Source organism: Sphingobium sp. KKT206 (assembly GCF_055640555.1).
Genome location: NZ_CM145764.1, coordinates 2,899,468 through 3,008,868 on the forward strand (window position 1 = coordinate 2,899,468; position 109,401 = coordinate 3,008,868).

The 109,401-nt window shown below is 64.0% G+C and carries 114 protein-coding genes, 1 tRNA gene and 3 pseudogenes (2 of these 118 cut by a window edge); 60 read left to right on the forward strand and 58 right to left on the reverse strand.

All coding sequences use genetic code 11. The features are described from left to right. Positions 1-156, forward strand: the end of a protein-coding gene (locus ACZ2HM_RS14020) for a hypothetical protein (protein ID WP_470425489.1). Its footprint begins 570 nt before the window's first position; the window shows 156 of its 726 coding nt (coding positions 571-726); its start codon lies off the left edge, out of view; it ends in the stop codon at positions 154-156. Between the two features lie 113 nt (positions 157-269). On the opposite strand, the gene ACZ2HM_RS14025 is transcribed toward ACZ2HM_RS14020, so the two are convergent. Both ACZ2HM_RS14025 and ACZ2HM_RS14030 read right to left on the reverse strand, forming a co-directional pair. Further along, positions 270-572, reverse strand: a complete 303-nt coding sequence (locus ACZ2HM_RS14025) for a hypothetical protein (RefSeq protein ID WP_470425490.1) — start codon at positions 570-572, stop codon at positions 270-272. A gap of 19 nt (positions 573-591) precedes the next feature. Then, complete coding sequence (locus ACZ2HM_RS14030; RefSeq protein WP_470425491.1) at positions 592-1,161, reverse strand: thiamine phosphate synthase; 570 nt, start codon at positions 1,159-1,161, stop codon at positions 592-594. A gap of 23 nt (positions 1,162-1,184) precedes the next feature. On the opposite strand from ACZ2HM_RS14030, the gene ACZ2HM_RS14035 reads away from it, so the two are divergent. Further along, positions 1,185-1,919 carry a YggS family pyridoxal phosphate-dependent enzyme gene (locus ACZ2HM_RS14035; RefSeq protein ID WP_470425492.1) on the forward strand — a complete coding sequence of 245 codons (735 nt, stop codon included), beginning with the start codon at positions 1,185-1,187 and terminating at the stop codon, positions 1,917-1,919. On the opposite strand, the gene ACZ2HM_RS14040 is transcribed toward ACZ2HM_RS14035, so the two are convergent. Together ACZ2HM_RS14040 and pdeM are read right to left on the reverse strand one after the other, a co-directional pair. Continuing rightward, positions 1,897-4,680 (reverse strand): TonB-dependent receptor, encoded by a 2,784-nt coding sequence (locus ACZ2HM_RS14040; RefSeq protein WP_470425493.1) that lies wholly within the window; start codon positions 4,678-4,680, stop codon positions 1,897-1,899. The two genes, ACZ2HM_RS14035 and ACZ2HM_RS14040, sit on opposite strands and share 23 nt — an antisense overlap. A 188-nt stretch (positions 4,681-4,868) precedes the next feature. Next, positions 4,869-5,528, reverse strand: a complete 660-nt coding sequence (pdeM, locus tag ACZ2HM_RS14045; protein ID WP_037472474.1) for a ligase-associated DNA damage response endonuclease PdeM — start codon at positions 5,526-5,528, stop codon at positions 4,869-4,871. Positions 5,529-5,595: 67 nt separating this feature from the next. Between pdeM and trhO the strand changes: the two genes are divergently transcribed. After that, on the forward strand, positions 5,596-6,420 hold the full coding sequence (gene trhO, locus ACZ2HM_RS14050) for an oxygen-dependent tRNA uridine(34) hydroxylase TrhO (RefSeq protein ID WP_470425494.1): 825 nt from the start codon (positions 5,596-5,598) through the stop codon (positions 6,418-6,420). A 13-nt stretch (positions 6,421-6,433) separates the two neighbouring features. Here trhO and ACZ2HM_RS14055 read toward each other — a convergent pair whose 3' ends face one another. Genes ACZ2HM_RS14055 through ACZ2HM_RS14070 form a run of 4 tightly spaced genes read right to left on the reverse strand, consistent with a single transcriptional unit; the run spans position 6,434 to position 8,499 of the window. Beyond that, positions 6,434-6,694 (reverse strand): hypothetical protein, encoded by a 261-nt coding sequence (locus ACZ2HM_RS14055; RefSeq protein ID WP_037472077.1) that lies wholly within the window; start codon positions 6,692-6,694, stop codon positions 6,434-6,436. Positions 6,695-6,699: 5 nt separating this feature from the next. Next, positions 6,700-7,440 (reverse strand): M48 family metallopeptidase, encoded by a 741-nt coding sequence (locus ACZ2HM_RS14060; protein WP_193378789.1) that lies wholly within the window; start codon positions 7,438-7,440, stop codon positions 6,700-6,702. Continuing rightward, complete coding sequence (locus ACZ2HM_RS14065) at positions 7,397-7,834, reverse strand: YcgN family cysteine cluster protein (RefSeq protein ID WP_037472073.1); 438 nt, start codon at positions 7,832-7,834, stop codon at positions 7,397-7,399. The genes ACZ2HM_RS14060 and ACZ2HM_RS14065 overlap by 44 nt, the downstream gene beginning before the upstream one ends. Continuing rightward, a complete protein-coding gene (locus ACZ2HM_RS14070) occupies positions 7,822-8,499 on the reverse strand; it encodes an SCO family protein (RefSeq protein WP_470425495.1) in 678 nt (225 codons plus the stop codon). The genes ACZ2HM_RS14065 and ACZ2HM_RS14070 overlap by 13 nt, the downstream gene beginning before the upstream one ends. Positions 8,500-8,565: 66 nt before the next feature. On the opposite strand from ACZ2HM_RS14070, the gene ACZ2HM_RS14075 reads away from it, so the two are divergent. Then, positions 8,566-9,153 carry an ankyrin repeat domain-containing protein gene (locus tag ACZ2HM_RS14075; RefSeq protein ID WP_237236528.1) on the forward strand — a complete coding sequence of 196 codons (588 nt, stop codon included), beginning with the start codon at positions 8,566-8,568 and terminating at the stop codon, positions 9,151-9,153. A 139-nt stretch (positions 9,154-9,292) separates the two neighbouring features. Here the strand turns inward: ACZ2HM_RS14075 and ACZ2HM_RS14080 are convergent, their stop codons facing one another. The 11 genes from ACZ2HM_RS14080 to ACZ2HM_RS14130 form a co-directional block, all read right to left on the reverse strand. Further along, positions 9,293-9,787, reverse strand: coding sequence for an MmcB family DNA repair protein (locus tag ACZ2HM_RS14080; protein WP_037472470.1), 495 nt, complete (start codon positions 9,785-9,787; stop codon positions 9,293-9,295). A 108-nt stretch (positions 9,788-9,895) separates the two neighbouring features. Continuing rightward, positions 9,896-10,567, reverse strand: a complete 672-nt coding sequence (locus ACZ2HM_RS14085) for a cell wall hydrolase (RefSeq protein WP_037472069.1) — start codon at positions 10,565-10,567, stop codon at positions 9,896-9,898. A 179-nt stretch (positions 10,568-10,746) separates the two neighbouring features. After that, positions 10,747-11,094, reverse strand: coding sequence for a DUF1491 family protein (locus ACZ2HM_RS14090; protein WP_037472068.1), 348 nt, complete (start codon positions 11,092-11,094; stop codon positions 10,747-10,749). Beyond that, entirely contained in the window at positions 11,087-11,584 is a 498-nt protein-coding gene (locus ACZ2HM_RS14095; RefSeq protein ID WP_037472066.1) for a PaaI family thioesterase, read from the reverse strand. The genes ACZ2HM_RS14090 and ACZ2HM_RS14095 overlap by 8 nt, the downstream gene beginning before the upstream one ends. Beyond that, positions 11,544-12,011: a PTS sugar transporter subunit IIA gene (locus ACZ2HM_RS14100; RefSeq protein WP_037472065.1), complete on the reverse strand. Its 468-nt coding sequence runs from the start codon at positions 12,009-12,011 to the stop codon at positions 11,544-11,546. The genes ACZ2HM_RS14095 and ACZ2HM_RS14100 overlap by 41 nt, the downstream gene beginning before the upstream one ends. Positions 12,012-12,140: 129 nt before the next feature. After that, positions 12,141-12,746 carry a ribosome hibernation-promoting factor, HPF/YfiA family gene (hpf, locus tag ACZ2HM_RS14105; protein ID WP_037472063.1) on the reverse strand — a complete coding sequence of 202 codons (606 nt, stop codon included), beginning with the start codon at positions 12,744-12,746 and terminating at the stop codon, positions 12,141-12,143. Between the two features lie 68 nt (positions 12,747-12,814). Continuing rightward, positions 12,815-13,516, reverse strand: coding sequence for a DNA polymerase III subunit epsilon (dnaQ, locus tag ACZ2HM_RS14110; RefSeq protein ID WP_037472062.1), 702 nt, complete (start codon positions 13,514-13,516; stop codon positions 12,815-12,817). 33 nt (positions 13,517-13,549) lie between these two features. After that, entirely contained in the window at positions 13,550-14,143 is a 594-nt protein-coding gene (gene coaE / locus ACZ2HM_RS14115) for a dephospho-CoA kinase (protein ID WP_470425496.1), read from the reverse strand. Next, positions 14,143-14,967, reverse strand: coding sequence for a shikimate dehydrogenase (gene aroE, locus ACZ2HM_RS14120; protein ID WP_037472060.1), 825 nt, complete (start codon positions 14,965-14,967; stop codon positions 14,143-14,145). The genes coaE and aroE overlap by 1 nt, the downstream gene beginning before the upstream one ends. Beyond that, a complete protein-coding gene (locus tag ACZ2HM_RS14125) occupies positions 14,964-15,569 on the reverse strand; it encodes a Maf family protein (RefSeq protein WP_037472059.1) in 606 nt (201 codons plus the stop codon). The genes aroE and ACZ2HM_RS14125 overlap by 4 nt, the downstream gene beginning before the upstream one ends. Before the next feature lie 10 nt (positions 15,570-15,579). After that, positions 15,580-16,407: a pyruvate, water dikinase regulatory protein gene (locus ACZ2HM_RS14130; RefSeq protein ID WP_470425497.1), complete on the reverse strand. Its 828-nt coding sequence runs from the start codon at positions 16,405-16,407 to the stop codon at positions 15,580-15,582. Between the two features lie 295 nt (positions 16,408-16,702). Between ACZ2HM_RS14130 and hemE the strand changes: the two genes are divergently transcribed. Beyond that, positions 16,703-17,758: a uroporphyrinogen decarboxylase gene (gene hemE / locus ACZ2HM_RS14135; RefSeq protein ID WP_470425498.1), complete on the forward strand. Its 1,056-nt coding sequence runs from the start codon at positions 16,703-16,705 to the stop codon at positions 17,756-17,758. Beyond that, positions 17,758-18,198 (forward strand): CopD family protein, encoded by a 441-nt coding sequence (locus ACZ2HM_RS14140; RefSeq protein WP_037479916.1) that lies wholly within the window; start codon positions 17,758-17,760, stop codon positions 18,196-18,198. The genes hemE and ACZ2HM_RS14140 overlap by 1 nt, the downstream gene beginning before the upstream one ends. 172 nt (positions 18,199-18,370) lie before the next feature. Here the strand turns inward: ACZ2HM_RS14140 and panC are convergent, their stop codons facing one another. Beyond that, positions 18,371-19,216: a pantoate--beta-alanine ligase gene (gene panC / locus ACZ2HM_RS14145; protein WP_470425499.1), complete on the reverse strand. Its 846-nt coding sequence runs from the start codon at positions 19,214-19,216 to the stop codon at positions 18,371-18,373. A gap of 111 nt (positions 19,217-19,327) precedes the next feature. On the opposite strand from panC, the gene ACZ2HM_RS14150 reads away from it, so the two are divergent. From ACZ2HM_RS14150 to ACZ2HM_RS14215, 14 genes are all read left to right on the forward strand, one after another. Further along, positions 19,328-20,134 (forward strand): division plane positioning ATPase MipZ, encoded by an 807-nt coding sequence (locus ACZ2HM_RS14150; protein WP_470426859.1) that lies wholly within the window; start codon positions 19,328-19,330, stop codon positions 20,132-20,134. After that, the gene (locus ACZ2HM_RS14155) at positions 20,134-20,556 is read left to right on the forward strand and encodes a J domain-containing protein (protein ID WP_470425500.1); all 423 of its coding nucleotides are present in this window, start codon (positions 20,134-20,136) and stop codon (positions 20,554-20,556) included. Before ACZ2HM_RS14150 ends, ACZ2HM_RS14155 begins: the two co-directional genes overlap by 1 nt. Beyond that, positions 20,553-21,926, forward strand: a complete 1,374-nt coding sequence (gene pgmG, locus ACZ2HM_RS14160) for a phosphoglucomutase/phosphomannomutase PgmG (protein WP_470425501.1) — start codon at positions 20,553-20,555, stop codon at positions 21,924-21,926. Before ACZ2HM_RS14155 ends, pgmG begins: the two co-directional genes overlap by 4 nt. A 386-nt stretch (positions 21,927-22,312) precedes the next feature. Continuing rightward, the gene (locus ACZ2HM_RS14165) at positions 22,313-23,611 is read left to right on the forward strand and encodes an OmpP1/FadL family transporter (RefSeq protein WP_470425502.1); all 1,299 of its coding nucleotides are present in this window, start codon (positions 22,313-22,315) and stop codon (positions 23,609-23,611) included. A gap of 98 nt (positions 23,612-23,709) precedes the next feature. Further along, positions 23,710-24,870 (forward strand): flavodoxin-dependent (E)-4-hydroxy-3-methylbut-2-enyl-diphosphate synthase, encoded by a 1,161-nt coding sequence (gene ispG / locus ACZ2HM_RS14170; protein WP_037479899.1) that lies wholly within the window; start codon positions 23,710-23,712, stop codon positions 24,868-24,870. Positions 24,871-24,878: 8 nt separating this feature from the next. Further along, the gene (locus tag ACZ2HM_RS14175; RefSeq protein ID WP_470426860.1) at positions 24,879-25,787 is read left to right on the forward strand and encodes a DMT family transporter; all 909 of its coding nucleotides are present in this window, start codon (positions 24,879-24,881) and stop codon (positions 25,785-25,787) included. Further along, entirely contained in the window at positions 25,784-26,269 is a 486-nt protein-coding gene (locus ACZ2HM_RS14180) for a GNAT family N-acetyltransferase (protein ID WP_037479896.1), read from the forward strand. The genes ACZ2HM_RS14175 and ACZ2HM_RS14180 overlap by 4 nt, the downstream gene beginning before the upstream one ends. A gap of 260 nt (positions 26,270-26,529) precedes the next feature. Continuing rightward, positions 26,530-28,851: a DNA translocase FtsK gene (locus tag ACZ2HM_RS14185; RefSeq protein WP_037479018.1), complete on the forward strand. Its 2,322-nt coding sequence runs from the start codon at positions 26,530-26,532 to the stop codon at positions 28,849-28,851. A 97-nt stretch (positions 28,852-28,948) separates the two neighbouring features. Further along, positions 28,949-29,197, forward strand: a complete 249-nt coding sequence (locus ACZ2HM_RS14190; protein WP_037477117.1) for a hypothetical protein — start codon at positions 28,949-28,951, stop codon at positions 29,195-29,197. After that, on the forward strand, positions 29,184-29,597 hold the full coding sequence (locus ACZ2HM_RS14195) for a retropepsin-like aspartic protease (RefSeq protein WP_156106245.1): 414 nt from the start codon (positions 29,184-29,186) through the stop codon (positions 29,595-29,597). Before ACZ2HM_RS14190 ends, ACZ2HM_RS14195 begins: the two co-directional genes overlap by 14 nt. Positions 29,598-29,678: 81 nt before the next feature. Further along, the gene (locus tag ACZ2HM_RS14200) at positions 29,679-30,314 is read left to right on the forward strand and encodes a LolA family protein (RefSeq protein ID WP_037477122.1); all 636 of its coding nucleotides are present in this window, start codon (positions 29,679-29,681) and stop codon (positions 30,312-30,314) included. Between the two features lie 244 nt (positions 30,315-30,558). Further along, positions 30,559-31,356, forward strand: coding sequence for an exodeoxyribonuclease III (xth, locus tag ACZ2HM_RS14205; protein ID WP_037477125.1), 798 nt, complete (start codon positions 30,559-30,561; stop codon positions 31,354-31,356). After that, positions 31,356-32,417 carry a GTP cyclohydrolase II gene (ribA, locus tag ACZ2HM_RS14210; protein ID WP_037477128.1) on the forward strand — a complete coding sequence of 354 codons (1,062 nt, stop codon included), beginning with the start codon at positions 31,356-31,358 and terminating at the stop codon, positions 32,415-32,417. Before xth ends, ribA begins: the two co-directional genes overlap by 1 nt. Continuing rightward, complete coding sequence (locus tag ACZ2HM_RS14215) at positions 32,414-32,917, forward strand: L,D-transpeptidase family protein (protein ID WP_037477130.1); 504 nt, start codon at positions 32,414-32,416, stop codon at positions 32,915-32,917. Before ribA ends, ACZ2HM_RS14215 begins: the two co-directional genes overlap by 4 nt. On the opposite strand, the gene ACZ2HM_RS14220 is transcribed toward ACZ2HM_RS14215, so the two are convergent. Both ACZ2HM_RS14220 and mutS read right to left on the reverse strand, forming a co-directional pair. Further along, the gene (locus ACZ2HM_RS14220) at positions 32,914-35,676 is read right to left on the reverse strand and encodes a [protein-PII] uridylyltransferase (protein WP_037477133.1); all 2,763 of its coding nucleotides are present in this window, start codon (positions 35,674-35,676) and stop codon (positions 32,914-32,916) included. The genes ACZ2HM_RS14215 and ACZ2HM_RS14220 overlap by 4 nt on opposite strands. A 9-nt stretch (positions 35,677-35,685) precedes the next feature. Then, positions 35,686-38,328 carry a DNA mismatch repair protein MutS gene (gene mutS / locus ACZ2HM_RS14225; RefSeq protein WP_470425503.1) on the reverse strand — a complete coding sequence of 881 codons (2,643 nt, stop codon included), beginning with the start codon at positions 38,326-38,328 and terminating at the stop codon, positions 35,686-35,688. A 123-nt stretch (positions 38,329-38,451) separates the two neighbouring features. Here mutS and ACZ2HM_RS14230 point away from each other — a divergent pair, with 123 nt between their 5' ends. The 4 genes from ACZ2HM_RS14230 to ACZ2HM_RS14245 all read left to right on the forward strand — a co-directional run bounded on the left by ACZ2HM_RS14230 (position 38,452) and on the right by ACZ2HM_RS14245 (position 43,584). Next, the gene (locus tag ACZ2HM_RS14230) at positions 38,452-40,713 is read left to right on the forward strand and encodes an NADP-dependent malic enzyme (RefSeq protein WP_470425504.1); all 2,262 of its coding nucleotides are present in this window, start codon (positions 38,452-38,454) and stop codon (positions 40,711-40,713) included. 40 nt (positions 40,714-40,753) lie between these two features. Then, a complete protein-coding gene (locus ACZ2HM_RS14235) occupies positions 40,754-41,251 on the forward strand; it encodes a flavin reductase family protein (protein WP_470425505.1) in 498 nt (165 codons plus the stop codon). A 141-nt stretch (positions 41,252-41,392) separates the two neighbouring features. After that, on the forward strand, positions 41,393-42,373 hold the full coding sequence (locus tag ACZ2HM_RS14240) for a polysaccharide deacetylase family protein (RefSeq protein ID WP_470425506.1): 981 nt from the start codon (positions 41,393-41,395) through the stop codon (positions 42,371-42,373). After that, positions 42,370-43,584 (forward strand): carboxylate--amine ligase, encoded by a 1,215-nt coding sequence (locus tag ACZ2HM_RS14245; protein ID WP_470425507.1) that lies wholly within the window; start codon positions 42,370-42,372, stop codon positions 43,582-43,584. The genes ACZ2HM_RS14240 and ACZ2HM_RS14245 overlap by 4 nt, the downstream gene beginning before the upstream one ends. On the opposite strand, the gene ACZ2HM_RS14250 is transcribed toward ACZ2HM_RS14245, so the two are convergent. Then, the gene (locus ACZ2HM_RS14250) at positions 43,553-44,104 is read right to left on the reverse strand and encodes an arsenate reductase/protein-tyrosine-phosphatase family protein (RefSeq protein ID WP_470425508.1); all 552 of its coding nucleotides are present in this window, start codon (positions 44,102-44,104) and stop codon (positions 43,553-43,555) included. The two genes, ACZ2HM_RS14245 and ACZ2HM_RS14250, sit on opposite strands and share 32 nt — an antisense overlap. A gap of 26 nt (positions 44,105-44,130) precedes the next feature. After that, positions 44,131-44,222: transfer RNA gene (locus ACZ2HM_RS14255), tRNA-Ser, on the reverse strand. Between the two features lie 226 nt (positions 44,223-44,448). Between ACZ2HM_RS14255 and ACZ2HM_RS14260 the strand changes: the two genes are divergently transcribed. Then, positions 44,449-45,225 carry a DUF1134 domain-containing protein gene (locus tag ACZ2HM_RS14260; RefSeq protein ID WP_037477148.1) on the forward strand — a complete coding sequence of 259 codons (777 nt, stop codon included), beginning with the start codon at positions 44,449-44,451 and terminating at the stop codon, positions 45,223-45,225. Positions 45,226-45,231: 6 nt separating this feature from the next. On the opposite strand, the gene dinB is transcribed toward ACZ2HM_RS14260, so the two are convergent. The 3 genes from dinB to ACZ2HM_RS14275 are packed head-to-tail and all read right to left on the reverse strand — an operon-like array spanning position 45,232 to position 47,428. Further along, positions 45,232-46,320, reverse strand: a complete 1,089-nt coding sequence (dinB, locus tag ACZ2HM_RS14265) for a DNA polymerase IV (protein WP_037477150.1) — start codon at positions 46,318-46,320, stop codon at positions 45,232-45,234. Positions 46,321-46,373: 53 nt separating this feature from the next. After that, positions 46,374-46,904: a DUF177 domain-containing protein gene (locus ACZ2HM_RS14270; RefSeq protein ID WP_470425509.1), complete on the reverse strand. Its 531-nt coding sequence runs from the start codon at positions 46,902-46,904 to the stop codon at positions 46,374-46,376. Then, positions 46,901-47,428, reverse strand: coding sequence for a ubiquinol-cytochrome C chaperone family protein (locus ACZ2HM_RS14275; RefSeq protein ID WP_037477153.1), 528 nt, complete (start codon positions 47,426-47,428; stop codon positions 46,901-46,903). The genes ACZ2HM_RS14270 and ACZ2HM_RS14275 overlap by 4 nt, the downstream gene beginning before the upstream one ends. A 164-nt stretch (positions 47,429-47,592) precedes the next feature. Here ACZ2HM_RS14275 and ACZ2HM_RS14280 point away from each other — a divergent pair, with 164 nt between their 5' ends. From ACZ2HM_RS14280 to ACZ2HM_RS14310, 7 genes are all read left to right on the forward strand, one after another. Beyond that, positions 47,593-48,105 (forward strand): outer membrane protein assembly factor BamE, encoded by a 513-nt coding sequence (locus ACZ2HM_RS14280; RefSeq protein WP_037479027.1) that lies wholly within the window; start codon positions 47,593-47,595, stop codon positions 48,103-48,105. Positions 48,106-48,314: 209 nt separating this feature from the next. After that, a complete protein-coding gene (locus tag ACZ2HM_RS14285) occupies positions 48,315-51,161 on the forward strand; it encodes a monovalent cation/H+ antiporter subunit A (RefSeq protein ID WP_470425510.1) in 2,847 nt (948 codons plus the stop codon). Next, the gene (locus ACZ2HM_RS14290) at positions 51,158-51,526 is read left to right on the forward strand and encodes a Na+/H+ antiporter subunit C (RefSeq protein WP_470425511.1); all 369 of its coding nucleotides are present in this window, start codon (positions 51,158-51,160) and stop codon (positions 51,524-51,526) included. Before ACZ2HM_RS14285 ends, ACZ2HM_RS14290 begins: the two co-directional genes overlap by 4 nt. Next, a complete protein-coding gene (locus ACZ2HM_RS14295) occupies positions 51,523-53,034 on the forward strand; it encodes a monovalent cation/H+ antiporter subunit D (RefSeq protein WP_470425512.1) in 1,512 nt (503 codons plus the stop codon). Before ACZ2HM_RS14290 ends, ACZ2HM_RS14295 begins: the two co-directional genes overlap by 4 nt. Next, the gene (locus tag ACZ2HM_RS14300) at positions 53,031-53,519 is read left to right on the forward strand and encodes a Na+/H+ antiporter subunit E (protein WP_037474909.1); all 489 of its coding nucleotides are present in this window, start codon (positions 53,031-53,033) and stop codon (positions 53,517-53,519) included. Before ACZ2HM_RS14295 ends, ACZ2HM_RS14300 begins: the two co-directional genes overlap by 4 nt. After that, positions 53,516-53,785 carry a K+/H+ antiporter subunit F gene (locus tag ACZ2HM_RS14305; RefSeq protein ID WP_037474906.1) on the forward strand — a complete coding sequence of 90 codons (270 nt, stop codon included), beginning with the start codon at positions 53,516-53,518 and terminating at the stop codon, positions 53,783-53,785. The genes ACZ2HM_RS14300 and ACZ2HM_RS14305 overlap by 4 nt, the downstream gene beginning before the upstream one ends. Positions 53,786-53,800: 15 nt before the next feature. Next, positions 53,801-54,229 (forward strand): Na+/H+ antiporter subunit G, encoded by a 429-nt coding sequence (locus ACZ2HM_RS14310; RefSeq protein WP_037474900.1) that lies wholly within the window; start codon positions 53,801-53,803, stop codon positions 54,227-54,229. Here ACZ2HM_RS14310 and ACZ2HM_RS14315 read toward each other — a convergent pair. The 5 genes from ACZ2HM_RS14315 to ruvA all read right to left on the reverse strand — a co-directional run bounded on the left by ACZ2HM_RS14315 (position 54,217) and on the right by ruvA (position 58,304). Continuing rightward, entirely contained in the window at positions 54,217-55,959 is a 1,743-nt protein-coding gene (locus tag ACZ2HM_RS14315; RefSeq protein WP_052027614.1) for an AMP-dependent synthetase/ligase, read from the reverse strand. The genes ACZ2HM_RS14310 and ACZ2HM_RS14315 overlap by 13 nt on opposite strands. A 133-nt stretch (positions 55,960-56,092) precedes the next feature. Then, a complete protein-coding gene (gene ruvB, locus ACZ2HM_RS14320; RefSeq protein WP_069065663.1) occupies positions 56,093-57,115 on the reverse strand; it encodes a Holliday junction branch migration DNA helicase RuvB in 1,023 nt (340 codons plus the stop codon). Beyond that, a complete protein-coding gene (locus tag ACZ2HM_RS14325) occupies positions 57,112-57,414 on the reverse strand; it encodes a type II toxin-antitoxin system RelE/ParE family toxin (protein WP_037474890.1) in 303 nt (100 codons plus the stop codon). Before ACZ2HM_RS14325 ends, ruvB begins: the two co-directional genes overlap by 4 nt. Continuing rightward, positions 57,407-57,652, reverse strand: coding sequence for a ribbon-helix-helix domain-containing protein (locus tag ACZ2HM_RS14330; RefSeq protein ID WP_037474888.1), 246 nt, complete (start codon positions 57,650-57,652; stop codon positions 57,407-57,409). Before ACZ2HM_RS14330 ends, ACZ2HM_RS14325 begins: the two co-directional genes overlap by 8 nt. 43 nt (positions 57,653-57,695) lie before the next feature. After that, on the reverse strand, positions 57,696-58,304 hold the full coding sequence (gene ruvA, locus ACZ2HM_RS14335) for a Holliday junction branch migration protein RuvA (protein WP_037474886.1): 609 nt from the start codon (positions 58,302-58,304) through the stop codon (positions 57,696-57,698). Positions 58,305-58,443: 139 nt separating this feature from the next. Here ruvA and ACZ2HM_RS14340 point away from each other — a divergent pair, with 139 nt between their 5' ends. Beyond that, a complete protein-coding gene (locus tag ACZ2HM_RS14340) occupies positions 58,444-59,019 on the forward strand; it encodes a hypothetical protein (RefSeq protein WP_037478187.1) in 576 nt (191 codons plus the stop codon). Positions 59,020-59,061: 42 nt separating this feature from the next. Continuing rightward, positions 59,062-59,697: a DUF1345 domain-containing protein gene (locus ACZ2HM_RS14345; RefSeq protein ID WP_470425513.1), complete on the forward strand. Its 636-nt coding sequence runs from the start codon at positions 59,062-59,064 to the stop codon at positions 59,695-59,697. Positions 59,698-59,701: 4 nt separating this feature from the next. Here ACZ2HM_RS14345 and ACZ2HM_RS14350 read toward each other — a convergent pair whose 3' ends face one another. Further along, positions 59,702-60,031, reverse strand: a complete 330-nt coding sequence (locus tag ACZ2HM_RS14350; protein WP_470425514.1) for a hypothetical protein — start codon at positions 60,029-60,031, stop codon at positions 59,702-59,704. Between the two features lie 153 nt (positions 60,032-60,184). On the opposite strand from ACZ2HM_RS14350, the gene ACZ2HM_RS14355 reads away from it, so the two are divergent. After that, positions 60,185-61,498 (forward strand): methyltransferase family protein, encoded by a 1,314-nt coding sequence (locus ACZ2HM_RS14355; protein ID WP_470425515.1) that lies wholly within the window; start codon positions 60,185-60,187, stop codon positions 61,496-61,498. On the opposite strand, the gene ACZ2HM_RS14360 is transcribed toward ACZ2HM_RS14355, so the two are convergent. Both ACZ2HM_RS14360 and ACZ2HM_RS14365 read right to left on the reverse strand, forming a co-directional pair. Then, positions 61,495-62,868 (reverse strand): glutamate--cysteine ligase, encoded by a 1,374-nt coding sequence (locus tag ACZ2HM_RS14360; protein WP_470425516.1) that lies wholly within the window; start codon positions 62,866-62,868, stop codon positions 61,495-61,497. The genes ACZ2HM_RS14355 and ACZ2HM_RS14360 overlap by 4 nt on opposite strands. Positions 62,869-62,967: 99 nt before the next feature. Beyond that, positions 62,968-63,714 carry a 16S rRNA (uracil(1498)-N(3))-methyltransferase gene (locus tag ACZ2HM_RS14365; protein WP_470425517.1) on the reverse strand — a complete coding sequence of 249 codons (747 nt, stop codon included), beginning with the start codon at positions 63,712-63,714 and terminating at the stop codon, positions 62,968-62,970. A 94-nt stretch (positions 63,715-63,808) separates the two neighbouring features. On the opposite strand from ACZ2HM_RS14365, the gene ubiA reads away from it, so the two are divergent. Both ubiA and ACZ2HM_RS14375 read left to right on the forward strand, forming a co-directional pair. Next, positions 63,809-64,711 (forward strand): 4-hydroxybenzoate octaprenyltransferase, encoded by a 903-nt coding sequence (ubiA, locus tag ACZ2HM_RS14370; RefSeq protein ID WP_470425518.1) that lies wholly within the window; start codon positions 63,809-63,811, stop codon positions 64,709-64,711. Then, positions 64,708-66,177, forward strand: coding sequence for a phospholipase D-like domain-containing protein (locus tag ACZ2HM_RS14375; protein WP_470425519.1), 1,470 nt, complete (start codon positions 64,708-64,710; stop codon positions 66,175-66,177). The genes ubiA and ACZ2HM_RS14375 overlap by 4 nt, the downstream gene beginning before the upstream one ends. 2 nt (positions 66,178-66,179) lie before the next feature. Here the strand turns inward: ACZ2HM_RS14375 and ACZ2HM_RS14380 are convergent, their stop codons facing one another. The 4 genes from ACZ2HM_RS14380 to ACZ2HM_RS14395 all read right to left on the reverse strand — a co-directional run bounded on the left by ACZ2HM_RS14380 (position 66,180) and on the right by ACZ2HM_RS14395 (position 71,733). Then, positions 66,180-69,623, reverse strand: coding sequence for a chromosome segregation SMC family protein (locus ACZ2HM_RS14380; RefSeq protein ID WP_470425520.1), 3,444 nt, complete (start codon positions 69,621-69,623; stop codon positions 66,180-66,182). 68 nt (positions 69,624-69,691) lie between these two features. After that, a complete protein-coding gene (locus ACZ2HM_RS14385; protein ID WP_470425521.1) occupies positions 69,692-70,426 on the reverse strand; it encodes a DsbA family protein in 735 nt (244 codons plus the stop codon). A gap of 45 nt (positions 70,427-70,471) precedes the next feature. Beyond that, a complete protein-coding gene (locus ACZ2HM_RS14390; protein ID WP_470425522.1) occupies positions 70,472-71,143 on the reverse strand; it encodes a thioredoxin domain-containing protein in 672 nt (223 codons plus the stop codon). Between the two features lie 47 nt (positions 71,144-71,190). Further along, complete coding sequence (locus ACZ2HM_RS14395) at positions 71,191-71,733, reverse strand: DUF721 domain-containing protein (RefSeq protein WP_470425523.1); 543 nt, start codon at positions 71,731-71,733, stop codon at positions 71,191-71,193. A gap of 26 nt (positions 71,734-71,759) precedes the next feature. Between ACZ2HM_RS14395 and mutY the strand changes: the two genes are divergently transcribed. From mutY to ACZ2HM_RS14415, 4 genes are read left to right on the forward strand one after another with little or no spacing between them, the layout of a single operon-like run. Continuing rightward, a complete protein-coding gene (gene mutY / locus ACZ2HM_RS14400; protein WP_470425524.1) occupies positions 71,760-72,833 on the forward strand; it encodes an A/G-specific adenine glycosylase in 1,074 nt (357 codons plus the stop codon). Further along, positions 72,820-73,737 carry an NAD(+) diphosphatase gene (gene nudC, locus ACZ2HM_RS14405; RefSeq protein WP_470425525.1) on the forward strand — a complete coding sequence of 306 codons (918 nt, stop codon included), beginning with the start codon at positions 72,820-72,822 and terminating at the stop codon, positions 73,735-73,737. The genes mutY and nudC overlap by 14 nt, the downstream gene beginning before the upstream one ends. A gap of 42 nt (positions 73,738-73,779) precedes the next feature. Continuing rightward, positions 73,780-75,126 (forward strand): TldD/PmbA family protein, encoded by a 1,347-nt coding sequence (locus ACZ2HM_RS14410; protein ID WP_470425526.1) that lies wholly within the window; start codon positions 73,780-73,782, stop codon positions 75,124-75,126. Then, the gene (locus ACZ2HM_RS14415; RefSeq protein WP_037474862.1) at positions 75,113-75,916 is read left to right on the forward strand and encodes a 3'(2'),5'-bisphosphate nucleotidase CysQ; all 804 of its coding nucleotides are present in this window, start codon (positions 75,113-75,115) and stop codon (positions 75,914-75,916) included. Before ACZ2HM_RS14410 ends, ACZ2HM_RS14415 begins: the two co-directional genes overlap by 14 nt. A 10-nt stretch (positions 75,917-75,926) precedes the next feature. On the opposite strand, the gene ACZ2HM_RS14420 is transcribed toward ACZ2HM_RS14415, so the two are convergent. Continuing rightward, the gene (locus tag ACZ2HM_RS14420) at positions 75,927-76,451 is read right to left on the reverse strand and encodes a hypothetical protein (protein ID WP_037474861.1); all 525 of its coding nucleotides are present in this window, start codon (positions 76,449-76,451) and stop codon (positions 75,927-75,929) included. A gap of 61 nt (positions 76,452-76,512) precedes the next feature. After that, the gene (gene purD / locus ACZ2HM_RS14425; protein ID WP_037478180.1) at positions 76,513-77,790 is read right to left on the reverse strand and encodes a phosphoribosylamine--glycine ligase; all 1,278 of its coding nucleotides are present in this window, start codon (positions 77,788-77,790) and stop codon (positions 76,513-76,515) included. Between the two features lie 7 nt (positions 77,791-77,797). Here purD and xseA point away from each other — a divergent pair, with 7 nt between their 5' ends. The 3 genes from xseA to ACZ2HM_RS14440 are packed head-to-tail and all read left to right on the forward strand — an operon-like array spanning position 77,798 to position 80,363. Beyond that, positions 77,798-79,294, forward strand: coding sequence for an exodeoxyribonuclease VII large subunit (gene xseA / locus ACZ2HM_RS14430; protein ID WP_037478178.1), 1,497 nt, complete (start codon positions 77,798-77,800; stop codon positions 79,292-79,294). Positions 79,295-79,314: 20 nt separating this feature from the next. Then, entirely contained in the window at positions 79,315-79,527 is a 213-nt protein-coding gene (locus ACZ2HM_RS14435; protein WP_069065681.1) for a DUF2093 domain-containing protein, read from the forward strand. Next, entirely contained in the window at positions 79,524-80,363 is an 840-nt protein-coding gene (locus tag ACZ2HM_RS14440; protein WP_470425527.1) for a M23 family metallopeptidase, read from the forward strand. Before ACZ2HM_RS14435 ends, ACZ2HM_RS14440 begins: the two co-directional genes overlap by 4 nt. 19 nt (positions 80,364-80,382) lie before the next feature. On the opposite strand, the gene ACZ2HM_RS14445 is transcribed toward ACZ2HM_RS14440, so the two are convergent. Next, positions 80,383-80,931, reverse strand: coding sequence for a hypothetical protein (locus ACZ2HM_RS14445; protein WP_470425528.1), 549 nt, complete (start codon positions 80,929-80,931; stop codon positions 80,383-80,385). 393 nt (positions 80,932-81,324) lie between these two features. Here ACZ2HM_RS14445 and ACZ2HM_RS14450 point away from each other — a divergent pair, with 393 nt between their 5' ends. After that, positions 81,325-84,267: a TonB-dependent receptor domain-containing protein gene (locus ACZ2HM_RS14450; protein WP_470425529.1), complete on the forward strand. Its 2,943-nt coding sequence runs from the start codon at positions 81,325-81,327 to the stop codon at positions 84,265-84,267. 100 nt (positions 84,268-84,367) lie between these two features. Here ACZ2HM_RS14450 and ACZ2HM_RS14455 read toward each other — a convergent pair whose 3' ends face one another. Continuing rightward, complete coding sequence (locus tag ACZ2HM_RS14455) at positions 84,368-85,369, reverse strand: hypothetical protein (RefSeq protein WP_470425530.1); 1,002 nt, start codon at positions 85,367-85,369, stop codon at positions 84,368-84,370. 327 nt (positions 85,370-85,696) lie between these two features. On the opposite strand from ACZ2HM_RS14455, the gene ACZ2HM_RS14460 reads away from it, so the two are divergent. After that, entirely contained in the window at positions 85,697-85,915 is a 219-nt protein-coding gene (locus ACZ2HM_RS14460; RefSeq protein WP_470426861.1) for a hypothetical protein, read from the forward strand. A 47-nt stretch (positions 85,916-85,962) separates the two neighbouring features. Here the strand turns inward: ACZ2HM_RS14460 and clpB are convergent, their stop codons facing one another. Together clpB and ACZ2HM_RS14470 are read right to left on the reverse strand one after the other, a co-directional pair. Next, entirely contained in the window at positions 85,963-88,542 is a 2,580-nt protein-coding gene (gene clpB, locus ACZ2HM_RS14465) for an ATP-dependent chaperone ClpB (protein ID WP_470425531.1), read from the reverse strand. 85 nt (positions 88,543-88,627) lie between these two features. Continuing rightward, positions 88,628-90,250 (reverse strand): M28 family metallopeptidase, encoded by a 1,623-nt coding sequence (locus ACZ2HM_RS14470; RefSeq protein ID WP_470425532.1) that lies wholly within the window; start codon positions 90,248-90,250, stop codon positions 88,628-88,630. Positions 90,251-90,403: 153 nt separating this feature from the next. On the opposite strand from ACZ2HM_RS14470, the gene ACZ2HM_RS14475 reads away from it, so the two are divergent. The 3 genes from ACZ2HM_RS14475 (at position 90,404) to ACZ2HM_RS14485 (ending at position 94,152) form a co-directional block, all read left to right on the forward strand. Then, entirely contained in the window at positions 90,404-93,271 is a 2,868-nt protein-coding gene (locus tag ACZ2HM_RS14475; protein WP_470425533.1) for a M16 family metallopeptidase, read from the forward strand. Between the two features lie 25 nt (positions 93,272-93,296). Then, positions 93,297-93,599 carry a hypothetical protein gene (locus tag ACZ2HM_RS14480; protein ID WP_069065689.1) on the forward strand — a complete coding sequence of 101 codons (303 nt, stop codon included), beginning with the start codon at positions 93,297-93,299 and terminating at the stop codon, positions 93,597-93,599. A 100-nt stretch (positions 93,600-93,699) separates the two neighbouring features. Next, positions 93,700-94,152 carry a MarR family winged helix-turn-helix transcriptional regulator gene (locus ACZ2HM_RS14485; protein WP_470425534.1) on the forward strand — a complete coding sequence of 151 codons (453 nt, stop codon included), beginning with the start codon at positions 93,700-93,702 and terminating at the stop codon, positions 94,150-94,152. A 664-nt stretch (positions 94,153-94,816) separates the two neighbouring features. Here the strand turns inward: ACZ2HM_RS14485 and ACZ2HM_RS14490 are convergent. The 3 genes and pseudogenes from ACZ2HM_RS14490 to ACZ2HM_RS14500 form a co-directional block, all read right to left on the reverse strand. After that, positions 94,817-95,002 (reverse strand): annotated as a pseudogene (locus ACZ2HM_RS14490) (IS3 family transposase); the annotation flags it as partial. A gap of 16 nt (positions 95,003-95,018) precedes the next feature. Then, the gene (locus tag ACZ2HM_RS14495) at positions 95,019-96,077 is read right to left on the reverse strand and encodes an IS110 family RNA-guided transposase (protein WP_470425396.1); all 1,059 of its coding nucleotides are present in this window, start codon (positions 96,075-96,077) and stop codon (positions 95,019-95,021) included. 195 nt (positions 96,078-96,272) lie between these two features. Next, positions 96,273-97,213 (reverse strand): annotated as a pseudogene (locus tag ACZ2HM_RS14500) (IS3 family transposase); the annotation flags it as partial. A gap of 67 nt (positions 97,214-97,280) precedes the next feature. Here ACZ2HM_RS14500 and ACZ2HM_RS14505 point away from each other — a divergent pair. Beyond that, entirely contained in the window at positions 97,281-98,192 is a 912-nt protein-coding gene (locus tag ACZ2HM_RS14505; protein ID WP_470426862.1) for an IS110 family transposase, read from the forward strand. 86 nt (positions 98,193-98,278) lie between these two features. Here ACZ2HM_RS14505 and pal read toward each other — a convergent pair whose 3' ends face one another. The 6 genes from pal to ACZ2HM_RS14535 form a co-directional block, all read right to left on the reverse strand. After that, a complete protein-coding gene (gene pal, locus ACZ2HM_RS14510; RefSeq protein ID WP_470425535.1) occupies positions 98,279-98,791 on the reverse strand; it encodes a peptidoglycan-associated lipoprotein Pal in 513 nt (170 codons plus the stop codon). Between the two features lie 119 nt (positions 98,792-98,910). Beyond that, a complete protein-coding gene (gene tolB / locus ACZ2HM_RS14515) occupies positions 98,911-100,245 on the reverse strand; it encodes a Tol-Pal system beta propeller repeat protein TolB (RefSeq protein ID WP_470425536.1) in 1,335 nt (444 codons plus the stop codon). Beyond that, a complete protein-coding gene (locus tag ACZ2HM_RS14520; protein WP_470425537.1) occupies positions 100,242-101,228 on the reverse strand; it encodes a cell envelope biogenesis protein TolA in 987 nt (328 codons plus the stop codon). The genes tolB and ACZ2HM_RS14520 overlap by 4 nt, the downstream gene beginning before the upstream one ends. A gap of 10 nt (positions 101,229-101,238) precedes the next feature. Next, on the reverse strand, positions 101,239-101,706 hold the full coding sequence (gene tolR, locus ACZ2HM_RS14525) for a protein TolR (RefSeq protein ID WP_069065693.1): 468 nt from the start codon (positions 101,704-101,706) through the stop codon (positions 101,239-101,241). A gap of 139 nt (positions 101,707-101,845) precedes the next feature. Beyond that, positions 101,846-102,553: a protein TolQ gene (tolQ, locus tag ACZ2HM_RS14530; RefSeq protein WP_333970886.1), complete on the reverse strand. Its 708-nt coding sequence runs from the start codon at positions 102,551-102,553 to the stop codon at positions 101,846-101,848. Then, on the reverse strand, positions 102,550-103,020 hold the full coding sequence (locus ACZ2HM_RS14535) for a YbgC/FadM family acyl-CoA thioesterase (RefSeq protein WP_333970885.1): 471 nt from the start codon (positions 103,018-103,020) through the stop codon (positions 102,550-102,552). The genes tolQ and ACZ2HM_RS14535 overlap by 4 nt, the downstream gene beginning before the upstream one ends. 170 nt (positions 103,021-103,190) lie before the next feature. Here ACZ2HM_RS14535 and ACZ2HM_RS14540 point away from each other — a divergent pair, with 170 nt between their 5' ends. Continuing rightward, entirely contained in the window at positions 103,191-104,069 is an 879-nt protein-coding gene (locus tag ACZ2HM_RS14540) for a 3-hydroxyacyl-CoA dehydrogenase NAD-binding domain-containing protein (protein WP_470425538.1), read from the forward strand. A gap of 197 nt (positions 104,070-104,266) precedes the next feature. On the opposite strand, the pseudogene ACZ2HM_RS14545 reads toward ACZ2HM_RS14540, so the two are convergent. The 4 genes and pseudogenes from ACZ2HM_RS14545 to pspF form a co-directional block, all read right to left on the reverse strand. Then, positions 104,267-104,410, reverse strand: a pseudogene (locus ACZ2HM_RS14545) (phage shock protein operon transcriptional activator); the annotation flags it as partial. Further along, complete coding sequence (locus tag ACZ2HM_RS14550; RefSeq protein ID WP_470425539.1) at positions 104,346-104,600, reverse strand: BrnA antitoxin family protein; 255 nt, start codon at positions 104,598-104,600, stop codon at positions 104,346-104,348. The pseudogene ACZ2HM_RS14545 and the gene ACZ2HM_RS14550, both read right to left, overlap by 65 nt. Continuing rightward, positions 104,554-104,835: a BrnT family toxin gene (locus tag ACZ2HM_RS14555; RefSeq protein ID WP_076605555.1), complete on the reverse strand. Its 282-nt coding sequence runs from the start codon at positions 104,833-104,835 to the stop codon at positions 104,554-104,556. Before ACZ2HM_RS14555 ends, ACZ2HM_RS14550 begins: the two co-directional genes overlap by 47 nt. A gap of 87 nt (positions 104,836-104,922) precedes the next feature. Next, on the reverse strand, positions 104,923-105,945 hold the full coding sequence (gene pspF, locus ACZ2HM_RS14560) for a phage shock protein operon transcriptional activator (protein ID WP_037474268.1): 1,023 nt from the start codon (positions 105,943-105,945) through the stop codon (positions 104,923-104,925). A gap of 185 nt (positions 105,946-106,130) precedes the next feature. Here pspF and ACZ2HM_RS14565 point away from each other — a divergent pair, with 185 nt between their 5' ends. The 9 genes from ACZ2HM_RS14565 to metX form a co-directional block, all read left to right on the forward strand. Continuing rightward, complete coding sequence (locus tag ACZ2HM_RS14565; protein WP_171899233.1) at positions 106,131-106,307, forward strand: hypothetical protein; 177 nt, start codon at positions 106,131-106,133, stop codon at positions 106,305-106,307. Between the two features lie 51 nt (positions 106,308-106,358). Further along, positions 106,359-107,027, forward strand: coding sequence for a phage shock protein PspA (pspA, locus tag ACZ2HM_RS14570; protein ID WP_096061295.1), 669 nt, complete (start codon positions 106,359-106,361; stop codon positions 107,025-107,027). A gap of 4 nt (positions 107,028-107,031) precedes the next feature. Then, positions 107,032-107,298, forward strand: a complete 267-nt coding sequence (gene pspB, locus ACZ2HM_RS14575) for an envelope stress response membrane protein PspB (RefSeq protein WP_037474273.1) — start codon at positions 107,032-107,034, stop codon at positions 107,296-107,298. 1 nt (position 107,299) lies between these two features. Continuing rightward, positions 107,300-107,680, forward strand: a complete 381-nt coding sequence (gene pspC, locus ACZ2HM_RS14580) for an envelope stress response membrane protein PspC (protein ID WP_037474275.1) — start codon at positions 107,300-107,302, stop codon at positions 107,678-107,680. Positions 107,681-107,710: 30 nt separating this feature from the next. Continuing rightward, entirely contained in the window at positions 107,711-108,001 is a 291-nt protein-coding gene (locus tag ACZ2HM_RS14585) for a hypothetical protein (protein ID WP_037474277.1), read from the forward strand. A gap of 27 nt (positions 108,002-108,028) precedes the next feature. Continuing rightward, positions 108,029-108,340, forward strand: a complete 312-nt coding sequence (locus tag ACZ2HM_RS14590) for a hypothetical protein (protein WP_037474280.1) — start codon at positions 108,029-108,031, stop codon at positions 108,338-108,340. Positions 108,341-108,369: 29 nt separating this feature from the next. Continuing rightward, the gene (locus tag ACZ2HM_RS14595; protein WP_037474283.1) at positions 108,370-108,621 is read left to right on the forward strand and encodes a hypothetical protein; all 252 of its coding nucleotides are present in this window, start codon (positions 108,370-108,372) and stop codon (positions 108,619-108,621) included. A gap of 29 nt (positions 108,622-108,650) precedes the next feature. Then, the gene (locus tag ACZ2HM_RS14600) at positions 108,651-108,884 is read left to right on the forward strand and encodes a hypothetical protein (RefSeq protein ID WP_313922866.1); all 234 of its coding nucleotides are present in this window, start codon (positions 108,651-108,653) and stop codon (positions 108,882-108,884) included. Between the two features lie 62 nt (positions 108,885-108,946). Next, on the forward strand, positions 108,947-109,401 hold the 5' end (the start) of the coding sequence (metX, locus tag ACZ2HM_RS14605; protein ID WP_037480293.1) for a homoserine O-acetyltransferase MetX. 682 nt of this gene lie beyond the right edge of the window; 455 of the gene's 1,137 nt are visible here — the first part of the coding sequence; its start codon is at positions 108,947-108,949; the stop codon falls past the right edge of the window.

The window sequence follows — 109,401 nt, forward strand, 5'->3', positions numbered from 1 at the left end:
TCGCTGGATCTCGCCAGCTCCTACTCGCTGACGCGCAACCTGAACGTCACGGCCGGCGTGCGCTACAACAATAACGTCGCGGGTCGCCTGACCCCGATGACCGACGACCGGCAGGACAGCCAGGCCGTCTATCTGGGCACCATCTTCAAATTCTGATCGGCCTGCGGGTTGAGTGAAGATCGGCGGTTGATCTAATGGTCAACCGCGCAGGTTGCTTCGTCCTTTCAGAATTTGCGGTTTATGTCGGATCGTTGCGCAACCGGCCGTGATCATGCGCGATCGGCGAACCAGCCCGCTAATGCGGAAATCGCGGTGGCAAGGACAGCCAACAGGCCCAGAAACAAGAGAGCTACGGGCCACAAGACATCCGCATCATTGTTTATCCACAGGATGGGAAGCTGGGCGAAGGTTAACAACGCGCCTGCGTACCAGCCATGGCTCTTGCGCAACCAGCCTGCAATCCCGGATAGAAGAAGCGAAACGGGATACCAAAGCGTCCAGTAACCGGCTGCGTCCCACGGTTCCGCGACGCCTGCAATCTGACAAACAAGCTGCCAGTAGAGCCCGCCCATAAGGCACAGAGCGGCTACGCTAAACAATCGCGTTGCCCCCCACCAGCCCATCGATCGCCGCCCAGCCATCCGCGCCGACCCCCCGCAGCATCCTTTGGTGCTGCGGCTTCACCCCGCCCAGAGCCATCACCGGCCTATCCGCCTGCCGCGCCAGGGCGGCGAAGCGCGCGCGGCCAAGGCTTGCGGCCCCCGGATGCGATCGGGTGGGGAAGAGGGGCGATACGAAGACCATGTCCGCCCTGCCCCGCCGCGCGGCCCTCATCTCGCGCGCGTCATGCGCGGCCATGCCGTGCAGCATCGGTCGCCCTGCCTGCCGCGTGTCGCGCCCATGCCAGCCATCGGCCAGCCACGCGGCCGCCATCTGCGCATCGCCCGCCAGCAGCAGCACCAGCCGTCGCCGCCGCGCCACGCGCCGCACCGCTTCAAACAACGCCCGCCGCGCCTTCCCTTCCGTCCGGTAATGCCGGAACACGATTCCCGCTCGCCCCTTGGGCAAGCGCGCCACCGCCGCCAGCAACGCCGCGTCGGCGACCCGCTCGTCGGTCATCAGCCAGATTGTCGGCAGTTTTTTGCGGTGGCGGCGGGTCATGACCCTGTCCTATAGCAGCGCGCATGACGACCGACAGCCCGCAAGCCGCCCTCCGCCTCTCCGCCCTGCGCGACGCCATCGATCGGGCTGCGCGCCTGACCGATCGCAGCGGCGAGGATATCACCCTGATCGCCGTATCCAAGACGCAGAGCGCCGACGCCATCCGCCCGCTGATTGCGGCGGGGCAGCGCGTATTCGGCGAAAATCGCGTGCAGGAAAGCCAGGAGAAATGGCCAGCACTGCGCGACGAGCACCCCGATATCGCGCTGCATCTGGTCGGCCAGTTGCAATCCAACAAGGCGGCCGATGCGGTAGTGCTTTTCGATGTCATCCACAGCCTCGATCGTCCCTCGCTGCTGACGGCACTGGCCAAGGCGATGGATACGGCTGGCAAACGCGTGCCCTGCTATATCCAGGTCAATATCGGCGCGGAGGCGCAAAAGGGCGGTTGCGCCATTGCCGACGTGCCCCCGCTGATCGCCGCCGCGCGCGACGCCGATATTCCGCTGCTCGGCCTGATGGCCGTCCCGCCAGCGGATGTCGAACCCGCCCCCTATTTCGCGCTGCTCGCAAAAATGGCGCGGGAGGAGGGCCTCCCGCGCCTGTCGATGGGTATGTCGGGCGATTATGAAACCGCCATCATGCTGGGCGCGACCGATATTCGTGTCGGCACTGCCCTGTTCGGCGATCGTCCAACCCCCGCCCGCCCCGTGCCCAAGAGCGGGCGGGGAATGATCAGAAACTCCCCCGCAACGTGATGCCATAGGTGCGCGGTTCGGCGAGATAGGCAGAGATCAGCTGATTGGCCATCGGCGCACCCTGGGCGAACTGGCCCGTGGTCGAGGTCGCCGGGCTGCTCGACTGGAGCGGGCTGCTGAACGCCACCTGGGTATAATCCTGGTTGAAGATATTCTGGCCCCAGAATTCGATCGCCCAGCGCTGGTTCGGCCCACGCAGGCCGACGCGCGCATTGACGACGGTGAAGCCGTCCTGATTCTTCTCCGGGAACAGGTCCGACCCGGTGTTGAAATCGCTGGTCATGCGGCCATCGACATAGAAGAGTGCCGACAGGCCGCTCGTGCCGATGTCCGGTGTCCAGGCGGCGCTGGCGGTCGTCACCATCTTGGGCGCATTGCTGTTGATCGATCCCGGCAACAGGAACAGGGCCGGGTCAAGCGGCACGCTGCCATCGCCGCTGCCGACCAGACGGCTGGCGAACTTGGCTTCGGCATAGGTGAAGCCGCCGGTCACGCGGAAATTGCGCGCCGGGGTGGCGGTCATTTCCAGTTCGACGCCCTGGCTGATCAGCCCAGGCCCGACATCGTCCGAGCCGCAGGTCCGCGCCGCCGACAGCGCGCTGTCGCAGCCATTGATATTCTGCACGACGAAGCTGGTGCCGTTGAAGGTGTTCAGCTGGAAATTCTTGAACTCCTGGCGGAAGGCGGCGACGTTCGCGCTCCATTTGGGCTGGCTGTATTTCAGGCCGATTTCGAACGCATCGACCTTTTCGGCGGCAAAGCGCAGACTGGCGACGTCGGCATTGCTGCGCGGTGAAAAGACCGCCGGAATGGCATTGAGGCCAGTCGATCCCAACTGGAAGCGGTCGAGGTTGAAGCCGCCCGCCTTATAGCCCTTCGAATAGCTGCCATAGAGCAGCAGATCGTCGGTCGCCTTCCACGACAGGACCGCCGTGCCCGACAATTCGCCGTCGCTGATCTTGTCATTGAGGTCGAGCGCGTTGAGGCTGGTCGAAGCATTGCCGAGGCATCCGAGCGTCAGGATTCCGCCCGCCAGCGCTGCCGCGCTGCCCAGCGCCGGGTTGGTAGCCAGGCCCGGCAAAGCGGAGGACTGCAACGCCGCGCAGGTCGCGTTATTATTGTTGAGGTCCGCCGAAAAACGCTTGCTTTCATGGGTGTAGCGCAGGCCCAAGGTCAGATCGAGCCGGTTGGTGACGTGGATGATATTATGGGTGAAGATCGCCCAATTTTCGCTCTTCTGGCGATAGATAGATCCGGTGTCGCCGGTGCCTGACGGAATCGCGGCCAGAGCGCGCAGGCCGTTACCCAAGCCCGTCGAGATCGCGCCCGCCTGGCCCGCCGCAACGGCGGCTGGCAGGCCGGCATTGATGAGGGCTGCGGTCAGCCCGGCGTTGAGATTGGCCTGCGTCCCCGCGATCAGCGGCTGAGTGGCAAGGCCACTACCGCAAGCGGCGAGCTGCTGCGCGGTGAAATTACTGTTAACGCTGGCTCCTGCCATCAGGCGGCAGGCGGCAAAGCGACCATAGTCCGCGCCGAAACGGATATTATCCTGCAAAGTCAGCCGTTCATTGGCATAATAGCCACCGACCAACCAGTCGAGGGCATCGCCAAAGGCAGAACCCTGCGCCCGCAATTCCTGCGTGAAGGTTTTGAACTGGCGATAAGTGTTGGGGTCGCGGTAGAGCAGGTCGGCGCGATTATAGTCATAATCGCCATAGTCGCTCGACTTGTAATCGCGATAGGCGGTGATGCTGGTCAGCTTCACGCCGCCCAGATCATAATTGATCTCACCCGATACGCCCCAATCCTTCAGCTTGCTGACATAATCGCGGCCAGGCGTGATGGTCAGTTCCCGGTCATAGGGGTCGGCGGCGATTACACTGCCCTGCCCTGCCAGGATCGCGGCAATGCGATTGAACGGCGCATCGGTGTAGCCGCCACCTGCGGCCGGGCGGCGCTCGCGCGCTTCGGTATAGGCCGCGCCGCAGCAGCTTTCGTCGCGATTGGTATAATCGCCGATCAGGCGGATCGACAGGTCGTCATTCGGCTCGATCAGCGCCTGTCCGCGCAGGAAATAGCGATCACGGTCATTGGTGTCGCCCACGGTAGCGCCAGCGGTGTCGACCAGTTTGTAGAAGCCATCGCGCTTGGACCATACACCATCCAGGCTGAGCGCGATGCCATCGGCGATCGGCCCGGTGACGCGACCCGACAGCCGCCAATAATCATAATTGCCATAGGTGATCTCACCCTTGGCGCTGAACGTCTGTTCGGGAGCCTTGCTGATGATGTTGATCAGACCCGCCGACGCATTGCGGCCGAACAACGTGCCCTGCGGCCCGCGCAGCACTTCGACCCGTTCGATCTCGCCCAGTTCGTTGAGGCCCGCGCCGGTGCGCGAGCGATACACGCCGTCGATGAACACCGCGACCGAGCTTTCGAGGCCGGGATTGTCGCCGACCGTGCCGATGCCGCGGATACGCGCCGACGCATTGGCTTCGGACCCGGTGGAGGAAACAAGCAGCGAAGGGGCGAGCTGGTTGAGGGTGCGGATGTCGCTGGCGCCGCTATTCTGCATCGCTTGCGCGCTGACGGCGGACACGGCGATCGGCACGTCCGACAACGGACTGGCGCGGCGGGTGGCGGTGACGATGATCTCGGCCGCATCCTGCTCGGCGACGTCCTGCGCCTGCGCGCCGGTTGCACCCATGACGAGCGCAATCACCGCAGCGGTCGATGCCCAAAGGCTCTTGTTGGTCATGATGGTCAATCCTCTCCTGCCCGCGCGGCTTTTTGCCGGGTCGGGACGTGCGGGTGATTATGCTGCCACAGCCGGGTTAAGGCAATAGACCCTAGCTTTTCTGGGCTTTTTTGCGGATGCGATGACAGAATGTTCATGCCCTGTTGCTTATCGGCAACGGCTTAATTTCCGGTTTCCGTAGCGTCGCCTTACGATAACGGAAAGCGGAGCATTCGGTCGGCAACCGGCACCAGCGCGGCTGCACCCGGCCCCACGGCACGCCGAATCTCGCCATGGCCCGCATCCAGCCCGCCGGTGAGCGCGCCGAGCGCAGGCAGAATCAGCTTGGTATCCGACGCGACGAAGCAGCGCCGCGCCACATGCCGCCCGCGCAGCGACAGGCGCAGCTTGGGATGAAAATGGCCGGATATTTCGGGCCGAACATCCTGGGGGGCTGCTTCATGCCGCAGCCATATTCCCCCGACCTCCGCCTCGGCGACCCGGCGCCCCCCAGGCATCGCCGCCACGCCGACGTCATGATTGCCAGTGATCCAGGTCCAGTCCAACCGCTGCGTCAGCGCATCCAGCCGCCCACGCGCCTGCGGGTCCAGCCGCGCCGCGCCATCGGCATCATGGAAACTGTCGCCCAAGGACCAGACCGCCCGCGCGCCGGTCCGCGCCACCAGCGCCTCGATCACGTCCAGCGTCGCCTGGCTGTCATGGGGGGGCAAGAACTGGCCGAAACGCGCGTACCAGCTTGCCTTTTCGAAATGCAGATCAGCCACCAGCAGCGCACCGTGCAAGGGCCAGAATAGCGCGGCTTCCGGCAAGGCCAGAAAGTCGTGCCCCGCGAACGAAAGGGGAACCATGGCCCCGCCTATGCGCCTGTCCGTGCCCGCTTTCAAGAGGCGGCGCAAAGCCCTATAGGCCACCGCCATGTCCTATACCGTCGCCGCCCTCTACCGGTTCGCCACTCTGGCCGATCCCGACGCCATCGCCGCCGATCTGCGCGCGCGCTGCGTCGATCTTGGCACCTGCGGCACGCTGATCGTCGCGCGCGAAGGGATTAACGGTACGGTGGCGGGCAGCGCCGACGCGGTCGCGACGCTGGTCGCCCATATCCGCACCCTGCCCGGCTGCGCCGACCTGGACGTCAAATATTCCGCCGCCAACAGCGCGCCCTTTGCGCGGATGAAGGTGAAGGTGAAGCCGGAGATCGTCACGCTGGGCGTCGGCGACCTTGATCCTGCAAGCCAGGCGGGCACGCATCTCGACCCCGCGGCATGGAATACGCTGATCGCCGATCCCGACACGATCCTCATCGACACGCGCAACGCCTATGAGGTCGCGATCGGCACGTTCGAAGGCGCGATCGACCCCGAAACCCGCGCCTTTCGCGATTTTCCCGGCTGGTTCGACGATTTCGCGCAAAATCTCCGCGATCAGGGCCGGACGTCCAAGATCGCGATGTTCTGCACCGGCGGCATACGCTGCGAAAAATCCACCGCGCTGGTGAAGGCGCGCGGCTTCGATGACGTCTATCATCTCAAGGGCGGGATATTGCGCTATCTGGAGGAAATGCCGGAGAGCGAAAGCCGCTGGCAGGGCGATTGCTATGTCTTCGATGAGCGGGTCGCGGTGGGCCATGGCCTGAAGCTCGGCGACTATAGCACCTGCCGCGCCTGCGGCCTGCCCTATCCCAACGACGCCGAGCATATGTGCGCCGCCGACGGATCAGGAGTGTGGCCACACCGAGGTTAGAATCACCCACGGATTAAGGCACCGTCTCCACCAACTCCGCTATCTCGAAACTATAGCTTTTCCAGCCCCGCATCCGCGCGCCATCCTCGGCCGCCGCGCGTTTCTTCTTCGCCTCAGCCAGCGATCGCGCATGGCCCCAGAACACCTCGGTCTTGCCATTGTCGAGCAAGGCGACGATCCGCCAATAATGGGTGAAGGGGTCGGCCGTAGGCCCGATCGTCTTGACATAGCCGTCCGCCATCGTGGCCGTTAGATAGCGTTTCTTACGCGCCATGCCCCCTACCCCATATAGCGATGCAGCCCGGCCCCATGCGCACGCAGCCAGGCGCGCGCGGGCTTCGGGTCCGCGCCATAAATGCGCACATGGGCGGCGTGAAAGGCCGGACTGTGGTCCATATGCAGCAGGTGTGCGAGTTCATGCGCCACCGTCGCCCGCCGCACCTCTGGCGGACACAGGATCAACCGCCAGCTATAGCGGATCGCGCCCGACGATGTGCAACTGCCCCAGCGGCTGCGCGGATCGCCCACGCCCACCGATGCGACGATCAACCCATGGTCGCGCGCCAATTCCTGTGTCTCGGTCTCCAGCACCGCTTTGGCCCGCCGCACCAGCCAGCGCAGCACCCGCGCGCTCACCGATTCCGCCGCGCCACCCAGCAGCAGCCGGTCACCCTCCAGCCGGATCGTGCGGCTCGCCCCCGCCTCCCAGCAGATGCGCACCTCGCGCCCCTCCAGCGGAAAGACCGCGCCATCGCTCAGCGGCGTCAGCACCGGTTGTCGCGCCAATTGCTGCCGCACCCAGACCTCATGATCCTGCGCCCAGCCCAGCGCCCGCTTCAAATTCGCGCGTACCGGCATCGACAGCCGCACTTCGCCACGCGTCCCGTCGATCGTCAGCCGATAGGCGCGCGCCCGTGACGATCGGCGCACCCGCACCGGCGTCGGCACGCCATCGATCAGGATCGCGGCGTCGGGATCAGATATCCCGGTCGACAAGATGATTCTCCCAGTCGCCCGCATCGGCCTCCGCCACGGTCCACCCCCGCACCGATTCGCGCGCGCGATGCACCGCTTCCCGGTCGCCGGACAGCAGATAATGCCAATCGGGCAGCGGCAGCCCCTCCCCGCGCAGCCGATAGGCGCAGGTGCGCGGCAGCCAGCTGATCTGGCGCACCTTGGCCGGAGTCAGCCGCACGCAATCGGGCACGAATTTGCGGCGGTCCTTGTAATTGCTGCACTGGCCGCTTTGCCGGTCGAGCAAGCGGCAGGCGACATTGGTGGGATAGATGCGCCCGCTATCCTCATCCTCGGCTTTATGCAGGCAGCATTTGCCGCACCCGTCGCACAGGGCTTCCCACTCAGCCCGATCGAGCTTGTCGAGCGGCTTTTCCCAGAAGGGTGTCACTTGATCCATTTTTGCAAGAACGCCAGCACCTTGTCCGGCGCGCCCTCGTCCACGTCCGGCGTGCCGGGATCATCCACCGGGACCAGCGCCACCGGCTTGCCGTCGGGATCGAACAGATAGGGCGTGCGGCTATGCCCGACCAGATAATCGCTCGCCCCCGCGACCTTCTCGCTATTGTAGATGACGACGAAATCCTTGGCGACCTTGGCGATCTGATCGGGTTTCCCGGTCAGGCCGATGAGGCGCGGATGAAAGGCCGCGACATAGGTTTTTAGGACAGCGGGCGTATCGCGCGCGGGATCGACGCTGATCAGGATCGGCTGCACCTTGGCGGCACGCTGTGGCGCGGCCTTCTCGAATTGGGCAAAGGCCTGCATGATCCGCTGCAGATCGACCGGGCAGACATCGGGGCAATAGGTATAGCCGAAATAGACGATCCGATACTGGCCCTTATAGTCGTCCCAGCGCGCAGGCTTGTCGTCCTGATCGGTCAGGGTGAAGGGCGCGCCGATGCGCGCACCGGCCAGTTCGCCCTGCACGCTGTCGCCGCTTGATGCCCCGCTTGATGCCCCGCTTGATGCATTGCCGCCAGCGCCCATATTACAGGCAGCCAGCAGGGCGAGGCAGGATAGGGTGAAGAGCATCCGGGCTTTGTTCATGGCGTGGCCAGCCATGCCCTGCTAGGGATGGATTTGCAAATGCAACGGGGCGCGATGATGAAGACCAGGTTTGTTTCTGCCATGATGACCATGATCGCGGCGGCGCTGCTCGTGCCCGGCGCGGCGCAGGCGCAATTTTCCGACGCCTATAATTTCCTGAAGGCCGTCAAGGACAAGGATGGCGAGAAGGTCACTGACCTGATCCAGAAACCCGGCTCCACCGTGATCAACAGCCGCGACATCAACAGTGGCGAAAACGCGCTGCATATCGTGGTCGCGCGCCGCGACGCGACCTGGCTGTCCTTCCTGCTCGCCAAGGGCGCGAACCCCAACCTGACCGACAGTGATGGCAACACCCCGCTTATGGACGCGGTGCAGGGCCGGTTCGAGGAAGGCGTGCAGACGTTGCTCGCCAACAAGGCGCAGGTCGACAAGACGAATGGCAGCGGCGAAACCCCGTTGATCCGCGCCGTGCAATTGCGCGACCTCGGCCTGGTCCGCCTGCTGGTGGCGCAGGGCGCGAACCCGGACAAGCGCGACAGCATCGCGGGCATGTCCGCGCGCGACTATGCCGCCCGCGACAACCGCACCCCTGGCCTCATCGAAGCGCTCGCCGCCGCCAAGCCAGCGGCCAAGCCGGCCGGTCCGGTGCAGGGCCCGGTTTTCTGACTCCCTAAGCTGCCCCCACAATAGCCGTCATTCCGGCCCTGAGCCGGAATCCATTAGCCTCTCTCCTGGAGAGAGGCTCAGCGGTAGAGCCAATGGATGCTGACTTTCGTCAGCATGACGATCCGAACGCATTCACGCCCTACCAGCCAATCTCCGCCGCATGATCCGGGTCGTTGATCGCGGTCAGCCGCCGTGCCGCGCGCCGGGCGAAGCGCAGCGTCTCCGCCTTGCGCCGCGCCGCCGCCAGCGGCTCGATCGGCGCGGGCCGGACTAGCTCCGCATCATATTGATCGGCAACGATCAGCCCGGTGCGGGCGGGCCATAGCGCTTCGCTATCAAACAGGGTCACGTCGAACCCCATCGGCACCGCCCAGAAATAGCGGTCGCAATAGTCGAAATAATCGGGCCATTTCATGTCGCCGAGCAAGTCCGCCCGGCTACACTTGATCTCGACAATGGTCAGCCGCCCGGCCCCGTCGATCGCCATGATGTCGGCGCGCCGCCCATTGGGCAGCGGCACCTCCATGATCCCGCTCATATCGTGCCGGAAGAACAGGCGCAGCGTCCCCCGCGCAACGGCCAAAGCGGTGCCGTCCGTCAAAGGGGAGCAGGTGTCGGATATCGCAGCGTTCATGCCGCAATCATAGAACAAGGCAGGAACAAAAGAAAAGGCCGATTCGGATTATCCGAACCGGCCTTTTTTGATGTGTACCCAAATGTGCCTCGGCACATTCCACAATACTCAGCGATAGAAGATATGATTGTCGATCATCGCCAGCTTGGCCTTGCCCCAGCCTGGCGATACGCGGCGGGCGTGGAAGAACAGCGCGCCTTCAGCCCGGCTGTCCCAAGCGTCGGCCATGGCGATCTGCGCAATGGCAACGGCCTGACGCCAGCTGCGGCTTTCGGTGCGGATCGGCGGCATGCCACCGCCGCGCACGAAGCTGAACTGGCTCGGTTGATAGACGACGCCGCACAGGCTGCTCGCGAACCGGCCGGACTCGGCGCGATTGATGATCACGCGCGCGACGGCCAGCTGGCCTTCCAGGCTTTCGCCCTTGGATTCGAAATAGACCGCTCCGGCCAGGCACTGCATCTCGCCATCCAGCTGTTCGGGCGTGCCTTGGGCATCGACCAGCGCAGCGAGGCTATCGGCCTGCATCTCGGAGAAGGTGGAAGAAACATTGTCGGCCTTAGGGGCCGAAGCCAGCGGCTGCACGATCTCGCGCGGCGCGGCAAAGGTGACGGCGGGCTTGGCACCGGCTGAAGGCGCTGTGGTCAGCGCATTGTCCCTGGACAGGGACACCGAAGATGGGATGGCTTCACCGGCCATCGACATGTCGGATGCCGTGACCGCAGCAGCGGCGGACAAAGCAAAGGCCGCGATAATCGCAGCTCTTAGACGAAAACTCATTTTTACTCAAAATCATGCGGTTCTTGGCCGGAAACGTCGTCTTTTTTAACCCACTTTGTCCGACGACCGGCCGCCCCCCGTCTGCGTGTTTACCGCGCCCGCCCCCCTTGGACGATTGCGGCAACCTGCGCGTTCAGCGTGGGCGGGCCTCTGCACGGGCCATTGCGATATGTCAACGATCAGCAGATTGTTTCAGCGGCGAGCCGTTCCGCTTCCGGGATGTCGAGTTCGATGACCCACAGATCGGGGTCCGACCGGCGGCGCCGCTCGATATAGGGAACCATGGCTTGCGCGCCCTCTTGGGGGTCGGGTCCACAGCGCATCAACGCATGACCGCCGGAAAAGTTCGACACCCGCTCGAACAGCCCGGTTTCCTGCCCTTTTTCCAGCGTCTGGACCAGAATCACGCCGCTTATGTCATCGCCTTTGACCAGGATGGTGGCAAAGCCCCCGGCCGCCGCCACCCGCCGTCGCAACGCGCCGACCAGCATCGCGCTGGTCAGCCGGGCGGGCGGCTGTTCAGCCATGATAGCCGGGCAGCGAAGACAGCGGGAATTGCGACCGCATGAAGGTGCCGGTGCCCCGTCCGACCTCTTCGCCATGCGAATCGACCAGGCTGGCTTCGGCGACATAGACTCGGCGCTTGCCGCTGATCCAGCGCCCCTCGGCGCGGATTCGCCCCGGCGCGATCGGCCGGGTGAACAGCAGGTTGAAAGCGGTGGTGAGCAGGAAGCGATCGCTCACCAGGCTGTTGGCGGCATAGAAAGCCGCATCGTCCAGCATCTTGAAATAGACCGTGCCATGGACCGCGCCTGCGGCATGGAACTGGCTTTCATCGACGTCGAAGTCGATGACGCAGCGTCCCGGTTCGCTGATCGCGATCTCCGACCGGAACAGCCGATTGATCGGCGCGGAACGATAGAGATTTTCGAGCGCCCGGAAATGCGCGGTCTCGCCGCTGTCCGGTACGCCGGACTCAGGCTGCGTCACGCGCCCCGCCACCGGCCAGCAGGGCATGGAGCGCCCCGGTCGAACGCGCACCGCGCAACCGGGCGACCTGCGCCTCGTCACGCAGATAGCGCGATACCCGCGCCAGCGTCTTCAGATGTTCCGCCCCGCTGTCGACCGGCGACAGCAGCGCAAAGACGATATCGACCGGCAGATCATCGACCGCATCGAATGGCGCCGCCGGATCGAGCAGCACGACCACGCCGCACATCTTGTCGAGACCTGTGATCTTGGCATGGGGAATGGCGACGCCGCCGCCGAAACCGGTCGAACCCAGCCGCTCGCGATCGAACAGCGCGTCAGCGACCATGTCCGCGTCCAGCCCATAGGCATCGGCGGCGAGCGCCGCGATCCGCTGGAACAACTGCTTCTTGCCGTTCACAGACAGGCCCGTGGCGAGCGCGTCGGGTGAAACGATATCGTTGAAATGCACCATCACATGTCCGATCCAACCGAGCCGCGCCCAGTCAGGACTTCATGCGCCTATGCTCAGGGAATTAAAGCCCGGCCCCATAAGCCGCCTGCGCCACAAGGTCAACAGGCGGCCCTTGGAACCGGGTAGCGCTCAGCTTGCCTGGATGCGCGGTTCGACCCAGCCGATCGTCCCGTCATGGCGGCGATAGACCATGTTGTAGGCCGCCGTCCCGGCATTGACGAACAGCAGCGCATTGGTGTTGCGCAGGTCCAGCATCATCACCGCGTCCGACACGCTCGCTTCGGGAATATCGACACGGGTTTCCGCGACGATCAGCGGCGCGTCCTCGACCTGTTCCTCTTCATCCGCGGGCGAGGCGAAGATGGTATAGCCCGCCCCGTCAATATCATCGATGTTGAAGCTGCTCACCCGCTGCGCTTCTGCGGCGACAGCCTGGCCATGGCGGTCCTTCAGGCGGCGCATATAGCGGCGCAGCTGCTTTTCGATCCGTTCGGCCGCTTGGTCGAAGGCGGGATGCGCTTCCTGCGCCTCGCCCGCGCCTTTGAGGATCAGGCCGGTCATCACATGGCAGACGATGTCGCAGTGAAAGGCGCCATGCGGGGCCGGTCGAAAGGTCACATGCGCGGAGATTGTGCGGGAAAAATATTTCTCGGCAATCGCTTCCATGCGGGTCGCGACATGCTCCTTGAGCGCCTCGCCCGTATCGACCTGATGCCCGGAAACACGAATATCCATATGCCTTCTCCTTGTTCTTGCGGGCCGCAGGACACGGCCCGGTTGACTGGGGGCATGCAGGCGGATTGTCAGTCCGCCAGTGCCCCCTCCAGCCAGAGCGGCTTGTCGAGCGTTCTGATGAACGCTCCATGCCGTTCCAGCTCCGTCGCGCTCGCCGCAAAGACGCGCGCGGGACGAACTGGGCGAACCGCGACCTGCGCCGCGAGTTCCGCCGCAACCTCTTCTTTTGCTGCCTCCTGTGCCAGACCCAGGCCGATCTGACGGCCACCGGTCAGTTCGATGTAAAGCTGCGCCAGCAATTCGGCGTCGAGCAGCGCGCCATGTTTGATGCGATGGCTGCGGTCGATGCCATAGCGGGTGCAGAGCGCGTCCAGGCTGTGCTTGGCACCCGGATGCATGGTGCGCGCGATCGCCACCGTGTCGATCATCCGGTCGAGCGACACTTCGCCGCGCCCGCACAGCCGCAATTCATGGTTGAGGAAGCCGAAATCGAACCGCGCATTATGCGCGACCAACGGGCTATCCTCCAGAAAGGCGAGCAGGTCTGCAACGCCGCTGGCAAATAGCGGCTTGTCCGACAGGAAATGGCTCGACAGGCCATGCACCGCTTCGGCGGCGGCGGGCATGTCGCGCTGGGGGTTGTAATAAGCGTGGAAGGTCCGACCGCTGGGCACACGATTGATAAGCTCGATACAACCGATTTCGACCATTCTGTCGCCGGATGCCGGGTCAAATCCCGTCGTTTCGGTATCGAATATAATCTCGCGCATCGCCCTCTTCATATCGACTCTATGGGCCAACCCTTATCTGCCTGTCTTGCGGCCAAGGCAAGCGACCAGACGTCGCACCTGCGCACGGGTTTCGGCAAAGGTCGTGCCGGTCTGGATGAGATGATCGGCACGACGACGCTTTTCCGCGTCGGGGGTCTGGAGATGCAGGATCTGGCGGAATTTGGCGACCGTCATGCCCGGCCGCGCCAGGACGCGCTTGCGCTGTTTCCACGCAGGAGCCGTCACCACGATCACGCCCGCCAGCCGCTTCTGTCCGCCCGTTTCGAACAGCAAGGGAATGTCGAGCAGGACGAATGTGCGCGATCGGTGACGGCGCAGAAACCGGCTCCGCGCCGCGCGCACCGCCGGATGGACGATCGCTTCGAGCGCCTTGCGTTCCTGCGGATGCCCGAACACCGCCGCGCCCAGTTTCGCGCGATCCACACCCTTGGGGCCGGTCGTGCCGGGAAAGCGCGCCTCGATCGCGGGCAGCAGCGCGCCGCCCGGCCCTTGCAACCGATGCACCTCGGCATCAGCGTCGAACACCGGCACGCCTTCACGGGCGAACATCGCCGCGACCGCCGACTTGCCCATGCCGATCGATCCGGTCAGGCCATAAATCTTCATCAGTCCGCCGCGAGCAGCAGCGCGCGCAATTCGGCGTCCAGTTCGCGGGGCGCATGCGCGTCGAAGAAGATGTCGAACGCCAGCGCCGCCTGGCCGATCAGCATTTCCAGCCCATCGAGCGTCTTGAGCCCACGAGCCCGCGCCGCCTTGAGCAAACCCGTCTCCAACGGCGCATAGACGATGTCATAGACCGTCGCGCTCGGCGGCAACGGCGTCAGGTCCAGGTCCAGCACCGGCTGCCCCACCATGCCGAGCGACGTCGAATTGACGAGCAGGTCGACGGCCGGCAGGGACTCGCCCATGCCGATCACCGCGCCCTTCACCCCGGCATGGTCGAGCATCGCCTGCGCTTTCGCCGCATCGCGCGCCATGACGGTGATGTCGGGTACGCCAAGGCTGGTCAACGCAAATAATATCGCCCTTGCCGCCCCGCCCGCGCCGATCAGCACGACGCTGCGCCCCTTCCACCGGTCGCGCAGCAAGGGCTGCAAAAAGCCGCCCGCATCGGTATTGGTGCCAATGAGCGGCCCGCCGGTTTCGCTGGCGATCGTGTTCATCGCGCCGATCCGCTCGCGCACCCCACCCGGATCGTCGGTAAAGTCCATCACCGCCATCTTGTGCGGAATGGTGACATTGCACCCCAGCCAATCAGGGTCGGCCCGCCGCTGCAGGAAATAGCTGGCCAGCCCGTCGGGCGTCACATGCGTCTTGCGATATTCCGCCTCGATATCCAGCGCGTTGAGCCAGAAATTATGGATGAGCGGCGATTTGCTGTGCGCGATCGGATCGCCGATCACTTCGGCATAGGGAAGGCCTTGAGTCATGCCGTCAAAACACCCCGCACACGCAAAAAGTCAAGCAAGGGCAGCAAGGGCAAGCCTTGGATCGCGAACTGGCTGCCCTCGACCTTGGCGAACAATTGCGCGCCCGGCCCCTCGATCCGGTAGCAGCCCACGCACCAGCGGCATTCGTCCCAGTCGCCATCCAGATAGGTCGCAATGAAGGCATCGGACAAGGGCCGCACCATCATCCGCACGCGCTCGATATGCCGCCATATCGGCTCACCATTCAGCACGATCACCGCCGCGCTATGCAGATGATGCACCCGCCCCGACAGCAGCCGCAATATCCGTTCGGCATCGGCGCGATCGACCGCCTTGTCGATCATCACGCCGCGTTCCTCGCCGCCATCCAGGCTCAGCGTCTGGTCGCATCCCAGCACCAGCGCGCCCGGCACCCGGCGCGACACTTTGCGCGCCTTGAGTTCCGCCAGCGCATCGGCCAGCGCCCGCGCATCCAGCCCATCAGCGCGCAACGCCTCCTTCGCCGCTTCCTCATCGACGCCGGGCGACAGCGCCTCGAACGGCACCTGCGCCGCGCTTAGCAGCGCGCGGCGGCTCGCGCTTTGCGATGCCAGCACGATCATGCCCAAAACCTCATAAAGCGTCGCCTTCCGCCAATTCCCGGTCGTTGAACAGGTTGATGATCGCCGCCGCCGCTTCCTCGATCGACCGGCGAGTCATGTCGATCACCGGCCAGCCATTGTCAGCGAACATGCGCCTGGCAAAGGACAATTCCTCCTGCACCTTGTCATTGTCGACATAGGCGGTTTCGGGTGCCTGGTTGAGCGAAAGCAGCCGGTTGCGGCGGATCTGGATCAACCGTTCGGGGCCGACCGTCAGCCCCACGACCAGCGGATGTTTGAGGCTGTAGAGGTTTCGCGGCGGCGGCGACTCCGGCACCAGCGGAATATTGGCGGTCTTATAGCCACGATTGGCGAGGTAGATGGACGTCGGCGTCTTGGACGCGCGCGACACGCCCGCCAGCACGATGTCGGCTTCTTCCCAATTTTCATGCCCCACCCCGTCATCATGGGCAATGGTGAACTGGATCGCCTCGATCCGCGCGAAATAGGCTTCGTCCAGCACATGTTTGCGCCCCGGCCGGGTGCGGGTTTCCTGCCCCAATATGTTGGACAGCGCATCGGCGACGCTATCAAGCGCCGCGACATGGGGCAGGCCAAGCGCCCGGCAGCGCGTCTCCAGCCGCTTGCGCAACGGATGGTTGGTCAGGGTGAACAGCACCAGCCCCGGATTGGCGGAAATCTCCTCCATGATCCGGTCGAGATGGACTTCGGATCGCACCATCGGCCAGAAATGGCGGATCGCATCGACATTTTCGAACAGACCGATCGCGGCCTTGGCGATATTCTCCAGCGTCTCGCCGGTGGAGTCCGAAAGCAGATGGAGATGGATGCGCGCCATGGCCATATCTCTGTGCATAGGCTGTGGATAAAGCAAGGGACGAAATGGGGAGCAATCGACCCCCGATTTTCGCTCCACGCTGCCCGGACTCTTACCCACAGGCCCCCAACAGACCCGATTTTTCCTCAACAGCCTGTGGATAACGGGGATAAGCCAGGGGACTCGGACGGGCAAGGCTGGGCGGATCGGAGTCAAGCTGTTGGCAAAAGCGGGCACAACGCATAAACCCCGCTGCCAACGCCCCTACTATCTCCAACATTCCTATTTGAATCTTAATAGAAGAGAAGAGAGTCCGATGCTTGTCGACCCGAAGGCCGATCCCGTGGCCAAGCCGCTCCTTGGCGTCCTGCGGGGGGAACGTCCCGCCGTGCCGCCCATGTGGCTGATGCGACAGGCCGGACGCTATCTGCCCGAATATCGCGCGCTGCGGGCCGACAAGGGCGGTTTCCTCGAACTCGTCTATGACAGCGCGGCCGCGGCCGAAGTCACGCTTCAACCCCTGCGTCGCTTCGGCTTCGACGGCGCGATCCTCTTTTCCGACATATTGATCGTCCCCTATGCGATGGGACAAAATCTCTGGTTCGAAACCGGCGAAGGCCCGCGCCTCGCTCCGATCCTCAGCGACACCGACCTCTCGACCCTGAAACCTGATTATAGCCGTTTTGAGGCGGTCTATGAGACGGTGCGGCAGGTGAAGGCAGCCCTCGACCCCTCGGTCACCTTTTTGGGCTTTGCAGGCAGCCCCTGGACCATCGCTACCTATATGGTCGCTGGCCAGGGCAGCAAGGATCAGGGCGCGGCCCGCCGCCTCGCTTATGGCGACCCCTCTCGCTTTGCCGCGCTGATCGACGCGATCGTCGATGCGACCGTTACCTATCTCTCCGGCCAGATCGAGGCCGGGGTCGAAGCTGTCCAATTGTTCGACAGCTGGGCCGGCAGCCTCGCCCCGCTCCAGTTCGAACGCTGGGTGATCGCACCCAATGCCGCGATCGTCAGCCGGTTGAAGGCGCTACACCCCGACATCCCGATCATCGGCTTTCCCAAGGGCGCCGGCGCGAAACTCGCCGATTATGCGGTGGGCACGTGTGTCGATGCGATCGGCGTCGATGAAACCGTCGATCCGCACTGGGCCAACCGTGTGTTGCCTAAAGGCCTGCCGGTGCAGGGCAATCTCGATCCGCTTGCCCTCATCGCGGGCGGCCAAGCCGTAGAGCAGGCCGTGGACAATATCCGCGCCGCTTTCGCCGACCGGCCCCACATCATGAACCTTGGCCATGGCATTTTGCCCGACACCCCCATTGCGCATGTCGAAGCATTGCTTAGCTATGTGCGGCAGGAGGAAAAACGCTGATGGCCTATCTTGGTGCTGCCTATCTCTGGGTGAAGGCTGCCCATCTCATCTTCGTCATTTTCCTGATGGCGGGGCTGTTCATGATCCCGCGCTTCTTCGTCTATCATCAGGAATGCGCCGTCGGCTCGGACGAGGACCGCAAATGGATCGACCGCGAACAGCGGCTCTTGAAGATCATCCTCAATCCCTCGCTGGTGCTGGTCTGGGTCCTGGGCCTCATGCTGATGGTGGAAATCGGCGCGTGGAGCTTTGGCTGGTTTCACCTCAAACTGCTCTTCGTCATCGCTCTGTCGGGCTATCATGGCTGGATCGCCAGCTATGCCAAGAAACTCGCCAGGGGCCAGCGGACCATGACCGACCGCCAACTGCGCCTGCTCAACGAAGTCCCCGGCGTGGCTGCGGCGGTGATCGTCATCGCGGTAATCGTAAAGCCCTTCTGATCCTGCTTGGGACCCACCCACCCCGTTCGGGCTGAGCCTGTCGAAGCCCCTTTCTTTTCTTTCGGAAGAAAAGCCCTTCGACAAGCTCAGGGCGAACGGCGGGCAGGGTGTGATAACGCTCCAAAACCCAGCAAAATGGTAATATTAGATAGTTAGCTAACTATCGAAAACCCTAAACTGGCTCTACCGCGATATTGTCGATCAGCCGCGTCTTGCCCAGCTTCGCCGCCCCCAGCAACCGGGCCGGCCGGTCCAGCACCGTCATGGGTTCCAACGTCACGGCATCGCACAGCGTCACATAGTCGATCGGTCCGAACCCATGATTTTGCAGTATAATCATAGCCTTGGAAGTCGCGGATTTGACGCTCTCGCCCTTTTCCATCAGCCGCTTGGCCTCGCCCAAGGCGCGCGGCAGCGCCAACGCGGCCTTGCGCTCCGCTTCGTTCAAATAGGCATTGCGCGAGGAAAGCGCCAAGCCATCCTCGGCGCGCTGGGTCGGCAAACCGATAATATCGATACCTATGTCCAGGTCGCTGTTCGCTTGGCGGATCACGGCCAGTTGCTGATAGTCTTTTTCGCCGAAAACCGCGATGTCGGGCCGCACCTGGTTGAACAATTTCGTGACCACCGTTGCGACGCCATCGAAATGGCCAGGCCGCGCTGCGCCATCCAGCCCCTCGCTCACCCCCGACACGCTGACATTGGTGGCAAAGCCTGTGGGATACATGACCTCGACCGGCGGCAGCCATAGCAGGTCCACGCCCGCCGCCGCCAGCATCGCCGCATCCTTCGCCTCGCGCCGGGGATAGGCGTCCAGATCCTCGGCCGGGCCGAATTGCTTGGGATTGACGAAGATCGACACCACGACATGCCGCCCATGCCGCTTGGCTTCCTGCACCAATGCCATATGCCCGTCATGCAAAGCGCCCATGGTTGGCACCAGCGCCAACGGCTTTCCATCGGCTTTCAGCGCCGCGACGGCAGCGCGAAGGGCGGGCAGGTCAGACAGGGTTTGCACGGGGGGAACGGCTCCGATAAGGGCAGGGGAACAAGCGGTCGACCTGCTGGGCTGCGGCCTTGGCGGCCACCAGGAATCATGGCGACAATCAACGGGGTTATCAAGCGACCAATGGGCAATCCAACGCCGCATCTCATCGTCTTTGCCAATGAAAAGGGCGGCACGGGCAAGTCGACCACAGCGGTCCACACAGCCATCGCCCTGACGGCGCTTGGCCATCGCGTCGGCATGATCGATCTCGATCCGCGCCAGCGCACCGTCACCCGCTATCTGGAAAACCGCGCCGAAACTGCGCGCCGCCGTCAGATCGACCTGCCCGCGCCCGACTTTGCCGTACTGAAAGGCGACAGCCTCGAAGCGCTCGATGCCGAAGTCGCCGTTCTCTCGCAGGACAAGGATTTCCTGATCGTAGACACGCCCGGCCGCGACGACGTCTTCGCCCGCCACATGGCCGCGCGCGCCAATACGCTGGTCACGCCGATGAACGACAGTTTCGTTGATTTCGACCTGATCGGCCAGGTCGATGCCGAAAGCTTCAAGGTCCGTCGCCTCTCCTTCTATTCCGAACTCATCTTCGAAGCGCGCAAGACCAGAGCCAAGGCCGATGGCGTCTCGATCGACTGGGTGGTGCTGCGCAACCGGCTCCAGCATCATGACGCCCGCAACAAGAAGCGGGTCGGCGACGCGCTGATGGAATTGTCGCGCCGGGTTGGTTTCCGCGTCATCCCCGGCTTGTCGGAGCGCGTCATCTTCCGCGAACTCTTCCCCTCTGGCCTGACCCTGCTAGACAAGGGGCATCTGGGCGAACTGGGCGTCAGCCACATCGCCGCGCGACAGGAATTGCGCGAAATGGTGTCGGGGCTTGCCCTGCCGACGCATGCGGGTGCGGTGCCCGTGGACATGCTCGGCGCGGCCTGATGGGCTGGCTGGCGCTGCTGCTCGTCGGCCTGGCCGGCTGGCTCATCTGGACCGGGAGGCTGCAACGCATGACGGCGAAGGATGGCATGGCGCTTGGTGCGGCGCTGGTGGGTGCGGTGCTGGCGGCCAAGGGCAAGCCCGTGATCGGCGCGCCAGTGCTGATCGGCGCGGGACTGTTTCTGTTGCGCCGCTATAAACCTCGTTCCCGTGCGACACCGGCCCCACCGCAGCACCGGATCGACGATCTCGCCCAGGCCCGCGCCTTGCTGGGGGTCGGTCCCGATGCCGATCCCGCCGCCATCCGCGCGGCCCACCGCCGCCTGATTGCCTCGGTCCATCCCGACAAGGGTGGCACCGAAGCGCTGGCGGCACAGATCAATGCCGCGCGCGACCTGTTGCTGGCCGACCGGCAAGAGGGATGAGCCATCGGTTCGATCCGACGCTGCTGCGCGACTATGATCTGCGCGGCACGGTGGGGCGAACGCTGGATGCCGCCGACGCCTGGGCCTTGGGCCGCAGCTTTGGCACCGTCATCGCGCGGGCAGGGGGATCACGGGTCGCGGTCGGCTATGACGGTCGGCTCAGTTCCCCGATGCTGGAAGCGGCGCTGGTCGACGGGCTGACCGCCAGCGGCATCGACGTGCTGCGCATCGGCCTTGGCCCAACGCCGATGCTCTATTTCGCCGAAATGACGTGCGAGGTCGATGGCGGCATTCAGATAACCGGCAGCCATAATCCCGGCGATCAAAATGGCTTCAAGCTGGTACAGCGACACGCGCCGTTTTTCGGGGCGGACATCGCGCGATTGGGCCAGATGGCGGCGGCGGGCGACTGGGATGCCGGGGTAGGGCGGGTCGATACGACTGCCATGATGGACCGCTATGTCGCCCGGCTGATGCGGGATTTCGACGGCCGGGCCTGGCGCATCGGCTGGGACGCGGGCAATGGTGCGGCCGGGCCAGTGGTCGAGGCGCTCGTGCAATTGCTGCCGGGTGAGCATCATCGCCTCTTCACCCAGATAGACGGCAATTTTCCCAACCATCACCCCGATCCCTCCGTAGAGGCGAACCTTGCCGATCTGCGCGCGCTCGTCCTCGACAAGCAGCTCGATTTCGGTGTGGCTTTCGATGGCGATGGCGACCGGATCGGCGTGATCGACGGGCTGGGCCGCACCATAGCGGGTGATCAGTTGCTTGGCCTGTTCGCGGACGACCTGCTCGAAAAGCATCCCGGCGCCCGGATTATCGCGGATGTGAAGACCAGCCAGACCATATTCGACCGGATCGCGGCACGCGGCGGACAGCCCGATATGTGGAAAACCGGCCATAGCCATATCAAGTCCAGAATGAAGCAGATGGGCGCGCTGCTCGCGGGCGAGATGACCGGGCATCTCTTCTTCGCCGATGATTATTATGGCTATGACGACGGCCTCTATGCCGCGATCCGGCTGATCCGCGCCGCAAGCGGGACCGGGGGCAGCATCACCGACCGGCGCAGCGCCATGCCCGCCATGGCGGCGACGCCCGAGCTGCACATACCTGTCGATGACATAAGCAAATTTGCCGTGATCGAGGAGATTTGCGCGCGCTTGGCGGCTTGCGGTGCGGATATGCAAGCCATTGACGGCGCGCGCGTCACCACCGCGGACGGCTGGTGGCTGCTGCGCGCCTCCAATACGCAGGCGGCACTGGTGGCGCGCGCGGAATCGACCGATGCGGCGGGATTGGCGCGCCTGATCGCCGAAATCGATTCGCACTTGGTGGCGTCCGGGCTGGATCGCGTAAAAATCTGATCCATGCGGCTTTTCGCCAACCTGCCTTCCCTTACGGAATAAAAGGCCTGACCAAACGATTGCAAGAAACGCAATTAGACATGTCCGTTTCGCATTTGCAACAAAGGCGATGGCCCAGCAAAAGGAGCGGGCCTTTCAGGCATCCTCTCCTAAAACTTTACAAGCCGTCCTCCGGGCGGCTTTTTTTTGTGCTGTTTCCATGACGCTGTCGCACCCGTTCGCCGTAACGTCAGCCAGCATCCTCGCTATAAACGGACCGAAACCCCGCCGGATATTCACCGCTAAACACTGGAATTTAACCATAGTGTTGCTAAGCGGCCTGCGTCAAAAGCCCGCGTCCTTGCCATATGGCGGCGTGGGCTGAAAATAGCCGTAGAGGATCTGCCATGTCGTTCAGCCGCCGCCTCCCGTCCTTCCTGCTTGTCGCAGGTGCGATCGCCGCGCCCGTCCCGGCGCTGGCCGGGGGCTTCTATCTACAGGAACAATCGCCCAAGGAAACCGGGCGTGCCCTGTCGGGCGGCGCGGCAGCAGGCGATGACCCCTCGACCGTCTATTTCAATCCCGCCGCGATGACCGAATTGCCAGGCATCCAGACCTCGGTCGGCGGCATCGCGCTGTTTGCCAAGGCGCAGCAGACCAATCGCGGCACCACCCGCACGGTCCCCGGCACCACGACACAGGTACCGGTCAGCGGCACCAATGGCGGCAATGCCTTCGAAAGCGTGATCCCCATCCCCAGTTTCTATGCCACCGGCCAAGTCAGTGACCGGCTGTGGGTGGGCCTGGGCGTCAACGCCCCGTTCGGCCTGAAGCTGGAATATGAGGATGGCTATTTCGGGCGCTATGACTCGCTCTACACCGACCTCAAAACCTATAATATCCAGCCATCGGCCGCCTATAAGCTGACCGACAACCTGTCCGTCGGCGGCGGCGTCGATGTGCAATATGTCAAGGTGACGTTGACCAACGCGCTGCCGCAGCTCTCGCCGCTGCTGGCTGATGGCCATGCCTCGGTTGAGGGCGATGATTGGTCGGTCGGCTGGAATGCCGGGCTGTTCTACCGGGCTGGCGACACCCAGTTCGGCGTCCATTATCGCTCGCGCATGAAGCATAGCCTTGAGGGTGAGCAGGTGATTTCTGGCCTTGCCGGGCCGCTGGCCGGTGCCAATGGCAGCTTCGCCGCCACCGCGCCGCTGACCCTGCCCGACATCGTCACCATGTCGATGACTCACCGTCTGACGCCGCAATTGCGGGCGATGCTGACCGCGCGCTGGTATAATTGGTCGGTGATGCAGGCGATCACGATCAACGCTGCCAACGGCACATCGGTCAAGGAACTGGAATATAGCGATAGCTATAGTGTTAGCGCGGGCGGCGAATATGACGTCAACGACAAGCTGACCCTGCGCGCGGGCACGATGTTCGATCGCTCGCCGACCAATCCGCAGCATCTGACCACCCGCGTTCCTGATGGCGATCGCGTCTGGCTCAGCGGCGGCGCGACCTGGAACCTCTCGCAGTCCTTCGCGCTGAACCTCAGCTACGCGCATACCTTCGTGGAAAAGGCGAACATCATCCGCCCGGACAGCTATTTCCCGGCGCCTGCCACCGTCACCGCCACGACGCGGGCGCAGACGAGCGGCAATGCCGATCAGATCGCCGCGTCGCTGACGATGCGTTTTTGAAGAAGCGGTGCCAGCCCGACTGAAACACCAAAAGGCAACGCTTCTAACCGTCACCAAATATCCCTATAGGGGCTTCGTAACCACGGAGCCCCTTTTTCATGTCCGACCATAATCCCGGCCTGCGCCCCTGGCGCGATATTGCCCGTCGGCAGAGCCGACAGATCATGGTCGGCAATGTCCCGGTCGGCGGCGGCGCGCCGGTCACGGTCCAGACCATGACCAACACACTGACCCACGACATCAAGGGCACGATCGATCAGATCCGCCGCTGCGAAGAAGCGGGCGTGGACATCATCCGCGTCTCCTGCCCGGACGAAGAGTCCACCGCGGCGCTCAAGCAGATCGTGCGCGCCGCCCGCGTGCCGATCGTCGCGGACATTCATTTCCACTATAAGCGCGCGCTCGAAGCCGCCGATGCGGGGGCGGCGTGCCTGCGGATCAATCCCGGCAATATCGGGTCGCAGGCGCGGGTGAAGGAAGTGGTGGACGCCGCCAAGGCCAATGGCTGCGCCATCCGCATCGGCGTCAATGCGGGCAGCCTCGAAAAGGATTTGCTCGAAAAATATGGCGAGCCCTGCCCCGAAGCGCTGGTCGAAAGCGCGCTCGACCATATCAAGCTGCTCCAGGACCAGGATTTCCACGAATATAAGGTCGCGGTGAAGGCGAGCGACGTGTTCCTGGCGGTCGCGGCCTATATGCAACTGGCCGAAGCGGTCGATTGCCCGCTGCACCTCGGCATCACCGAAGCCGGCGGTCTGATCGGCGGGACGGTCAAGAGCGCGATCGGCATCGGCAACCTGCTGTGGGCAGGCGTCGGCGACACGATCCGGGTCTCGCTGTCGGCGGAACCCGAAGAAGAAGTACGCGTCGGCTATGAAATCCTCAAATCGCTCGGCATCCGCACCCGCGGCGTGAAGGTCATCTCCTGCCCCAGCTGCGCGCGGCAGGGCTTCGACGTGATCCGCACCGTGCAGGCGCTGGAGGAACGGCTCCAGCATATCCACACGCCCTTGTCGCTGTCCGTCCTTGGTTGCGTTGTGAACGGCCCCGGTGAAGCCCGCGAGACGGACATCGGCCTGACCGGCGGCGGCAACGGCAAGCATATGGTTTATTTGTCGGGCATCACCGACCATACGGTGCAGGACGAAGCGCTGGTCGATCACATCGTCCGACTGGTGGAGGACAAGGCCGCCGAAATCGAAGCCGCCAAGGCGGAATCGGAGATGACCGACGCGGGCAAGGCGCAGGCGGCGGAGTGACGCCTGCCATGGGGGCGTCGCGCCCCGCAGTCGGTTTCGCCATCCCCTTTGCCGTCTGCTGCGCGGGCGTGGCGCTGTTTGCTGTGATGGATGCGGCGATGAAGGGGTTGAGCCTTGGCATCGGCCTCTACAATGCGCTGTTCTGGCGGGCGGTTGCTGGCACGCTGCTTGGCCTTGCGCTCATGCTGCTCACGCGGCAGCGCTGGCCCTCGCGCGCGGTCCTGCGTATCCACCTGCTTCGCGGCACGGTGGTCGCGGTGATGGCCGGGCTGTTCTTCTGGGCGATCATGCGGATGCCACTGGCCGAAGCCATCGCCCTGTCTTTCATCGCCCCCCTGATCGCGCTCTACCTCGCCGCCCTGCTGCTCAAGGAACGGATCGGCCGCCGCGCGATCGGCGCATCGCTGCTGGGATTGGTGGGCGTAGCCGTCATCCTGTCGGGCCGGTTGCAGGGGCGTTATGATGCCGATGCGCTGCTGGGCGCGGGGGCCGTGCTGGCGTCGGCGGTACTCTTTGCCTGGAACCTCATCATCCAGCGGCAACAGGCGCAGGTCGCCTCGCCGATCGAGGTCGCCTTCTTTCAGCATCTGGTGATGCTCGGTGTCTTCGCGCTCGGCGCCCCCTTTCTGCTGGCCCTGCCACCACGCCCGGCCGTTCCGCTCATCCTGTTGGCAGCCGCCCTCGCCTTCACCTCGCTCGCGGCCCTGTCCTGGGCCTATGCGCGGGCGGAGGCGCAACGATTGATTCCGGTCGAATATAGCGCCTTCGTCTGGGCCGCGATCCTGGGTTGGCTGGTGTTCGATGAGCGGATCACGCTGCCGACGGTGGCCGGTGCCTTGTTGATCGTGGTCGCCTGCCTTATCGCGTCGCGCACGAAACGGGCCGATCTGGCCCATGTGGAAGCGGGAACCGCATGACCGACACCATTCTCATCCGCGCGGCCGAGCCGGGCGACATCGACACTATCTTGCAGTTCATCCGCGATTTGGCCGACTATGAGAAACTCGCCCATGCCGTGAATACGGACCGCGACACGCTCGCCCGCTATCTCTTCGGCGCTCGCCCCATGGCCGAAGTGCTGATCGCGGAGCGGCAGGGCGACGCCATCGGCTTCGCGCTCTTCTTTCACAATTTCTCGACCTTCGAAGGGCGACCGGGGCTTTATCTCGAAGATTTGTTCGTGCGACCCGAAGCGCGCGGATCAGGCGCGGGCAAGGCTCTGCTCGTCCGGTTGGCGCAACTCGCGATCGAGCGGGACTGCGCCCGGCTGGAATGGTCGGTGCTGGACTGGAACGAACCGGCCATTGCCGTCTATCGCGCGATCGGGGCGGTGCCGATGGACGAATGGACCATCCAGCGGCTCGACGGCGATGCGTTGCAGGCGTTGGCCCGCAGTTAATTCTTCAGGCGATCCTCGATACTGACATACAGCATGACGGCGGCGAAGGCGGCCATGGAGACGACGACCAGAGCGGGATAATAGGCAGCGAACATGGGACAGGTTCCTTTCTGCCGTCCTTTTTGCGCCGGTTGGCGCGTCCCCTGCCATAAGGGTTGTTACGGATAAGGCGGGACGAGCCGATCGGTCGCAGGCTTGACGCGGACTCGCGGTCCGGCGCATTGTGCCGAAACGGAACATTTGGGGGACAAGGGTTTAGCATGGCTGTCAGCCGCACCGTGAAGCGCACGCCGGAATGGCGCGAAATGCTCAAGCGCAGCTTGCTTCGCAGCGGCGCACTGATCGGCGCGATCCTGCTGATGCTGGCGACGCTGTTCGTGGCGCTGGCGCTGCTCAGCTATACGCCCAGTGACCCGTCGATGAATACGGTGGCGGGTGATCATGTCGCCAACATCATGCAGGGGCCGGGCGCGTGGACCGCCGATTTCCTGCTCTGGCTGCTGGGCGTGCCGGTGGCGTTCATCCTGCCGCTGATGGCCATCACTGCCCGCCGGATGTGGGGCGACCAGGATATGCGCAGCTGGAAGGGGCAGTTCGGCAAATGCCTGTTCGGCATCGTCCTCATCGGCATTGCCCTGTCGCTGTTTCAGGATGATCCGCTGGTCGGCTTGCCCGCAGGCTGGGGCGGAGTGATCGGTCTTGTCACCGCCAAGGGCGTGGCCAGTCTCACGGCGCAGGCGCCCGCCGCTGCCCCCTGGATAACCGGCCTATTGGTGGTCATGACGCTGATCGCGGGCCTGATCGCCTGCTATCGCAGCCTGGCGCTGGAAAAGCCGATCATCGCGCTGCGCCGTCCATCGCTACCCAAATTGGCGCTACCCCGCCCCACTTTGGCGTTGCCCGGTATTAGCACCAGCAGCGACGTCGAACCGGAAGCGGACGGGGCCGAGCGCGTCATCGCGCCCCGCAAGCAGGTCTCGAACGAACCCAAGCCGCCGATCACGATCCAGAGTCCCAAGCCCGCCGCGCCGCAGCGGCAGATGGCGCCGATCTCGCAGGACGATCTGTTCGGCCATAGCTCGCTGCCCTCGCCCGACCTGCTCAATCCCATTCCCGTCAACCAGGGCGGCAAGATCGACAAGGCTGCGTTGGAGCGCAATGCGCGGCTACTCGAATCGGTGCTCGATGATTTCCATGTGAAGGGCAATATCGTCGAGGTCCGACCCGGCCCGGTCGTGACCATGTATGAACTGGAGCCGGCCCCCGGCATCAAGGCAAGCCGCGTCATCGCGCTGGCCGACGATATCGCCCGCAACATGTCGGCGTTGTCGGCGCGCGTCGCGACGATTCCGGGGCGCACGGTGATCGGCATCGAATTGCCCAATGCCCATCGCGAAGGCGTGTCCTTCCGCGAACTCATCACCAGCGAGCAATTTGGCGGCGAAGGCACGCTGCCCATCATCCTGGGCAAGAATATTTCGGGCGAGCCGATCATCGCCGACCTTGCCCCCATGCCGCATCTGCTGATCGCGGGCACCACCGGGTCGGGCAAGTCGGTCGGCCTCAACGCCATGATCCTGTCGCTGCTCTACCGCATGACGCCGGACCAGCTGCGCCTGATCATGATCGATCCCAAGATGCTGGAATTGTCGACCTATGACGATATTCCTCATCTGCTCTCGCCGGTCGTCACCGAACCGCAAAAGGCGATCCGCGCGCTCAAATGGGCGGTCGAGCAGATGGAGGACCGCTATCGCATGATGGCGTCGATTTCCGTCCGTAACCTCGCCAATTATAATGAGAAGGTCCGCGCCGCCAAGGCCAAGGGTAAGCCGCTCGGTCGCCGCGTCCAAACCGGCTACGACCCCGAAAATGGCAAGCCCATCTATGAGGAAGAGCAGCTCGATTTCCAGCCGCTCCCGCAAATCGTGGTGGTCGTTGACGAACTCGCCGACCTGATGATGACGGCGGGCAAGGAAGTCGAATTCCTGATCCAGCGCCTGGCGCAAAAGGCGCGCGCAGCCGGTATCCACCTGATCCTTGCGACCCAGCGTCCCTCGGTCGACGTCATCACCGGCGTCATCAAGGCGAACCTGCCGACCCGGATCAGCTTCTTCGTAACGTCCAAGATCGACAGTCGCACCATTTTGGGCGAGCAGGGTGCCGAACAGCTGCTGGGCAAGGGCGACATGCTCTACATGCACGGCGGCAAGGGCCTGACCCGCGTCCATGGTCCCTTCGTTTCGGACGATGAAGTCCGCGTCGTCGCCGACCATTGGCGCGCGCAGGGCCAGCCCGACTATATCCAGGCGGTGACCGAAGAACCCGAAGAAGGCAGCTTCGCCCTCGACGGCGTGGACCTGGGCGATGACAGCCCCGACGCGCAACTGTTCCGCAAGGCGTGCCAGCTCGTGTTCGAGAATCAGAAGGCTTCGACCAGCTGGCTGCAACGCCAGCTCCGCGTAGGCTATAACAGCGCTGCGCGCCTCATTGAGAAGATGGAAGAGGAAGGCCTGGTCGGCCCGCCCAACCATGTCGGCCGCCGCGAGGTGCTGCGCGACGAAAATGGCAATCCGCTATAACGGTTCGACTCGCAACAGAGTCGGTTCATCGCAATATGATGCAGCGCAGGAGTCGGTGGCCGCAAAAAATGGTATATTTTGAGCAAGGGGATGAATCATGAGCCATAGCCTTGCCGCTGAAGTCGATGCCAACTACGATTATTTCCTCCGCCACCTTGGGGAGTTTTTGACTCACCATTCAGGCCGTTATGCGGTGTTGAAGGACAAGAAGGTTGTCGATTTTTTCGACAAGCCGGGTGACGCTTATCAATTCGCACGCGACAGCATCGACGATGGTGTTTTTTCGATTCAGGAAGTCACGGATGAACCCATAGATCTGGGTTTTTTCTCTCATGTCTCAAATTAAATGGTTGCATGCTGGTCGCAGGATAACATTGCCGGTTCGCATATTGCGGGCTGATAACCCGTTCGACATCACGTCCATCGATGCGATTGCGCTTGTGGATACCGGTGCAACCGTCAGTGGAATAGACGAGCGGATTGCGGAAAAATTGGGGCTGGAACCGTTGGGGAAGCGCCCCCTTCAGTCAGCGCATGGGCTGGCGCATACCGAACGCTTTATGTTTCGTATCGGACTAATGCCCGATGACACTGAAGATGCGCGCTTACCATATATTTTTGACGCAAGTTTTGGTTTCGGCCTGCGTGGAAGTGAGCATTTCACCGCCTTGATTGGTATGGACATATTGCGGCAATGCGACTTTTCGATGGATCGGAATGGACATTGCCGCCTCGCCTTTGGCTGAACGGCGGGGAACGGCCGGGTTCACAGGTCGTTCAAGCCGCGCCGCCTAAACCGCATCCGTAACAACCGGAGTTTCTGTCTGATGAAGCGCATCTCTCTGGCGCTGGCCATTGCGCCAGTCGCCTTCGCCCTGCCGATCGCCGTGCCTGCTTTGGCACAGGCGAACCAGTCCGATCTCACCAAGGTCAACGCCTATATCCGTGCCGTGACGACGATGACGGCCGATTTCACCCAGACCGACCGCAACGGCCAGACTCTGACCGGGCAGTTGACGATCAAGCAGCCGGGCAAGATCCGCTTTCAATATCAAAAGGGCGTGCCTTTGTTGATCGTGGGCGATGGCAAGGCACTGACGATGATCGATTATGAAGTACGCCAGGTGCAGCGCTGGCCGATCGGCAATTCGCCGCTGGGTGCGCTGCTCGACCCGTCCAAGGATTTGTCCAAATTCGGCAAGGTTGTACCAACCGGCGACCCCAGCATATTGAGCGTGGAGGCGCGCGATCCCAAGCGCCCTGAGTTCGGCACGATCACGATGATCTTCAAGCGGGATGCGGGCAGCCCGGCAGGCCTGCAACTTTATGGCTGGGTCGCGCTCGATTCGCAGAATAACCGCACCGCCGTTCGGCTGACGAACCAGCGCTATGGTGTGACGGTCGCGGATTCGACCTTTCGCTGGACCGACCCGCGACCGCGCGGCCGCTCGGCCGGGGGCTGAACCGAGCGCTTGGTGCGGCAGATCGATCGCTTTTCAAAACCGTTCATCTGCCGCTCATATGGCGGTCGCTAATCATAAACCAACGGCGCGAAACGGCATCGGGATTTCCCCCCTGTTACCCGGTCCGCTCTCGCCGCGAAGCGCTTCAAGGGCGCGATCGAGACCCCCGTTCCATGCCCCCGGAGCGGGGGTCTTACTCTGTCTGGCGCTTGCGCGCGCCACCGCGGCCTTCTAGGGCAAACCCATGGCCGACACTCTCTCCATTTGCTCCTGGAACATCAACAGCGTCCGTGCGCGCATCGACATCGTCGAACAGCTGCTGCAGCAGGAAGCCCCCGACATTCTCTGCCTTCAGGAAACCAAGGTGGTGAACGAGATTTTCCCCACCGACATGTTCCGGCGCATGGGCTATGTCCATCAGGTGCTGAATGGTCAGCGGATGCATCATGGCGTGGCGATCATGAGCAAGGTGCCGATCCACGAAGATGACCGGTTCGACTGGCAGGCCAATGGCGAAGCGCGCCATGTGGGCGTGCGCCTCGACAATGGCGTGCGGATCGAGAATGTCTATGTACCCGCCGGCGGCGACATCGCCGACCGCACGGTCAATCCCAAATTCGGGCAGAAGCTCGACTTTCTGGAGCGGATGATCGAATGGTCGAGCGCGCTGGACAATAAACCGACCATCCTGACCGGCGACTTCAACATCGCGCCGCTGGAAAGCGATGTGTGGAGCCATAAGCAGTTGCTCAACGTCGTCAGCCATACGCCCGTCGAATGCGAGATATTGGCGCGGTTGCAGGCGTCGAACGACTGGGTCGATATCGGCCGCCATTTCCATCCTGCGCCTGCGCGTCTCTATACCTGGTGGAGCTATCGCGCCAAGGATTGGGCGGAGTCGGATCGCGGACGTCGGCTCGACCATATGTGGATGACCCGCGACGTCGCGGACAAGGCGGTCAGCCATCGCGTGGTCGAACCCGCGCGCAGCTGGATCAAGCCGTCCGACCATATCCCCATCATCACCGACTTCGTCTTCTGATGCGCACGCGCGATGCTGCACGAGCGATCGACGCGCTGCGGCGCGGCTGGGCGATCAGGATTGCCGGGGCGGATGGTGCCATCCGTCTGATGGCGATCGAAGGGGCGGATGCGGTAACACTGGCCGCCTTCGATCCGCAGGCGCGCGCCGACATCCTGATCTCCGCCGCTCGTGCCGAAACGCTCAAGCTCGCGAACCAACTGGCCGCTGCCGATCCTGATCTGCCGGTATTGGTCGAGCGGGCGCCCTGGATCGACGCCGACGTCGCGACCGCGATTTCCGATCCGGTCCTGGACCTCGCGTCGCCGCTCAAGGGGCCATTCCGCGCCCGCCCACTCGCCGCGCCCCAGGCGGCAAAGGCGGCGCTGCGGCTCGCGCGCCTTGCCGGCATCCTGCCCGCCTATTTCCTGACCGAAGGGGATGAGGCCGTCGATGTCACGGTCCAGGCCGATGATATCGACGCCTATGACGATGCGATCCATCTCGCTGTCGCCACGCGCGCCCGGCTGCCGGTGTCGGCCAGCGAGACGGCCGAGATCATCGCCTTCCGTAGTCCCGACGAACCGCGCGAGCATGTCGCCTTGGTGGTGGGCAAGCGCGATGCCTCGCCGCCCGTCGTTCGCCTGCATAGCGAATGCCTGACCGGTGATGTGCTGGGCAGCCTCAAATGCGATTGTGGACCGCAACTGCATCAGGCGTTGCACCAGATCGCCGATGCGCCCTGGGGCGTGCTGCTCTATCTGCGGCAGGAGGGGCGGGGCATCGGCCTCGTCAACAAGTTGCGCGCCTATGCGATGCAGGATCAGGGGTTCGATACGGTCGATGCCAATGTGCGCCTCGGCTTTGCGATCGACGCACGCGATTTTTCCGTCGCGGCGCGCATGCTCGACCTGCTCGGCGTGGCGCAGGTGCGGCTTTTGACAAATAATCCCAACAAGGTGGCAGGGCTGGAAGCGGCGGGCATCGGCGTGATCGAGCGCTTGCCGATCATCCTGCCGACCAACCCGCATAATGAACGCTATCTCGCCACCAAGCGCGACCGGACCGGCCACCAGCTATGAGTCTGATCCGCGTCGATGGCGGCGCGGGCCGCCTGACCTTCGGCGCTATGGCCATGGATTGCACGATCGGCCGGGGCGGCACCTGTGCGGCGGCGGACAAGCGCGAAGGCGATGGCTGCACCCCGCTTGGCCTTTGGCCGATCCGTGGCGTCCTGCTGCGGCCCGGCAAGGTCGATGCCGTCGCTATCCAATTGCCCTGGCGCTGGATCAGACCTGGTGATGGGTGGTCGGACGATCCCGCTGACCCTGCCTATAATCGCCCGGTCCGCCTGCCGCGCGGCTTCTCGGCCGAAAGCCTGATCCGTGCCGACGATGCCTATGACATCATCGTCGTGCTGGGCCATAATGACGGGTCACCCGTGCAGGGGCAGGGCAGTGCGATCTTCTTCCATTTGTCCGAAGGACGCCCCACGGCGGGCTGTGTCGCCATCGAACGCAACGACATGCTCCGGCTATTACCGCTGCTCGCGCCGGGTGACAGGATGGAGATCGTCGCCTAAGCCCGCGCCAGCGCCTCGCCAACCTCGCCGCCAGCGCCCTCCAGCAATCGCCGCTCCAATGTCTGGAGCCGCGCCTTGCTCTCGATCTTGCCGCCGAACAGGTCGGTGACGTAGAATGTATCGACCGCGCGCTCGCCATAGGTGGCGACATGCGCGCTGTGGACGGTCACCTTCGACTGGAACAATCCATTGGCAAGGCTGAACAGCAGCGCGGGCCGATCGCGCGCATTGACCTCGATCACCGTGAAGCGATTCGACGCCTTATTGTCGATCAGCACATTGGGCTCGATGCGGAAGGCCTCGGCGCGGGTCCGGGTCAACGGGCGCGCGCTCAGCTTGGTGATCAACCGGTGGCGGTTCGACAGCGAATCCTCGATCGCGTTGCGGATGCGGGTCAGCTGATCGGGGCTGTGAAACGCGCCACCCATCGGGTCCTGCACCAGGAAATTGTCGATCGCCACGCCATCGCGCGTCGTGTGAATGCGCGCGTCGATGATGTTGCCGCCGGCCAGATGGATGGCGCCTGCAATGCGATAGAATAGCCCTGGATGATCGGCGGCATAGACGGTCACCAACGTCGCGCCACGCTGCGGATAATAATGCGCCGCGATCGACAGCGGCGCGTCGCCCGCCGCCAGCATATGTTCGGCATTATGGATCAAGATATCGTCGGGTTCGGCGATCCAGTAGGATTCAGGGAGTCGCTTGCTGAACGCCTCGAACGTCGCTTCGTCCATATGGAGCGCCTGGCGCAGCGTCTTCTGCTTGGCGGTCACCCGCTCGCTGCGGCCCTTCTGCTTATGGCCCAGGCGCAGCAGTTCCTCTGCCGAATCATAGAGATCGCCCAGCAACTGCCGCTTCCAGCTGTTCCAGACGCCGGGGCCGACCGCGCGAATGTCCACCACGGTCAGACATAGCAAGAGCCGCAACCGTTCGGGGCTTTGCACCACGTCGACGAAATCGACGATCGTCTTGTAGTCCGCCAGGTCGCGCTTGAACGCCGTTGCCGACATCAGCAGATGGTAGCGTACCAGCCAGGCGACCGTTTCGGTTTCCGCCGGGGTAAGGCCAAGCCGCGGGCAGAGCTGCTCGGCCACCTGCGCGCCCAATATGCTGTGGTCGCCGCCGCGCCCCTTGGCGATGTCATGCAACAGCACGGCGATGTAGAGCACCCGGCGCGAGAGCAATTTGCCCATCAGGTCGGTGGCCAGCGGATGATCCTGCGCCAGTTCCCCCTTCTCGATCCGCGACAGCAGGCCGACAGCGCGGATGGTATGCTCATCGACCGTATAATGATGATACATGTCGAACTGCATTTGCGCGACGACCCGGCGGAAGTCGGGCACGAAGCGGCCGAACACGGTCGATTCGTTCATCCAGCGCAGCACCGTTTCCGGGTCGCGCGGCGACGTCAGTACATCCATGAAGGCGGCGTTGGCACGCGGGTCTTTACGGATCTTGGCGTTGATCAGCCCCGCGTCCCGGCTCGCCGCACGCATCGCGGCGGGGTGGATGGACAAGCCATGGCGATCGGCCAGCGCGAAAATCTCCACCAGTCGCACCGGGTCGGCCTGAAAGAAATCATCGCTCGGCAGCGCCAGCCGCCCCCGGTCCAGCACGAAGCCGTCGAGCTTCTTGGGCCGCCGGAAGATGGCGGGAATATAGCGCCGCCCCTTCGGCCCCATCTGGTCATCCAGATGCGCCAGGAACACCGCGGTCAGGTCGCCGACGATCTTCGCGTTCAGGAAATAATAGCGCATAAACCGCTCGACCCCGGACTGGCCGTGCCGCCCGGTAAAGCGCATCCGCGTCGCCGTTTCGAGTTGTAGGTCAAAGGTCAGCCGGTCTTCTGCACGCCCGGTGATGGTGTGCAGGTGACAGCGCACCGCCCAGAGGAAATCCTCCGCCTTCTGGAACTGGCGCAATTCGATCTGGGTCAGCAGGCCGACATCGACCAGTTCGGCGACCGATCGCACCCGGTTCACATATTTGCCGATCCAGAACAGCGTATGCAGGTCGCGCAGGCCGCCCTTGCCTTCCTTCACATTGGGTTCGACGACATAGCGGCTGTCGCCCATTCGCTTGTGGCGCTCGTCGCGCTCGACCAGCTTTTCGGTGACGAAGGCGCGGGCATTGCCTTGCATCACCTCTGCATCGAAGCGAACCGAGGTCTCTTCATACAGCGCCCGGTCGCCCCAGACATAGCGCGCTTCCAGCAAGGCGGTGCGCACCGTCAGGTCGGCCTTGGCCATTCGCATCGTCTCGTCGATCGACCGGCTGCTATGCCCGACCTTCAGCCCCAGATCCCAGAGCGAATAAAGCATCGATTCGATCACCTGCTCGGTCCAGCCGGTGGGCTTCCAGGGGGTGATAAAGCCGATATCGACGTCGCTATGCGGCGCCATCTCGCCCCGCCCATAGCCGCCCACCGCGATCAGCGCGATTCGCTCGCCGGTGCTGCGATTGCCTGAGGGGTAAAGATGATGTGTCGTTGCGTCATAGAGCAGGCGCAGAATCTGGTCGATCAGGAAGGCAAAGGCGGTCACCGTTTCGCGCCCGCGCGTGGGGCGCTGCTCCAACCTTCGCGCGACTTCCACCCGCCCCTCTTCCAACGCCGCCTTGAGTTCGCCGACGATCAGCCCGCGCAACCGCATGGGATCGCCCTTGTGCTCGTGCGCAAGGGCGTTGATGCTGTCGGAAATCGCGCGCCGGTCGATGATCGCACGGCGCGATCCCAAAGCGGGGAACTGCATGACCATGCGCGTTCTCTAGTCGGGCGTCGCGTCGGCTGCCAGTTGTTTCAATCGATATATGTGATCGAGTGCCTCACGCGGGGACAGTGCGTCGGCGTCGATCGCGGCGATGGCCGCCCGCACCGGATCGGGCGCGACCTCTTCTTGCGCGGCGGCGGCGGCAAACAGCGGCAGATCGTCCAGTCCCGCCGCGATGCCGCCGGTCTTCGCTTTGCCCGCTTCCAGCCGCGCGAGGACATCCTTGGCGCGCTTGAGCACCGGTGCGGGCAGCCCCGCCAGCCGCGCGACGGCCAGGCCATAGCTGCGGTCGGCCGGCCCCTGTGCCAATTCGTGCAACAGCACCAGATCGCCCTTCCATTCGCGCGCGCGGACATGATGAAGCGATAGGGCGGAGAGACTCTCGGCCAGCCGCGTCAGCTCATGATAATGGGTGGCAAAGAGGCAACGGCAACGATTGACCTCATGCACCGCTTCCACCACCGCCCAGGCGAGCGCCAGCCCATCATAAGTGGAGGTGCCGCGCCCGACTTCATCGAGAATGACGAAACTGCGCGTCGTCGCCTGTGCCAGGATCGCGGCGGTCTCGACCATCTCGACCATGAAGGTCGATCGCCCCTTGGCCAGATTGTCCGACGCACCCACCCGGCTGAACAGCCGATCGACCAAAGTCAGCGTCGCCGATTGCGCCGGGACATAGGCACCCGCCTGCGCCAGGATGACGATCAGCGCATTTTGCCGCAGAAAGGTCGATTTGCCGCCCATATTCGGGCCGGTGACCAGCCACAGCCGGTCGTCGGCGACCAGGCAGCAATCATTGGCGACGAACGCCTGGCCCTCGCGGCGCAGCGCATCCTCCACCACCGGATGCCGCCCGCCGCTGATCGACAGGCAGGGGTTGGACCCGTCATCGGCGATCAGATGGGGCCGCTGCCAGCCGCCCTCCGCCGCCCGTTCAGCGAGCGCCGCCGCGACGTCGAGCCGGGCGAGCGCCTGGCCCGCCCGCGCGATGTCGGCCTTGCGGTCCAGCACGGCGGCGATCAGTTCTTCGAGGTGCGCGGCCTCCGCGACCAGCGCATGGGCGCCTGCCTGCGCCACGCGCCCGGCCTCCTCATGCAGATCGACTGAATTGAAGCGCACAACGCCGGCCAGCGTCTGGCGGTGGGTGAAGCCGCTGGTCGGCACCATCAGCGCATCAGCGGAACGGGCGGGCACCTCGACATGATAGCCCAGCACGCCATTATGGCGAATCTTGAGCGTGGCAATGCCCGTCTGCTCGCGATATTTGGCTTCCAGCGCAGCAATCGCACGGCGACCGTCACCGGCCATCCGGCGCAGTTCATCGAGCGCGGGATCATAGCCATCGGCGATATAGCCGCCGTTCGCCGTCTCGGTCGGCGGCGCGGGCACCAGCGCGCGCGACAGCGCATCGACCAGCGCGCCATGGCCGTCGAGCGCGGGCAGCAGCCGCGCCAGCAACAAGGGCGGATCAGGCAAATGCCCCAGCCGCTCGCGCAGCAGCCGCGCTTCACCCAGACCGTCGCGCAATTGCCCCAGATCGCGGGGCGAGCCGCGGCCGACCGCCACCCGCCCCAGCGCGCGGCCGATATCGGGCAGCGCCCGCAGCGCCGCGCGCAACTGGTCGCGCAACCCCGCATCGTCATGGAAGAGCTGCACCAGCCCCAGCCGTGCTTCGATCCGGTCGAGATCCATCAATGGCGCGGACAAATCCTGCCCCAGCAGCCGTGCGCCCGCCCCCGTCACGGTGCGATCGACCGCGCCCAGCAGGCTGCCCGCGCGCGCGCCGCTGGTGGTCGCGACGATCTCCAGACTTTCGCGCGTTGCTGCGTCGATCGCGACATGGCCGCCGCTCGTCTGGCGCAAAGGTGGTGCCAGGAAGGGCAGGGTGCCCTTGCCCGCATGGTCGAGATAGGCGATCAGCCCACCCATCGCCGCCAGCTCCGCGCGGCCGAACTGGCCGAACCCGTCCAGCGTCGCGACCGCAAACAGCCGTTTGAGCGCTGCTTCGGCACGGCTGCTGGAAAAGGCCGCGCGATCGAACATATGCATGTCGGGCAGGTCCAGCGACGATCCTTCTGCCACCACCGTTTCGCTGGGGCGCAGGCGCGCGAGTTCGGCATGAAGGTCGGCGGCGCGGCAGGTCATCGTCTCGAACCGGCCGGTCGAAATGTCGGCAGCGGCGATCCCGATCTCGCTATCTCCGCCCACCTGCGCCAGCGCGACGAGCATATTGTCGCGCCGGGAATCAAGCAACGTCTCCTCGGTCAGCGTGCCCGCCGTCACATAACGCACGATGTCGCGCGCCACGAGCGTCTTGCCCCCGCGCGCCTTCGCCTGCGCCGGGGTTTCCGTCTGTTCGGCGATGGCGACGCGATGGCCCGCCTTGATGAGCCGCGCGAGATAGCCCTCCGCGCTGTGGACCGGCACGCCGCACATCGGGATCGGCGCGCCATCATGTTCACCGCGGCTGGTGAGCGCGATATCGAGCGTAGCCGCCGCCGCCTTGGCATCATCGAAGAAGAGTTCGAAGAAATCGCCCATGCGGTAGAAGAGCAGGCAATCCTGCGCCTGTGCCTTGAGCGTCAGATATTGCGCCATCATGGGCGTAAGGGGTGAGGACGTGTCGGGGGCGCTGCGCATCCCGCCCGGATAGCGGCAAGGCGACGCGCAGGAAAGAGCGCGAAAAAGCGGCCTTCTCGCACTTGCCCCCAAGCATGGCTTGCCGCTAGGGCCAAGGCAACGGACAGAAGAGGCGGATAATCGATGACCGACAAGTCGAGTGTGGAATTTTCCGAGCGCGAGGCGCTGTTTTTCCATTCGACCGGTCGTCCCGGCAAGATCGAGATCATCGCGTCCAAACCGATGGCGACGCAGCGCGACCTCAGCCTCGCTTATTCCCCCGGCGTTGCGGTGCCGGTGCTGGCGATCGCAAAAGATCCGGCCCTCGCTTATGACTATACCGCCAAGGGTAATCTGGTCGCCGTCATCACCAATGGCACGGCGATTCTGGGCCTGGGCAATCTCGGCGCCCTGGCGTCCAAGCCGGTGATGGAAGGCAAGGCGGTGCTGTTCAAGCGCTTCGCCGATGTGGACAGCATCGATATCGAACTCAAGACCGAGGATGTCGATCGCTTCATCGACGCGGTCGAATTGATGGAGCCGACCTTCGGCGGCATCAACCTTGAGGATATCAAGGCACCCGAATGCTTCATCATCGAACAGACGCTCAAAGAGCGTATGAATATTCCGGTGTTCCATGACGACCAGCATGGCACTGCGATCATCGCCGCGGCAGGCGTCATCAACGCCGCGATGCTGACCGGGCGTGAACTCAAAGACCTCAAAGTCGTGGTCAATGGCGCTGGCGCGGCCTCGATCGCCTGCACCGAACTCATCAAGGCGCTGGGCGTCGCCGGTGACAATGTCATCATGTGCGACAGCAAGGGCGTGATCTATCAGGGTCGCACCGAGGGCATGAACCAATGGAAGTCGGCCCATGCGGTCAAGACCGACGCGCGCACGCTGAAAGAAGCGATGAAGGGTGCCGACGTGTTCCTGGGACTGTCAGTCAAGGGCGCGGTGACGCCGGACATGGTCAAGGATATGGGCGACAAGCCGATCATCTTCGCCATGGCCAACCCGGACCCCGAAATCACCCCGCCCGATGCGAAATCGGTGCGCCCCGAAGCGATCGTCGCCACTGGCCGGTCGGATTATCCCAACCAGGTCAACAACGTTATCGGCTTCCCCTTCATCTTCCGCGGCGCGCTCGATGTGCGCGCGACGACAATCAACGAAGCGATGAAGGTCGCCGCTGCCCATGCCATCGCCGAGCTGGCGCGCGAGCAGGTGCCCGAAGAAGTCGCCAAGGCCTATGGCCGCTCGCACAGCTTCGGCCCCGACTATATCATCCCCGCGCCCTTCGATCCGCGGCTGATGGAAGTCGTGCCGTCCGCCGTTGCACAGGCCGCAATGGACAGCGGCGTGGCGCAAAAGCCGATTGCCGACATGGCGGCCTATCGCCAGTCATTGAAGGCCCGCCTCAACCCGACCACTTCGGTCCTGACCACCGCCTATGAAGTCGCGAAGGCCAACCCCAAACGCGTCGTCTTTGCCGAAGCGGAGGAGGAAGTGGTGCTGCGCGCCGCCATCCAGTTCCGCGACCTGGGCTATGGCGTGCCGGTGCTGGTGGGACGCGGCGACGTGGTCGACAAGCTAAAGGCGCTGGGCGTGCGCGATCCCGACAGTTTCGAGTTGCACAATAGCGTCAATTCGCCGCTTGTCCCCGACATGGTCGATCTGCTCTACGCCCGGCTTCAGCGGCGCGGCTATCTGCGCCGCGATTGCGAACGGATGGTGAACCGGGACCGCAACATCTTCGGCACGTTGCTGGTGAAGATGGGCGTCGCCGATGCCATGATCACCGGCATGACCCGTCCCTATGCGCAGACGTTGCGCGAGGTGAAGCGGGTGATGGACCCCGCGGTCGGCCGCACGCCGTTCGGCATCCATGTCATGGTGGCCAAGGACAAGACGGTTTTCCTGGCCGACACCACGGTCAACGAACGCCCTACGGCGAGCGAACTGGCCGATATTGCCGAAGGCACCGTCGCTGTCGCCAGGCGCATGGGCCATGACCCGCGCGTCGCCTTCCTCTCCTACTCCAATTTCGGCAATCCGCCCGGCGCTTTCCTCGAAAATGTGCGCGGCGCGGTGAAATTGCTCGACGAACGCCATGTCGATTTCGAATATGAAGGCGAAATGACCGCCGACGTGGCGCTCAATCCGGCCGTCATGAAGAATTATCCGTTCAGCCGCCTCTCCGGGCCGGCCAATGTGCTGGTGATGCCGGGCCTGCAATCGGCCAATATCTCGGCCAAGCTGTTGCGCGAACTGGGCGGGACATCGATGATCGGGCCGGTATTGGTGGGCATGGAAAAATCGGTCCAGATCGCGACGATGGCGTCCAACGCCTCCGAGTTGCTGACTCTTGCGGTACTAGCGGCGGGCGGGATCGCGCTCTGACCGACGCAGTCTATGGAATAAGTTGCAGGAGCGAGCGGGCATGAGCGACATGGTGAGTTTCGACAGCGCCACTTTCCGGCGCGTGCTCGGCCATTATCCCACGGGCGTCTGCGTCGTGACGGCGATGGAAGCCAGCGGGGTACCGGTCGGCATGGTGGTGGGGTCTTTCACTTCCGTATCGCTCGATCCGCCGCTGGTGGCGTTCTTCCCCGCCAAATCGTCGAGCAGCTGGCCAAGGATCGAGGCGGTCGGCAAATTCTGCGTCAATATCCTTGCCAGCGACCAGCAGCCGCTGTGCCGCCAGATTGCAGCGCCAGGCCCGGACAAATTCGCCGGCATCGTGCATCGCGTGTCCGCAAATGGCTCTCCGATCCTCGATGATGTCGTCGCCTGGATCGATTGCGCGCTCGATGCGGTGCATGAGGCGGGGGACCATTATATCGTGCTGGGCAAGGTCGTGGCGCTGGAGGTCGATAGACCAGAGCGGCCACTGCTGTTCTTCCAGGGCAGCTATGGCGAATTTTCGCTGATTGTCTGACGGTCGGGCGGGATGCCTGCCGTCTGGTCGGGAAAGGGGCTGTTCTTTCCTTTTGTGGCGGCCCAGACATAAGCGGGACATATTACGGGTCCTTAACGCCTTCTTCCTATGCAGGTGCGTTGCCCTCTGACCGGACTGCCCATGACCGCGCTGCTCATCACCGTCGATACAGAGCTGTCCTCTTCGCTGCATCAGCGCGGGGTGAGCCTGGCCGACAATGTCAGCCGCTCGATCTGGGCGGAGGCGCGGGGACAGGCGCATGGCATCGGCTGGCAGATGGACATGCTGGAACGCTATGGTCTCAAAGGCGTCTTCTTCCTCGATCCCATGCCCGCACTGGTGCATGGCGCGGATTTCCTCGCACCCATTGTCGAGGCGATCGAGAGCCGGGGCCATGAAGTGCAGATGCATATCCATACCGAATGGCTCGCCTGGGCCAAGGCGCCGCCCATCGGCGGACGGCAGGGGCGCAATATCGGCGATTTCTCGCTGGATGATCAGATCACCCTGCTGAGTCTTGCCAAGATGCTGTTGGAGCAGGCGGGTGCGCCCTCCATCACAGCCTTTCGTGCCGGCAATTTCGGTGCGAACGACGATACGCTGCGGGCGCTGGCGGCGATCGGCGTGGCGTGGGACAGCAGCGTCAATCCCGCCTATCAGGGGCGAGAATGCGGCATCACCGCCGATCCGGCGCAGATCGGCGCGCAGCGGATGCAGGGCGTGGTCGAACTGCCGGTATCGGGCATCCATGACCGGCCCGGCCATTTCCGCCCGGCGCAAATCTGCGCCATGTCGGCGGCGGAAATGCGCGCCGGGTTGCGCCATGCCGCGCGTGAGGGGCAGGACGCCTTCACCGTCGTCACCCATAGTTTCGAAATGCTCTCGCGGGATCGGCAGCGCCCCAATGCCATGGTCAAGGCGCGGTTCGTGGCACTGTGCCGCGAAGCCGCGCTCTTGCCGCAGGTGCGGGGGGTCGGCTTCCGCGACCTTTCCCCGGCGATGGCCGATGATTCGCCACCATCGCAAAGCCGTGTTTCCCCCAGCCGGATACGCACCGGGCTGCGACTCGCACAGCAAGCCTGGGCGACCTGGCGCTACGAACATCGACTGGTTCCTGCGTGAGTCGCTATCCCGTCGCGCTCGTCCTCGGTCTGGAAAATGCCATCGGCCTGACGGTCGTGCGCGAACTGGGCGAAAAGGGCGTACCCGTCCATGGCATCGCCCGCGAAGCGGCGCCCGTGGCTGCCGCGTCGCGCCATTGTGCTGCCATGACGATGCGTCCCTCTGGACCGATGGCCGACTGGCTACCCGATCTGATCGCCACCACGGGGGCAGGGGCGGTCTTGGCCATTTCCGAATCCGACCTGCTGGAGCTTTCGGCTCTGCCGCCGGTGATCGACGGCTGCCATATGCTGGTGCCCCGGCCGGAGCCGCTGGCCAAGGTGCTGGACAAGCTGCGCACGCTGGAGATCGCGGCGCAGGTCGGCCTGTGCATCCCGCAAACCTGGCAACCGCGCGCGGGTGAGGATTTTGCCGCCCGTGTCGCGGCCATGCACTATCCGCTGGTCGCCAAATGGGCCAATCCCCCCGAAATCATGCCCATTTTGGAGCGGGTGGGGCTGGAATGGCTCAAGACCGAGTATATCCGCACGCCCCAGGAATTGGCGGCCTTGCTCGACCGCTACGCCCCGGTCGGTCATTGGCCGCTGATCCAGCAATATTGCCGGGGCGTCGGCCTTGGCCAAATGCTCTATATGGACGATGGCGAAGCGACCTTGCGTTTCCAGCATCGCCGCCTGCACGAATGGCCGCCCGAAGGCGGCGTGTCCACGCTCTGCCGCGCCGAGCCGGCCAACGCACATGCGGCGCAGATGCTGCTATCGGAAGCCCTGTTGCGCGCGCTCGATTGGCAGGGCCAAGCGATGGTCGAATATCGTTATGAAGCCGAAAGCGGCCGATATTGGCTGATGGAAGTCAATGGCCGCTTCTGGGGCAGCCTGCCGCTGGCGCGCCATTGCGGCGCGTTGTTCGCCTGGGAAGCCTATCGCCGCACCGTCCTTGGCCAAACCGATGTTGCGCCGACACCCCGTGACACGCTCCGCGCCCGCTATATGGTGCCCGAAACCAAGCGGCTTGCGCGCGTGTTGCTGTCGCCATCGCGGATCAGCGATCCCTTCTTCCAGCGTCGCCCACTGGCGGACCTGACCGCCTATCTGCTGACCTTCTTCGATCCGCGTGCGCGCTATTATGTGTTCAGCCTGTCCGATCCGCGCCCCTGGCTGCGCGACATGGCGCAGATGTTCAGGAAAGCCGTGTGCCGGGGAAAGCCCTGACCAGCGCGCCCACGGCCTGTTCGATCCGGGCAAGGCATTGCGCCATATAGCGGTCATCAAGCATATAGGGGTCATGCAGATGCGGTAGCATCGGCCGGGTCCATCGACCCAGCAACATGCGGGGCAGGGCCTCCAGCCGCGGATCGGCGGCCAAACGGTGCAATTGCCGCACCTCCATCGCCAGCAACAGGTCGCCGGGTTCCGGCATATAATCGGCCAGATCGATGGCGCGATGCGTGCGCATGTCATGCCCCAACATGCTCGCCGCCGCGATGGCAGGACCATGCGCCTCGCGCCCGGTCGTTGTCGACAGACCAAAGGACGCGCTATTCAGCCCCGCGCCCCGCGCCACCACATCGGCAAAGGCGCTGCGACAGATATTTCCCTGGCATACGAACACCAATCGCCGCACCTGCGCAGGGTCGGGTGCAACGCTGGCGGATCGGCCAAGCGCCAATTGCGGATAGGATAAGGCAAGCCGCACTAGCCCGCGGAAAGTGCCGAACCGCGACCGGATCATGATGGAACAGCCTTGCAGCAAAAAATTGGCGGAGACGCCGGGATTCGAACCCGGGGAGCCCCATTCAGGGCTCGACGGTTTAGCAAACCGCTGGTTTCAGCCACTCACCCACGTCTCCGCACGAATTGTCTGCCGGGTAGGCGGACAATGGCTGGGGAGGGGCTATAGCGATGGCCTTCCTGCATGGCAACGGGTCTGTCACAGCTATTTTGCAGGCTCGGTCGCCATGGCTATTCGTTCCGGCGCAGAATCGACTCAGATTGGCGTTCGTTCATTGGCCTTTCAGCTTGAAAGCCGATAACCGGGGAAATGATTGAGCGCAGATTTTTCGGGGAGCAACGGGCATGAACAGCAAAATGGGGCAAATGGCCGCCCGTGTTGCGCGAGCAGGCACATGGGTCGTGGCGCTTGCCGGACTGGCGCTGACGCCCGTCGCGACGCAGGCGCAGGTCCGCACGATCGATCCCAATACGGCCATCGATGCCGATCTCGCGCCGCCGCCGCCCGCCAATAGCCAACCGACCGCGCCGGGCGTCGATTCCAGCGTCTATGATGGCCCACCGGCGATCGAAGATCCGGCGACGGCAACCGGCGCACCGGTAACTGCCAATTCACCGCCCGCCGCGCCCGATCCCACCATTTCCTACCAGGAAGACGATTTGATCGGCGCGGCCGAGGGCGTGTTCGGCAAAGGCGCTGAAGGACTGGCTGGCCTGATCGAGAAGGTTTTGAAGGACCAAGGGCGCCCCAACGCCTATATCGCCGGGCGCGAGGCATCGGGCGCGTTCGTCGTCGGTCTGCGTTATGGATCGGGCACATTGAACCATAAGGTCGAAGGCAAGCGCGAAGTCTATTGGACCGGCCCGTCGATCGGTTTCGACGTCGGCGGCAATGCGTCCAACACCTTCGTCCTCGTCTACAACCTCTATGACACGCAGGATCTCTATCACCGCTTCCCCGCCGCCGAAGGCACGGCCTATCTGGTGGGCGGCTTCACCGCCAGCTATCTGCGCTGGGGCAATGTGGTGCTGATCCCCATCCGGCTGGGCGTCGGCTATCGCTTGGGCGTCAATGCGGGCTATATGAAGTTCAGCGAAAAGCGGAACTGGCTGCCCTTCTAACCCGGTCTATAACGACAGGGCGAGTTGTTCGCCCTGCTCGACCGCTTCCTCCGCCTCCAGATTATGCACGCCCAGGCCCAGCAACCGCGCACCCATGCGCAGGGGCAATTGCGCCAGCAGCAATTCGCGCGCGGTCTGCGCCAGCAGGTCCGGCGATCGCACTGGCGCGGTGAAGCTGCGCGACCGAGTGATGATGCGGAAATCGGCGAACTTCACCTTCAGCACCACCGTCCGGCCCCAGGCCTGCGCCTTTTCGATCCGGGCCCATAGGCTGGCGGCGATCCGGTCTATCTCCGTAACCAACGCAGCCCGATCGGTCAGGTCGTCGGAAAATGTGTCCTCCACGCTGACGGATTTACGCCCTTCACGCTCGCGCACGGGCCGGTCATCCTCGCCCCGCGCCGCGCGATAATAATAGTCCGCCGAACTGCCGAAATGGGCCTGGAGAAAGCGCAGGTCGCGCGCGCGCAGGTCCGCCCCCGTCTCGATCCCCAATTCATGCATCCGCCGCGCGGTCACTGGCCCAATGCCGTGGATGCGCCGTACCGGCATCGCCGCGATGAAGGCCGCGCCTTCACTCGGCCGCACCACACACACGCCATCGGGCTTGTTCTGGTCCGATGCCAGTTTGGCGATCAGCTTGTTGTAGGACACGCCGGCCGAGGCGGTGAGGCCCGTTTCGGCGCGGATCAAATGCCGTATCTCTTCGGCCACCTGCGTTGCCGAGGCGATGCCCGGCTTGTTCACCGTCACGTCGAGATAGGCTTCATCCAGCGACAGCGGCTGGACGATGTCGGTATAGCGACTGAAAATTTCGCGAATATGGGTGGATGCCGCGCGATAGGCATCGAACCGGGGCGGGACGAAGATCAGACCAGGACAGAGCCGCCGCGCCCGCGCGCCGGGCATGGCCGATTTGACCCCGAATGTGCGCGCTTCATAGCTGGCCGTCGCCACCACGCCGCGCGGACCACCCCCGCCCACGGCGATCGGCTGGCCGCGAAGCGCAGGGTCGTCGCGCTGTTCCACCGACGCATAGAAAGCATCCATGTCGATATGGATGATCTTGCGCAGCGGTGGCGGCACGGGGTCCATGGCCCAATTCTATGGCATAATCAGAACAAAAGAGAAACAAAATTGCGCTGTGCTTATGACTTGTTCTTGAGCGCCAGCAGGGCCGCGAAGGGACCGGTCTGATCCTCGTTCAACACGCCGACCTCTTTGAGATAGGCGTCGGCATCGGGCGAGCGGGGATAGGGAACCATGACCAACGCCATGGTTTCGGCCACGGCCTCGCCCATGTCGATGATCTGGCCGTCATAGCCGATCGTGTCGCAATCCTCGACATCCAGTTCCAGTTCGTCGCTGTCGATCACGTCGGTCCCTTCGACGATGAAGCGCAGCAGGAAATCGCTGTCGATCTGCTCCGGCACGGGCAGGCCGGTCGCGACGCAGGGCTGCGACAGCGTGGCGCGTATCCGGCCCCGCGCGACGATCGCGCCATTGTCCTCGCTAAGTCCGTAATCGGCTTCCAGCCGGTCAAGCGCAATCAGGCCGAAACGGCGCATCAAGGCCATGCGCTCGTCGGTCTTGGCCGCGATATGCACGCTGCCCGCGAGCCGACCGATTTGATCGACCTTGATCGGGCGCGAAAATTCAGGCGTGGGGACAGGGCTCATCCGATATCTCCTGCCAGCAAGGCATCGCGCGACAGGCCACCCAGCCGCGTCCAGTGCGCCCGCAGCGCGCCTTCGACATGGGTTAGCGCGATGTTCGACACAACTTCGCCGCGATACAGGTTGCGCACCAATGCCTCGCGCAAATCCGCTTCGCCCGCCAGCGCCGTGCGATAGGCGCTGATCCGCCCGCCAAGCGCGCTCATCATCCGTCCGACATGTTTGCCGACCACGACATCGCCAATCCCTTCCTGGCGCAACTGCCCATCCATATCGTCGACGAAGACTTCGGTCAGCCAGACGCTTTCTTGCGTCGCACCCTGTTCCTGCAACCGAACCAGCACCTGGCTCAAAATCGCGACGATCATGTCGAACCGGCCGTCCAGCGTGTCGGGTACGGCACCGTCCAGATACCAGTAGGGCTGGCGGCCTTCCGCGACGATGGCATGATAGAGCGGCATCAGACTGTCCTTGGGGTCGGTGCGCCCGAACAGTCTTTGCAGGAAGGAAGGGGAGGCGGTGGACATGCGGCAACGTCTTTTCATGGTGGATGGGCGGGCGGCGCGCGTTGCCCCATATTTCGCGCCCCTTGCCGGGGGCGGCGCATTTCCATATTGATCGCTGCGTCGCCCAATGCAATGGCGGCGTCATGTTTCTTGGGTTCGCGGGTCCGCCCCCGCAGGAGAAGTCGATGCGTCCGTTCAGCCGTCATTCCGCACAGGGGCGCATCCTGCTCGCCATAGGCCTTGGCGCGCTCGTGCTGGGCGCGTCGGGTTGCACCCGCGTTCGCACGCATCAGGGCTATCAGGTCGACAAGCTGCTGGTGGATTCGGTCCAGCCGGGCATCGACAATCGCGCCTCGGTCGAAGGCACGCTGGGCCGCCCGACCTTCACCTCGCAGTTCGGCGAGCAGGAATGGTATTATATTTCGCGCAGCATGCGCGCGCTGGCCTTCTCTAACCCCAAGCCCGTCGAACAGACCGTGCTGCGCGTCCGCTTCGATGCCGCCGGCAATGTCGCGGCGGTCGATCGCATGGGGCTGGAACAGGTCGCCAATATTTCGCCCTCGGGTGACAAGACCCCGACGCTCGGCCGCAACCGCAGCCTGTTCGACGAGATTTTCGGCAATATCGGTGCCGTCGGTGCCGGTGGCATGGGTGGTACCGGTGCAGGCGGTGGCGGCCCCGGCCCTAACGGCAGCTAAACCCTAGCCGCGCTGACCATCTAGCGGCTCTGGCGCCCGACTGGACAAGACACTATTGGCCTCTACGCAGCTTCCGATCGACGGATCGGGAGAATGATGTCGCTTTAGGGTTGCCTACCGGCATAGGAATGGGGAAGACGGTCATCATCATCGGATAGGCCTGCCATCCTCGTACCCGCATGGGTGTCGACCCGGAGAAGAATTTGTTTTTGGTCCTGCTTTGCCTCCTGCCATTCGTCGGCACCTTGCTGCTGTCGATCATGGGTGGGGCAGGCCGCAACGCACAGGCCGCGATAGCCGTCCTCCCCGCCATCGCCGGACTTGCCCTGCTGGGATGGTTCGCGCCGCTCGTGCTGAACGGCGGGGTGGCGCAATGGCATATGGCTTGGGTGCCGACATTGGGATTGGAACTCAGCCTGCGCCTCGACGCGCTGGGCTTGTTGTTTGCGGGCCTGATCCTGGGCATCGGCCTGCTCATCATCCTCTATGCGCGCTTCTATCTGTCCGCCAAGGACGCGATGGGCCGGTTCCTGGCGATGCTGCTGCTGTTTCAGGGGGCCATGCTGGGCATCGCTCTGTCGGGCAACATCTTGCTGTTGCTCATCTTCTGGGAACTGACCAGCCTGTCCTCCTTCCTGCTGATCGGCTTCCGCAGCGACACGGCTGAGGGGCGGCAGGGCGCGCGCATGGCGTTGGCGGTGACGGGCGGCGGTGGCCTCGCGCTCATTGGCGGTCTGCTATTGCTTGGCACGATCGCGGGATCGTTCGAACTGGCCGACATATTGGCGAGCGGCGACATCATCCGAGCGTCTGCGCTCTATCCCGTGGCGCTGATCCTGATCCTGCTGGGCTGCTTCACCAAGTCGGCGCAGTTCCCGTTTCACTTCTGGCTGCCCCACGCCATGGCTGCCCCGACGCCGGTCAGCGCCTATCTGCATAGCGCGACCATGGTGAAGGCGGGGGTGTTCCTGCTCGCGCGCTTCTGGCCGGTGCTGTCGGGGACCGACCTGTGGTTCTATCTGGTGACGACGACGGGGTTGGTCACGATGATCCTCGGTGCGGCCGTCGCCCTGTTCCGTCATGATCTCAAAGCGATCCTCGCTTATTCCACCATCAGCCATCTTGGCCTGCTGACCATGTTGTTCGGCTTCGGCACGCCGGTCGCCGCGATGGTCGGCGTTTTCCATCTGCTCAACCATGCCGTCTTCAAGGCCGCCTTGTTCATGAACGCGGGGATCGTCGATCATGAAACGGGCACGCGCGACATTCGCCTGCTGGGCGGGCTGGCGACGCTGATGCCGATCACCGCGACGCTGGGCATCGTCGCGTCCGCCTCCATGGCGGGCCTGCCCCCGTTTGCCGGTTTCCTGTCGAAGGAAATGATGCTGGAGGAAGCCGGGCATACCCTATGGGCAGGGCAGTCGTGGATCGTGCCGCTCGCCGCCGTGATCGGAGCCACGCTGTCGGTGGCCTATTCGCTACGCTATATTGTCCATCTCTATTTCGGGCCTCGCCCGGCGTCCTATCCTGCCCAGCCGCATGATCCGCCGTTCGGTCTATGGGCACCGTCCGCCTTGCTTGTCGTGCTGACCATCCTGGTCGGCCTGTTCCCGCAGACATTGACGGTGGGCCTCGTCACGCCCGCCGCCGCCATCGTCACCGGCGGCACCGCGCCGCCGTTCAAGCCCGCCCTCTGGCATGGCGTCACCCCCGCACTGGTGATGAGCATCGTGGCGGTCGCGGTCGGGGCGTTGATGCTGTGGCTTCATGGCCCCTTGCTGCGGGCCTGGGACGCTCTGCGCCTGCCCGATGCCAAGCGGATGTTTGACCGGGCGCTGGAATGGCTGGTCGATCGGGCCAGCGACATGACGCGCGCCATCCACAATGGCTCGCTCCAACGGCAACTCAGCCTGCTGTTCCTGGTCGCGATCCTGGTCGGCGCGCTGGGCGTGTGGACCGGCGGCTACAGCCCCGGCACCCGCCCCACCATTCCCGCCCATCCCGTGGCGATCCTCGCCTGGGGCTTGCTGGTCGCGGCGGTCATCGCGGTCGTGAAGGCGCAGCGCCAACGCTATCTGACGCTGGTCTATATCAGCGTCGTCGGCCTCGTCGTTTCGCTCGCCTTCGTCTATCTGTCGGCCCCGGACCTCGCCCTCACGCAAATTTCGGTGGAGGTGGTGACGATCCTGCTGTTGCTGCTGGCGCTCAACCTGATGCCCAAACAGCCGGTGCGCCTCTCCAGCAACAGTCTGCGGTTGCGCGACGGTCTGATCGGGCTGACCGGTGGCACGGTCGCAGGCCTGGCGGCCTGGGCCGTGATGACGCGCGAGCCCAATGATCCGATCTCCGCCTATCATTGGGAAAACAGCTATTCGGGCGGCGGTGGGACCAATGTGGTCAATGTCACACTCGTCGACTTCCGTGCCTTCGACACGTTCGGCGAAATTACGGTGCTGGGCATTGCCGCCCTCACCATCTTCGCGCTGCTGCAACCGGTGGCGCGTGGCCCCTCTGGCCAGCGCCTGCGCGAGTGGGTCGCGGATCTGCCCCGGTCGCCCGAACGCCATCCCATGATGTTCGCGGTCGCCGCCCGGCTCTTGCTGCCACTGGCAACGATGATCGGCCTCTTCATCTTCCTGCGCGGGCATAATCTGCCGGGCGGCGGCTTCATCGCCGGGCTGGTCGTCTCCATCGCGATGCTGATGCAATATATGGCGTCGGGCTTTGAATGGGCGGACCAGCGGCGGCGGGTCGACGAACATATGCTGATCGGCTTGGGTGTCACCATCGCCGCCCTGACCGGCCTTGGCTCGCTCTTTTTCGGCGCGCCGCTGTTCACTAGTGCTTTCGGCTATGTCACGCTGCCTTTGGTCGGAACATTTGAACTCGCGACGGCGATGCTGTTCGACGTCGGCGTCGCCATGACGGTGATCGGTGCGGTGATGCTCGCGCTGGCCGAACTCAGCCATATCGCCCAGCGCGCGGAAAAGGCGCTGGTGGAGGATGATGGCCCGATGGATATCGACCCGGCCAAATTGCGGGGACGCCGGGCATGAGTATCGAATTTCTGGTCGCCTCCGCCATTGCCGTGCTGACAGCGGCGGGCATCTATCTCGCTTTGCGCGGGCGCACCTTCCCGGTCGTGCTTGGCCTCGCCATGCTGTCCTATGCCATCAACCTCTTCCTCTTCGCCATCGGTCGCCTGACGGTGAATAGCCCGCCGCTCTATGAAAAGGGCGTGACCGACTATGCCGACCCCCTGCCGCAAGCTCTGGTGCTGACCGCCATCGTCATTTCCTTCGCCATGACCGCGCTCGCCGTCGTGCTGTCGCTGCGCAGCTTCCTGGAAACCGGCACGGATCAGGTCGACGGCATTGTCGAGGCCGATCCGCCCCAGCCCGATCGGGAGGCGGCGCCATGATCGACGCGCTGATCGCTGCGCCCTTGCTGCTCCCTGCCTTTGCCGGAACCGCGACTTTGCTGTTCCGCCGTCGGCGGCGCTGGATCGGTGCGGCCATCTCGGTCGGGTCGGCGGCTGGACTCGTTCTGCTGGCAATGATCCTTATGGGGCAGGCCATCGCAGGCGGACCGACCGCCTATGCGCTGGGTAACTGGCCCGCCCCCTTCGGCATCGTGCTGGTGCTGGATCGGCTGGCGGCACTGATGCTGCTGCTGACCGCCGTCCTCGGCTTGGCGGTGGCGGCTCACGCGACCTTGACCGGCCTCGATCGCAAGGGCTGGCACTTTCACCCGCTCTTCCAGTTCCAGCTGCTCGGCATCAATGGCGCATTCCTGACCGGCGATCTGTTCAACCTCTTCGTCTTCTTCGAAGTGCTGCTGATCGCCTCCTATGGCCTGATGCTGCACGGACAGGGCGCGCAGCGGCTGACGGCGGGCGTGCAATATGTGATCGTCAACCTTATCGGTTCCACCCTGTTCCTGATTGCCCTCGGCCTGCTCTACGGGATCACCGGTACGCTCAACATGGCCGATATGGCCGTGCGCGCTGCTGCCCTACCGCCGGGGGATATGGGGCTGTTGCGCGCGGGCGGGTTGCTGCTGGTCACGGTGTTCGCGCTCAAGGCGGCGCTTGCGCCGCTACACCTCTGGCTCCCGCGCACCTATGGATCGACAGCCCCCGCCGTCGCCGCGCTGTTCGCGATCATGACCAAGGTCGGGGCCTATGCCATCATCCGCACCGCACCGCTGATCTTCGGCGACTGGGTCGGGCAGTTGCTGCTGCCCGCAGCACTGATCGCGATGTTGCTCGGATTTGTCGGCTTGCTCGCCGCGCGCGGCTTGCGCGATATGGCGGCGTTCGGCCTGATTGGCTCGACCGCCACCTTGCTCGTCGCCGTTGCCCAGTTCGATCAGCGCGCCATGGCTGCCGCACTTTTCTATCTGCCCCATACCACTCTGGCCGCGGCGTTGCTGTTCTTGACGATCGATCTCATCATCCGCTGGCGTCCGGCCGAGGGTGACTCGATCGTGCCGACCTCGGCTTTCGCCGGGCAGGGCAGGCTGGCCTTGCTGTTCCTGGCGGCAGCCGTCGCCCTGGCAGGCCTGCCGCCGCTGTCGGGTTTCATCGGCAAATTGCTCATCCTTCAGGCATCGCTGACATCGCCCTATGTCATCGGCATCTGGGCGCTCGTGCTGGGGACCAGCCTGCTGGCGGTGGTCGGCATGGCACGGGCCGGAACCACCGTGTTCTGGAAACAAGGCAGCTGCCCACCCACGTCCAAGAACCGCACCGCCTTTCGCGCGATCGAAGCGCTGCCGGCCTTTTTCCTGCTGGTCATGCTGGGCGTGCTGACCGTGGCCGCTGGCCCGGCGACCGCCTATGCTGACGCCACCAGCCGCCAACTGTTCGACGTGCCCGCTTATGTCGGCGCCGTGCTGGGGCCAGATGCACCGGGAGCCGTCCGATGAAACGCCTGCTGCCCCATCCCGGCCTCACGCTCCTGCTGGTCACCATGTGGATGCTGGTGCTCAACAGCCTCAGCATGGGCGGTTTCCTGCTCGGCCTCTTCTTCGCAATCGTCGTGCCGCTCTTCACTGCGCCCTTCTGGCCGGACCGGCCGCAAATGCGCCTCGGCCTGCCTTTGCTCGGCTATGCCTTTCTGGTGCTATGGGACATCGTCGTTGCGAATTTTGAGGTTGCGCGGCTGATCCTGTTCCGGCGCAACCGCGATTTCCGCTCCTGCTGGCTTAGCATACCGCTCGAATTGCGCTCGGCCGAGGCCATCACCCTGCTCGCGGGCACGATCAGCCTGACGCCTGGCACCGTCTCCACCGATATTTCGACCGACGGCCGCCATCTGCTGGTCCATGCGTTGGATACCGGCGATCCGGCAGGGGAAATCACGCGCATCAAGGCGCGCTATGAACGCCGCCTGCTGGAGATTTTCCGATGATAGAGACCGCTCTGTCGATCGCGATGGGCTGCGTGGCGCTGGCGATGCTGCTCAACCTCTATCGCCTGCTGCGGGGGCCAACCGCGCCGGATCGCATCCTGGCGCTCGATACGATGGTCATCAATGCCATCGCGCTCATCATCCTGTTCGGCATATTGGAAGAAAGCGGCACCTATTTCGAAGCGGCGCTGTTGCTGGCGATGGTCGGCTTCGTCGGCACGGTCGCCTATACCAAATTCCTGCTGCGCGGCGACATTGTGGAATAGGATGGACCAGCCGGAATGACCGCCTTGATCGACATCTTCATCGCCTTCCTCATCCTGCTCGGGGGTGCCTTCGCGCTGATCGGCAGTTGGGGACTGGCGCGCCTGCCATCGCTGATGACCCGTCTGCACGGCCCGACCAAGGCGACCACGCTGGGCGTTGGCGGCTGCCTGATGGCGTCGATGCTCTATTTCCCGACCCATGGCCTCAGCTGGTCGGCGCATGAACTGCTGATCACGCTCTTCCTGTTCATCACCGCGCCGATTTCGGCCAATATGATCGCCAAAGCCTATATCCATCGGCGGCACAGCGAAACCCGGATGACGGTCGAAACGGCCAAGATGCTACCCGAATCGCCTGCCGGTGCTGCGGAATGGGCGACATTCGGCGTCGCCGATGCCGACCGGCCGAACCAGCCTTCAGGCGAACCCGCTCAGCCCTTGTAAAGCGCGTCCAACCGGTCGGCATAGCGTTTGCGGATCACATGGCGGCGGATCTTGATTGACGGGGTCATTTCCTCATTCTCGATCGTGAACGGTTCGTCGGCCAGGATGAAGCGACGAACCCGCTCGGTCACCGACAGGTCGCTATTCACCCGGTCCACCGCCGCACGTAGCGCCGCCATATAGGCCGTATCGGCGCGCGCCTCCGCCAGCGCCAAACCCTTGGCCTGCGCCCATTCCAGCGTCCATTCGGCATCCGGCACGATCAGCCCGACCAGATAGGGCCGCCGGTCGCCATGGACCATCGCCTGCCCGATCTCGGCCTGCAGCGTCAGCATCCCCTCGACCTTCTGGGGCGCGACATTGTCGCCCTTGTCGTTGACGATCAGGTCTTTCTTGCGGTCGGTGATGCGGATGCGCCCCTTGGCATCGAATTCGCCGATGTCGCCGGTGTGGAGCCAACCATCCTTCAACACCTTTTCCGTTTCCGCCGGATTGCGCCAATAGCCGTGCATGACCAATTCGCCCCGGACCAGAATTTCGCCATCCTCGGCGATCCGCACTTCCACGCCATCAAGCGGCGGGCCAACCGTGTCCATGGCAATGCCCGCGCGCGGGCGATTGCAGCTCACCACCGGCCCTGCCTCAGTCTGGCCATAGCCCTGAAGCAACGTTAGGCCCATCGCGTCGAAGAACAGGCCGACATCGGGATTGAGCGGCGCACCGCCCGACACCAGCGCCTTCAACCGGCCGCCGAAACGGGCGCGGATCTTGGGGATCAGGGTCCGCGCGAGCAGCGCCTTCATCGGCCGGTCGAGCAGGGACTTGCGTCCATGCTGCTCTTTCGCCGCAATGCGCAACGCCTGGGCCATCAGATAATTGGGAAATTTGCCCTGCTTTTCGATCGACTTCATGATCCGCGCGCGCAGCACTTCGAACAGGCGGGGCACGACCACCATGATGGTCGGCCGCGTTTCCTCGATATTGCTGGCGAGCTTTTCCAGCCCTTCCGAATAATAGATCTGCCCGCCCAGCAGCATCGGCAGAAATTGCCCGCCACTATGTTCATAGGCATGGGACAGCGGCAGGAAGGACAGGAAGACCTCCTCCCCCCAACCGAAATCCTCCGCTACGACCGCGCCTGCCCCCTCGGCATTGAGCAGTATCGCGCCATGATGCTGCATCACGCCGCGCGGCGCGCCGCCGGTGCCGCTGGTATAGATGATGCAGGCCTGGTCCTGGCGCGTCGCGGTCTGGGCGGCGGCACAGGTGGCGACATCGACCGGGTGGGCCGCGATCAGCTCATCCCACATATGGCAGGCGATCTGCCCCTGCGTTCCGCGCAACGGCTCCATCCCGATGATGAAATCGGCCTGCGATCGGACGACGGCGGGCATCAGCACCTGCGCCAGCTTTGCGGTCGAGACGATGACCGCGCGCGCGCCGCTATCGGTCAATATATGTTGATGATCGCGCGTCGTATTGGTGGTGTAGGTCGGCACGGTGATGCATCCCGCCGCCATGATGGCGAGGTCCGCGATGCAAAATTCCGGGCGGTTTTCGCTAACCAACATCACCGGATCGCCCGGCTTCAGCCCCTGCGCCTTGAGCGCGGCGGACAGGGCTGCCACCTGCTGCGCCACCGCGTTCCAGCTTAGCGACTGCCAGGCGCCGTCCGTCTTGCGCCACAGGAAGGGCGCGTCGCCCTTTTCGCCTGCGCGGGCGAAGAACATGGTGACCAGATTGGGGAATTTTTCGATGGCCCTCAAGGCGCTGCTCCTACGGTTCCGGCGCGTCTGCTGCGCGCCTGCTCATCGTCAGGCTATAGCTCCGCCTTGCCGTAACGGCCATCGACTTTATGAGGTTTCATCCATCGAAAAGCCCGTTCTGCACATCCTGCGGCGGATTGAGGCCCAAGTGCTTCCACCCCGGGCCGTTGAGGCATCGGCCGCGCGCCGTGCGGGCGATGAGGCCAAGCTGGATGAGGTAAGGCTCGATCACTTCCTCGATCGTATCGCGCGCTTCGGACAGGCCTGCCGCCAGCGTTTCGACCCCCACCGGCCCACCGCGATAAATATCCGCGATCATCATCAGATAGCGCCGGTCCATCAGGTCGAGGCCCAGTTCATCGACCTCCAGCCGCCGCAGTGAAGCATCGGCAACCTTAGCGTCCACGGCCGCAACGCCCGCGACATTGGCGAAATCGCGCACCCGGCGCAGCAACCGCCCGGCAATGCGCGGCGTCCCCCGCGATCGCCGCGCAATCTCCATCGCCCCATCGGGCGTAATGGCAAGGTCGAGCAACCGCGCCGCGCGCCGCACCACCAGCTCCAGTTCGTCCACCGTGTAGAATTGCAGCCGCACCGGAATGCCGAACCGGTCGCGCAGCGGCGTCGTTAGCAAGCCCTGCCGCGTCGTGGCCCCCACCAGCGTAAAGGGCGGCAGGTCGATGCGCACCGATCGCGCCGACGGCCCCTCGCCGATCATCAGGTCGAGCGCGCGGTCCTCCATCGCCGGGTAGAGTACTTCCTCGACCGCCGGATTGAGCCGATGGATTTCATCGACGAACAGCACGTCGCCCTCATCCAGATTGGTGAGCAAAGCCGCCAGATCGCCTGACTTGGCGATGACCGGCCCGGACGTGGCGCGAAAGCCCACGCCCATTTCCTTGGCGACGATCTGCGCGAGCGTCGTCTTGCCAAGGCCGGGCGGGCCGAAAAACAGCACATGATCCAGCGCCTCGCCACGCGCCTTCGCCGCCTCGATAAACACGCGCAAATTCCCGCGCGCCGCTTCCTGCCCGATAAATTCGTCGAGCGACTTGGGACGCAGCGCCGCGTCGACATCCTCGACGCGACGGGCAGGGGTTAGGAGGCGGTCGTCGGTCATGGACGACGTCCCAAGGCCGACGGTGCGTCCATCGCGGAATGCAGTATACGCAGGATCAAAATGGTTTGCTCGCCGACATGATATAACACTCGATGGGGTCGATGCGAAAAAGCTCTTATGCCGTCGCCATAATCGGGTCTCGCCTCGCCCGCCGCCGGATGGGTGCGCAACAAGGCGAAGATGCGCTCGAAACCCTGCATGTGCACCCGAACAGCCTCCAGGCCGAAATATTCAAGACCATGATCCTGAATGGCGATCAGATCCTGTCGGGCGGCGACCGTCAGCCTGATCTTAGGCATCCGGCAAGCGCGCCATAATCTCTTTCAGGACATCTTCCGGTTCTGCATCGACAATGCCTGACACGAAGCCCTCTTCAAGGCGGGCGCGAACCCATTGTCGATCATATTCGGACGCCTCTTGATCGCGGCGAACCAAGTCGCGCAGATAATCGGCGGCATCGACATAGCGCCCCTGCGCCAGACGGGCGTCGACCCATTGTTCAAGGGCGGGCGGCATGGAGATGTTGAGGTCGGCCATGGTCACGTCATAAGCCTTTTATCCATGCAATCCAATGCACCCATCACTTCGCCGCCTTCCGCAGCGCCAGCCGCACCAGCGCGTCCAGGCTGGCGTCGTCACCCAGTTCCGCCTCGGCGGATGCGACGGCGGTGCTGGCTTCATAGGGTTTGAAGCCCAGATTCTGCAGCGCGGACAAGGCGTCGGCGGCGAAGCTGCCGGTCGGCAGCACGGCTACGCCGCCCGCGCCGATCGGACTGCCGACCGGGGCAGCGCCGATCTTGTCCTTCAATTCATTGACGATGCGCTGGGCGAGCTTGGGACCAACGCCATTGGCGCGGGCGATCATCGCCTTGTCCCCCATGGCGACGGCCCGGTGCAGTTCCAGCGGTTCGAGCGCCGACAATATCGCCAGCGCCACGCGCGATCCGACGCCCTGCACATGGGTCAGCAGCCGATACCAGTCGCGCTCCTCCGCGCGGGCGAATCCGACCAGGCGGATCGAATCCGCCGCCACCAGCATTTCTGTGTGGATCGTCACCGCTTCCCCCACCGGACCCAAAGCCGCCAGCGTGCGCGACGATGCGCCGACCAGATAGCCGACGCCGCCCACATCGATGATGGCATGGTCGATGCCCGTGCTGTCCAGCAACCCCTTGAGTTTCGCGATCATGCCCGCTGCCTTTTGGTCATGATCTGTTCTTTACAGCCTGTCGCGCCGCGCGCCAGTCAAAAGAATAGGCGCATGAGGCAGCTTTTCCGCGCGCCATGCGTAATGCTGCCCAAACCCATTCCATATCAAGGCGATTATGATGCAGATGACCGCGCCGATGCTCGGCCCCAAGGATTTCGAATATCCCGCGATCATGCTTTCGGGCGTGGTTGACCATGGCATGTATCTTCATTTCAAGAATTGCCTGTCCACCGCGCCGCAGCAGGGTCTGGTGGTGGTCGAAATCTCCACCTTGGGCGGCGACCCCGAAATCGCGCGTCTGATGGGTGAGGATATACGTTTCCATTCCGATCTTTACCCTGAACGGCGTCTGGTGTTTCTCGGCCGCACGGCGGTTTATTCGGCGGGCGCGACCTTCATGAGCTTCTTCGCAACCGAAAACCGCTATGTCACGCGGGGTACGCGCCTCATGATCCACGAGCGGCTGATCACCAAGACGATCCAGCTCGCGGGGCCACTGTCCACCTGCATCGCTACGCTCAAGGGAACGCTCAACGAAATCCAGTCGTCGATCGCGATTCAGAATGAAGGCTTTCACAATCTGATCCTGGGATCGGATATCACCATGGAAGAGCTGCTCGAAAAAGCGCCAGAAAACTGGTATCTTGAAGCCAATGAAGCGCGCGCACGGGGGCTGATCGCCGCGGTGCTGTGATCAGGTCTTGCGCGACCCGCTGATTGCGCGTTGGTATCCGGCATGAACCGCATTCGATCAGGATCGCCGATCTTTCCCTGGCGCTATGGCATGTTCCTGGCGTTTCTGGCGACGATCGCGCCTTTGGCTTTGGTTCTGCCTTGGCATCAGGCGGTGATGGCGGGATTCGATATGGCCGCAATCGCCTTCATGCTGTCGGTAACGTCGCTCATCCGGGCCGATGCCGCCGCGATGCGGCGCAAGGCGGCGGCGAATGATGCCAATCGCGAACTGATGCTGCTGATAACCGCCATCGTCAGCTTGGTCGTCCTGGTCGCTGTCGGCGTGGCCGTTGGGGAGCAGGGCGGGCATAAGGCGGCAACAGTTGTGCTGTTGCTAGTAACGCTGCTGGTGGCTTGGCTGTTTTCCAACCTCGTCTACGCCATGCATTATGCGCATATCTTCTATCGCGCCGGACCGCAGGGAGAGGATAGCGGTGGCCTCGACTTCCCGGATACGCACGAGCCGGGCTATTGGGACTTCCTCTATTTCGCCTTTACGCTCGGCATGACGTTCCAGACGTCCGATGTGTCGGTGACGAGTGGCATGATGCGCCGCACGGCGCTGTTTCAGAGCCTCGCCGCATTCCTGTTCAACCTTGGCATATTGGCGTTCACGATCAACGTATTGGGTGGGTAGTGCCTCAAGCGGCGTTGCCCCAGCCGGATCGCTGGCGCTGCCGTTGGCCACGCGCTGTCTTGGCCGGACCAACGGCTTTTCCGGCGTCATCCTCCATATGGGCCACCGACCGCCACCATTCCGCTACGGCCGGGCGCAGAGTGGACAGGCTGCCGGACCGTGGCATCGCGTACCAGTTCTCGCCATGTCGATGAAAGGTCCAGTTCGAATCGCAATTGAGCGGAACGCGCTCGAAACGCGGAGTGACTTTGGAACCGGAGGAATCGCTGATCTCCCGTAACTGGGCAGGTACATTCTGGATGCTGCCATCGGGAAACCGCACCGCGATCGTCATCTCCTGCCTCCATCATTATCGGTTGATGAGGGGATAACGCATTGAGATAAAATGGGTTCACGACCTTGCTGCAGGTTAAGCAGTTTGTCTGCAACGGCCCTGCAGCCAAAGCCTTCACCGCTTGCTTACCAAATTTTGCTAGGGCTTGCCGCCATGCGCGACTCTGACGATCCCTGCCCCAAATCCGCCGTCAGCCATGGCGTCGGCATCGCTGGTTTGGTGGGCCTTGGCCTCTGGACCCTGGTCGCGCGCCATTATGGCATGAACGGTCCCCATGCCGGGCTGGCTGCGGTCGTCGCCTGCGGCGTGCCGATGGTGCTATGGTCGCTGCTGATCGACAAAGTGCATCGCAATGCCTCGACCGGCATAGACTGGCACGCGCCCGCCCGTCCGGTCCGCAGCGTGCTGGACATCAGCATCGTCAAGATCGCCGGGCTATGGGCAACCTGGCTCGCCATTGCCATCTTCTATTGCGTCGCGCGCTGGTATTGGAGCGGCAATTACCGCTTCTCGATGGACCTGTTCACCAGCGCCGCGCCATGGCTGCTGGCACTTTCCATCCCCTATGTCATCTGGATCGACCGGCGGATGGTCGATCCAAAGGATGCCTCCTACAGCTTTGGCCAATGGGTGATCGGCGGCGCGGCGGGCGCGCCCGACATGGTGCAGGTCGCGCATCACGCTCGCGCCTGGGCGGTCAAGGGCTTCTTCCTGGCCTTCATGGTGTCGATCGTACCGGGCAATTTTTCGAGCGTGGTCGAATGGCGGATCGCCGATGCACTGGCCAATCCGATCGCGCTCGCCGGATTCCTGATCGCGGTCATGTTCATGATCGACGTCTGCCTCGCGACGGTCGGTTATATCCTGACCTTCAAGCCGCTCGATTCGCATATCCGCACCGCCAATCCCTATCTTGCCGGCTGGCTGGCTGCCCTGATCTGCTACCCGCCTTTCGTCCTGATGGGCGGCGGCGGGCCGCTCGATTATCATGCGGGCGGCGCGGAATGGGATTATTGGACGCAAGGATCGACGACGTTGCAATGGCTGCTGGGCGGGTGGCTGGTGCTGCTGACCGCCATCTATGCCTGGGCGACGATGGCGTTCGGCCTGCGCTTTTCCAACCTCACCCATCGCGGCATACTGACCCATGGTCCTTATCGCTGGACCCGGCACCCGGCCTATTTGTCGAAAAACCTCTTCTGGTGGTTTTCCGCGCTGCCTTTCCTCAGTGTCAGCGGGTCGATCACCGACATCGTGCGCAATTGCGCGATGCTGGGCCTCACCAACGCCGTCTATTATTGGCGCGCCCGGACGGAGGAACAGCATCTGTCGGCCGACCCCGACTATCGCGCCTATAGCGACTGGATGGAACGCAACGCCCCGGTGCCCCGCTTCTTCGCCTGGGTCACCGGGCGCAAGCGGGAAGCGACTGCAGTGGCACCGACGGCGGAGCAGCCTGCGTCCTAGAAGCTTTCCTCGGCATAGACTTTGCTGACATCACCGCCCCATTCGCCATGATAGCGATCGAGCAGCCGTTCGGCGTGGGTCTTGCCGGATGACACGACCTCTTCCAGATCGGACAGATAGCCCGTCTCATTGTCGCCCGCGGCATTCAGTCGACCGCGTGCCGCCAGTCCCGACCGGGCAATATCGAGCGCTGGCTTGGCAATGTCGCGCAGCGTGCGGCCGCCACCGATCGGCGCGTCCAGGCCGAGCTTGGGCACGGAATCGCGCAAAATCTGCCGATCCTCCATGGTCCAGTCCTTGACCAGATCCCAAGCCGCATCGAGCGCGCCCTGATCATAGAGCAGCCCGACCCACAAGGCGGGCAGGGCGCAGATGCGACCCCAAGGACCGCCGTCGGAGCCGCGCATTTCGAGGAAACTCTTCAACCGCACTTCGGGGAAGGCGGTGGAGAGATGATCCTCCCAATCCTTCTCGGTCGGCTTTTCACCCGGCAGGACGGACAGTTTCCCGTCGAGGAAATCGCGGAAGCTGAGGCCCGACGTGTCGATATATTTGCCGTCGCGAAAGACGAAATACATCGGCACGTCGAGCGCATAGTCGGCGTAACGCTCATAGCCAAAGCCGTCCTCGAACACGAAGGGCAGCATGCCCGTGCGCTTGGGGTCGGTGTCCGACCAGATATGGCTGCGATAGGACAGGAAGCCATTGGGCTTGCCCTCGGTAAAGGGCGAATTGGCGAATAAAGCCGTGCCAAGCGGCTGCAGCGCCAGCGAGACGCGGAACTTCTTGGCCATGTCGGCCTCGCTGCCATAATCCAGATTGGTCTGGATGGTGCAGGTGCGCAACATCATGTCCAGGCCCATCGACCCCACGCGGGGCATGTGCCGCAGCATGATCTCGTAACGGCCCTTGGGCATGATCGGCAACTCGGCGCGGGTCTTGTCGGGCCACATGCCAAGACCCAGGAAACCCAGGCCCAGCATGTCGCCGACATGCTTCACCTGTTCCAGATGCCGCCCGGTTTCAGCGCAGGTCTGGTGCAGATTGTCGAGCGGCGCACCCGACAGTTCGAGTTGCCCGGCGGGTTCCAGGCTGATCGTGCCATCGTCCCCCGACAAAGCGATGATATTCTCGCCTTCGAACACGGGCTTCCAGCCATAGCGGGTCAGGCCGATCAACAGCGTGTGGATGCCACCCTTTTCCTCATAGGATGGGGCGTGATGATCCTTGCGGCTGTAGACGAATTTCTCATGTTCGGTGCCGATGCGCCAGCGGTCCTTGGGCTTTTCGCCCTTGGCAAAGGCCGCGATCAGCTGGTCGCGGCTTTCGATGACGGGATCTTGGCCCGCTGAGTCGGTTCTTGTGCTCATGCCCCGCCCTTACTGCTTCCCCTCTGCCCGTCAAACAGCGGCGGGCTTCGGTCAAATAGGCTGTGTTGCTATCGGGTTCAATCCAATAGCGAAATGAAACTATTTCCAGTCGCCATTGATCGTCATCCAGGCCGCCGTAGCGGCGATGGCGGCGGTTTCCGCGCGCAGGATGCGGGGGCCAAGAGAGACCGGTACGGCTTGAGGATGCGCGCGGATCGCCTCCCGCTCGGCAGGGTCGAATCCGCCCTCCGGCCCGATCAGGAAAGCCGCCGCGCCGGGATGGGTGGCAAAGGCCTCCGTCAATGGCGCGCCGCCGGTTTCATCAGCGAAAAACAGATGCCGCCCCTGCGGCCAATCGCGCAATAGCGCATCCAGCTTCACCATGGCGGCAAGTTCGGGCAGGGCGGTGCGCCCGCATTGCTCGGCGGCCTCGACCAGATGCGCGTGCAACCGGTCGAGGTTGAGCTTGTCCACCACCGCGCGGCGGGTCAGCACGGGCTGCAGCTTCGCCACCCCCAATTCGCAGGCCTTTTCCGCGATCAGGTCGATGCGCCCCTTTTTGATCGGCGCGCAGCACAGCCAGAAATTGGGCACCGTCTCTGGCCCCTTGGTCTGGGCCACACATTCCAGCACCAGATCGCGCTTGCGGATGTCGCGCGCGCGCGCGGCCCACTCGCCCGACCGCCCATCGAACAGCAGCACGATGTCATCGGGCTTCACCCGCATGACGGCGATCAGATAATGGGCCGGATTGCCGTCGATCGACACCATAACGCCCTCGCCCAACTGGGTTTCGACATGCAGGCGCGGGGCGCTTTGCGGCGGCCAGGCGGGGGTAGCGGTCATTTCGGTCTTTCCGTATGGCGATGCGGCCCCTAATGCCGTTCCTATCGAAGCAAGTCGAGACGCGCCCCGCGATCCGCGGCGAAACGGAGATAGTGTGAGCAGTAGCATCGTCCCCGACACCCAAGCGCGCGGCCTGCTGTCGCGCCTGCCGGACACGCCGCGCGGCCTCGCGCTGCTGGCGCGGTTCGACAGGCCGATCGGCTGGTGGCTGCTCTTCTGGCCAGGGGCCTGGGCTGTAGCGCTGGCCGGGGGTGGCTTCGTCCGCTGGCCGCTCATCCTGTGGTTTCTGCTCGGCAGCATCGCGATGCGCGGCGCGGGCTGCGTGTTCAACGATATCGTCGATCGCGATCTCGACGCGAAGGTCGCACGCACGGCTTCGCGCCCCCTTGCCAGCGGCGCGATCTCGCTCAGAACCGCATGGCTCTGGCTGCTGGTCCTATGCGCGGTCGGGCTTGTCGTACTGCTGCAATTACGGCCCTATGCGCAGGTCTTGGCGCTTGCGTCGCTGGCGCTGGTCGCGGCCTATCCCTTCATGAAGCGGATCACCGGCTGGCCGCAAATCTGGCTGGGCCTTGTCTTTTCCTGGGCGGCCTTGGTCGGATGGAGCGAAGTGGCCGGTATGCTGACCATCGCTGGCCTCTTGCTATACGCCGGAACCATTTTCTGGGTCGTGGGCTATGACACCATCTACGCGCTGCAGGATCGGGAGGATGACGCGCTGATCGGTATCGGTTCCAGCGCCTTGTCCATGGGACGCCATGTGCGCGCGGGCGTTGCGCTATGCTATGTGCTAGCGCTTGGCCTCTGGGCGACGGCCATCTGGCAGGTGCGGCCCGACAGCCTGGCGCTTGTCGCTCTTTTGCCGATGGCCGCGCATCTGCTGTGGCAGGTTGCGACCTTGCGCGAAGACGGCGTAGACCCGCTCACCAAGTTTCGCGCCAATCGTTTTGCGGGGTTGTTGATGTTCCTGGCTTGTCTGGTAGTAGGCAGCGCATGAGCGCGCATCCCATAGGTCCAGTGCCCGGCGACGATTGCTGGCGCATCGAGACAGCCACCCGCGCCAGCGTCATCATCGACGCGGACACCTATTTCCGCCACGCCCGCGCGGCGATGCTCAAGGCACGCAAGCGGATCATGCTGATCGGCTGGGATTTCGATGCCGCGATCAGCCTGGTGCGCGACGATGAGGTCGGAGACGGCGCACCCGCCGTCATTGGCGATTTCATCAGCTGGCTCGTCAACCGCTCGCCCGACCTCGAAATCTTCCTGCTGCGCTGGGATGTCGGCGCGATGAAGTCGATGGTCAGCCCCGTCAACCTCTTCACCACGCTCAAATGGATGGCGCATCCGCGCGTCACGGTGAAGCTGGACGGGCATCATCCCCCGGCGGCTTCCCACCATCAGAAAATCGTGGTGATCGACGATTGTTTCGCCTTTTGCGGCGGTATCGACATGACCGGCGATCGCTGGGACACGCGCCATCATCGCGACGACGAAGCCGGACGTCATCATCCCGACGGCTCGCCCTATGGGCCTTGGCATGATGCGACCACGGCACTGGCCGGACCTGTCGCCGCCGCGCTCGGTGCCCATGCGCGTATGCGTTGGAAGATGGCGGGCGGTGATGATCTGGAGCCGGTGGAAGGCGGCGAGGATTGCTGGCCCGATCGTCTCCCCGTGCAATTTGAAGGGGTGGATGTCGCCATTTCCCGATCCGCGCCGCAGATGGACGATCAGGATGGCGTGACGGAGATCGAGCGGCTTTATTGCCATCAGATCGCGGCCGCAAAACGCTGCATCTATGCCGAAAGCCAATATTTCGCCTCGCGCCTTATTGCCGAGGCAATCGCCAAGCGGCTGGCCGAACCCGATGGCCCGGATATTGTCATCGTCAACCCGGAGCAGGCCGATGGCTGGCTGGAACAGCAGGCGATGGATACGGCGCGCGCGCGCCTCTACGAAGCGCTCAAGGCGCGCGATACCCATGGCCGCTTCCGCATCTATCACGCCTTCACCACGCGCGGCGTGCCCATCTACATCCATGCCAAGATCTTGATCGTCGATGATCGGCTGATCCGGGTCGGCTCCTCCAACATGAACAACCGGTCGATGCGGCTCGACACCGAATGCGACGTCACGATCGACACGATCCTGCCCGCCAACGCCGGGCGACAGGACCGGATATTGGCCATTCGCAACGACCTGATCGCCGAACATCTCGACATGCCGGTCGAGCGCGTCGCCGCCGTGATCGCGGAACGCGGACTGGTGGCGGGTATCGAGGAAATGCGCCAGAAGCCGGGGCGGACGCTACGCCCCTATGTCACCCCGGACCTGAACGACGTTCAGACCTGGCTCGCCGATCATGAAGTGCTCGACCCCGAAGGCCCCGAAGAAATGTTCGAATCGATCAGCGAACGCGGCCTGTTCCGCCGGATGAAGGGCTGGTTCGGCAGGGGCTAGGTCTACTCCGCCGCCAGCAGGGCCTCCGCGCTCTGGAGGTTGACCGAGACCAGGCGGCTGACGCCCTGTTCGACCATGGTGACGCCGAACAAGCGGTGCATCCGCGCCATGCTGACGGCATTATGGGTGACGATCAGGTAACGGGTCTGGGTCTGCGCCACCATCGCATCGAGCAGGTCGCAGAAGCGCTCGACATTGGCGTCATCCAGCGGCGCATCGACTTCGTCCAGCACGCAGATGGGCGCCGGGTTGGTCAGGAACAGGCCGAAGATCAGCGCTACTGCCGTCAAAGCCTGCTCGCCGCCCGACAAGAGCGTCAGCGCGGCCAGCTTCTTGCCCGGCGGCTGCGCCATGATTTCCAGCCCCGCCTCCAGCGGATCGTCGCTGTCGATCAGTTCCAGATGCGCCTGTCCGCCGTTGAACAGCGTGGTGAAAAGGCGACGGAAATGGCCGTCGACTGCCTCGAACGCGGCGAGCAGCCGTTGCCGTCCTTCGCGATTGAGGCTGCCGATCGACCCGCGCAGCCGGTGGATGGCTTGCGTCAATTCTTCGCTCTCCGCGCGGCTGGCCGCTTGGCTGGCTTCCAGCTCGCCCAGTTCCTGCGCCGCGACCAGATTGACTGGACCAATCCGTTCCCGCTCGGCGACGAAGCGGTCATGCTCGGCCTGTTCGGTCTGGGCGATGCGGATGTCGGCGCTGGCAAAACCCAGCTTCTCCGGCAACAGCGGCGGCGGACATTCGAACCGTTCGCCCGACAGGCGGTTGGTTTCGATGCGCTTTTCATCGGCGGCCTCCGCGCGGGCGACGGCTGTGGCGCGCGTCTCGCGCGCTGCGCTCAGCACTTCGCCCGCCTGCGCCGCCCGATTTTCGGCGGTGCGCAGCGTCGCTTCTGCCTCATATTCCGCGCGCCGGGCGGTTTCGGCCGCCTCCGCCAGTGCGGCGCCCTGATCATCCAATGCGGCGATGGCCTGCGCCAAGTCGTTGGGCTGATCCTCGATCGTCGTGCGCTCGGTGGCGATCGCCTCCCCGCGTGCGACCATCGCCGCAATGCGCTTGGCCGCTTCGCCCGCCCGTCCGCGCCAGCTCTTGATCTCCGCCTCGGCCGCCGCCTGCCGTTCGCGGTCGCTAGATAGCGCGCGGTCAGCCAAGGCCTGGTCGGCCTGCAACTGGCTGACGGCGGCGCGCGCTTTCTCGCTCGCCTGCGTCAGTGCGGCGACCAGCGCCCGCGTATCCGCCCCATCGGGCATCGCCGTGCGCGCGGCCTGCGCCATATCCAGCTCGGCTCGCGCGGAGTCGCAATCACGCCGGGCTTCGATCAGCCGCTCCTCTATCCCTTCGCGCCGTCCCGACAGGCGCTCCAGCGCCGTCGTCGCCTCGTCGGCTGTACGTAGCGCGGCGCGCTGCTGCTGCTCCGCCTGGGTCAGTCGCGTGCGTCCCGCCGCCAGGGCATCGCTCGCCGCCTGTTCGGATGCCCGCGCGGCCTGATCTGCTTCCTGGGCCGCATCCACCTCGGTCGCAATCGCGGGCCGAGCCGCCATGATCGCCTCCAGCCGGTTGAGCCGGATCAACCGTTCGGCCGCCGCCGCGCCGCCTTCGATGGCGACATAGCCGTCCCACCGCCGCATCTGCCCGTCGCGTGTGACCAACCGCTGGCCAACGCGCAACATCTGCCCCGCATCCTGCTCGGCAAAACCAATCTGGGCCAGGCGGCGCGCCAGTTCGGGCGGCGCGCTGATATGGTCGGCAAGTGACTCGCAGCCATCAGGCAGCGCCGGATCATCGGACTGCGCCTGCGCCCCCGCCCAGCGGCGCTTGCCTTGCGGGGCGATAGGGCTTTCCAAATCATCGCCCAAGGCAGCAGCCAAGGCGCGTTCATAACCGGGCGCAGCTTTCACTTGGTCCAGCGCCCGCGCCCGCCCGCCCGAAACACTATCGACGGCACGACGCAACGCTACCGCCTCACTGTCCAGCGCCGCCAGTCCCGCGCGCGCGGATGACAGCGCCGCTTGCGCTAACGCCCGCGCCTCGTTGGCGGATTGACGCGCGGTTTCTGCCTCGCGGATCGTCGCCTCGGCCGCATCCCGATCCAGGCTGGCCTGTTGTTGCCGCGCGACCGCCTCGGCGCGCTGCGCCTCCAACGGTGCCGCATCGGGCAGCGCCGCCGCTTCGGCGGCCAGGCGAGACGCCTCGCGCTCCGCCCGCTCCAACCGCGTGCGCGCGGCCACCAGCGCGGCTTCCGCCACGCGCAGTTCAGCCTGCTCGCCCGCCTGCTTCGCCATCGCCTTGGCCAGATCCAACTCGGCATCGCGTGCGCCACTCTCGGCAGCGGCGATCCGTGCCGCAAAATCGGGCCGCAATGTCTCGGTCTCGGCGATCCGCGCCTTGAGCGTACCAATCTCCGCCGTCAGTCGCGCAATCGCCTCGGCCGCGTCATTGGCCAGCGTCCCTTCCCGCGCTCGATCCTCTTCCAGTCGTACGCTTTGCTGTACGAGATCCTGCAAACGTCGCACGACGGCATCGCGCTGCGTCCGCAATGTCTGAAGCCTATGCCCCGCTTCGCTCGCATTCTCGCGTGCCTGCTGCGCGGCGGCGCGCTTGTCCGCCAACAGGGCCACCGCTTCCTGCGCCTCGGCTACGGCTGCCACCTGCGCCTGCTGCGCGACATGCACGCCATGATCGGCCTGTTTCGCGTCGGCGCGGGCGGCTTCCGCGCTGGCATTGGCCTCGCGCCAGCGCGCAAACAAAACGCGCGCCTCGGCCACCCGGATCTGGTCGGACAGGCGGATATAGCGTTCCGCCGCGCGCGCCTGTCGCCGCAGGCTGTTGGCGCGCGCATCCATGTCGATCAATATTTCGTCGAGCCGCGCCAGATTGGCTTCAGCAGCGCGCAATTTCTGTTCGGCATCCTTGCGCCGCACATGCAGGCCCGCAATCCCGGCGGCTTCCTCCAGCATCGCGCGCCGTTCCTGCGGCCGGGCGGCGATCACGGCGGCGATCCGCCCCTGGCTGACCAGCGCCGGGCTATGCGGCCCGGTGGCGGCATCGGCGAAGATCAGCGCGACGTCGCGCGCGCGGACATCCTTGCCATTGGCGCGATAGGCGCTGCCCGCGCCGCGCTCGATCCGGCGGGTGACTTCCAGTTCGCCATCCGCGCCGACATCGACCGCGCTGAACAATTCGCCCTGTTCTTGGACCGTCAGCAGCGACACTTGCGCGAAATCGCGCTGCGACCGGGTCGCGGTACCCGCGAAGATCACATCCTCCATCCCGCCGCCGCGCATCGACCGGGCGCTCGATTCGCCCATCACCCATCGTATGGCTTCCAGCAGGTTGGACTTGCCGCATCCATTGGGGCCGACGATGCCGGTCAGGCCCGGTTCGATCCGCAATTCGGTCGCATCGACGAAGCTTTTGAAGCCGGAGAGTTTGAGCCGCTTTATTTGCACGGGATCGGACCGGAGCGATGCCTCGCCCCGGTTCCTTTAAGCGCCGATGTCAGCCCCCCAGCCGGCAATCAGAGTCCCGCTGCCTTGAGCTTGGGCTGGAGCGCGGCCCAGTTCGCGGCATTGTCGACCAGCACGCCGTTGATCAGGAAACTGGGCGTCCCGGTGATCTGATATTGGCTGTTGGCCGTCTCTACGCCCTTGGCCAGCTTTTCCGCCGCAGCCGTGTCGGCCAGGCATTGCTTGGCCTGATCCGCCGAAATGCCGCGCTGCTGCGCGAATTCGACGAGGCCCAAAGCATTCGCCAACTGTCCGAAACGCTCTACGGGCGGCGCGCTCATCACCGCTTGATAGCGTTCATCGCCCATCGCCTGCGCCTTGTCGAACATGGCGGTCTGGTTGGCAAAGAACTGCTCCGACAGCGGATAATAGATGTCCTTGCCGCCACAACGCGCCAGCAGCGCCGTCGAAATGTCGATCGGGTCACGCACATAGGGGCGGAACTCGAAGCTCATCTTGCCCGTATCGACCAGCTTGTTGATCTCCTCGGACGCTTCGGCGGTGAAATCCTTGCAATGGCTGCAGGTATAGGAGCCGAACTCGACCAGCTTCACCTTCGCGGCGGGATTGCCCATCAGAAAATAGCCATCCGGCGTTTCGGCGACGGTCTGCGACCAGCTAGTGCCAGCAGGCGGCGCAACGGCGGCGACCGATTCGCCGGTGGGCGTGGCACCTTCCTCGCTCTTGCCGCACGCGGCGAGGGTCAGGCTGAGGGCGACAAGGGCTAGACCGGAAAAGGCTTTCACGACGGGCAAGGCTCCGATGATGGATGATTGAAAGGCGAGTCTAGATCAGCGCGCGGCTGGCGGCAATGCGGCCTGAAGGATAGCCCAGGTCGATCCTTCGACCCGCGTGCCGTTGACGGTAAAACCGGGCGTGCCGGTGATCTTCACCTTGTTCCACGCATCGTCGGTCATGGCCATTACCTGTTTCATCGCCATCGGGCTGGCGATGCAGGCGTCGAGCTGCGCGGGCTTGTAGCCGCGCTTGCCCATCAGCGTGTACAGCCCGGTCTTCTGGCCGATGTCGCGCAGCGCCGCGATCTGGTCGGTGGGCTTGGTCGCATCGCGATCATAGGTTTCGATCTGCGTCATCCACGCATCCTGATTGGCGAACAGCGCTTCGTGATTGCCCATGAAACGGGCCGGACCGCCGCAGCGCGCCAGCAGCGCGGCGGTCAGGTCATATTTGTCGCGCACCGCATTGCGCACCTCGACGCTGACCTTGCCGCCCTTGACATAGCCGGTCTTGAGCGGCCCGCTCGCTTGCCCCACAAACTGGGCGCAATGGTTGCAGGTATAGCTCACATATTCGACCAGCTTGGTCGTGGCGGACGGATTGCCCATCACATGCCCGCCGACCGGCGAGATTACCACGCGGTTCACCCAATTGGTGGCAGGCGCGGCAACGAGTACTGTGGGTACAGCGAAAAGGGCGAGGGGCAGGAAGCGGGCGATGGTCATGGGAACGGGTTCCTGGCGGATATCGGCTGAATGAAAGCGTAACGGCATCAGCCGATCTTGGGCGGGCCGCTGCTGTTGGCAAGCCCCTGCGCCAGCGATTCCAGCACGGTGCGCAATTCGGGATCGCCAATGCCCCGCAACGAATCGCCCAGTTCGACCGGGATCGGTCGCAAATTGCGCGGTGGCGGACGGCGTTCGACGGTTGCTGGCAGAATGTCGCCCTGCCGCATCGCCACCTTGGCGACGGCGGCATAGCCAAAGAAGCGATTCACCCGCTCGATCATGTCGGGCAGCATATGCTGCACCATCGGTCCATGGCCGCTCATCACCGTCAGCTGCAATGTCCCACCCGCCTTCTTGCCGACCGGGAAGCGAATCGATTCGGGCGCGGTGATCGCGGCATAATGGTTGCCGACAATCTCGGTCCAGCGGGTGACGATGCTGGATTGGACGAAGCCGAACTTGCGGAAAGCGGCGCGGCCGATGTCGGGCATAAGGTCCGCAATCTGGCGGCTCGCACCGATCCGGGGTCGCTCCACGGGCAAGGCGGCGCGGCTTTTCACTTTCGGCACTGGGGGGCGTTCCGTCATCGCCCGCACCATGGCATAGGGCCGCCATGCGCGTCGAGGGTAGAGAGTCAAAAATCGCGAGCGACCTGCTCGCCCATTATGATGTCCACGCCCGTCGCCTGCCCTGGCGCGCGCCGCCGGGGAGCAACGCGACCGATCCTTATCGCGTCTGGCTGTCCGAAGTGATGCTGCAACAGACCACGGTGGCAGCAGTCGGTCCCTATTTCGCGAAGTTCACCGAACGCTGGCCGAGCGTGAAGGCGCTGGCGGCGGCAGCGGATGCCGATCTGATGGCTGCCTGGGCCGGGCTTGGCTATTATGCCCGCGCCCGCAACCTGCTCGCCTGCGCGCGCGCGGTGGCGACCGAGCATGGCGGGAGTTTCCCCGATACGGAGGATGGCCTTCGCGCGCTGCCGGGCGTGGGTGTCTATACCGCTGCCGCTGTCGCCGCGATCGCCTTTGGTCGCCGCGCCGTGGTGGTGGATGCCAATGTTGAGCGGGTCGTTGCCCGGCTGTTCGCGATCACCACCCCGCTGCCCGCTGCCCGCGCGGCGATCCGTGAAGCGGCGGATAGAATCACGCCCGATGCCCGCGCCGGGGATTTTGCCCAGGCGATGATGGATCTGGGCGCGACCATCTGCACCTCGCGCAATCCCGCCTGTGGCATCTGCCCCTTGCGCGCCGACTGCGCTGCCGTCCTGACCGCCGATCCGGCCGCCTTTCCGGTCAAGGCCGCGAAAAAGGCCAAGCCGCATCGGCTGGGCCACGCCTTCTGGATCGAGCGGGCAGACGGTCATGTCTGGCTGGTGCGCCGCCCGGACAAGGGATTGCTGGGCGGGATGCGCGGCTTGCCCGGATCGGCATGGAACGACGCGCCCGATCCGACCCCGCCCTTCGCCGGACCATGGCGAAGGCTGGAGCCGCCGGTCGCCCATGTCTTCACCCATTTCTCGCTGGCATTGACGGTCCATGCGATCCAGGTGAATCAGGATCACGTGCCGTCGGGTGCGGGCGAATGGTGGCCGATCGATCGACTGGCGGAGGCAGGATTGCCGACGCTGTTCGTGCGTGCGGCTGAAACGGCCATGAAGAAAGAGGATGTCAGCGATGCACGGCACTAATCCAGCGAGTGAGGCATTGCCCGGCTTCGCTGGCGGCACGATCGATCGGGTGGATCATATCCGCTCCAATCCGGCCAAGCTGGCGGACGCCTTCGCTGACCCCGCCGCGCGGCTACTCGTGCTTGACGGGCTGGAGCCGGTCGAGGTGAATGGCCATCTGCTGCTGGAGCCGCTGGCCGCGGACGCCCATGTCGCGGATCATGTGCTGCTCGGCATCGATCCCGCCGGACAACCGATCTTCGCGCGATTGGTCGCCGATCTCGGCCCCAACCTCATCCCCACCCCGCGCAGCCGTGCCATTGCCGGGCTGGTGCCAGCGGCGGAGGTCGCGCTCTACGGCACCGCGCGCAGCCTGGTTCACTGGCATGCGCGCCACCGCTTCTGCTCGGTCTGCGGCGGGCCGACCCAGCCGGTCAAGGCAGGCTGGTCGCGGCGTTGCGATCTTTGCGCCGCCGAACATTTCCCGCGCACCGACCCGGTCGTCATCATGCTCGCGGAATATCAGGGCCGTGTGCTGGTCGGGCGGCAACATGCCTGGCCGCAGGGGCGCTATTCGGCGCTGGCAGGCTTTGTCGAACCCGGCGAGACGATCGAGGAAGCCGTGGCGCGCGAACTGTTCGAGGAAGCAGGCATCCGCGTCCGCGACGTGCGCTATGTCATGAGTCAGCCCTGGCCCTTTCCTTCGTCGCTTATGATCGCCTGCATCGCGCAGGCGGACGACGACGCGCTGACGCTTGACCCGACCGAGATAGAGGATGCCTTCTGGTGCGATGCCGATGCCGTGCGCGCTGCGTTGGCGGAGGTGCCCGGCGCGCCTTTTCTCGCGCCGCCAACCATGGCGGTCGCCTGGCACCTGTTCGACCGCTGGCTGGCGGGCGTTGCTCCCATGGGCGCAAGCGCGTAAGGCCACAGGCTCCTCTTATCGTTTCGGGAAACCCACGCCTCCATGCTCAGCCTAGAAGAAGCCCAGTCGCGCGCGCAGGATCTGGTCAGCGCCGCGCGCAAGGCAGGGGCGGATGCGGCCGACGCCATCTATGCCTGCAACGCCTCGACCAATGTGTCAGTGCGGCTCGGCCTGCTGGAGGATGTCGAACGGTCGGAGGGCGAAGAGATCGGCCTGCGTGTCTTCATCGGCAGCCGGTCGGCCAGCATTTCGGCGTCAGACATGAACCCCGCGACGCTCACCACGCTGGTCGATCGCGCCGTCGCGATGGCCCGCGAAGCCCCGGAAGACCCTTATGCGGGTCTCGCACCCGAAGATCGCCTTATGAAGAAGCGCCCGCCTGCGCTCGACCTGACCGACGAGCGAGAGCCCGAACCCGCCGCGCTGCGCGAACGCGCGCTGCTGGCGGAGGAAGCAGCGCGATCGGTGCCCGGCATTACCAACAGCGAAGGCGGCGGCGCATCGAACGGCCGCAGCCAGGTGGCACTGGCGACCAGCCATGGTTTTGCCGGTGCCTATGCGGGCACCAATCACTCGACCTGGGCCAGCGTGCTGGCGGGCGCTGGGTCGGACATGCAGCGCGACCATGCCAGCCATAGCGTGCGCCATCTGGAGGATCTGGACAATGCCGAGGCAATCGGTGTGCGCGCAGGCCAGCGCGCGGTCGCCCGCCTCAATCCGGTGAAGGTCGAAAGCGGCGTCATGCCCGTGATCTTCGATCCGCGCATCGGCTCCAGCCTGCTTGGCCATCTGATCGGCGGCATGGTCGGCCCGGCGATCGCGCGCCGGTCGAGCTTCCTGCTCGAATCCTTGGGCGAAGCGCTGTTCGACGCGGGCGTCACTATCATCGACAATCCGCAGGTGCCACGCGGGCTGCGCTCGCGCCCCTTTGATGGCGAAGGGTTGCCGGTTGCACCGCGTGCGCTGATCGACCGGGGCGTGCTGACCGGCTGGCTGATGGACAGTGCTTCGGCCCGGCAACTGGGCCTGGAACCCACCGGCCATGCGAGCCGGGGCGGCAGCGGCGCGCCGGGCGTCAGCATCACCAACGTCCATATGGAGGCGGGCACGGTGTCGCCGGGCGATCTGATGGCGGACGTAAAACGCGGCCTCTATGTCACCGAACTGATCGGCATGGGCGTCAATGGCGTCACCGGCGATTATAGCCGGGGCGCGGCGGGCTTCCTGATCGAAAATGGTGCGGTCGCCCATGCGGTGTCGGAAATCACTATTGCCAGCAATTTGAAGGCGATGTTCCGCGCGCTCATCCCCGCCAACGACCTGCATTTTCGCTATGCCATGAACGTGCCGACGCTGCGCGTGGATGGAATGACCGTTGCCGGGGGCTGAGATAGATCTGCGCGCGATCGTGTCAGCGGTCGCCGATGCGGCCGATCATGCGCTGACCCTCTGGGCGGGCGGCGATACCCGCGTGCGCCAGTGGGAAAAAGTGCCGGGCCATCCGGTGTGTGAGGCCGATCTGGAAGTCGATGCGCTGTTGCGCGAGCGGCTGGGCCAGATCGACCCGGAAGCGGGCTGGCTGTCGGAAGAGACGGCGGACACGGTGCATCGCCTGGGCGTGCCGCGCGTCTGGGTGGTCGATCCGATCGACGGCACCCGCGATTATCTGCGCGGACGGCCTGGCTGGGCGGTGTCGGTGGCGCTGATCGAGGATGGCGCGGTTCGGCTTGGCATATTGGCCGCGCCTGCCCGCAATGAATTGTGGATCGCGCAGGCGGATGGCTCGGCGACACGCAATGGGCAGACGCTGCGCGCAGGCGACCGCACGACGCTGCCCGGTGCCCGCGTCCCCGCCGATCAATTGCCGCGCATCGACCGGGATCTGGTGACGGTCGAAAAACCCAACAGCATCGCGCTGCGCATGGCGATGGTGGCCGCCGACGAGGCCGATCTGGTCGCCACGGTGCGCTGGGGCAATGAGTGGGATGTCGCCGCCGCCGCGCTGATCTGCCAGCGGGCCGGGGCGACGGTCACCGACGCCTTGGGTGCGCCGATGCGCTTCAACCGCCCCAAACCGACCGCTTTCGGCCTGCTTTGCGCTGCGCCCGGCATTCATGCTGCCGCCACGGATCGGCTGGCGCCCCGCGCCCGCGAAATATTGGGCGGTGCGCCGGGCTGACGGTCAGGCTTTACAGCTTGCCATATTGGGCTTCGAACCCGGCAATATCGCCCGCTGCCAGATATTTCGCCTGATCGACCCACTGATCGCGGATCGGACGGCCCTTGAAATTGCCCAGCCTTGCGTCGATCGCGGCGATGTCCGTGTCGGTCCAGGCAGCGATCTGCGCAAAGCGGGTGATGCCAAGGTCGTGCAGCAACGCCTTGAGCTTGGGGCCGACCCCTTTCATGCGCAACAGGTCATCCTCGCCTGCTTCCGGTGTCCCGGCAGCCACGGGCGCAGGCGCTTCCGCTTCGACCACCGCCACAGGCTCTACCGCAATCGGCTCTACCGCCACGGGTTCGACGGCCACCGGCTCAATCACCACGGGCGGGACGACCGGCACGGCTGCAACTGGGATTGTTTCCGCTTCAACCGCAGTAGGCGGCGCAATCTCCTTCGTCTTACCCTTGCCCGACAACAGGAAGACAAGACCAATGATCACCAGCAGCCCGACCAGCAGCCACAGCCCATAGTCCATGAAGAATTCCTGCATCACGCGCCTCCCTGAATATCGTGCGGCTATGTAGGGACGCTTTGTCCCGAACGGCAAGCCTTCACCCCTGTTCGCGTGCGACCTCGCGCCAGCCGATATCGCGACGACAAAAGCCCGTCGGGAAATCGATCGCATCAACCGCGGCATAGGCGGCCGCCTGCGCTGCGCCGACACTCTCGCCCGTCGCGGTCACATTGAGAACGCGTCCGCCATTGGCGACCAGCGCGCCACCCTGTTGCGCCGTCCCTGCATGGAACACCATCGCCCCCTGCGCCTGCGCCGCATCAATCCCCTGTATCGCGCCGCCCTTTTCCGGCGTGCCCGGATAGCCATTGGCCGCCATCACGACGGTCAGCGCCGTGCGGTCCGCCAGTTGCACCGGCCCCTGCTCGGCCAACGTCCCCTGCGCCACGCTCAGCAACAAATCGACCAAATCGCCATCGAAGCGCATCATCAACACCTGGCATTCGGGGTCGCCGAAACGGGCATTATATTCGATCAGCTTTGGCCCCTGATCGGTCAGCATCAGCCCGGCATAGAGGACGCCCGAATAGGGCATCCCCTCCGCAGCCATCGTCGCCACCGTCGGTTTGATGATCGTCTCAATCACCTGCCGCTCCAGTTCGGGCGTGAGCACGCGCGCCGGGCTATAGGCGCCCATGCCCCCGGTATTGGGGCCGGTGTCGCCATCGCCGACGCGCTTATGATCCTGCGCCGATCCGAAGGGCAGGATGGCACTGCCATCGGTTAGCGCGAAGAAACTGGCTTCCTCGCCGGTCATATATTCTTCCAGCACCACTTCCTCACCGGCCGCGCCGAACACGCCGGAGAACATGGTGTCGAGCGCATCGAGCGCCTCTTGCCGCGTCTCCGCGATGATGACGCCCTTGCCTGCCGCCAGCCCATCGGCCTTGATCACCACCGGCAGCGTGAAATCGTCGAGCGCGGCGATGGCGCCGTCCTTGCTGGTGACGCGCTGATAGGCGGCGGTCGGGATATGGGCGCGCTGGCACAGATCCTTGGTGAACCCCTTGGACCCCTCCAATTGTGCAGCCTTCTTGTCGGGGCCGAACACCGGAACGCCCATGGTGCGCAGATTATCGGCCAGCCCGTCCACCAGCGGCGCTTCGGGACCGATCACCACCAGCCCGATCGAATGGCGGGTGCAGAAATCCAGCACGGCGCGATGATCCGTCGCGTCGAGGTCGACCAACGTCGCTTGCTCGGCTATGCCGGGGTTGCCCGGCGCGGCGTAGAGCGTATCGAGCCGGGGCGATTGCGCCAGCTTCCACGCCAGCGCATGTTCGCGGCCACCGCCGCCAAGCAAAAGGATATTCATGTCGCCCATGTCCCCGGATTTCGATGCCTATGACAGTATGGGCCGCCTGTTAGCGGAGGAACGCGCAGGGGACAACGCGCCGCCGCTCTCGGTCAGTGAATTGTCGGGCATGCTCAAGCGCACGGTCGAGGACCGCTTTGGCCATGTCCGCCTGCGTGGCGAGATTTCCGGTTTCAAGCGCGCGGCGTCAGGGCATCTCTATCTGGCGCTCAAGGACGATAATGCCGTGCTGGATGGCGTGATGTGGAAGGGCGGGGCGCAACGCCTCGCCTTTTCTCCGCAGGACGGGGTCGAGGTGATCGCCACTGGCAAGCTCACCACTTATCCCGGCCGTTCCAAATATCAGATCGTGATCGAGCGGATGGAATTGGCGGGCGAAGGCGCGCTGATGGCGCTGCTCGAAAAGCTCAAGGCGAAACTTGCTGCCGAAGGCCTGTTCGCAGTCGAGCGCAAACAGCCTCTGCCCTTCCTGCCCCGCACCATCGGCGTCGTGACGTCGCCCACCGGCGCGGTGATCCGCGACATTCTCCATCGCCTTGCCGATCGCTGCCCCACCAACGTCCTGGTCTGGCCGGTATTGGTGCAGGGCAATGGTGCCGCCGAGCAGATCGCGCGCGCCGTGCGCGGCTTTTCCGCCATGGACGGCAACGGCCCAGTGCCCCGGCCCGACCTCGTCATCGTCGCGCGCGGCGGCGGGTCGATCGAGGATTTGTGGAGTTTCAACGAGGAAATCGTCGTCCGCGCCGTCGCCGATTGCACCATCCCGATCATCTCGGCGGTCGGGCATGAGACTGACACGACCCTGTGCGATCATGCCGCCGATCGCCGCGCGCCCACCCCCACCGCAGCGGCGGAGATGGCGGTGCCAGTGCGCGCCGACCTGCTCGCCACCCTCGCTGAAATGGGCCTGCGGGCCGGACGCGCGGTCCGTCGCAATGCGGCGCAGGCGAAAGAGCGCCTCGACATGCAGGCGCGGCTCATGCCCACCCCCGACATGCTGCTCGCGCCGCAGCGTCAGCGGCTCGATCAATTGTCCGAGGCCCTGGCCAGTGGCCTGCGCCATCGCATTGCCGACGCCCGCGCGCAATTGGGGCAGGCGGGCGGCGCGTTGCGACCGGCGCTGCTCCAGCAGCAACTCGCGCGTGCAAGCGAGCGGCTCGACCGGTTGCGGCCGCGTCCCGATTATCTGGCGCGGGTTTTGACCGATCGCGCGACCGCCTTCGACCGGGTGTCGCGTCATTTCACCTCGCTTGATCCCGACCGGCCGCTGGCGCGCGGCTATGCCCGCGTGATGGCGGGGGGGCGGCTGGTCCAATCGGTCGCCGCCGCGCAGGCTGCAGGCGCGGTGACGCTGCATTTCAAGGATGGAACGGTCGATGCGACGGTCGGGCAGGGCGCAGCCTTGCTTGAGAAGCCAGACCCCGCCGCTATATCGTCCACATCCCGCCAGTCCCGCAAACCGCGCAGCGCCGACGCACCGCCGCAGCAGGATCTTTTCTCCTGACCTTCTGAAAGGCCCGACCGATGCTCATGTCCAACCGCGACCGGATCGCCCGGCTTCATTATATGCCCTACAGCTTCCGCGTGTTGCAGGCGGGCGATCATGTGCTGTGCGCGGTCACGGGGCAGAAGATCGCGCTCGAAGATCTGCGCTATTGGAGCATCGCCCGGCAGGAACCCTATGCCAGCGCGGAAGCATCGGTTCAGGCGGAGCGCGCAGCGAAGCGCATCCCATGAATCGTCTCGCCTTCATCCTGTTGCCCGCGGTCTTGGGAATAACGATTGCAGCCGCACCGCCGCTATCCGACGACCTCCGCCTTACCGGCACCATGACGCAGGGCGGCGTGGTGACCGGCACCGCGCCTGCCGATATAGTCTCGCTTCGGCTGGGTGCGGAGGTCGTGCCGGTCGATGCCGATGGCCGCTTCCTGATCGCCTTCGACCGGGACGCCGCGCCCACCGCGCGGCTGACGGCGCAATTTGCCGACGGACGGACGGTCGAAAAAAGCCTGACCATCGCCTCCCGCCCCTGGCGGATCGAGCGCATCAACGCGCCGATGCGCCCCACCAAAAGCACGGAAGCCTTCCTGGCGCTGCGTCGGCCCGAACTGGCCCAGATCGCTGCCGCCCGTAGGCTCAACACCGATGCCAAGGGCTGGCGGCAACGCTTCATCTGGCCTGCGATGGGGCGTATTTCCGGGCTGTTCGGATCGCAGCGTGTCTATCAGGGGCAGCCGGGCGCCTATCATGGCGGCGTCGATGTCGCGGGCGCGACCGGCACGCCGGTTGTCGCCCCCGCCGATGGGGTGGTGATCCTGGCGGCGACAGCCAAGCCCTTCACGCTGGAAGGGCATTTGCTGATGATCGACCATGGCCATGGCCTCAACAGCGCCTTCCTGCATCTGTCGCGAATCGATGTGAAGCCCGGCGACACTGTGACCCAGGGGCAACGCATCGGCGCGATCGGCGCGACCGGCCGCGCCACCGGCCCGCATCTTCATTGGGGCATGAAGTGGAACGACGCGCGCATCGACCCGCTGCTGGTCGCGGGGCCGGTGCCGCAGGGACGGTGAAGATGGGCTATGAAGCGGTTTAGCTGACCCGCTTCATCCGCACCGCGCGGCCGCCTTCCACCTTGCCCATGAAACTGCCCATGGCGGCGCGTTTGAGTTCGATCTTCTGTCCGACCTTGGGGTCGCGCGCGCTGATCGCTTCGGTGGTGGCCCACACAGCGCCATCTTCCAGCCCGATCTGCCACTTGCCATAGCCCAGGCTGCGGACCGACGTGATCACCGCCTCGATCTGATCGACGCCGTCCACCTTCGCGTCGCCACTGTCATCCTCTTCGCCGCCGCCCAGAAATGGCAGCTTGGGGAAGGAAAAACCGAATAGCGTCTTGCGCGTCTTGTTAAGTTCGCTCTTGTCCAACACCACCACTTCGTCGCGCTGCGCAGCGGCGTCGATCGCGCCGACCTGACGGTCGAAGCAGGCTAGTCGCTCTGCATCCTGCGCGATGGACCGGCATTGCAGCAGGTCCGTGAAAATCTCCGGCCGGGGCTGCTGACGCTGCGGCGCGGCGCTCGCGCTGGCCGTAGTGAGGCACAAAAACACGCCTATCAGTCCGGTGTTCAAGCGCTTCATGCCGTCTCTCCTCTTCAATCGACCCGTCCACGCCCTAGCATGCATCGGCTGAAAACAAGGTCAATATATCGCAGGATCGCCACGGCCAGTCGCGTCTGCGCCATTTTCAGTCGAGCTGGATCGACGCGCAGACATCAATGGATCGCAAGAGGGCGCATTCGCGAAATTATGTTACTAATCAGCCGTAAAACAGCTCTAGCACGCGCTTGTTGCATTTATGATACAGCCCCATTCAAAAGCGGTGAATGCCCTTTTCCCGCGCTTTACAGCGCCCTGCTCCCCGCGCAGTTTCGCGGCCATGCATATGGGGGGATCGCTGTCGGGCACCTTATCCCTCCGTAGGTACATAGAGTGGCAGGTCATCTGCCAACCTCCAGAGCAAGGGACTGGACCGTGAAGACATTTTCAAAGAGGGCACTTCTGCGTGCCAGCGCCGCACCGGCGATCCTGGGCGCGTCGCTGATCGCAACCGCCGCATTCGCACAGGAAGCGCCACAGGCCGCTGGTGCAGAAGCGGGCGACACCATCATCGTTACTGGTTCGTTGATCCGCAATCCGAACCTGGAGCGCTCCAGCCCGGTCACGACGACCAGCGCTGACACCATCGAACTGAAGCAGAACAACACCGCCGAAGAAATTCTGCGTGAAATTCCGGGTATTGTTCCCAGCATCGGTTCGGCCGTCAACAACGGCAATGGCGGCGCTTCGTTCGTCGATTTGCGCGGCATGGGTTCCAACCGTAACATCGTCCTGCTCGACGGTACGCGCCTGGTTCCTGCCGAACTGAACGGCCGTTTCGATCTCAACAACATTCCGCTCGCTCTGGTGGAGCGCGTCGACGTTCTGACCGGTGGCGCATCGACCACCTATGGCGCCGACGCCATTTCGGGTGTTGTCAACTTCGTCACCAAGTCCGATTTTTCGGGTCTGGAAGCGAATTTCTCGAACCAGATCACGGAAGAGGGCGACGGCCACACGCTGCGCGCAGACGTAACGCTGGGCGCCAATTTCGATGATGGTCGCGGTAACGCCGTCTTCTCGATCGGCTATCAGCAGACCGACCCCATCTATCAGGGCGGCCGTCCCTTCTCGGTCAACAATGTTGATTCCTACAGCGGCGCGATCGGTGGTTCGGGCACTTCGACCCCGGTTCGCATCAGCGTTCCCGGCGGCGGCACGCAGCAGATCAACGCTACCACCGGCGAACTGGTTCCGACCTACTCGCTGTTCAACTTCAACCCCTACAACATCTTCCAGACGCCATTCGAACGTTTCAACATGTTCGGATCGGCGCATTATGAAGTCAGCGACGCGGTTGAAGTCTATACCCGTGGCATCTTCTCGAAGAACACGGTCAAGACCATCATCGCGCCGTCGGGTGCTTTCGGCATCCCCATCACGGTGCCTTACAGCAACCCCTATCTGCCAACGGCCGCTCGCAATGAACTGTGCGCTGCCAACGGCTTGACCATCGGCCAATGTACAGCGGCAGCCGGTGCGACCGATCCCAATGATCCCAACTATCGCACCTTCACCTCTAACTTCGCCCGCCGCGCCGTGGAAAATGGTCCCCGCGTTTCGGAGTTCACCACCACATTCTTCGATTATAAGCTCGGTGCGCGTGGCGGTATCACCGACACGATCGACTGGGATGTGTTCGGTGCCTATGGTGAGAGCGAGAATGTCCAGACCCAGCAGGGCTATTGGCTGAACTCGCGCGTGCGTCAGGCTCTGAATGCTACCAGCACGACCGAGTGCCTCAATGCGGCCAATGGTTGCGTTCCGCTCAACATCTTCGGCCCCACTGGATCGATCACCGATGAGATGAACGACTTCCTGACTGCCGAAAGCCAGATCATCACGAAATTCTCGCTGGCGCAGGCACGTGCTACGATCAGCGGTGACATTGGCGTGACCTCGCCTTGGGCAGCCAACCCGGTTGCCTTCGCAATCGGTGGTGAATATCGCAAATATCAGGCGTCGCAGGTTTCCGACCTGTTGTCGCAGTCGGGCGATCTGGGTGGTGCCGGCGGCGCTGCACCGAACATCGACGGCGGTTATGACGTTTATGAAGCGGTCGGCGAAGTCATCCTTCCGCTGATCTCGGACAAGCCCTTCTTCCAGGATCTCACGATCGAAGGCGGCGTGCGCTACTCGAAGTATAGCATCAATGCCGCAGGCAGCCCCGGTTACGAAACCTGGACCTATAACGCAGGCGGTAGCTGGACTCCGGCAGATGGCTTCAAGGTTCGCGGCAAATATGCCCGCGCCGTGCGTGCGCCTAACATCGCCGAACTGTTCTCGCCGGTCACCACCGGCCTGACCAACCTTTCGGTTGATCCTTGCGCAGGTTCCGCTCCCGTTACCGACGCTGCCTTGCGCGCCGTTTGTTTGGCACAGGGTGCGCCTGCCGCTTCGATCGGCTTCATCGAACAGCCAAGCGCCGCTCAGGCCCGTACGACCGGTGGTGGTAACCTCGCCCTCGGCCCGGAAAAGTCGGACAGCTACACCATCGGCGCAGTCATTCAGCCAGCGTTCCTGTCGGGCTTCTCGGCAACGATCGATTATTACAACATCAAGGTTAAGGGTGCGATTTCTTCCCCGACGCCGGGTGATGCGATCGCGGCCTGTTTCGACAATTTGGATGCAACCAGCGAGGCATGCACGATCATCGGCCGTGATCCGATCACGGGCGGTCTCGACGGTGACACCGCGACTGGTTTGTTCCAGGGCTTGTCGAACCTCGGCACGATTTCGACCGATGGTATCGATCTGACGATGAACTATGCGAAGGATGTTGGCTTTGCGAAGCTGGCTCTGTCGTTCGTCGGTAACTGGACCAACAGCTCGAAGTTCCAGGCATCGCCGACCTCGGTCAATCGCGATTGCGTGGGCTACTACAGCGTGAACTGCCCCTCCATTCAGCCGGAGTTCCAGTTCTCGCAGCGTTCGACGCTGTCGTTCGACAATTTCGACATCTCGCTGCTGTGGCGCTTCATCAACGCTGTGGAATATGAACCCGCAGCACTGGCCGACGATCTGGCTGCTGCCATCGGCTTTGAATGCGCCGATCCAGAAGGGACTGATCCCGACGGCTGCATGGTCGAACCAGAATTCCGCAAGATTCCTTCGGAACATTATTTCGATCTGTCGGGCCGTTTCCACATCACCGACAATCTGACGGTGACGCTGACGGCACAGAACCTGCTGAACAACAAGCCCAAGGTTGTCGGCTCGACCATCGGTTCGACCGCCTACAACAGCGGCAACGTCTATCCGTCGACCTACGACGCGCTGGGTCGTCGCTACGCTGCTGCGGTGAAGTTCCGCTTCTGATCCGTTCGGACATGCTTTAAGAAAAAGGGCCGGTGGAAACACCGGCCCTTTTTTCATGTTGTGCTGCTTCTGACGCCAGGTCGCCGTTATGGCCCAGTATCTAGCCCAGCAATGGCAGCGGCAATGTCAGCGGGATGTCGGCGTTGTTTGCAAGCAACACAGCCCATTGGCTGACTTTTTCGACTTCCTCGCGATGCATGTCCAACCCCAGCCGCGCTTCCTGCGCGCGCTGACCGGGCGCGAAATCACGTCCCATTTTGGCGTCGCGCGCAAAGACCGGTCCTTCAACGATGGACTTGATCCGTTCCGCCGTGATGTTCAGGCCGAACAATCTGGCCAAAGCCGCCAGGCTGTCCGACGGACGCGCCACCAATGTCTCGCTGTCCAGCGTCGCCACCCGCTGGCCCAAACGCTGGGTCACCATCTGGAACTGCTGCTGCTGCGCCAGCCATCCGGCTGCTGCGACCTGAATGTCCGTCAGCCCCAAATAGTCGGCAGGCGCGATGCCCAGCCCACCCAGTATCCCCTCACGCGCCAGCTTGCCGAACAGGTCGCGCACCCATAGCCGTCCCCACATCCCCTTGCGCGCGATCGAACCAAGATAAGCGTCGAGCGGCGCGTGGAGCAGCAAGGCGCGGGCCTCCGGGCGCAGGCTCATGATCGCGGGCATCAGCGGATTGACGATATTGGAAGGCTTGATGATGACGGCTTCGCCGAGGCCAAATGGGCGGGCGAGCAGACGCAACGCATCATCCAATATGCGCGCGACGTCCGGTCCCTTCGCGCCGCGGTATCGCCAGCCCACCAAGTCGTTGAGCAGGACGGGTTCCTTCACGCCCATGGCTGTGCCGGGCATGTCGCAGGCGGCGGCCAGCAACGTTGAGCAGCAATAGGCCGAATGAAAGATGAAGTGGATGGGTGCTGGCGGCGCGGCGCGTTCCATGGCGTCAGCCCGGCGCAACACCATCGGCGCTTGTGTCGGCACGAGATATTCGTCGGTCAGGAACGGAACGGCGGCATGGCGCGCCCGCGCAACCGGCAGCATGTGAAAGGCGTCGTGCCCCGGATCATAACGGTGCGCGAGCCACTCCGCGCTGGTCATGACGTCATTTATGGAGGGGAGGGCAGCAATCATGACCCGGATTGTAGGCATGACCGCCTATGCGGCACAAGCTGCGCCACAGGATCGGCCAAATCTTCGCGGTTTGATCCATAGATCGCGCATCATCATCCCATTTCGCACTTGCGCCACCGCTGCTCTTGCCGCAATTCTATGTCTCAGCCGACGCCAGCAGGATAATCCATCCCCGCTTTGGCGACTAAGCGGTCGGCCAAGGCGTAGCCCGCAGAAGAGACGGGGCGGATGGCCGATCTTTTGGGAGAATTGACCATGCATGTTTTGAAGACCGTAATTGCATCGACCCTGTTCATGATCGCCCTGCCTGCGGTGGCACAGGAAAAGCCGAAATTGGACCGGAATCACCCAGACGCTGTGCGCTGCAAGCGCTTTGCCGTCACCGGGTCGCTGGTTCAGAAGGAGCGGGTCTGCAAGACCAATGCGGAATGGCGCGCGAGTGCAGAACAGCAGAACCGCGAGGCCGATGACATGATCACCCGCAGCCGGGCGGGCATGAACCCGAACGGATGATCCGGGTGGGAAAGGGCGTTGCGGCCTATCCGCAACGCCCTAATCCTTTAGCTGATGCCCAGCACCAGCGCCCCATCGCCATCTTCGACCCGCACCGTTGATCCGTCGGGCACCTGCCCGCGCAGGATCATGTCGGCGAGGGGATCTTGCAGATAGCGTTGCACCGCGCGCTTCAACGGCCGCGCGCCATAGACCGGATCATAGCCAACGCGACCGAGCCAGGCGCGGGCACCGTCGGTCAAGTCGAGGATGATCTTGCGGTCCTTGAGCAGCTTGCCGACCCGCGCCACCTGAATGTCGACGATCGGGGCCATATGCGCGGCCCCTAAGCGGTGGAACAGGATGACCTCGTCCAGACGGTTGAGGAATTCCGGGCGGAAATGGCCGCGCACGACCTCCATCACCTGATCCTCGACCTTTTCGACCGGCTCGTCGTCGGCGAGGCCCGCAATATATTGGCTGCCCAGATTCGATGTCAGCACGATGATCGTGTTGGTGAAATCGACCGTGCGGCCCTGCCCATCGGTCAGGCGGCCATCGTCCAGCACCTGAAGCAGGATGTTGAACACATCGCCATGGGCTTTCTCGACCTCATCGAACAGGACGACCTGATAGGGACGACGGCGCACGGCCTCGGTCAGGACGCCGCCTTCCTCATAGCCGACATAGCCCGGAGGCGCGCCGATCAACCGGGCGACGCTGTGCTTCTCCATGAACTCGCTCATGTCGATGCGCACCATCGCATTGTCATCGTCGAACAGGAAACCGGCCAGCGCCTTGGTCAGCTCGGTCTTGCCGACGCCCGTGGGGCCGAGGAACAGGAAGCTGCCGAGCGGCCGGTTGGGGTCTTGTAGTCCCGCGCGGGCGCGGCGGACGGCGGTCGATACGGCACGGACGGCATGAGCCTGGCCGATGACGCGCTTGCCCAGCGTCTCCTCCATGGCGAGTAATTTCTCGCGCTCGCCGGTCAGCATCCGTTCGACCGGGATGCCGGTCCAGCGGGCCACGACGCCGGCGATGTCCTCGGCGGTCACTTCCTCGCGCAGCATCGCGCCTTCCGATGCGGTGGCCGCTTCGGCGAGCCGCTTTTCCAGCGCCGGGATGGTGCCATAGGACAGCTCGCTCATCTTCGCGAGGTCGCCCGCGCGTTGTGCCTGTTCCAGTTCGAGCCGGGCGGCGTCGAGCTGTTCCTTGATCTTGGCTTCGCCCGCAATCTTGTCCTTTTCAGCCTGCCAGCGGCTAGTCAGTTCGCTCGATTGCTGTTCCAGATTGGCAAGGTCGGCCTCCAGCGCGGCCAGCCTGTCCTTGGAGGGCTGGTCGCTCTCCTTCTTGAGCGCTTCCCGCTCGATCTTGAGCTGGATGATGCGGCGGTCGAGATTTTCGATCTCTTCGGGCTTGGACTCCACCTCCATGCGCAGGCGCGAGGCGGCCTCGTCCATCAGGTCGATCGCCTTGTCGGGCAGGAAACGGTCGGTGATGTAGCGGTTGGAGAGCGTCGCCGCCGACACGATCGCGCCGTCGGTGATCCGCACGCCATGGTGCAGCTCATATTTTTCCTTGAGGCCGCGCAGGATCGAGATGGTGTCCTCGACCGTCGGTTCGCCGACGAAGACGGGCTGGAAGCGCCGCTGGAGCGCAGGGTCTTTTTCGACATATTTGCGATATTCGTCGAGCGTGGTCGCGCCGATGCAATGCAATTCGCCGCGCGCAAGGGCGGGCTTCAACAGATTGCCCGCGTCCATCGCGCCTTCGGATTTGCCCGCGCCGATCAACTGGTGCATTTCGTCGATGAAGAGGACGACATGGCCCTCGGCGGCCTTCACTTCGTCCAGCACGCCCTTTAGCCGTTCCTCGAACTCGCCGCGATATTTGGCGCCCGCGATCAACGCGCCCATGTCGAGCGCCATCAGCGTGCGGTCCTTGAGCGTGTCGGGCACGTCGCCATTGGCGATGCGCAGCGCCAGCCCTTCGGCGATGGCGGTCTTGCCGACGCCGGGTTCGCCGATCAGGACGGGGTTATTTTTGGTCCGGCGGGCGAGAATCTGGACAGTGCGGCGGATTTCCTCGTCGCGGCCGATGACGGGATCGAGCTTGCCGTCGCGCGCGGCCTGGGTCAGATCGCGCGCGAATTTCTTGAGCGCGTCATAGCGATCTTCCGCGCCCGCCGTGTCGGCGGTGCGGCCCTGACGCAGGCTGTTGATCGCGGCGTTGAGCGCCTCGGGCTTCACGCCAGCAGCCGCCAGCGCTTTGCCCGCCGCCGTGGTGGTGGCCAGCGTGAGTGCGAGGAGCAGCCGCTCGACGGTGACGAAGCTGTCGCCCGCCTTGGCTGCGACTTGTTCGGCCGAGTCCAGCACGCGCACTATGTCATTGTCGAGGCTCGGCGTCTGTTGCGCACCGCTGCCCGACACGGCGGGGATTTTCGCCAGCGCCGCGTCGGTTTCGCGCAGCGCCGTGGGCGCGTCGCCGTCAGCGGCCTTGATGAGGCCCGATGCCATGCCCTGCTCATCCTCCAGCAGCGCCTTCAACAGATGGTCCGGGCTGATCCGCTGATGGTTCATGCGGATCGCGACAGTCTGCGCCGATTGCAGGAAACCTTTGGCGCGGTCGGTGAATTTTTCGAGGTTCATAACATGCCCTTCGTGGTGCTGCCCCTCATGTGGTGTTGCCCAAAAACCACACAAGAGGCGATACGCAATTTCCGCAGGCGCGCGATTACTTTGGCGTCGGGGCCTTGGGCTGCTCAGCAGCAAAGGCGTCGCCGAAGAAATCCTGCGCATACCAGCGCGGTGCTTCCGGCGCGTCGGCGATCTGCCGGGCGATGGCATAGTTGACGCGGGCGAATTTGGCGGCGGCATCCCAGTTGAAAGGCAGGTCGATCTGATCGGATGGCTGGTGATATTGGGTCTTGAGGAAATGTTCGAACGCGGCTTTGCCCGGCCCGGCGAAACCGGTCATCAGGAACACGGCGGGCACGCCTTCCTGCACGAAGCGATAATGGTCCGAACGGGTGAACAGCCCTTCGGCGGGCAGCGGATCGGGCGAGAGGGCGACGCCGACCGATTGCGCCGCGCGATCGACGATCGGGCCGAGCGTCGAATGTTCCGCGCCGAACGCCACGACATCCTGAAAATCATAGGTCAGGATCGGCATGTCGAGATTGACGACGCCGACCAGCTTGCCGCCTGTCGGCAGGACAGGATGCTTGGCGAGATATTGCGAGCCGAGCAGGCCATCTTCTTCCGCGGTGACGGCGGCGAACAGGATCGAGCGTTTGGGCCGCGCGCCGCCTTCCGTAAAGGCCTTCGCCACGGCCAGCATGGTCGCGGTGCCCGATGCATTGTCCATCGCGCCGTTATAGATTTTGTCGTCGCCCTTCGCGCTTTCCTTGACGCCATTATGGTCGAGATGGGCCATCAGCAGCACATATTCATGGGCGAGGGCCGGGTCGGAACCGGGCAGTACCGCCAGCACATTGGCCGAGGGGGCCGTGCTGACCGAACTGGCGCGCTCCAGCGTGACGAGCGGTTTGAGGGCAAAGCCCTTGGGGCGGCCGCCCTTCTTGCCTGCCTGCTTCAGGATGGCGGCGAGATTGCCGCGCGACCCGGCGAAAAGCGCGTCGGCGGCCGGGCCATGGACCGTGGCGGTGGCGCGGATGGCGGGGGTGCGGACATAGGGCTGGCCTTGGGTGTCGATCCAGCTGACGACCGGATCATTGCTGCGCTCGCGCAGTTTTTCCCAAGGCATGCGGGCGAGCAGGCTGGGGCTGGGCAGAGTGATGAGGCCGATGGCGCCTGCCTTCTGCGCCGCAAGCGCCTTTTCAGCGGCGAGATGCGCGCCGACTTCGCTGGGCATGCCGACGGGCGAGCCGGACAGGGCGACCGCGAATTTGCCCTTGAGGTCCAGCCCGGCATAATCGTCGATCTTTTCGCGATCCGATTGCAGGCCATAGCCGACGAACACGGCCCCGGCAGCGATGCTCTGCCTGGCTTCGCGACCAAAGCCGCCGATCGCGACATCGGTGCCATTGGCGAAACGCTGGCCGCCGATGGAGAGCGCGGCGGGCGCGCTCTTGTCGAGATCAGCCAATGCCAGCGTGACCGGCTGATACCAGCTATCCTTGACCGCCTGAGTCAGGCCGAGCGCCGCAAATCGGGCGGCGACGTAGCGGGCGGCGATGTCATAGCCGCGCGTGCCCGCGTCGCGTCCTTCGAGCAGGTCGTCGGCGAGGAATGCCACGTCGGCGCGGATCGCATCGGGGGAGAAGGTCGGTTCCTGCGCGATGGCGGGCGCGGCGAGGGCGATCAGGGAGACGAGGACGGGGAGGCGAAGGCGCATGGGTTACTCTTTTAACGTCGATGATGGAGCGGAACCTATCGTCGCGGTTCGCGCTGTCCAGCCGTATGCGTATTGCGCTGCTAAAACGCCCCGCTATTCTAGCGCCATCCTGCGGGCGGTTTCACCCCGCTGCTTTTGTCAGAAGGCTCCTTCATGATCCTGTCTTCCCTGCCGCGCCGCCTGCCCCTGCTGATCGGCCTGTCCATGCTGGCGATGACGCCCGTGACGGAGGCGCTGGCGCAGGGTGCGGCCGCCGTCGCCGCGCCTGCGCCGCTTTCCAGCCTAGTGTCGGCGGTCGATATTCCCTATGAAGAGTTCACGCTGAAGAACGGGCTGCGCGTCATCGTCCATACCGACCGCAAGGCGCCGGTGGTGGCGGTGTCGGTCTGGTATCATGTCGGGTCGCGCTTCGAGCCTGCGGGCAAGACCGGCTTTGCGCATTTGTTCGAGCATCTGATGTTCTATGGCTCGGAAAATGCCGATGGGCCGTTCTTCGGGCGTTTGGAGGATATCGGCGCGACCGATTGGAACGGGACGACCTGGTTCGATCGCACCAATTATTTCGAGACGGTGCCAACCGGCGCGCTCGACCGGGCGCTGTTCCTGGAATCGGACCGGATGGGGCATTTGCTGGGCGCGGTGACGCAGGCGAAGCTGGATACCCAGCGTGGCGTCGTCCAGAATGAAAAGCGGATGGGCGAGAACCAGCCCTATGGCCTGGTCGAATATGCGCAGCTCGCCGCTTTGCTGCCCGAAGGCCATCCCTATCGCCACTCCACCATCGGGTCGATGGCGGATCTGAATGCCGCGAGCCTCGCTGATGTGCAGATGTGGTTCAAGACGCATTATGGCCCGAACAATGCGGTGCTGGTGCTGGCGGGCGATATCGACATGGCGACCGCGAAGAAGAAGGTGGAACGCTGGTTCGGCAATATCCCGGCTGGCCCGCCGCCCCAGGATGTGGACGCGACCGTGCCGACGCTCGACAAGGATGTCGAGAAGTTGATGAAGGATAATGTCGCGGCGACGCGGCTCTATCGCAACTGGGTGGTGCCGGGTGTCAATAGCGCGGACCTGCCTGCGCTTGACCTCGCGCTATCGGTTTTTGGCGGGCTGGGATCGTCGCGGCTCTATACGACGCTGGTGCGCGACGAGAAGGTGGCGGTGGGCGTCAAGGCCAATGTCCAGCCGTTCGAGAAGCTGAGCATCGCCGAGATCACGGTGGACGTGAAGCCGGGTGAAGATGCGGTGGCGGTGGGCAAGCGGCTCGACCAACTGCTGGCCGATTATCTGGCCAAGGGGCCAAGCGCCGACGAGGTGCAGCGCGCCGCGACCCAGCGGGTGGCGGGGACGATTTCGGGCCTGGAGCAAGTCGGCGGCTTTTCCGGCAAGGCGGTGACGCTGGCCGAGGGGGCGGTCTATTCGGATGACCCGGCGACCTACAAGAAGGATCTGGCCGCCTATGCCGCTGCGACCCCGGCACAGGTGACGGAAGCCGCGCGCAAATGGCTGGGACGGCCCGTGTTCCGCCTGACGGTGGCACCGGGCGAGCGGACGGCGGCGGATAATGCGCTGGCGGGCAATGCGACGATGCAACCCGCTTATTTCCGCGATCCCGATGCGCCTGCGCCCACGGCCGCAACGCCGCCCAAGCCGACCAAGATTGCCGAGCCGCCAATCGAGCCGGTCGCTGACCTCGACTTTCCGCCGGTCGAACATGCCAAGCTCAGCAACGGCATTCCGGTCGTCTTCGCGCGCCGCGCCACGGTGCCGACGGTGCGGGTGTCGGTGGCGTTCGATGCGGGCAATGCCGCCGATGACCGGACGAAGCTGGGCACGGCGGCGCTGACCACGGCGTTGCTGGACGAAGGGACCAAGACCCGCAGTTCGCTCACCATCGCGCAGGAACAGGAGCGGCTGGGCGCGGCGGTGAGCGCGGGCAACAGCATGGATCGCACCACGGTCGGCCTGTTCGCGCTCAAGCCCAATCTGGATGCCTCGCTTGGCTTGCTGGCCGATGTGGTGCGCAATCCGGCCTTTGCCCCGGCGGAGGTCGAGCGGCTGCGTGGTCAGATGCTGACCCGGATCGCGGCGGAGAAGACCGAGCCGATGGCGATTGCCCAGCGGATGCTGCCGCCTCTGCTCTATGGCACGGCGCATCCCTATGGCATTCCCTTCACCGGGTCGGGCACCGAGAGCGGGGTCAAGGCGGTGACGCGGGCCGATCTGGTCGCCTTCCATGACGGCTGGCTGCGGCCCGACAATGCCAAGATTTTCGTGACCGGCGACACGACCCTGGCTGAATTGCTGCCCCTGCTGGAAAAGCGCTTTGGCGACTGGAAGGCCCCGGTGGCGGCGAAGGGGACCAAGCTGTTCCGCATGGACCGGATGGCGCGCCCGGCGCGGATCATCCTGATCGACAAGCCGCAAAGCCCGCAGTCGATGATCCTGGCCGGGGTGCTGACCGCCAAGAAGGGCACCGACAATCCGGTGACGCTCCAGTCCGCCAACGAGGTGCTGGGCGGCAGCACGACGTCGCGGCTGACCATGGACCTGCGCGAGACCAAGGGTTGGGCCTATGGCGCGGGGACGGCACTGCCCGGCGTCAAGGACACGATCCCGCTGCTGGTCTATGCGCCGGTGCAGAGCGACAAGACGGGCGAGTCGATCATCGCGGCGCGGCAGGACATCAAGGATTTCCTGACGACCAAGGGCACGACCCAGGCGGAGCGCGACCAGACGATCAACGGACAAATCCTGTCCTTGCCGGGCAGTTTCGAAACCTCGTCCGACCTGCTGGGGGCGATGATGCGCAACGACCTGATCGGCCGGGCGGATGATTTCTATGAGACACTGCCCAAAATCTATCGGGCGATGACGGCGGCCGATTTCGACAAGGCAGCACGCGAGGCGATCAACGCCGACGGGCTGATCTGGGTCGTGGTGGGTGACGCGAAACTGGTGCGGCCACAGCTTGACGCGGTGGGCTTGCCGGTCGAAACCGGCACCCTGGCTGACTGAGAAAAAACCTAAAGGAGTGAATAAGATGGCAACTGTCGATGGCGCTTATGATTGCGTGGCCAAGACGCCGATGGGCGACCAGAATGGCGTGTTCACCGTCATCAGCAGCGGGGACCGGTTCAACGGCACCTTTGCCGGGATGATGGGATCGCTGGATGTGGTCGATGGCAAGGTCGCGGGCGACGTGCTGACCTGGAAGATGGAAATGACCATGCCGATGCCGATGACGCTGGAATGCGAAGCGACGGTCAGCGGCGATGCGATCACCGGCACGATGCAGCTGGGTGCGTTCGGGGCTTCGGCCTTTACGGGGACGCGGCGGGCCTGACGGGTTGGGGTTCGGGCTTTGCCCGGACCCCCAAAGCGGACAGCGAGGCGGACATAGGTTGCGACTTGTGTTAAATTGATTAGTTAGCTATCTAACTATTATGGCGGACGCGGAACAGGAATTGGCTTTGCTGCACCTACTGGCCCCGGTCGCGCGCGGCTGGCGGCAGATGGGGGATGCGGCGCTGGCGCAGTTCGGCGTATCGAGCAGCGCCGGATGGTGCCTGGTGTATCTCGATCAGCTTGGGGAGCCGCCGCGACAGGCGGAACTGGCGCTGTTGCTGGATATCAGCCCGCCCTCGCTGGTGCGGACGCTGGACCAGTTGCAGACCGCCGGGTGGATCGAGCGGATTGCCGATACCGATGATAAACGGTCCAATCGGCTGGCGCTGACGGAGGCGGGCAAGGCGCTGGCTGAGAAGATCGCGGCGCGGCTGGCGGAAGTGCGTGCGGGATTGCTCAGCGGACTGCCCGATGGTGCGGTGGAGGTTGGGGTCGAGTTGCTGGGCTTGCTGAGTTTGCGGATGGCGGAGCAGCGGGCTGGGGTGGAGTGACCTCACCGTCTCGCCGGGGTTTTGGGTTGGGAGATGGGTTCCCGCCTCCGCGGGAATGACGGGATTTTACTTCGTCATGCTGAACTTGTTTCAGCATCCATCGTGCCCCGAAAACGGCGGCTCGTGGGGAGAGATGGACCCTGAAACAAGTTCAGGGTGACGACTTTGGATAGGTTGGGTGCCATATGCAATTACCCTGCCCTTGGAGGGTAGGGGCCTAGAGCATGATGACTCTAAGTCGCATCACTCCGTTCGCCCTGAGTAGGGGCTGAGCTTGTCGAAGACCCGTATCGAAGGGTCGGCTGCGCTTTATATCCTTCGATACGCCATTTCGACTTCGCTCAATGGCTACTCAGGACGAACGGTTCTGAGTAAAGTCATCACGCTTGTCTTATGACTTTGTGGTCCGTTCGGGTCAGGATGCGATGTCCGGTCCGGGGTGGCCACCCCGGACCGGACGGAAGGGGACGGATCGCAAAACCGCTGGTCGTGAAGGGACCGGGTTAGAGTAGGATCGCCCCTTTCTTTTTCATCAGGCCCGAACGGATACCGGGGCTTTTAAGGCCCGGATGACAAGCATGGGACAGCGAAAAAGATGAGCAACTCTCTACCACAAACCATCGGCATTGGACTTGTAACGGTTTTGTGCCGGTCACCTATCTCATTATGCCACCTTGGCTTCGAACGCGAGCGGGCTGATGCCGCCTAGATATGAATGGCGGCGACGGGTGTTGTAGAAGCCATTGATGTACTGAAAGATGGCGGCTTCTGCCTGACGCCGCGTCGGCCAGCTCTGCCGCCAGATGAGTTCCGCCTTCAGGGATTTGAAGAAGGTCTCGACGGACGCATTGAGGCTCCTATATTTGTCAAGCGCTGGTCAGAGATGCTTTTGGGCGACATAGGTGGGTAAAGATTTCGCGAACGATGTATCGCTTAAGGCAGCGTATAATCTCCCGGTTGCTCTTTCCCTCCATTTTTCGTTTGCTGACATAGGCAAGTGTCGGCGGATGGTTGCGCATCCGAACGATTGCAACCCGATATAGCGCGGCATTGGCTTGCCGGTTTCCACCACGGTTGAGTCGGAAGCGGTTGGTCTTGCCACTTGATGCGGGGATGGGACACACCCCGCAGAGCTTGGCGAGTGCAGCTTCGGAGCGGATTCGGGTGGGATCATCGCCGACCAGTATAAGCATTTCTGCCGCCGTCATCGTCGCGATCCCGTGCGATGCCAGCAACGTTGGTGCGTTGGCCATGACCAGTTGCTCGAGCGCCTTGTCGTGCGACTGAATTTCTTCGTGTAGAGCCAGCCAGCGTTGTGCCAAGGCCCGCAAGGCGGTTTTGGCCGATGCGATCGTCGAGGTCATTGCGCCGGGCCTGAGTGCAGCAATATATCGGATCAGCGCGATTTTTCCGTTTATCTGATCGAGCGTGTCGCGCAGCGCCGCAGGTGCGTTGATGATCAGGGTTTTCAGGGTCACCATGGCCTGCGACCGGCATTTGACTGCTGTGTCGCGTGCGATTTTGAGATGCCGGATCATCTCGACGGATCCTGTTTGCGTTTTGGGTTGGGCGATCGCCTGTCCGCCCAGCACCGACCGTGCGGCGCCTTCAGCGTCGAGGCTATCGCTTTTGCCATGTTGATAGCGCAACTGTCGATTAGGTCTGGTGACCTCGATGACTTTATGGCCCTGGGCCAGAAGATGGCGAGACAGCCCGGCTCCGTATGATCCAGTCCCCTCGATGCCAAAGGCTGTGATGGTGCCCAACGCACACGCCCAGTCCTCGAGCAATTTATAGCCCTTTGTTGTCGCTGGAGCCGAAAAGGCCGTCAATCGGCTGCCGTTGTTATCGATTGCCACGGCAACATGGATGGATTTATGGGTATCGACACCGATAATGACGCCGCTGATGTTGGTATTGGTCATGTCCTGTCCTTCTCTGAACGGTGCCCGGGCACCGTTCAGAGAAGGACAGGACTGTGAAGGGGCAAACCCGTCAGGCTCCTATCAAGTCACATCTCGCCCGTTGCCAGGGCGACTTGATGGCCGACACGTCAACGCAATGACACGGGGTCAATCGTAGCATGGGTCAGACCATCAAGCCGCAGCAACATAATCACAGTCGTAGCAATTTCCCTTGCCGCTCATTGATGGACGCAGGCCATAGGCCTGCAGCTTTTTCTGATAGTCGTAGGAGCAATATTGGCTACCGCGATCCGAATGGAAAAGGCAGCCCTCGGGAGGCTGGCGCAGGCGCACCGCCATATCCAGCGCCCTGATCGCCAGGTCTTTCTTCATCCTGTCGTTGACTGCCCAGCCTACGACGCGACGGCTATGCAGATCGAGAATGACGGCAAGGTAGAGCCAGCCTTCGGACGTCCAGATATAGGTGATGTCGCCGGCCCATTTACGGTTGGGCGCATCTGCGGCAAAATCGCCGTCCAGCCAGTTCGCTGCGACACCCAGGCGATGGTGGCTGTCAGTCGTAACCTTGTGCTTGCGCGTGCGGACTGGCTTGATCCCGTTGATCTTCATCAGCCGCCCGACCCGGCGCTCGCCAACATCGAGCCCTACCTCCTTCAACTCCATCGTCATGCGAGGACGGCCGTAGCTGCCAAGGCTCAGCCTGTACTGTTCCCGGATATGGGCCAGCACTTTCATATCTGTCCGCTCCCGCCTGCTGATCGGGCGCGAGCGCCAGGAACGATAGCCGCGTTCACTGACATCCATGACACGGCAGAGCAGTTCAACGGGCCACCGGTGCCGCCAGCTATGCACAAATGCGAACTTCACGGCCTTTGGCTCGCGAAGAACTGCGTGGCCTTTTTTAGCACTTCCCTCTCCTCCCGCAGCACACGGTTCTCAAGGCGAAGGCGTTCATTCTCACGCGCCAGATCTGCCTGCGGCGCTGAAACCAGATCACTGGGCCGATACTGCGATACCCACTTGCCCAGCGTCGACTTCCCTATCCCCAAATCCGATGCAACCCGATCGCGCGGCAACCCGCTGGTCAGCGCGATCCGTACCGCCTCTTGCTTGAACTCTTCTGTATGCTTGATCATCTCGTCGGTCTCCTGTTGCGAGCTCTAATCGCTCAGGTGACCGGCGCAAAACCGTTACAAGTCCAGCATCGACATCTCCAAAGCGACGTTGGACTGCTATGTCCATCCCATCGGGATCGAGCGCCAGTTCCCCAACACCACCAAGGGCCACAAGACCCTGATCGCATGGGCCGGGCAATGGGAGGTCGAGCGGATCGCCTATGAGGCTACCGGCATCTACCACCGCGCGCTGGAGGTCGCGCTCGGCCATATGCCCTGCGTCAAGCTCAACCCGGAACGGGCAAGGCGCTTCGCTCAGGCGACAGGCACGCTCGCCAAGACCGATCGCATCGACGCCAGGCTGCTCGCACGGATGGCGGTGACGCTGAAACCCCCGGTCAGGCCCGCCCGAAGCCCGCAGCAGAACCAACTGGCCGAACTCGTCAACGCCCGCGATGGTCTGGTGCGTGATCGCACCGCGCTCAAAAACCGCGAAAAGAACCTCACCGTCACGCTGCTTAAGCGCCAGTGCAGCCAACGGCTCGAACAGATCGCTCGCCACATCGCTGCGCTCGACGCTGAAATCGCGGCCGTCATTGCCGCAGATGAAAAGCTCGTCCGGCGCCACCACATTCTCACCAGCATCGCTGGCCTCGGCACACTCACCGCCAACCAGATCATCGCCACCATGCCCGAACTCGGATCGCTCGATAACAAGCAGGCTGCCTCGCTCGCCGGACTTGCCCCGGTCGCGCGCCAGTCCGGCCAATGGAAAGGCAAAAGCTTCATCCGCGGCGGTAGGGCCAATGTCCGACAGGCTCTCTACATGCCTGCTCTGGTCGCCGCCCGATTCAATCCAAACCTCAAGGCCAAATACCAGCAGCTCATCGCTGCCGGAAAACCCGCCAAAATCGCCATCACAGCCATCATGCGAAAGCTCATCGTCACCGCAAATGCGCTACTCAGGGCAGATCGTCTCTGGACCACAGCATGCGCTTGACCATCACGGATACTCTAGCGTTCCTCCCACAAAAAGGCCCGCCAGTCGGGGGACGGGCGGGCCTCTTTATCAGCGCGTAAGGGCGATCAATATTGGATCGTTACCGTTACCGCGCGGCGATTCTGCGCCCAAGAGGCTTCGTCCGAGCCGAGGGCGGCGGGGCGTTCCTTACCGTAGCTGACGGTGGTGATGCGGCCCGAATCGATGCCGAGCGAAGCGAGATAGTTTTTCGCGGCGTTGGCGCGGCGTTCGCCCAGCGCGATATTATAGTCGCGGGTGCCGCGTTCGTCGGCATGACCCTCGATCGTGACGCGGACGGCGGGGTTCTGCTGGAGCCAGGCGGCCTGGCTCTGGAGCGTTGCCTGATCCTGCGCATCGACATCATATTCGTTGAGCGCGAAGAAGATGCGGTCTGACGCGACCGAGGCGACGAAATCTTCCTGGCTGCCCTTGACCGGGCCGGTCGGCGTCGTCGGGCCGCTGGGCATGGTCGTGTCGGTGCCGCCGGGGGCGGGGGGCAGTTCGGCCGGCGGCTTTTTCGAGCAGGCGGCGAGCGCGATGATGGCGGTGGCCATCAAGAGGGTGCGGGACAATGTCATTGCGTGTCTCCTTGTTTCAGCGCTGCCTGCGCTCGGATCGGGACGCAGGCAGGCTCCGTGAAGTTCGTTACGCTGTCAAGACGAATGGGTTCCGTCATGACAGGCGGGACGGGCGATTATCAGGGCAGCAACGGTCCCCAGGCCGGATCGGAGCCGCTCAAGGGCGTCGGGATACGCCGTTCGTTGACGCCGGTCAGGTCGACTTGCCACACCTGGCTCGCGCCCTGCTTGCCCGGCGTGGTGCGGAAGAATTGGAGGACGCGGCCATTGGGCGACCAGGTCGGCTGTTCATCCTGCCAGCCATTGGTCAGGATGCGCTCATTATCGCCGCTGGGCGTCATCACCGCGATCTTGAAGTCGCCCGCCAATTTGGTGAAAGCGATGAGATCGCCGCGCGGGCTCCATTCGGGCGTCGCATAGCGGCCGCCGCCATGGCTGATGCGGCGTTGGTTCGATCCGTCGGCGTTCATGACATAGAGCTGCTGCCCGCCCGACCGATCGCTTTCGAACACGATCCTGGAGCCGTCCGGCGAATAGCTGCCGCCGACATCGATGCCGGGCGAGGTGGTGAGGCGCACCGGCGTCCCGCCATTGGCGCCGATGCGGTAAATGTCGGTATTGCCCGCCACCGCCATCGAGAAGAGGATGCTACGGCCATCGGGCGACCAGCGCGGCGCGAAGGTCGGGTTGTTGCTTTCCGTCACAAGGCGTTGCTGCCCGGCGCCGATGTCATAGACATAGAGGCGGACCCGGCTGCCGAGATAACTGACATAAAGGATGGATTTATAGTCGGGCGAGAAACGCGGGGTGAGCGCCATCGACTGGCCATTGGTGATGAAGCGATGGTTTGCGCCATCGCTGTCCATGATGGCGAGGCGTTTGACCCGCGCACCCTTGGGACCGCTTTCGGCGATATAGGCGATGCGGCTGTCGAAGAAGGGGCTTTCGCCCGACAGGCGCGCATAGATGGCGTCGGCGCATTTATGCGCGGCGCGCCGCCAGTCGCGCGGCGCGACTACGAAGCCCTGGCGGGTGAGTTCCTGCTTGAGCGCGACATCATAGAGATAGCAGCCGACGGTGATGTCGGATTCGCCGCCGCTGGTGCGGACGAAACCCTGAACCAGCGCCTGATAGGCACCCCATTTGTCGAATTGGGGGAAGGTGACTTCGGCAAAGGGAATGACCGGCAGGCCGCCCGGACCCGATGGGTCGAACAGGCCAGAGCCTTTGAGGTCGGCAGCGATGACTTCGGCGATCTTGCGGCCAAGCTCGGTGGTGGACCCGGCGGGGGTCGCCACCTCCTGCTGCGCGGGCAGCGGTGGGACCGCGACCTTGACATTGCTGTCGATCTCGCCGGTGACGTCGACCGACAATTGGGCCTGAACAGGCAGGGCAGTGAAGGCGAGCAGCGCGGCGGTCGCCAGCTGCAGGCGGCGGAGCAGGGTGGGTTTCATCGGTTCAGCCTCGCGTCAAAGCGGAGTGGCCGGAGCCATTTCCATTGGTCGTAAAATTCGGGTGGCATGTTGCGGAAGGGGGAAGCGAGCTTCACCGCTTGGATCGCGCGTTCGGCATGAAGCTTGGCCTGCGGCCGGTTGCTGGCGGTGACGCCGAGCTGGTCGATCACCTGCGGCGTGCCAATGACCGCGCCGCTCTTGTCGAGCCGCACTTCGAGCAGGGTGACGAGCTTGTCGGCGTCGGCGCCCGATGGCGGACGCCAGTGCGGCTTCAACTGGCGCCGCAATTCGGCGTCGAGCGCCGATTTCTGCGCCGGACCCATGGCGGCGGCGGGTGCGGGGGCAGGGGGACGACGCGGCGCGTCGGCATTGGTGTCGATGCCTTTGAGGAAATCCTTGCCCAGCAGCGAGCCTTTGGGCTTGTCCGCCTTGCCCTGGCCGGAGGCGCGCGCGGGGGCGTCGGCCTTGGGCTTGGCGGTGGATTTGGTTGATGCCTTGGCGGCGGGCTTGGCGTCTGCCTTCGCCTTTGTGTCCGTCTTGGCTTTGGCCGGGCTGGGCTTGGCGGGGGCGGGCTTGGCCTTGGGCGTTGGTTTTTCGGGCGCGGGCTTGGGCTTTGCCTTGGCCACTTCCTTCTTGGCGGGCGCAGGCTTTTTCGGGGCAGGCTGGGGCTTGGCAGGCGCGGGTTTCGCGACCTCCTTGGGTGTCGGCTGGGGCGTCGGTTCTGGCGCGGGGGCCGGTTCAGGCGCAGGCGCAGCGTCTTCGGTCGGTCCCTGCTCCGGCGCGATGCTGGGCGGCGGCGGGGCGGTCGAGATTTGCGGCGCGGTCGATTGCAGCGCGACCTCGTCCACCATCGAGACTTCCATCGGCGGCGTCTTGAGCTTCAACGGGTTGGGGGTCGCCAGGAACCCGGCCGACAACAGCCCGAACAGCAGGACATGCCCCGCCGTCGCGACGCCCAAACCAATCTTTTCCGCGCGCTCCATCCGGCTTGCCCTACGGCCTCTCGCCTGAACCGTCGCTGGCTGCATCGTCGGGCGACGAGACCAGCGACACTTTGTTCAGGCCGGCGCGGTTGAGTTCGGCCATGACGCGCATGACCCGGCCATAATCCAGCCCCTTGTCGGCGCGCAGGAAGATTTGCGGCGCTTCGGGCTTGCCGGCGTTGGCGGCGACGATTTCGGCGAGCCGGTCGGGCAGGTCGATATCCGCGACGGCGTCTTCATCGACATAGGTCGCGCCGTCGCGGTCGATGGAGACGACGGTCGGCTTGGCATCCTGGTCCAGCCCCTTGGCGCGGGTTTCGGGCAGGTTGACCGGCACGCCGGTCACCAGCAGCGGGGCGGTGACCATGAAGATGATCAGCAGCACCAGCATGACGTCGACCAAGGGGGTGACGTTGATGTCGGCCATGGGCGCGCGGCCGCGACCCCGGCGGGCGGAGGGAGGGCCGGACATGGCCATTAGCGGGGGGCTCCGACATTCATACCCGTTCGGGCTGAGCGAAGTCGAAGCCGTTCACTGAGCGAAGCGAAGTGACCTCCCTTCGGTCGGTCGAGCCCTTCGACTTCGCTCAGGGCGAACGGAAGTTGTGCATGGCCGGTCATCGCTGCGCCTCCAACTCGCGGCTCAGGGTCGCGTAGAAGCTGTCGGCGAAGCGGGTGAGGGCGGATTCGAGGCGGTTTATGCCGTGGCTGAAGCGGTTATAGGCGATGACCGCCGGGATGGCCGCGAACAAGCCGATGGCGGTGGCGAACAAGGCCTCGGCAATGCCCGGCGCGACGACCGCGAGCGAGCTATTCTGTTCGGCGGCGATCGCGGTAAAGGCGCGCATGATGCCCCAGACGGTGCCGAACAGGCCGACGAACGGCGCGACCGAACCAACCGTCGCCAATATGTTGAGCCGGTCGGACAGCCGGTCGATTTCGGCGGCGATGGTGCTGGACATGGCGGTGGCGAGCCGGTCGCGCGTGCCGTCGCGATCGACCACCTTCTGCGCGGTCGAGCGCCGCCATTCCGTGACGCCCGCTGCCATCACCTTGGCCGCGGGATGCTCCACCTTGCCACGGGTTTCATAGAAGCGATCGATATCCTCCGCCTTCCAGAAATCCGCCTCGAACTTGCGGCTTTCCTTGGTGGCGCGGCGCAGGCTGACCGAAAAGCCGATGATGATCGCCCAGGTCCAGATGCTGGCCAGCAACAGGCCCAGCATCACCCCCTTCACGACGATGTCGGCCTGAAGGAACAGGGCCAGCGGGGAAATGGTGGCGGCGTCGGCCACCGCGGCGACGTCTGGCAGGTTGAGGGTCATGGGTGGAGGTCTTCCCCTTGGCAAAGGCGGCTGAAAATGTCGGTCCAGGCTTTGGGTTGCCGTTGCGGGCGGCCCTGCGGCGTCAGCCATGCAACGCAAATGCTGGCGTCGGTCAACTGTTCGTCGCTGCGCATGACTGACTGATGAATGGTGCAGGTCGCTGCGCTCACCTGAGCCACGCGGCTGACCACCATCAGGTCGTCATCCAGCCGGGCGGGGCGGCGATAGCGGATCTGCAGGTCGGTGACGGCATAGACGCCGGTGCCGGCTTCATGCGCGGCGCGCTGGTCGATCTGCGCCAGGCGCAGCATGTCGGACCGGGCGCGCTCCATATAACGCAGATAATTGGCGTGATAGACGAGGCCGGACAGGTCGGTATCCTCGAAATAAATGCGCAGCGGGAAATGATGCACGGCCGCGATGAAGCGTCCGGTCGCGGGAGAGGGCATCATTTCGGCAACAATCATGGCGGGCTTTTAACCATGGCGCGCGGCAGAGGCAAAGGCCGAAACGTCCTTCCCCCGCGCAACAGGCGCATTTTGTCGCCTGCGCTTTTTGAGGAGTGGGCTGCTCTGGCCCCCGACGGGGCGGGGCGCTAGGAAGAGGGGGACGAGTTGAGCCAGGGAGAGAGAGCAACATGACGGATATTCGCACGGTAGGCGTGATCGGCGCTGGGCAGATGGGCGCTGGCATCGCGCAGGTGGCGGCGCAGGCGGGCTATGACGTGATCCTGTCGGACATCGACCTGCCCCGCGCGGAAAAGGGGCTGGCGGGGATCGCCAAGCTGTTGGCGCGGGCGGTGGAGAAGGAGAAGATCAGCCAGGCCGATGCCGATGCGGCGCTGGCGCGCATCCGGCCGGTGGGCGAGATCGCGCCGCTGGCCGACGCGCAACTGGTGATCGAGGCGGCGACTGAGCGCGAGGAAGTGAAACGCGCGATCTTTACCAATGTCGGGCCGTTGCTGGCGGCTGATGCGATCTTGGCCACCAATACATCGTCCATTCCGATTACCCGGCTGGCGCAGGCCGCGCCCGATGCGGGGCGGTTTGTCGGCGTGCATTTCTTCAATCCGGTGCCGGTGATGGTGCTGGTCGAGGTTATTCGCGGCCTTGCCACCACGCCCGAAACGGTGGCGGCGGTCGAGGGCTTTGCGGGGCGGATCGGCAAGACGGTGGTGCAGGCGTTCGACGCGCCGGGCTTCGTCGTCAACCGCATCCTGCTGCCGATGCTGAACGAAGCGGTGTTCGTGCTGGGCGAGGGCGTGGGCAGCGTGGTCGATATCGACATGGGCTGCAAGCTGGGGCTCAATCACCCGATGGGGCCGCTGACGCTGCTCGATTTCGTCGGGCTGGATACGGCGCTGGAGATATTGAATGTTTTCCTCAGCACCACGGGCGACCCCAAATATCGCCCCGCGCCGCTGCTGGTGAAATATGTCGAGGCGGGCTGGTATGGCCGCAAGACGGGGCGGGGGTTTTACGATTATTCGGGCGCGGAGCCTGTGCCGACGCGGTGAGAGGGGGTTTTCACCGTCATCCCAGCGGAAGCTGGGATCCATGGGCGCAACCTTAGGGGCGTCGAGACGACGTAGCGGCTCATGGATCCTGACTTTCGTCAGGATGACGGGATGAGGGGTGGGCGAAGATGTGCGCCCTGTTGCACGCCCCCTCCACCACCGCTGCGCGGCGGTCCCCCTCCCCGTGCCGGGGAAGATTAGCCTGCGCTGAGGCGGTGCTTCTTCATGCAGTGGCGCAGTTGGTCGTAGGTGAGGCCGAGGCCCTTGGCGGTGGCGCTAGAGACGCGCCGCCTTTCGCAAGGCCTCGTTGATGCGCGCTTGCCAGCCGGGACCGCCCGCCTTGAAGCTGGCGATCACATCAGGGTCGAGCCGCAGTGACACATGCTGCTTGGTTTGTTCGAGTTTGGGGCGTCCGCGGCGCACCAGCGTCTGGCCCACATAGGCATCCGCGCCATCGGCCCAGTCCTGGGTCAGCTTTGGGGCATCATCGGGATCGATCCAGTTCCCGCCAGTAGATTTCTCGTTCGTCATCATCTGCTATCCTCATCGAAATGACGCGAATGGCGTCACCCCTGGGTGTCCAGACACATATGACCGGCCGTTCATCCAACAGGCCGAGCATGATATAGCGGACCTCGCCATAATCTTTTCGCTCGTCGGTTCGGATCAGGTGGAACCTGTCGAACATCATAACGATGGATTCAAAATCCAGGCCGCGCGCATCGAGAGTTTTTTGTCGCTTGGACGGATCATACTCGATGCGCATGGCATGTTTTCCTCCGACTACGGCGCTGCCACGCGTATTAATGTAGCACAAAAATAGCGAGCCGCAATATTTAATGGAACATCAAAATTACCCGGCGCTCAGGCTATGCTTCTTCATGCAGTGGCGCAGTTGGTCGTAGGTGAGGCCGAGGCCCTTGGCGGTGGCGCGTTGGTTGAAGCGGTAGCGGTCGAGGGCGGCGGTGATGATCGCGGATTCATAGGCGTCGACGGCGGCGCGCAGGTCGCAAATATCGTCGACCGACGCGGCGGCGGCTTGGGCGGTCGGCACGGGCGGGTCGCAGGGGTCGGCGGCGCGGGGCATGAGCGGCTTGGGCTTCCAGGGGGAAGCGAAGGGGTCGAAGGTGATGCGGCTGATCGGGCGGGTCGGCGCGTCCCAGCGATAGACGGCGCGCTCGATGACGTTGCGCAATTCGCGGACATTGCCGGGCCAGGCATAGGCTTCCAGTTCCGCCAGCGTCGCCGCGTCGAAGCCCGGCCATTGCGGCCAGGCCAGCTCGGCGGCCATGCGCCGCCCGAAATGATCGACCAGCACCGGCACATCGCCTTCGCGCGCGCGCAGCGGGGGCAGGGTGATGACTTCGAAGCTCAAACGGTCGAGCAGGTCGGGGCGGAAGCGCCCGGCATCGGCGGCGGCGGGCAGATCGTCATTGGTCGCTGCGACGATGCGGACATCGACGCGCAGCGGCTTTGACGCGCCGATGCGGGTGACTTCGCCATATTCGACCACGCGCAGCAGCCGTTCCTGCGCCGCCATCGACAGGGTGCCGAGTTCATCCAAGAACAGCGTGCCGCCATCGGCTTCCTCGAACCGGCCGGGCCGCGCGCGGTTGGCGCCGGTGAAGGCGCCCTGTTCATGGCCGAACAATTCGGCCTCGATCAGCGTTTCGGGGAGCGCGGCGCAGTTCATGACGATCAAGGGTTCGCCCCAGCGCGGGGAGAGGTGATGCAGCCGCTCGGCGATCAGTTCCTTGCCGGTCCCGCGCTCGCCGATCACCAGCACCGGGCGGTTGAGTTCGGCCGCCCGGCCCGCCAGTTCGACGGCGTCGAGAAAGGCCAATGACTGGCCGACAAAATGGGTCGTTTTCTCCATACCCCAACTTATGGTGAAATTTCCCACCTTGTCGCAAGCGAAATTCCGCACTCGACCGAAATGAATGGACAAAAATGGCGGAAATCCGTGCCTTTCGGCAATTTGGCACGGCCCCTGCAAAGCTATGGGCAATCCGCAAATAATCGCGGAACCACATGAAGGCCAAGGTTCAGGGAGTGTATAAAATGGAAGACAACAGCAACAGCGTTCGCGAAATCGGCCAACTGATGTCGGTCGCCGTCGCCGCCCTGCTGGTAGGATCGACCCTGATCCTGGCAGCCGTCGGCCCGGCCCGCGCCAGCGAAACCCCGATACTCGCCAGCGAAACCCACAATCCGGCAACCCCACGCTATCTGGCATAAGGGTCGCCCGGTCGTTTCAAGAAAATAGCCAAGACCAGGAGTGACGTTAAAATGGGTATTTTTTCCCGCACCCGCGACATCATCGCCGCCAATGTGACCGACCTGCTCGACAAGGCGGAAGATCCGGCGAAGATGATCCGCATGATCATCCTCGAAATGGAGGAAACCCTGGTCGAAGTGCGCGCGTCCGCCGCCCGCACCATCGCCGACCAGAAGGAAATGCGCCGCCACATCGCCAAGCTGACCGCCTTGCAGGACAGCTGGACCGAAAAGGCGCAGCTGGCTTTGTCCAAGGATCGCGAAGACCTGGCCAAGGCGGCGCTCGTTGAACGGCAGAAGGCGACCGACATGGCCGAGCATCTGACCCATGAGATCGAGACGCTGGACGAAGCGCTGCGCGCCGCCGAAGAGGATATCGCCAAGCTGCAGGCCAAGCTGCGCGAAGCCCGCGTGCGCCAGAACAGCCTGGTCACCCGGATGCAGAGCGCGGAAAACCGCCTGCGGGTGCGCGAAGCCTATGCCGGCGAGAAGGTCAACGAGGCGTTTGCGCGTTTCGACCTGCTGGAACGCCGGGTCGACATGGCCGAAGGCCGCGCCGACGCGATGGACCTGGGCAGCGCCCCCAAGACGCTGGAAGAAGAGATTGCCGAGCTGCGCTCCGCCGACAAGGTGGATGCCGACCTCGCCGCGCTCAAGGCCAGCATGAACAAGGGGGACTGATCCGATGGAAGAGATTTTTCTGCCCATCATCGTCTGCGGCATGTTGTTCATCGGCATGCCGTGGCTGATCTTCCACTATGTCACCAAGTGGAAGCAGGCCCCCAAGATCACCGACGAGGATGAGAAGCTGCTGGATGAACTCCACCTTCTCGCCCGTCGGATGGAAGAGCGGCTGCAGACGGTCGAACGGATCGTCGCCGCCGACAACCCCGATTTCCGCCCGCATCGTCCGCAGGAGCCGGGCGAATTCACCTTCGACCGGAGAAACTGACATGACCGCCCGCCGCACCAAATTTTACCTCAACAAGGCCGACGGCAAATGGATGGGCGTCTGCTCCGGCATTGCCGACTATAGCGGGATCGACGTCGTGTGGGTCCGCGTCGGCGCGGTGCTGGTGACGCTGATGGGGGCCTTCCCCTGGACGCTGATCGCCTATTTCGCCGCTGCCTATTTCGCCGACAACAAGCCATCGGGTCTCTATGCCGATCGCGACGACGAGAAATTCTGGCAAGGCGTGCGGACCAATCCGACCCGCTCCACCCGCGACGTCCGGTCCAAGTTCCGCGATATCGATCGCCGCCTCGCGGACATCGAAATCTACTATACCAGCCGCAACACGCGCCTGGCCGATGAAATCGATCGTCTGCGCTAAGCAGCCTGGGGCAAAACAGGGAGACTAATCATGAATGTCGGTGGACCTTTCTTTGTCCTGGCGATCATCGCCATGTCGACGCTGGGCTGGATGTTCACCACCTGGGTCCGTGCCCGCCACGGTTATCCGGTGGAAAATGAATGGACCGGCACCGTTGATCGAACGGACGCCGCCGCTGGTCGAAAAATCGACCTTCTGTCGCGCGAAAACGAAAAGCTGGTGGGCAAGATCAGCCGCCTAGAGGAACGCATCGCCGTGCTGGAGCGGATCGCTACCGATCCCGCCACCCGCACCGCGCGCGAAATCGAGGCGCTGCGCTGAGGCGCAGCTGGCAAGGGAGTAGAGACGATGTTTCCATTTGAAGATTTTGCGCAAGTCGGAATGATCCTGGGCGCGCTCGCTATTGGCGGCTGGATATTCACCACCTGGTTGCGCGTGAAAAATGGCTACCCGCTGGAAAATAGCTGGGGCAAGCCGATCTATCCGCAGAAAAACGAGGAAATGGTCGAGCGCATCAAATTGCTGAGCCAGGAAAATGCCCAGCTGCGCGCCGAAATCGGGTCGATGAAGGACCGGCTGGCCGTGGTCGAGCGGATCGTCACCGACGAAAGCCACCAGCTGACCCGCGAGATCGAGCAACTGCGCGGCGTCGCCAACTGATCCCGGCATAAGAACAGGGAGTTAAGGGAATGGGACCGTTTGAAATGGTCGTCGCCATCGTCGCGATCACCGCCATCGCCAGTGTGATCCGTGCGCGCTACGGCGTGGTCCGGCACGATAAGGGCGAAACGCTGGTCGCACGCGGGCCGGACCCCGACACCGAGAGGCTGCGCGCCGAAGTGAAGGGGCTGAAAGAGCGGGTCGCCGTGCTGGAACGGCTGGCGACCGATGGCTCCACCGCGCTGGAGCGGGAATTCGAAAAGCTGCGGGACCGCGACTAAGCGCGGTTCGCTTCGACAGGGAGGCACATATGCAGGACCCCTATCTTTATCTGGCCATGGCCCTGACCACCCTGGCGGGCGTGGCGATCATCGCGGTGGCGGCCTTGCGCGGCTGGGACGGCTGGCTGGCGCTCAAGCGCGCCGAACTGAACCGCCGCGCCGACGACGCCGCCCCGCCATCGGCGGTCGCGCGGATCGAAGTCGCCGACCTCAAGGAACGCATCCGCAAGCTGGAAGCGATCGCGGCGGGGGTGGATTTGTGAGGGCATGCCACCACCCGCTGGCGATTGACAGGAACAGGTGGCGGTCCTAGCGCGGCGGCATCATGGCCAGCATCATCGCGACTGAAGACAGCCGTTTCGGCCTGCGCCGCCAGGTCCGCCTGACCGGGCCGCTCAACCTGTCGAGCGGGGCGACGCTGGGGCCGGTCGATATCGCCTATGAAACCTATGGGCAGCTCGATGCCGACGGGTCCAACGCCATCCTGATCTGCCATGCGCTGACCGGCGACCAATATGTCGCATCGGAGCATCCCGGCACGGGAAAGCCCGGCTGGTGGTGGCGGATGGTGGGCGAGGGCAAGCCGGTCGATCCCGCGCGCCATTTCATCGTCTGCGCCAATGTCATCGGCAGTTGCATGGGGTCGAGCGGCCCGGCCAGTATCGATCCGGCGACCGGCGACCCTTATGCGATGCGCTTTCCGGTGCTGACCATTGCCGACATGGTGCGGGCGCAGGCGTTGCTGCTCGACCATCTGGGCGTTGCGCGGCTGTCGGCGGT

Excerpts from the sequence above, each read along its gene's own strand:
- ACZ2HM_RS14025 (WP_470425490.1), bottom strand. The coding sequence starts at position 572 with ATGGGCGGGCTCTACTGGCAGCTTGTTTGTCAGATTGCAGGCGTCGCG.
- ACZ2HM_RS14030 (WP_470425491.1), bottom strand. The coding sequence starts at position 1,161 with ATGACCCGCCGCCACCGCAAAAAACTGCCGACAATCTGGCTGATGACC.
- ACZ2HM_RS14035 (WP_470425492.1), top strand. The coding sequence starts at position 1,185 with ATGACGACCGACAGCCCGCAAGCCGCCCTCCGCCTCTCCGCCCTGCGC.
- ACZ2HM_RS14040 (WP_470425493.1), bottom strand. The coding sequence starts at position 4,680 with ATGACCAACAAGAGCCTTTGGGCATCGACCGCTGCGGTGATTGCGCTC.
- pdeM (WP_037472474.1), bottom strand. The coding sequence starts at position 5,528 with ATGGTTCCCCTTTCGTTCGCGGGGCACGACTTTCTGGCCTTGCCGGAA.
- trhO (WP_470425494.1), top strand. The coding sequence starts at position 5,596 with ATGTCCTATACCGTCGCCGCCCTCTACCGGTTCGCCACTCTGGCCGAT.
- ACZ2HM_RS14055 (WP_037472077.1), bottom strand. The coding sequence starts at position 6,694 with ATGGCGCGTAAGAAACGCTATCTAACGGCCACGATGGCGGACGGCTAT.
- ACZ2HM_RS14060 (WP_193378789.1), bottom strand. The coding sequence starts at position 7,440 with ATGCGGGCGACTGGGAGAATCATCTTGTCGACCGGGATATCTGATCCC.
- ACZ2HM_RS14065 (WP_037472073.1), bottom strand. The coding sequence starts at position 7,834 with ATGGATCAAGTGACACCCTTCTGGGAAAAGCCGCTCGACAAGCTCGAT.
- ACZ2HM_RS14070 (WP_470425495.1), bottom strand. The coding sequence starts at position 8,499 with ATGGCTGGCCACGCCATGAACAAAGCCCGGATGCTCTTCACCCTATCC.
- ACZ2HM_RS14075 (WP_237236528.1), top strand. The coding sequence starts at position 8,566 with ATGATGACCATGATCGCGGCGGCGCTGCTCGTGCCCGGCGCGGCGCAG.
- ACZ2HM_RS14080 (WP_037472470.1), bottom strand. The coding sequence starts at position 9,787 with ATGAACGCTGCGATATCCGACACCTGCTCCCCTTTGACGGACGGCACC.
- ACZ2HM_RS14085 (WP_037472069.1), bottom strand. The coding sequence starts at position 10,567 with ATGAGTTTTCGTCTAAGAGCTGCGATTATCGCGGCCTTTGCTTTGTCC.
- ACZ2HM_RS14090 (WP_037472068.1), bottom strand. The coding sequence starts at position 11,094 with ATGGCTGAACAGCCGCCCGCCCGGCTGACCAGCGCGATGCTGGTCGGC.
- ACZ2HM_RS14095 (WP_037472066.1), bottom strand. The coding sequence starts at position 11,584 with ATGCCCTGCTGGCCGGTGGCGGGGCGCGTGACGCAGCCTGAGTCCGGC.
- ACZ2HM_RS14100 (WP_037472065.1), bottom strand. The coding sequence starts at position 12,011 with ATGGTGCATTTCAACGATATCGTTTCACCCGACGCGCTCGCCACGGGC.
- hpf (WP_037472063.1), bottom strand. The coding sequence starts at position 12,746 with ATGGATATTCGTGTTTCCGGGCATCAGGTCGATACGGGCGAGGCGCTC.
- dnaQ (WP_037472062.1), bottom strand. The coding sequence starts at position 13,516 with ATGCGCGAGATTATATTCGATACCGAAACGACGGGATTTGACCCGGCA.
- coaE (WP_470425496.1), bottom strand. The coding sequence starts at position 14,143 with ATGAAGATTTATGGCCTGACCGGATCGATCGGCATGGGCAAGTCGGCG.
- aroE (WP_037472060.1), bottom strand. The coding sequence starts at position 14,967 with ATGACTCAAGGCCTTCCCTATGCCGAAGTGATCGGCGATCCGATCGCG.
- ACZ2HM_RS14125 (WP_037472059.1), bottom strand. The coding sequence starts at position 15,569 with ATGATCGTGCTGGCATCGCAAAGCGCGAGCCGCCGCGCGCTGCTAAGC.
- ACZ2HM_RS14130 (WP_470425497.1), bottom strand. The coding sequence starts at position 16,407 with ATGGCGCGCATCCATCTCCATCTGCTTTCGGACTCCACCGGCGAGACG.
- hemE (WP_470425498.1), top strand. The coding sequence starts at position 16,703 with ATGCTTGTCGACCCGAAGGCCGATCCCGTGGCCAAGCCGCTCCTTGGC.
- ACZ2HM_RS14140 (WP_037479916.1), top strand. The coding sequence starts at position 17,758 with ATGGCCTATCTTGGTGCTGCCTATCTCTGGGTGAAGGCTGCCCATCTC.
- ACZ2HM_RS14150 (WP_470426859.1), top strand. The coding sequence starts at position 19,328 with ATGGGCAATCCAACGCCGCATCTCATCGTCTTTGCCAATGAAAAGGGC.
- ACZ2HM_RS14155 (WP_470425500.1), top strand. The coding sequence starts at position 20,134 with ATGGGCTGGCTGGCGCTGCTGCTCGTCGGCCTGGCCGGCTGGCTCATC.
- pgmG (WP_470425501.1), top strand. The coding sequence starts at position 20,553 with ATGAGCCATCGGTTCGATCCGACGCTGCTGCGCGACTATGATCTGCGC.
- ACZ2HM_RS14165 (WP_470425502.1), top strand. The coding sequence starts at position 22,313 with ATGTCGTTCAGCCGCCGCCTCCCGTCCTTCCTGCTTGTCGCAGGTGCG.
- ispG (WP_037479899.1), top strand. The coding sequence starts at position 23,710 with ATGTCCGACCATAATCCCGGCCTGCGCCCCTGGCGCGATATTGCCCGT.
- ACZ2HM_RS14175 (WP_470426860.1), top strand. The coding sequence starts at position 24,879 with ATGGGGGCGTCGCGCCCCGCAGTCGGTTTCGCCATCCCCTTTGCCGTC.
- ACZ2HM_RS14180 (WP_037479896.1), top strand. The coding sequence starts at position 25,784 with ATGACCGACACCATTCTCATCCGCGCGGCCGAGCCGGGCGACATCGAC.
- ACZ2HM_RS14185 (WP_037479018.1), top strand. The coding sequence starts at position 26,530 with ATGGCTGTCAGCCGCACCGTGAAGCGCACGCCGGAATGGCGCGAAATG.
- ACZ2HM_RS14190 (WP_037477117.1), top strand. The coding sequence starts at position 28,949 with ATGAGCCATAGCCTTGCCGCTGAAGTCGATGCCAACTACGATTATTTC.
- ACZ2HM_RS14195 (WP_156106245.1), top strand. The coding sequence starts at position 29,184 with ATGTCTCAAATTAAATGGTTGCATGCTGGTCGCAGGATAACATTGCCG.
- ACZ2HM_RS14200 (WP_037477122.1), top strand. The coding sequence starts at position 29,679 with ATGAAGCGCATCTCTCTGGCGCTGGCCATTGCGCCAGTCGCCTTCGCC.
- xth (WP_037477125.1), top strand. The coding sequence starts at position 30,559 with ATGGCCGACACTCTCTCCATTTGCTCCTGGAACATCAACAGCGTCCGT.
- ribA (WP_037477128.1), top strand. The coding sequence starts at position 31,356 with ATGCGCACGCGCGATGCTGCACGAGCGATCGACGCGCTGCGGCGCGGC.
- ACZ2HM_RS14215 (WP_037477130.1), top strand. The coding sequence starts at position 32,414 with ATGAGTCTGATCCGCGTCGATGGCGGCGCGGGCCGCCTGACCTTCGGC.
- ACZ2HM_RS14220 (WP_037477133.1), bottom strand. The coding sequence starts at position 35,676 with ATGGTCATGCAGTTCCCCGCTTTGGGATCGCGCCGTGCGATCATCGAC.
- mutS (WP_470425503.1), bottom strand. The coding sequence starts at position 38,328 with ATGCGCAGCGCCCCCGACACGTCCTCACCCCTTACGCCCATGATGGCG.
- ACZ2HM_RS14230 (WP_470425504.1), top strand. The coding sequence starts at position 38,452 with ATGACCGACAAGTCGAGTGTGGAATTTTCCGAGCGCGAGGCGCTGTTT.
- ACZ2HM_RS14235 (WP_470425505.1), top strand. The coding sequence starts at position 40,754 with ATGAGCGACATGGTGAGTTTCGACAGCGCCACTTTCCGGCGCGTGCTC.
- ACZ2HM_RS14240 (WP_470425506.1), top strand. The coding sequence starts at position 41,393 with ATGACCGCGCTGCTCATCACCGTCGATACAGAGCTGTCCTCTTCGCTG.
- ACZ2HM_RS14250 (WP_470425508.1), bottom strand. The coding sequence starts at position 44,104 with ATGATCCGGTCGCGGTTCGGCACTTTCCGCGGGCTAGTGCGGCTTGCC.
- ACZ2HM_RS14260 (WP_037477148.1), top strand. The coding sequence starts at position 44,449 with ATGAACAGCAAAATGGGGCAAATGGCCGCCCGTGTTGCGCGAGCAGGC.
- dinB (WP_037477150.1), bottom strand. The coding sequence starts at position 46,320 with ATGGACCCCGTGCCGCCACCGCTGCGCAAGATCATCCATATCGACATG.
- ACZ2HM_RS14270 (WP_470425509.1), bottom strand. The coding sequence starts at position 46,904 with ATGAGCCCTGTCCCCACGCCTGAATTTTCGCGCCCGATCAAGGTCGAT.
- ACZ2HM_RS14275 (WP_037477153.1), bottom strand. The coding sequence starts at position 47,428 with ATGTCCACCGCCTCCCCTTCCTTCCTGCAAAGACTGTTCGGGCGCACC.
- ACZ2HM_RS14280 (WP_037479027.1), top strand. The coding sequence starts at position 47,593 with ATGCGTCCGTTCAGCCGTCATTCCGCACAGGGGCGCATCCTGCTCGCC.
- ACZ2HM_RS14290 (WP_470425511.1), top strand. The coding sequence starts at position 51,158 with ATGAGTATCGAATTTCTGGTCGCCTCCGCCATTGCCGTGCTGACAGCG.
- ACZ2HM_RS14295 (WP_470425512.1), top strand. The coding sequence starts at position 51,523 with ATGATCGACGCGCTGATCGCTGCGCCCTTGCTGCTCCCTGCCTTTGCC.
- ACZ2HM_RS14300 (WP_037474909.1), top strand. The coding sequence starts at position 53,031 with ATGAAACGCCTGCTGCCCCATCCCGGCCTCACGCTCCTGCTGGTCACC.
- ACZ2HM_RS14305 (WP_037474906.1), top strand. The coding sequence starts at position 53,516 with ATGATAGAGACCGCTCTGTCGATCGCGATGGGCTGCGTGGCGCTGGCG.
- ACZ2HM_RS14310 (WP_037474900.1), top strand. The coding sequence starts at position 53,801 with ATGACCGCCTTGATCGACATCTTCATCGCCTTCCTCATCCTGCTCGGG.
- ACZ2HM_RS14315 (WP_052027614.1), bottom strand. The coding sequence starts at position 55,959 with ATGTTCTTCGCCCGCGCAGGCGAAAAGGGCGACGCGCCCTTCCTGTGG.
- ruvB (WP_069065663.1), bottom strand. The coding sequence starts at position 57,115 with ATGACCGACGACCGCCTCCTAACCCCTGCCCGTCGCGTCGAGGATGTC.
- ACZ2HM_RS14325 (WP_037474890.1), bottom strand. The coding sequence starts at position 57,414 with ATGCCTAAGATCAGGCTGACGGTCGCCGCCCGACAGGATCTGATCGCC.
- ACZ2HM_RS14330 (WP_037474888.1), bottom strand. The coding sequence starts at position 57,652 with ATGGCCGACCTCAACATCTCCATGCCGCCCGCCCTTGAACAATGGGTC.
- ruvA (WP_037474886.1), bottom strand. The coding sequence starts at position 58,304 with ATGATCGCGAAACTCAAGGGGTTGCTGGACAGCACGGGCATCGACCAT.
- ACZ2HM_RS14340 (WP_037478187.1), top strand. The coding sequence starts at position 58,444 with ATGCAGATGACCGCGCCGATGCTCGGCCCCAAGGATTTCGAATATCCC.
- ACZ2HM_RS14345 (WP_470425513.1), top strand. The coding sequence starts at position 59,062 with ATGAACCGCATTCGATCAGGATCGCCGATCTTTCCCTGGCGCTATGGC.
- ACZ2HM_RS14350 (WP_470425514.1), bottom strand. The coding sequence starts at position 60,031 with ATGACGATCGCGGTGCGGTTTCCCGATGGCAGCATCCAGAATGTACCT.
- ACZ2HM_RS14355 (WP_470425515.1), top strand. The coding sequence starts at position 60,185 with ATGCGCGACTCTGACGATCCCTGCCCCAAATCCGCCGTCAGCCATGGC.
- ACZ2HM_RS14360 (WP_470425516.1), bottom strand. The coding sequence starts at position 62,868 with ATGAGCACAAGAACCGACTCAGCGGGCCAAGATCCCGTCATCGAAAGC.
- ACZ2HM_RS14365 (WP_470425517.1), bottom strand. The coding sequence starts at position 63,714 with ATGACCGCTACCCCCGCCTGGCCGCCGCAAAGCGCCCCGCGCCTGCAT.
- ACZ2HM_RS14375 (WP_470425519.1), top strand. The coding sequence starts at position 64,708 with ATGAGCGCGCATCCCATAGGTCCAGTGCCCGGCGACGATTGCTGGCGC.
- ACZ2HM_RS14390 (WP_470425522.1), bottom strand. The coding sequence starts at position 71,143 with ATGACCATCGCCCGCTTCCTGCCCCTCGCCCTTTTCGCTGTACCCACA.
- ACZ2HM_RS14395 (WP_470425523.1), bottom strand. The coding sequence starts at position 71,733 with ATGACGGAACGCCCCCCAGTGCCGAAAGTGAAAAGCCGCGCCGCCTTG.
- mutY (WP_470425524.1), top strand. The coding sequence starts at position 71,760 with ATGCGCGTCGAGGGTAGAGAGTCAAAAATCGCGAGCGACCTGCTCGCC.
- nudC (WP_470425525.1), top strand. The coding sequence starts at position 72,820 with ATGCACGGCACTAATCCAGCGAGTGAGGCATTGCCCGGCTTCGCTGGC.
- ACZ2HM_RS14410 (WP_470425526.1), top strand. The coding sequence starts at position 73,780 with ATGCTCAGCCTAGAAGAAGCCCAGTCGCGCGCGCAGGATCTGGTCAGC.
- ACZ2HM_RS14420 (WP_037474861.1), bottom strand. The coding sequence starts at position 76,451 with ATGCAGGAATTCTTCATGGACTATGGGCTGTGGCTGCTGGTCGGGCTG.
- purD (WP_037478180.1), bottom strand. The coding sequence starts at position 77,790 with ATGAATATCCTTTTGCTTGGCGGCGGTGGCCGCGAACATGCGCTGGCG.
- xseA (WP_037478178.1), top strand. The coding sequence starts at position 77,798 with ATGTCCCCGGATTTCGATGCCTATGACAGTATGGGCCGCCTGTTAGCG.
- ACZ2HM_RS14435 (WP_069065681.1), top strand. The coding sequence starts at position 79,315 with ATGCTCATGTCCAACCGCGACCGGATCGCCCGGCTTCATTATATGCCC.
- ACZ2HM_RS14440 (WP_470425527.1), top strand. The coding sequence starts at position 79,524 with ATGAATCGTCTCGCCTTCATCCTGTTGCCCGCGGTCTTGGGAATAACG.
- ACZ2HM_RS14445 (WP_470425528.1), bottom strand. The coding sequence starts at position 80,931 with ATGAAGCGCTTGAACACCGGACTGATAGGCGTGTTTTTGTGCCTCACT.
- ACZ2HM_RS14455 (WP_470425530.1), bottom strand. The coding sequence starts at position 85,369 with ATGACCAGCGCGGAGTGGCTCGCGCACCGTTATGATCCGGGGCACGAC.
- ACZ2HM_RS14460 (WP_470426861.1), top strand. The coding sequence starts at position 85,697 with ATGATCGCCCTGCCTGCGGTGGCACAGGAAAAGCCGAAATTGGACCGG.
- clpB (WP_470425531.1), bottom strand. The coding sequence starts at position 88,542 with ATGAACCTCGAAAAATTCACCGACCGCGCCAAAGGTTTCCTGCAATCG.
- ACZ2HM_RS14470 (WP_470425532.1), bottom strand. The coding sequence starts at position 90,250 with ATGCGCCTTCGCCTCCCCGTCCTCGTCTCCCTGATCGCCCTCGCCGCG.
- ACZ2HM_RS14475 (WP_470425533.1), top strand. The coding sequence starts at position 90,404 with ATGATCCTGTCTTCCCTGCCGCGCCGCCTGCCCCTGCTGATCGGCCTG.
- ACZ2HM_RS14480 (WP_069065689.1), top strand. The coding sequence starts at position 93,297 with ATGGCAACTGTCGATGGCGCTTATGATTGCGTGGCCAAGACGCCGATG.
- ACZ2HM_RS14485 (WP_470425534.1), top strand. The coding sequence starts at position 93,700 with ATGGCGGACGCGGAACAGGAATTGGCTTTGCTGCACCTACTGGCCCCG.
- ACZ2HM_RS14495 (WP_470425396.1), bottom strand. The coding sequence starts at position 96,077 with ATGACCAATACCAACATCAGCGGCGTCATTATCGGTGTCGATACCCAT.
- pal (WP_470425535.1), bottom strand. The coding sequence starts at position 98,791 with ATGACATTGTCCCGCACCCTCTTGATGGCCACCGCCATCATCGCGCTC.
- tolB (WP_470425536.1), bottom strand. The coding sequence starts at position 100,245 with ATGAAACCCACCCTGCTCCGCCGCCTGCAGCTGGCGACCGCCGCGCTG.
- ACZ2HM_RS14520 (WP_470425537.1), bottom strand. The coding sequence starts at position 101,228 with ATGGAGCGCGCGGAAAAGATTGGTTTGGGCGTCGCGACGGCGGGGCAT.
- tolR (WP_069065693.1), bottom strand. The coding sequence starts at position 101,706 with ATGGCCATGTCCGGCCCTCCCTCCGCCCGCCGGGGTCGCGGCCGCGCG.
- tolQ (WP_333970886.1), bottom strand. The coding sequence starts at position 102,553 with ATGACCCTCAACCTGCCAGACGTCGCCGCGGTGGCCGACGCCGCCACC.
- ACZ2HM_RS14535 (WP_333970885.1), bottom strand. The coding sequence starts at position 103,020 with ATGATTGTTGCCGAAATGATGCCCTCTCCCGCGACCGGACGCTTCATC.
- ACZ2HM_RS14540 (WP_470425538.1), top strand. The coding sequence starts at position 103,191 with ATGACGGATATTCGCACGGTAGGCGTGATCGGCGCTGGGCAGATGGGC.
- ACZ2HM_RS14550 (WP_470425539.1), bottom strand. The coding sequence starts at position 104,600 with ATGACGAACGAGAAATCTACTGGCGGGAACTGGATCGATCCCGATGAT.
- ACZ2HM_RS14555 (WP_076605555.1), bottom strand. The coding sequence starts at position 104,835 with ATGCGCATCGAGTATGATCCGTCCAAGCGACAAAAAACTCTCGATGCG.
- pspF (WP_037474268.1), bottom strand. The coding sequence starts at position 105,945 with ATGGAGAAAACGACCCATTTTGTCGGCCAGTCATTGGCCTTTCTCGAC.
- ACZ2HM_RS14565 (WP_171899233.1), top strand. The coding sequence starts at position 106,131 with ATGGAAGACAACAGCAACAGCGTTCGCGAAATCGGCCAACTGATGTCG.
- pspA (WP_096061295.1), top strand. The coding sequence starts at position 106,359 with ATGGGTATTTTTTCCCGCACCCGCGACATCATCGCCGCCAATGTGACC.
- pspB (WP_037474273.1), top strand. The coding sequence starts at position 107,032 with ATGGAAGAGATTTTTCTGCCCATCATCGTCTGCGGCATGTTGTTCATC.
- pspC (WP_037474275.1), top strand. The coding sequence starts at position 107,300 with ATGACCGCCCGCCGCACCAAATTTTACCTCAACAAGGCCGACGGCAAA.
- ACZ2HM_RS14585 (WP_037474277.1), top strand. The coding sequence starts at position 107,711 with ATGAATGTCGGTGGACCTTTCTTTGTCCTGGCGATCATCGCCATGTCG.
- ACZ2HM_RS14590 (WP_037474280.1), top strand. The coding sequence starts at position 108,029 with ATGTTTCCATTTGAAGATTTTGCGCAAGTCGGAATGATCCTGGGCGCG.
- ACZ2HM_RS14595 (WP_037474283.1), top strand. The coding sequence starts at position 108,370 with ATGGGACCGTTTGAAATGGTCGTCGCCATCGTCGCGATCACCGCCATC.
- ACZ2HM_RS14600 (WP_313922866.1), top strand. The coding sequence starts at position 108,651 with ATGCAGGACCCCTATCTTTATCTGGCCATGGCCCTGACCACCCTGGCG.